The sequence below is a fragment of the Rhodococcus sp. Z13_19A genome (assembly GCF_058133575.1).
The window spans coordinates 1-111,900 of the sequence record NZ_JBYUNN010000001.1 but is presented as its reverse complement, the minus strand read 5'-3'; the positions used below and the strand labels follow the sequence as shown (position 1 = coordinate 111,900).

The following is a 111,900-nucleotide window of genomic DNA, read 5'->3' as shown; positions in this document are numbered from 1 at the left end:
CATCAACGTCCTGCAGCCCGCCCAGGCCTGAGCAGCCTGCGCCGCTCGACTACGTCGTCTCGTACACCGGCACGTCGCTGAGCAGGACGCATCCGAGTGCCGCCGCCTCCGGGCCACGCCAGCCGGGGCGGGTAGCTGACCGGCCGGCGTCGCGGTGCGGAAGCCGAAAAGTATGGTCAGGCACTGATGCCCGATGGTGCCCGTGGGGCGCCTCCCTCGACTCGGATCGGATTGTCGTGCACCCGAACGCCGTTCATGCGGACTCTGCACCCGGGAGCGCCTCGGGGCGCGCCGCTGGGAGCCTGTACCGCCTCGTCGCCACCAGCGCCGACGCCGGCGGCACCGAGGTCTTCGCCTCCAGTGAGCACGTCGCCAGCCCGTGGGGGGCGGACCTGCAGCACGCCGGACCCGTCGCCGGGCTGCTGGTGCGGGCGATGGAGCGAACGAACCCGCGCGAGGGCACCCGCCTCGGTCGCATCAGCGTCGACCTGCTGGGCGCCGTGCCGATGAGCGAGCTGCACGTGCGCGCCTGGGTGGAGCGCCCCGGCCGACGCATCGAGCTGCTGGCGGCGGAGATCACCGCCGCCGACCGCACCGGCACGCTGCGGCCGGTGGCCCGCGCGCACGGGTGGCGGCTGCAGACCAGCGACACCGCTGACGTGCAGCACCTGGCCGACCCGCCGCTGCCGGTGGTCAGCGCCGGGGCCCGGGACCTCGGACACCTGCCGTTCCCGGATGCCTGGCAGCACGGGTTCGTCGATGCGCTGGAGTGGCAGGTGCCGCCTGCCGCCGACCAGCTCGGCACGACCACCGGAGCGTGGATGCGGCTGCGGATGCCGCTGGTGGAGGGCGAGGAGCCAACCGACCTGGAGCGCGTGAGCACCATCGTGGACGTGGCCAACGGGCTGGGAGCGCGCCTGGACGCCGCCGACTGGATGTTCCTCAACACCGAGCTGACTATCCACCTGTTCCAGCCGCCCGCGGGCGAGTGGGTGGGGTTGACGGCGGAGACGTCGGTGGGCAGCGACGGCCTGGCCATGAGCTCGGGGGTCATCCACTCCGCTGCCGGGCCGATCGGCCGTGTCACCCAGAACGTGCTGGTGGAGCGCCGCCCGCAGTAGCGCCTCCGTTCGGGGCGCGGTGTGGTGTGATCTGGTTCACCAGAGGCAGAGGAGCCAGATGTGGGAGCAGCAGGTGCAGACCAGGGCACGGCCACCGAGAGCGCGGTGGACGTCGGCGGGCTGAGCATGCACGTGGTGCAGCAGGGCAGCGGGCCGGCGGTGGTGCTCTGCCACGGCTTCCCCGGACTCTCCTACAGCTGGCGCCACCAGCTGCCCGCGCTCGCCGCGGCCGGCTACCGGGCGATCGCGGTGGACATGCGCGGCTACGGCCGCACCGACGCCCCCACCGACCCGCGGGCCTACGACCGGGCCAGCACCGTCGCTGACATGGTGGGGCTGCTCGACGCGCTGGGCCTGGACGACGCGGTGTTCGTGGGCCACGACTTCGGCGCCGCGCTGGTGTGGGACCTGCCGCAGTGGGCGCCGGGCCGGGTGCGCGCCCTCGTCCAGCTCAGCGTGCCGCGCACGCCGTCGATGCCCGTGCTGCCCAGCGCTGCCTTCGCCCACCAAGCGCAGCGGCACTTCCTGCACCTGCACTACTTCCAGGAACAGGGCGTCGCCGACGCCGAGCTCGACGCCGATCCCCGTGGCTTCCTCAGCCGGGTGTTCTGGGCGCTCAGCGGCGGCTATCGCTACCTGGACATCTTCGCCCACCCCAGCGCGGGCAACGGCTACCTGGACGTGCTGCCGGAGGCGCCGCCGCTGCCCTGGCCGTGGCTGAGCGAGGCCGAGCTCGACCACTACGTGCAGGAGTTCACCCGCACCGGCTTCACCGGCGGCCTCAGCTGGTACCGCGCCCACGACCACATCTGGCGGGAGAAGCAGCAGCGCCCCGACGAACCGGTCACCGTGCCGGTCTGCTTCATCACCGGTGACCGCGACCCGGTGCAGACGATGACCGGGGCCAGGTCGATGGAGCAGATGCGGGCCTCGGTGCCGGGCCTGGTCGCGGAGCACGTCATCGCCGGCGCCGGGCACTTCGTGCAGATGGAGGCGGCCGAGCAGGTCAACCGCATCATGGTGGACTTCCTCGCCACCCTGGACTGATCGGCTAGACGGCCGGCCACTGCGGCGCAGCGCCCGCGACGCGCGGGTCCCCCGCACGGGAGGCCGGTGGGGGGCGGTCGGTCAGGCCGGCCACGCTGCGCTGGTTGCCCGCCTCCGCAAGGGCGGCCGCCGCCACCTCCGCCACCTCGCGCGCAGCCTGCTGGGAGCGGGCGTCGAAGGCGGCCGCGGCGCGGGAGTAGATGTTGACCGAACCCACCGTCGCCCCGTGCCCCGGCACCGCGGTGGAGAGCACGCTACGCACGCCAGCCTCGGCGGCTCCGCGGGCGAACGCGGGCCAGCGCGCCTCGGCGGTCAGGTCCTCCACCAGCTGGGTGACACCGTCGGTGCCGGCCAGCAGGCATGGACCGGCGCCAGCGGCGTACTGCAGCGCATCCATCCGCCCGGCGAGCGGATCGGTGGAGGCCACCGTGAACGGGTCCCCCTCGCCCACCAGCGTGACCGACACCTCCTCTGCGCCGGCGACGGTGTCCTTGGCGAGCAGCGCGACCAGGGACAGGATTTCCTCGCGGGCGACGTCGCCGGCCACCCGCGAACCGGGCTCGGCCATCGGTGGCGGTGCCGGTGCGGCGTTGCGCTGAGCTGGCGTGGGCTCTGCGGGAGTGGATGGATCAGGTGTGGCACTCATGGGGCGCTCCTGTGACGCGAGTACCGCGGGGCAGCGGCACGACACGGTGAGTACCGAGGCCGGGTGCCGGGGCGGACCGCTCTCGTCGGCACGTCGACGGCCGGTCCCTGTCCTGGACCCCGGCGGCGCCTCGTACGAATCAGCGCAAGCGCGCCGTGTGCATTCGTGCTGCTGACCATAGTCCAGCCGGTCTGGTCCGGCTCGACGCCGAGGGGCGGCCCGGGTGGGCAGCACCAATCTGTGTGGCACAGATCACTGTACGCCGAACCGAGTGGTCAGCGGGCTGCGGGCACGGCCGGGCGTGGACCGGGCGGGCGCTCGAGTGGTCACCCGCACGACGAGGCGGCCATGGTGGTGCGGCTGAACTGGGGCGAGGCGCTGAACCTGCCGGCCCGCCCGCTGTGGAGGCTGACCCTTGGCGTGGGATGACTAGCCGGTGGGGTGGGCCTGGGCGACGAGGGCGGCCGCGACGTCACGCAGCTTGCGGTTGGCGTCCTGGGAGACCTGCACCAGGATCTGGAACGCCTCGTCCTCGGTGCAGCGGCGCTCGCCCATGATGATGCCCTTGGCCTGCTCGATCACCGCCCGAGACTCCATCGCCTGGTCCATCTGCTGGGCCAGCTCGGCGGTGGTGGCGTAGAGGTGGGCGTTGGTGATGGCCACCGCGGCGTAGCCGGCGAAGTGCTCGGCGACCTCCATGGCGAAGTCGTCGATGACGTCGGTGCGGGTGACGTAGATGTTGAGACCCCCGACGGTCTCCCCGCGCAGCGGCAGCGGCACCGACACCGAGCTCAGCACGCCAGCCTGCACCGCCCTGGGCGTGTAGTCGGGCCAGCGGGTCTCGGCCCGCATGTCTGCCACCAGGACGGTGCGTCCGCTGGTGGCGGCGACCAGGCACGGTCCGTGGCCGGTGCTGTACTGCCGCTCGTCGAGGCGGAGGGCGACCTCGCCGGTGGAGGCGAAGGTGGCCGCCCGCGTGCCCTTGAGCACCGTCACCGAGACCTCGTGGGCGCCGGGGATGCACTCCTTGGCCAGGGTGGCGACCTGCGCGACGACGTCCGCCAGCGGGGTCTCGTCCAGCACGATGCGACCAAGGGCGTGCACGGACTCCGTCAGCTCCGCGCGCGGGTCTCGGGTGTCGACGCGGGCGGCGGTGGCGGAGGAACCGTTGGTGATGGCCATGAAGGGTCTCCTCTGTCGGCCCGGGCAGGGCAGCACACCACTTTACGTCGGTGGCTGGACCCGGTCCGCGCGTCGTGGCGCTCTCAGCGAGCGATCGTGCTGAACGTCTTGCGGTACCCGCTGGGGGAGACGCCGACGGCGCGGGTGAAGTGGTGGCGCAGCAGCGTGGCGGTGCCGAAGCCGCACCGTTGCGCGACGGCGTCCATGTCCAGGTCGGTGTCCTCCAGCAGCTGCTGCGCCTGCAGCACCCGCTGGGTGTTGAGCCACTGCAGCGGGGTGGTGCCGGTCTCGGCGGCGAAGCGGCGGGCGAAGGTGCGGGCGGAGGTGTGGGCCCGTGCGGCCAGGGCGGCCACGGTGTGCGGCTGGTCGAGGTGCTCCAGCATCCACCCGAGGATCTCGCCCAGTCCGTCGCTGGTGCAGTCCGGGACCGGCCGCTCGAAGAATTGGCGCTGTCCGCCCTCGCGCTGCGGGGGCACGACCATCCGCCGGGCGATGGCGTTGGTGACGCTGGAGCCCAGCTCCCGGCGCACCAGGTGCAGGCAGGCGTCGATCCCGGCTGCCGTCCCTGCGCTGGTGATCAGGCTGCCCTCGTCCACGAAGAGCACGTCGGGGTCCACCTGGGCCAGGGGAAAGCGGTCCTGCAGCTCACGGACGTGGCGCCAGTGGCTGGTGCAGCGCCGGCCGTCCAGCAGTCCCGCCGCCCCGAGGACGAAGGCCCCGGAGCACACGCTGAGCAGCACGGCGCCGTTGTCGTGGGCCTCGCGCAGCGCCGCCAGCACCTCCGGCGGGTAGCCCTCCAGCGTCTCCACGGCGGGAACGGTCACCAGGTCGGCTCCCGCCAGACCTTCGAGCCCGTGGGAGGGCACCACCTGCACGCCGACGGGCGAGCTCAGCGGGACTCCGGCTTCCGGGCCGCACACCCGGAAGTCGAAGGCGGGAACCCCGTCCTCGGTGCGGTCGATCCCGAAGACCTCGCAGACCACCCCGAACTCGAAGACGGCGAGGCCGTCCAGGACCAGGGCTGCGACCGACTTCAGCATCTGACCAGCATAACGGCAGGATCTTTGCGAATGCTGGCTTTCCTGCCACTGGTGGCACTTCCTGGGTGGTCGCAGCATTGCTGCCATGACCTTTTCGCTGAGCATCCCGTCCCTGTCCCGCACGCACGCGCCCGACACCGCACGCGTCGGGCTGGTTGCCCGCCTCCGGCGGGTCGACCTCGCCCGCTGGTTCACCCCTGCCGCTCCGCTGGTGGGCCCGGTAAGCGGTGACCGCGACGCCCAGCGGCTGCACCGCGACCTGCAGGCGGCCCGCTACCACGCCGAGGGCGGCTGGCCGCGCTGAGCAGCAGGGCCCACCCGCTGCGCGCGGAGCCCGACCCGGCACGGTTGGATGGCCGGGACGAGGCCGCGGGAGACGAGGCGGCGCGGGGGAGAAGAGGCCGGGCGTGGATCTCGAGCAGGTGGCCGACGAGCTGTACTCGGTGCTGCCCGAGGACTTCGTCGAGACCCGCAAGGAGCGCCAGGCCGAGGCCCGCGCCGCGGGCGACAAGGCCCTGGCCAAGGCCATCGGCGAGCTGGCCAAGCCGACCTCGGCCGCCTGGGTGTGCAACCTGGCGGTGCGCCTGCGTCACGACGAGGTCGCGGGGCTGGTGGAGCTGGGTGCGCAGCTGCGCGAGGCGCAGCAGAACCTGGTGGGCGAGGACCTGCGGGCACTGAACCGCCAGCGCATGCAGCTGCTCTCGGCGCTCACCCGGCAGGCGGCCACCCTGGCCCGCGAGCACGGGCACCGGGTGAGCAGCAGCGTGGCCGGACAGGTGGAGGACACCCTGCGTGCCGCCATGGTGGACCCCGACGCGGGCCAGGCGCTGCTCACCGGGCGACTGGTGCAGCCGATGGCCACCAGCGGCTTCGGCACGGTGACCGGGCGGCCGGACCTGCGGCTGGTGCCGCCGCACCAGGAGAAGACCACGCCAGCCCGCAGCCGCGCGACCCCGTCCCCGGCCACGGCAGCGCCCCGGCCCACGCCTGCGCCCCGGCGCCGGGCTGGCGAGAAACAGCGGGCCGACGAGCAGCGGCGTGCCGAGGAGCAGCGGGCTGACGAGCAGCGGGCCGAGGAGCAGCGGGCCGAGGAGCAGCGCCAGGCCGCGGAGCGCCGGCGGCAGGAGCTGGCCGAGGCCCGCCACGCGGCGGAGCGGGCCACGGCCGACGCCGAGGAGGCGCGAGCCACCGCCGAGGAGGAGGCCCACCGGGTGGCGGAGCTCACCGCCCGGCGCGACGAGCTGGCCGACCAGGTGGCGCAGCTGCACGCGCAGCTGCGCCAGACCGAGCGGGCCGCGGACGAGGCGCGCACCGAGCTGGCCCAGGCCCAGCAGCGCACCAGCAGTGCCGAGCGGGACGCCGCCGCCGCCGAGAAGGCCCGGGATCGTGCCGCCGCCCGGGTGGAGTCCCTCGCCGACGGCGACTGAGCCCGGTCAGCGCACCTCGGACAACCGGCCGGTGGCCACGTCGAAGATGAAGCCCCGCACGCTGTCCTTCACCGGGACGTACGGACTGTCCAGGATCTTCTGCACCTGCTGGCGGACGTCGGTCTCGAGGTCGGTGAAGGCCTCGGACGCCCAGCTGGGCCGGGTCCCGACCTCCTGCTCGATGGCGGAGCGGAAGTCCTCGTCGGTGAAGGTGAGCATCCCGCAGTCGGTGTGGTGGACGAGCACGATCTCCCGGGTGCCCAGCAGCCGCTGGCTGATGGCCAGCGAGCGGATCTCGTCGTCGGTGACCACCCCGCCGGCGTTGCGGATGACGTGGGCCTCGCCCTCCTTGATGCCCAGCGCGGCGTGGACGTCGAGCCGGGCGTCCATGCAGGCCAGCACCGCCACGTGCTTGGCCGGGGGCAGCGGCAGGGGCCCGCTGAAGGACGCGGCGTAGGCCTCGTTGTTCGTCAGGTACTCGTCGGTGACGCTCATGGCGGAGTCCGTTCGGTGGGCGGAGCGGGCGGGGGATCAGGACGGGCTGAGCACAGGTTCGCGCACCGAGGCCCCCGACGCTGGCTGGGGCGATGCCGGCGGCGCCTGCTCGGGCCCGCCGTCACCGAGCAGGCCGCGGCGGCGCAGCAGCGGGACAACCCCCTCGCCGAACCAGTACGCCTCCTCCAGGTGCGGCTGGCCAGAGAGGATGAAGTGGTCCACGCCCAGCGCGGCGTACTCGGCCAGCAGGTCGGCCACCTCCTGGTGGCTGCCCACCAGCGCGGTGCCGGCGCCGGGCCGGATCAGCCCGTAGCCGGCCCACAGGCCCGGGTAGACCTCTAGGCGCTCGTTGGCGCCGGCGAGCTGCGCGGTCTGGCGGCGCTGGCCCTCCGACTCCACCGTCGCCAGCTTGTCCTGCACCAACGACGCCAGCGCGGGGTCGATGCGTGACTGCAGCCTGGCGGCCTCGGCCCAGGCCTCCTCGGTGGTGTCGCGGCTGATCACGTGCACCCGGATGCCGTGGCTGAGGCTGCGCCCGTGTCGCGCTGCGCGGGCGCGCACGTCGTCGAGCAGCTCCGCGGTCCTGGCCGGTGGCTCGGTCCAGGTGAGGTAGGTGTCGGCGTGCTGGGCGGCCACCTCCCGCCCCGCCGGGCTGGCCCCGCCGAAGAACACCTCGGGCACCGGGGACGGCGGGTTGTGCACGGTGGCGCCCTGCACCTGGTAGTGCTCGCCGGTGTGGTCGAACGGGGTGCCCGACCACGCCCCGCGCAGCACGGTGAGGAACTCCGCGGTGCGCTCGTAGCGGCGGTCGTGGTCGAGCCAGTCACCAAAGCGCCGCTGCTCCTGGGCGTCGCCGCCGGTGACGATGTTCAGCAGCAGGCGCCCGTCGGAGATCTCCTGGTACGCCGCGGCCTGCTGGGCGGCCAGGGTGGGGCTGACCAGGCCGGGGCGGAAGGCCACCAGGAACTTCAGCGTGCGGGTCTCCCGCAGCAGCGCCGCCGTCGTCAGCCAGGCGTCGTTGCAGTGGGTGCCGGTGGGGGTGAGGACGGCCTCGAAGCCGAGCTGCTCCACGGCCCGGGCCACCAGCGCCAGGTAGTCCAGCGACGCGGCGCGCGGAGCCGACGCGGTGCCCAGGTGGGCCTGGGCGCCGATCACCTCGCGGCCGTCGCCGGAGGTGGGCAGGTACCAGTGCAGGTGGATGCTCATGCGGTGACTCCCAGGTGGCTGAGGATGGTGGTGCGCTGGGCGACCAGGGCGGGGTCGGAGCGCCGGCGCGGACGGGGCAGGTCGACGGGGAGGTCGTGGGCGATGCGGCCGTCGTCAAGGACGAGGACGCGGTCGGCCAGCAGCACCGCCTCCTCCACGTCGTGAGTGACGAGCAGGACCGCGAAGCCGTGCTGGTCCCACAGCCGCCCGAGCAGCTCGTGGGCGCTGAGCCGGGTGAGCGCGTCCAGCGCGCCGAAGGGCTCGTCCAGCAGCAGCAGCTCGGGGTTGCGCACCAGGGCGCGGGCCAGCGACACCCGCTGGGCCTCACCGCCGGAGAGGGTCAGCGGCCAGGCGTGCACCCGGTGGGTCAGGCCGACCTCGGCCAGCGCGGCCTCGGCCCGCTCCCGGCCGCCCCGACCCAGCCCGAGGGCGACGTTGTCGCGCACCCGCTTCCACGGCAGCAGCCGCGGCTCCTGGAAGGCGACGGCCCGGCTGGCGGGGACCTCGATGGTGCCGGTGTGGCCGGTGTCCAGGCCGGCCAGCGCGCGCAGCAGGGTGGACTTGCCGGAGCCGCTGCGCCCCACCAGGGCGACGATCTCACCGGGGGCCAGGTCGAGGTCGACGCCGTGCAGCACCGCGTCGGTGCCGAACGTGCGGCCCACGCCGCGGGCCGTGACCAGCTGGGTCTGCTCGGGGGTGCTCACGCGGGGACGAACGACTGACGCCATGACAGCGCCCTCCCTTCCAGGGTGCGGACGATGCCGTCGGTGGCCAGGCCGAGCAGGGCGTAGACCACCAGGCCCAGCACGACGATGTCGGTGCGGTAGAACTCGCGGGCGTTCATGACGATGTAGCCCAGGCCCGCGTCGGCGTTGATCTGCTCGGCCACGATGAGCGAGAGCCAGGCGATGCCCAGCGACTGCCGCAGCCCGACGAGGGCCTGGGGCAGCGCACCGGGCAGCACGACGTGGCGGGCCAGGGCGAAGCCCTTCAGCCCCAGCGTGCGGGCGGCCTCGACCAGCTTGCCGTCCACGCCGCGGATGCCGGCGAACAGGTTGAGGTACAGCGGGAAGGTGACGCCCAGGGCCACCAGCAGCACCTTGGGCTGCTCCCCGATGCCGAACCACAGGATGAACAGCGGCACCAGCCCCAGGAACGGCACGGTGCGCAGCATCTGCAGCGGTGGGTCCAGCGCCAGCTCGCCCAGGCGGGAGAAGCCGGAGACCAGGGCCAGCACCACCCCGGTCAGCAGGCCCAGGCCGACCCCGACCAGCACCCGCTGCAGGGAGATGCCCACCGCGTCGGAGAGCTGCCCGTTGCGCCACAGCTCCACCGCGGCGTCCACCACCGACAGCGGGGAGGACAGCTTGCGCTCGGAGATCGCGCCGGCGCTGCTGAGGCCCTGCCAGAGCGCGAGCAGCAGCAGCGGGCTGACCAGGCGCAACAACCAGCCGGCGCGCAGCCGTCGCCGCGGGTGGGCGGATCCCGCCGCCGCGGGGGCCTCGGAGGTCACCGCGGGAGCCGCCGGCGGGCGCACGGTCGTGGCGGTCACGGCTGGGCCGCCGTGACGTCGGCGTTGAATCGGTCGTCGAAGAAGTCGCGGACCTTCGGTGCGGAGGGGATGAGCTTGACGGCGGCGAAGCGGTCGGCCAGCTCCTGCTGGCGGGCGATCACCCGGTCGTCGATGGGGATCGCCCGGCCCCGGGAGGTGTCGAAGGTGGCGGTGGCCACCGCCGCCGGGAGGTTGGTCAGCTGGGAGTAGACCGGCACCCACTGGTCGGGGTGCGCCGCGGCCCAGGCACGCGCCTTGACCAGCCGCACCAGGAAGTCCTTGATGGCCGCCTCCGTGGTGGGGTCGGCCAGCGCCGCGGTGGAGGCGACGGTGTAGGTGTAGCCGGTGGACAGCGTGGTGCCGTCGGCCACCACCTTCGCCCCGGCGCTGGCGATCGCCACCGCGTAGTAGGGGTTCCACACCGCCCAGGCGTCCACCTGCCCGGCCGCGAACGCGCTCTGGGCGTCCGGCGGGGCGAGGTAGCGCACGGTGACGTCGTCCTGGGACAGCCCCGCCTGCTGCAGCAGCCCGATGAGCAGGCCGTGCGAGCTGGAACCCTTGGCCACCGCCACGCTCTTGCCCTTGAGGTCGGCGGCCGTGCGGATGCCGGTGCCGTCCCGGGTGAGCAGGAAGTCGTTGGCCTTGTCGCGCTCCTCCACCGAGACGATCCGTGCCTCGATGCCGGCCGCCTGCGCCAGCACCGGCGGGCTGTCGCCCACGCTGCCGAGGTCGATCGCCTTGGCGTTGAGTGCCTCCAGCAGCGGCGGTCCGGCGGTGAAGCTGGCCCACTCCACCTTGTACGGCAGCTCGTCGAGCTGGCCGGAGACCTTGAGCACCGACTGCACCGACTGCACCTGGTCGCCCACGTGCAGGGTCACCCCGGACAGGTCGATCGAGCCGTCGGCGGCGAGCACCGGGGCGGGTGGCTCGTCGGCGCTGCAGCCGACGAGGACGACGGACAGGACGGTGGTGGCCAGCACGGAGAGTGCTCGTCTTCGGGACAGGGGGAACGACATCGGAGGCCTTTCGGGCGCAAGAGGGCAGCGCCGGCCGCCACGGGGCGGGGCGCAGGAAGGGGTGCGAGCAGGGGCGCGCTCAGCGGCGCAGGGCGATCAGCCGGGTCAGGCGGTGCCGGGCCGACAGCTGGCGCCGGCGGTGCGGCACAGGTCGACGTGCCGCCGGCACGAGAAGGCGGGTCGGATCATGCTCGGGGTGGGCAGGGCCTGCACAGTTGCCTCCATCGGTCCTGGCATTAGCACCCACTCCCGCGTGCTGCGGGGGGTTGCTGCGACGTCGACGAGCCAGGTCTCTCGGTCGCTCTGGATGGTGTGGCGCAAGGCTAGCGAGGCTGGGTGGCGGCAGACAACGAATCGGCTCAGCGTGAGCCGAACCCCAGGGTGGCGCAGCGCGCCTAGCCGGCAGCGACGGCGGGCTGCTCCACGGTGCGGGCCAGGATGCCCAGCGTCGCGCGCAGCCCGGCCTCCGGGATCACCGGGAAGACGCCCTTGTCGCGGAAGCGGTCGTCGATCTCGCTCCAGTCGTAGTACGAGGTGACCAGGGTGCCGCCCTCGCGGGCCTGGAGCCGGTAGCCGTAGAGGTGCCGGATGGGCGGCTGGATGGTGCCGGAGATCGTCCACTCGATCAGCTCGTCGGGCACCAGGGCGGTGATGATCACCGTGACGTCGTACTTGCCCATGGGGAAGTCGTTGAGCGACTCCCGGTCCATGTGCACCCGGAACTCGTCGCCCACCGCACGCACCGCGTCGCCCTCGGCGGACTGCAGCATCCCGGAGCTGTCGATGCGCACGTGTCCCTGTGGGTCGCACAGCAGCGCAAACACGTCCGCGGCGGACGCGGCCACCTGCCGCTGGACCTCGAAGCGCTCCGTCGTCATGGTGCCCACCCTGGCACGGCCGGGCGCTGGCCGCCGTGGGGAACCCGGGTCACAGGGCGGGGAAGGCCCGGTTGACCACCTCGCCCTGCTCGTAGACGTCGGCGGCGGGACCCAGGATCAGCGGGTCGGGCCGGCCCACCAGCTCGGCATCCTTCTCGTCGTAGTCGAACAGGCTGAGCACGTGCCGCATGGCGGCCAGCCGGGCCCGCTTCTTGTCGTTGCTCTTCACCACCGTCCACGGCGCCCACTCGCTGTCGGTGTAGAAGAACATCGTCTCCTTGGCGTCGGTGTAGGCGTCCCACTTGTCGATGGACTCGAGGTCGGTGGGGGAGAGCTTCCACTGGCGCACCGGGTCGTTGGCCCGCTTGGCGAAGCGGCTGCGCTGCTCCAGGCGCGACACCGAGAACCAGAACTTGACCAGGTGGATGCCCGAGCGCACCAGCATCCGCTCCAGCTCGGGGGCCTGGCGCAGGAACTCCCAGTACTCGTCGTCGGTGCAGAAGCCCAGCACTCGCTCGACGCCGGCCCGGTTGTACCAGGACCGGTCGAACATGACGATCTCCCCGGCGGCGGGCAGGTGGGCGACGTAGCGCTGGAAGTACCACTGGGTGCGCTCGCGCTCGGTGGGCTTCTCCAGCGCCACCACGTGCGCGCCGCGGGGGTTGAGGTGCTCGGTGAACCGCTTGATGGTGCCGCCCTTGCCCGCGGCGTCGCGGCCCTCGAACAGGATCACCAGCGGCAGCCCCACGTGCTTGGCCCAGACCTGCAGCTTGAGCAGCTCGATCTGCAGCAGCCGCTTCTGCTGCTCGTACTCGCTGCGCCGCAGCTTGTCGGCGTAGGGGTAGCCCTGGCGCCAGGTGTCAGTGTCGCTGGTCATGCCGCACTGCGTACCACGACCGCCGCCACGATGACGGTTCCGCCGGGCCCCGCGGTGCTCAGGCCGGCTCCGCGGCCAGGCACTGCTGGGCCACGTGCCGCCCGATCGGCAGCGCGGCAGTGGCGGCCGGCGAGGGGGCGTTGAGCACGTGCAGGGTGCGGGCGGTGCGCTGCAGCAGGAAGTCGTGCACCAGGGTTCCGTCGCGGCGCACGGCCTGGGCGCGGATGCCCGCCGCGTGCGGCTGCAGGTCGGCCAGCTCCAGCTGCGGGCAGTACGTGCGGGCCGCGGCCAGGAAGGCCCGCCGGGAGGCCGAGCCCAGCAGCTCCCGGGCCCCGGTGCGCACGTTGCGCCGCGCCAGGTTCCAGAACCCGGCGTAGCCGAGGACGTCGCCGACGTCGGCCAGGTCCACGCTGCCCCGGCGGTACCCCTCCCTGGCCAGCCCCAACACCGCGTTGGGGCCCACGGTCACCCGGCCGTCCACCATCGGGGTGAGGTGCACGCCCAGGAACGGCAGGTCGGGGTCGGGGACCGGGTAGATCAGGTGCGACACCACGTCCCGCCGGTGCGGCGGCAGCTGGAAGTACTCGCCGCGAAACGGCACGATGCGGGCCTCGGGCCTGGCCCCGGCCAGTGCCACCAGCCGGTCGGCCTGCAGCCCGCCGCACACCACCAGCCGGCGGCAGCTCACCACCTGCTCGCCGGCGGTCACCACCACCTCGGTCGCCGACTCCGCGATGGCGCGCACCGACGCCCCCAGCACCACCTGGCCGCCGAGGCGCTCCACCTCTCGGCGCAGCGCGGCGCACACCAGGGTGAAGTCCACGCTGGCGGTGACGGGCACGTGCAGCGCCGCCAGCCCGGCCACCGCCGGCTCACGCTCGCCCAGCTCCGCGGCGTCCAGGCGCGCCACGGTGATGCCGTTGTGCCCGGCGCGCTCGGCGAGGGCGTCCATCCGGGCCACCTCGCGACCGGTGGTGGCCACCACCAGCTTGCCCAGCTCGCGGACCGGGATGTCGTGGCGGGCGCAGAAGTCCTTGGTGGCCTGGGCGCCGGCCCGGCACAGCCGCGCCTTGAGGCTGCCCGGCTGGTAGTACAGCCCGGAGTGGATGACGCCGCTGTTGTGCCCGGTCTGGTGCCGGCCTAGTGCGGGCTCCTTCTCCAGCAGCACCAGGGACGCGCCGGGTCGCTGCTGGAGCAGGCTCAGCGCGGTGGCCAGGCCGACGATGCCGCCGCCCACCACGCAGTAGTCGTGCACCCGTGCGGCTCCCGCTACTCCGCCGCCCGGGTGCCGCCGACCTCGACCAGCAGCACCCCACCGATGATGAGCACGATGCCCATCCCCATCAGCGGGGTCAGGGGATCGTCGAAGAGGAGCTTGCCCAGCACGGCGACCGCGGCCACGCCGGTGGCCGCCCAGATGCCGTAGGCCACGCCCACCGGCACGCCACGGGTGAGCACCAGGTTGAGCGCGAGGAACGAGCCGGTGTAGCCGGCCACCACCAGCAGGCTGAAACCGAGCCTGCTGAAGCCCTCCGACGCTCGCAGCGAGAGGGTGGCGGTGACCTCCAGCGCGATCGCCAGGACCAGGAACAGCCACCTCATCGGCGGGGCGCCCGACAGGGCACGGAGGGGCGGAGCATGCGCCCAATCTAGACAGCCGAGGGCGGGTGAGACAGTGGGCCCTCGAGACGATCCCAGAGCAGGGATCACAGAGCACAGGAGAGCGTGATGAAGGTGCTGGTGGCGGCGGACAAGTTCCGCGGCTCGCTGTCCGCGCCGCAGGTGACCGCCCACGTGGCTGCCGGGCTGACCCGGGCGCGGCCCGAGGCGACGGTGGTGCAGCTGCCGGTGGCCGACGGGGGCGAGGGCACCCTGGCCGCCGCGGTCGCCGCCGGCTTCCGGCCCGTGCCGGTGGACGCCGCCGGACCCACCGGCGTCCCCTGCCGCACCGGCTACGCCGTGCGGGACGGGGTGGCGGTGGTGGAGCTGGCCGACGTGTCCGGGCTGGACCGGTTGCCCGGCGGCGTGCCGGCCCCGCTGCGCGCCAGCAGCCACGGCACCGGCGAGGTGCTGCGGGCGGTGCTGGACGCCGGCCTCCGCCGGGTGGTGCTGGGCGTGGGCGGCAGCGCGTGCACCGACGGCGGTGCGGGCCTGCTGCAGGCGCTGGGAGCCCGGGTGCTCGACGCCGCCGGGGCCGACGTCGCCCCCGGCGGGGCGGGGCTGGTCGAGGTGGCGCAGCTGGACCTGGCCGGGCTGCACCCCGCGCTGGCCGAGACCGAGGTGGTGCTCGCCTCCGACGTGGACAACCCGCTGCTCGGCGCCCACGGTGCCGCCCCGGTGTTCGGGCCGCAGAAGGGGGCCGACGCCGACCAGGTGGCGCTGTTGGAGCGTGCCCTGCAGCAGTGGTCGGCGGTGGTCGAGGCCGCGACCGGCGAGCAGTGGGCGCACCGGCCGGGAGCGGGCGCCGCCGGTGGGGTGGGACTCGCCGCGCTGGCGGTGCTGGGCGCCCACCGCCGCCCCGGGGTGGAGCAGGTGTTGGAGCTGGTGGGCTTCGACGAGCACCTGGCCGGCGCCGCGCTGGTGGTGACGGGGGAGGGCTCGCTGGACGAGCAGACGCTGCGGGGCAAGACCCCGGTGGGCGTGGCGCGGACCGCGGCGGCCGCCGGGGTGCCCGTGGTGTCGGTGAGCGGGCGCTGCCTGGTGGAGCCCGCTGCGCTGGCAGCGGCGGGCATCGGTCGTGCGTACGCGCTCACCGACCTCGAGCCGGACCCGCAGCGCTGCATGGCCCAGGCGGGCCCGCTGCTGCGTCAGCTGGCCATGCAGGTGGCCCAGGACTGGCTGCCCGGCGGTGGCCGTGCTGGGTGAGACCGTGCGCCAGCCGCTGTGGCGCTCCCGCCCGGTGGCCACCCTGGTGCTGATCAGCCTGCTCGGCTTCACTGGTTTCTGCTTCACCCTCTCGGCGCTGCCCGCCTGGGCGGTGCAGGGTGGCGCCGGCGTGGGCAGCGCCGGGCTGGTCACCGCGGTGCTGCTGGTCAGCACGGTGGTTGGGCAGCTGGCGGTGCCGTGGTGGAACGCGCGCTTCGGCGCGGGTCGGGTGATGGCGGTGGGGCTGCTGGCCCTGGGCGCCCCGGCCCCATTCTACGCGCTCAGCCACGACCTGCGCTGGCTGCTGGCCCTGTCCGTGGTGCGGGGCATCGGCTTCGCCATCCTCACCGTGGTGGGCACCCTGCTGACCTTTGCGCTGGCCCCGCCCGGCCGCCACGGGGAGGCGGTAGGGCTCTACGGCATCGCCATCTCGGTGCCCAACCTGCTGGCCATTCCCGCCGGGGTGGCGCTGACCCAGGCGGGGTTGTTCCCGTGGGCGGCGGTGCTGGCCGGCGCCCCGGTGCTGGCGGTGCCGCTGGCGTGGAGCCTGCACGCGGTGGCCGGCCCCGCCCGGAAGCCCGAGGTCGCTGCCCCCGCTGCCACTGCGGCCGCCGCGCGGTGGTCGGCGGTGGCCGCGGTGCTCAGCCCCTCCGTGGTGCTGCTGGCGGTGACCATCTCCGTCGGCGGGGTGCTCACGGTGCTGCCCATCGAGCGCCCGGACGGACAGCTGGCCGCCACCGCGGTGCTGCTGCTCGGTCTCGCCGGGGCGCTGACCCGCTGGCGGGTGGGGGCGCTGCGCGACCGGGTGCGCGGGGCGTGGCTGCTGCCCACTGCCGTGGTGGTCAGCGGGGTGGGCGGGGCGCTGCTGGCGGTGGGCCTCGGCCTGGCCTCGGGGGCGGCGGCCGCGGTGGCCGTGCTGGTGGGCGCCACGGTGTTCGGTGCCGGCCAGGGTGCGGTGCAGAACCTCACCCTGGTGGACGCGTTCGCCCTGGCGGGGCCGGGGCGAGCCGCCACCGCGAGCGCGGTGTGGAACGTCGGCTTCGACCTGGGCACCGGGGTGGGCGCCGTCGCCGTGGGTGCCCTCAGCGCGACCACGCTGGGCTTTCCGCTGACCATGGGGCTCTGCGCGGCGGTGGTCACGTGCACCCTGCCGCTGGCGGTGCGCTCCAGCCGCCGGGCCGCCGCGGGCCGGGTCAGGTGATTCCGTCGGTGCGGTGGTGAATCATGACTACCGTGCCTCCCCGCCGCAAGACCGCCACCACGTTGACCCAGGAGGACGCCGCCGCCCTGCGCGCCGCCCTGGCCGAGGGCAAGCGTCCCACCGTCTACCTGCGCGACGGCGTGCCCAGCCTGGGTGTGCCCGCCGCAAGCAGCGCGCGGGTGGTCTCCGTGCAGGGGGAGTCCACCGTGCTGGCGCGGCCCAAGGGGGTCAGCGACGACCTGCCCTACGAGCTGGGCGAGCTCTACGCCTCCCGTTCGGCCGCGCTCGCCGCCGCCGCACCGCCGCCCGCGGCCCCGCCGAAGCGGCGGCCCCGCGCTGTCGCCGCATCCAGGCCAGCGCCCGTCCGCAGTCCGGCACCGGTCGCGGCGACCACGTCCGCACCGGACGCTGAGCCGGCCTCCGCCGCCCCCGCTCCTGCCGCCCCCGCTCCTGCTGTGCCCCCAGCTGTCGTGCCCGCGCCCGGTGCCGCCGGGGCGCCCGCCCGCCCCCGGCGCAGCGGCCGCGGCACCCCGGAGCGGGTGACGGTGACCATCACCGGAACCGCGGACGGACAGTGGTCGGTGCAGGCCGCCCGCGGCAGCGCCACCGCGCGCGGCAAGGCCACCCCGGTGAGCCCGGACGCCGTCGCCCGCGCGGTGCACGAGCTGGGCGACGAGGCCACCACCAGCGCCGTGGCAGCGGTGCTCGACCACGCCCGTCGCAGCGCCGAGCAGCGGGTGGCGCAGCTCAGCGCCGAGCTGGAGGCTGCCCGCGCCGCGCTGCAGGCGCTGGCCAGCGCCGAGCCCGACCGCTAGAAGATCCAGACGCCCCAGGTGCCGGGCTTGAGCCCCACCTGCAGCAGCGTGTAGTCCACCAGCACCACCGGCGGGGCCAGCACCAGCATCCAGCTCTGCGGCAGCCGGGCCAGCTCACGGACGTCGCGCCAGCGGTCGGCGATCACCATGGCGCCGATGACCACCAGCGGGAACGACGTCATGGCCAGCACCCGGGTGTGGTCGGCGGTAACTGCCGCCGTGCCCAGCCACAGCAGCACCGCCAGCACCAGGCCCAGTTGCTCCCGGCGCGACCAGCCGGGCCAGCAGTGCAGCAGCCCGGTGAGGGCGAAGCCCCACAACCCGGCCAGTGCCGACCACACCAGCAGCGGTGCCTCCGCCGTGGTCGAGCCAAGCAGCCCGGTGAACACCTCCCAGCGGGCCAGGAACGTCAGCCGCGACCCGCCGCCCGCGCCGACGGCGTGCAGGAAGAGCTCCAGCGCCAGCTTGCCCACCAGCGCCCCGGCCAGCAGGTGCGCCGTGCGCGGGCGCAGCCCCACCGCCCGCGGCAGCTGGGGCATTAGCGCCAGCAGCGCCAGCCCCACCGCGACCTGCTCGAAGTTCTGCACCCCGGCCAGCACGCCCGCGGCCAGCTGCCAGGCCGGTCGGTGGCGCAGCGACACCAGGACCACGATCCAGGCGAGCACGGAGAACGCGTCGTACATCCCGATCCACAGCAGCAGCACCGTGGTGACCGGGGCGAGGGCCACCACGGTGGCTGCCACCAACCCGCTGCGCCCGCCCAGGCGTCGCCGCAGCCACAGCGTCAGCCACAGCGCGGCCACCGCCAGGACGGCCGCGTGCAGCAGCAGGTACGCGGCGGTGCCGTGCACCGGCAGCAGCCGGTAGGTGAGCTGGCCGAGCGGGGCACGGAGCAGGAACTGGCTGTCCTCGGGCAGCGGCGCCGTGGGCCACTGCCGCGCGGTCAGCTCGAACAGGTCCAGGTAGTCCACCTTGGCGGGCCCGGTGCGCCACAGCACCCACACGAGCACGCCCGCACAGGCCAGCGGCAGCGACACCACTGCGGCCAGCGCCGGCCGGATCCGGGTCCGCCCGAGGGCTGCCCTGGCCGTGCCCCGGGCGGGACCGGCGGTGGAGTCCGGACGGGGGGAGGGGGGTGCCGTCGTCATGAGGGTCGATGCTCCCGCCGCCTGCTGTGCACGACCTGACCGCTGCCTGGAAGCCCGCTGAGACCCCCAAGGAGTGCCCTTACGCTGGCAGAACGTACAGCACGGGGCACCCGGGCGCCGGGGCACGGACGAGGGCCCCGTCAGCACGCCTGGGGCAGCGCGCGCTGACGGGTCGGCTCACTGCTGCGGGCGGGGCAGCATCGAGTCGGAGATGATCTTGCGCTGGATCTCGCTGGTGCCCTCGAAGATGGTGGTCAGCCGGGCGTCGCGCCAGTACCGCTCCACCTGCCGCTCGGTGGTGTAGCCGTTGCCGCCGTGCAGCTGCATCGCCTGGGTGGTGACCGTCGCGGCCATCTCGGTGGCCCGCAGCTTGGCCATCGCGGCCTCGCGGGTGCAGGTGACGCCCTGGTCGAGCAGGTGTGACACCTGGCGGTACATCGCCCGCGACTGCTCCACCTCCGAGGCCATGTCGGCCAGCGCGAAGCGCAGCGCCTGGAAGTCGCTGATCGGGTGGCCGAACTGCTCGCGCTCCTGCAGGTACACCGTGCAGTCCTCCACCGCGGCCTGGGCCAGGCCCACCGCGCGGGCGGCGGTGTGCACCCGGGCGATGTCCAGCCACGCCCCCACTCCGCTGAAGCCACCCTCCTGCTCGCCGGAGGTGACCACGTTGCCCGCCGGGATGCGCACGCCGTCCAGCTCCAGGTCCCAGGTGAGGAAGCCGTGGTAGCCGATCTTGTCGATCGGGCGGCCGGTGAGGCCGGGCACGAACTCCCCGCGCGGCTTGCTCAGCAGCAGCGTCTCCAGGCCGGCCGAGCGGGACTCACCCTCCTCGGGGTCGCGCGTGCGGCAGAGGATCTGGATGAAGTCGGCGGCCTTGGCGTTGCCGCACCAGCGCTTCTGCCCGGTGAGCACGTACTCGTCGCCCTCGCGCACCGCGCGGGTGTGCACGCTGGCCAGGTCCGAGCCGGCGTCGGGCTCGGACAGGGCGATGGCCCCGATCCACTCGCCCTTGGCCGACAGCCGCAGCAGGCGCTCGCGCTCGGAGCTGTCGGCCAGCCCGGTGCCCAGCCCCTGCGCCCGGGCGATGATGCTGGCCACGCTCATCCAGGCCCGGGCCAGCTCCTCGGCCACCATGCAGTACTCGAACGCGCCCAGGCCGAGGCCGCCGTGCTCGGTGCCGATGGTGATGCCGAAGTAGCCCAGCTCACCCATCCGGGCGAGCAGCTCCTCGGGGATCAGGCCCTTCTCCGGGTCCAGCCGGTTGGCGACCGGCAGCACCTCGTCGCGGGCGAAGGCGCGCACCTGCTGCTGCAGCGCCTCGCGCTCGGGGGTGTGCCACGGCGGGGGCAGGGTGGGCAGCGCGGGCTGGCGGACGTCGGACACGAATGTCTCCTCGCATCGGGAAGGACGGATCAACAGGTACTGGGCTGCAACCACTTCTACCGCACGCCGGCACGGGGGCCGCTCACCGGACAGCGGTGACCCGCTCGGTCTCGATGCGACGGGTCTGGCGCTGCTCGTCGGGGTCCTGGTGGGACACCTGCACCAGGGAGGCGCCCGCGGACAGCACCGCCAGCAGCCCGTCCACCAGCTCGGGCGTGGTGGACCAGTCCGCGGTGGACAGCACCCGGTCCTGCGCGGTGAAGCCCTGGGCGGTGGCGGAGGCGGCAGCGGCCTCGAGCACCTCGGCGATGCTGCGTCGGGCCAGGGCGGGCGCGGAGGGTGACAGCGGCACCGGGGCGAAGGCGTCGCCGTGCACGCGCACCGCGGTGGCGTAGTCGGTGACGCCCACGGGGAGGTCGTCCACCCCGCGGCCGAAGGCGTCCAGCGAGAGCACCGCCACCTCCGGCGCCTGCTCGGCCTCGGCGAGTCGGTCCGCCGTGCACAGTGCCGCGTCCACCTCTCCTGCCATCGGCGCAGCCGGGTCGGTCACCACGGCGCCGCACCACCAGGCGCCGAGCAGCACCGCGGCGGTCTGCCAGTGGGCGGGCAGCAGCACCGCCACCCGGTCACCGGGCTGTACCCCCAGCTCGTCGCGCAGCAGGTTGGCGGTCTTGGCGGCCCAGTTGGCCAGGGTGGTGGCCGAGACCTCCACCCGCTCCCCGGTCGCGTCGTCGTAGTAGGTGATGCGCGGGCCCGCGGCGTCGACCTGCAGGACCGGACGCAGCAGCGCATCCGTGAGGGTGGGTTCCGGTGCAGTCATGCCCCTCAGCGTGCCAAGGCGGCGCTCAGCTGATGCAGGGCACCCCGTCGGCGGTGATCGGGGGGACGGCCGGCTCGCTGCTGGTGGGGGTGCTGGACGAGCCTGTGGTGGAGCTGGCGGCGGGCGCACCGGGTCCCTGGTAGGAGCGGCCCAGCACCACGCTCACCGAGCCGCGCGTCACCGAGGTGTCCACCTGCACCGGCAGCCCGCCCAGCTCGGCGGCGACCCTGGCCGCGCCGGGGTCGTCCTTCCTGGGGGCCAGCACCACGCTGTCGCTGCGGGTGCCCGAGGAGCTGTTGCTCACGGTGCCCTCGCGGTAGCCGGTGCTGCTCAGCACGGCCGACACCTGCGAGGCGAGGCCGGAGACGCCGGCGGCGTTGAGCACGTTCACCCGGATGGATGACGCGGCGGGGGCGCTCGCGGTGGGGGTGGGCGTGGCTGTGGTGGCGGGCGCCGGTGCGGACGCGGTCGCGGCCGGCTCCAGCAGTGCCCGGGTGAACTTCTGCACCGCAGCCGGATCCACCCGGACGATGCTCTGCCCCTGGTCGTTCATGTCGTTGGGGTCCGTGACCGGCACGGTCTGGAACTGCACCGCACCCCCGGCCAGGCCCTGCAGCTGCATGGCGAAGCCCACCACGTCCCAGCCGGAGTCGATCACCACCGAGCGCTGCAGCGCCGCGGAGAGGTCGGAGACCTTCCCCGGGTTGGCCAGCGTCTGGGCCTGCAGCACCTTGCGGGCCAGTGACGCCATGAACGCCTGCTGACGCACGATGCGGTCCAGGTCGCCGCGGGGCAGCCCGTGGCGCTGGCGCACGAAGCCCAGGGCCTTGGCGCCGTTCAGCGTCTGCTCGCCGGCGGCGAAGTTCGCGCCCGAGTAGGAGTCCTTGGTGGGAGCGGCGAGGCAGACCGGCACCCCGCCGACGGCGTCGGTCAGCAGCACGAAGCCCAGCAGGCCCACCTCGGCGTAGTGGTCCACGCTGAGCCCGGTGAGGTTCTCCACCGTGGACACCAGGGCCGCACGGCCGGCCTCGGTGGACTTGGTCTCGTTGCCGGCCGGGTCGCCGGCGTGGGTGGTGGCGAGCGTGGCGTTCTCGGCGTCCTTGGCCGCGCCGTAGACACCGTTGATCTTGGTCATCCCGTCCGGTCCCTGCACCCAGGAGTCGCGCGGGATGGAGACGGCGGTGGCCGAGCTCCCGTCGTTGGGCACCCGGATGAGCACGATGGTGTCGGTGTTGGTGGACGTGACGTCGCCGGAGTTCAGCATCTGCTGCTCCTGCGGCGTCAGCGGCTTGCCCTGGGCGTCGGTGCGGCTGTCCATGCCGACCAACAGGATGTCCACCGCGCCGTCCTTGGCGTTGTCGCTGCCCTGCAGGGCACCGGTGGTGGCCAGGTTGCTGGTGAGGGTGTCCAGGGTGTTCCAGGCCGCACCGGTCACCAGCAGCACCATCGCGGAGACCGCCGCAACCGCCACCCGCAGCGCGGTGTGCGGGCGGTGCTCGCGGGATGGTCGCCGGGCTGCCGGGGTGCGCCCACCCCGCTGGCGAGGCCGCCCGGTCTCGGTGCTCGGGCGGGCGCCGCGCTGGGCCGGCGTGGGGGGAGTGCGCCGGCTGGGAGACGGGGGCCGCGCCCCGGCGGCCCTGGAGCCAGTGCCCGCCGGGGAGGATCCCGGCGCCGGTGGGCGGATCCGCTCCGCGCGGCCGGAGGAGCCGGGCTCGGCGGCGGAGGACGGGCGGGACGCGTGCGGGCCGTACCGCCGAGGAGTGCCGGAGGAACGCCGCCGACGCGATCGGTCGTGGTCCTCAGGCCGGTCGGGCACCCTGGCGCTCCATCTCTCGTGCGTCGTCCACGTCGTTGCTGTCTGTCCCGGCTGAGCCGGCGCGCCCCCTCCGATCTCGGCCGAGCCGAGGTCAAGGTTAGCGGCGACACCGGCGGGCAGCCCGTTCCCGCTACCGGCGTGCCAGACTTGTCACGTTGCACGGGCGGTTGTCCGCTGCGTCCCACCACCACCCCCAGGAGGGTCCGAGTGCGTCTGCTCGTCACTGGCGGAGCCGGTTTCATCGGAGCGAACTTCGTCCACCAGACCGTGCGCGAGCGCCCGGACCACCAGGTGCGGGTGCTCGACGCGCTCACCTACGCAGGCAACCGGGCCAGCCTCGACCCGGTGGCCGACGCGGTGGACTTCGTGCACGGCTCCATCGCCGACGCCGAGCTGGTCGACCGGCTGGTCGCTGACGCCGACGTGGTGGTCAACTTCGCCGCCGAGTCGCACAACGACAACTCCCTGGACGAGCCCGAGCCGTTCCTGCAGACCAACCTGGTGGGCACCTACCGGCTGCTGGAGGCGGTGCGCCGGCACGGGGTCCGCCTGCACCACGTCTCCACCGACGAGGTGTTCGGCGACCTCGAGCTCGACGACCCGGCCCGGTTCACCGAGGACACCCCCTACCGTCCGTCCAGCCCGTACTCCTCCACCAAGGCCGGCGCAGACCTGCTGGTGCGGGCCTGGGTGCGCTCCTTCGACATCGCCGCCACCATCTCCAACTGCTCCAACAACTACGGGCCCTACCAGCACGTGGAGAAGTTCATCCCGCGCCAGGTCACCAACGTGCTCAACGGGGTGAAGCCCAAGGTGTACGGCACCGGGGCCAACGTGCGGGACTGGATCCACGTGGACGACCACAACCGGGCGCTGCACGCGGTGCTCGACCGCGGCACCCTTGGCCACACCTACCTGATCGGCGCCGACGGGGAGGCCGACAACCTCACCGTGGTGCGCGCCATCCTGCGGGCGCTGGGCAAGCCCGACGACTGGTTCGACTTCGTCTCCGACCGCCCCGGCCACGACCTGCGGTACGCCATCGACGCGAGCAAGCTGCGCGGCGAGCTGGACTGGAAGCCGCAGTACGCCGACCTGGACAGCGGCCTGGCTGCGACGGTGCAGTGGTACGCCGACAACCGGGCCTGGTGGGAGCCGGCCAAGCAGGCCACCGAGGACGGCTACACCCGGCTCGGCCGATGAGCAGCCCCGACCGGCTGAGCCTGCTGGTCACCGGCGCCAAGGGACAGCTGGGCACCGACGTGGTGGAGCAGGCGCTGGCCGCAGGCCACCAGGTTCGTGCGGCCGCCTCGGCCGACCTGGACGTGACCGACGCCGCGGCCGTGCACGCCGCGGTGGCCGAGCTGGCGGCCGGGGAGCAGCCTGCCGTGGTGGTCAACTGCGCGGCGCACACCGCGGTGGACGCCGCCGAGGACGAGCCGGCGGCGGCGGCCGCGGTGAACACCGACGCGCCCGGACACCTGGCGCGGGCCTGTGCCGCCCACGGCGTGCACCTGGTGCACGTCTCCACCGACTACGTCTTCCCCGGTGACGCGAGCCGGCCCTACGAGCCGGGCGACCCCACCGGGCCGCGCTCGGTGTACGGCCGCACCAAGCTGGCCGGGGAGCAGGCCGTGCTCGCGGCGCTGCCCGGCGCCCACGTGGTGCGCACCGCCTGGGTCTACGGCGCGCACGGGTCCAACTTCGTGGCCACCATGCTGCGGCTGGAGGCCGCCCACGACACGCTGCGGGTGGTGGACGACCAGCGCGGCTCCCCGACCTGGTCGGCCGACCTCGCCGCCGGGCTGCTGGAGCTGGCGGCGCGCCGCGACCTGCCCGGCGGGGTGCTGCACGCCACCAACAGCGGCGACACCACCTGGTGCGGGCTGGCCCGGGCGGTGTTCGCCGAGGTGGGCGCCGACCCCGAGCGAGTGCACCCGTGCCGCACCGAGGAGTTCCCCCGGCCCGCCCCGCGCCCGGCCTACTCCGTGCTGTCCGCGGCGGCCTGGACCGCGGCCGGGCTCACCCCCCTGCGGCCCTGGGAGCAGGCCCTGCACGCGGCGCTCGCCCAGGGAGGCGTGGGTCGGTGAACACCCGGGTTCGGTAGCAGCCGGAGCCGCGCCGGGCGCGCGGTAGCCTCCCCGGGTGTCTGAACCCTTCCGCGCGTCGTCCCGCCTGGCCGTCGTGACGGTCACCTACTCACCCGGTGAGCACCTGGCGGAGTTCCTGGACAGCCTCGACACCGCCACCACGGAGCGGCCGCTGGTGATCCTGGCCGACAACGGCTCCACCGACGGCGCCCCCGAGGCCGCCGCGCAGCGCCACGAGCACGTCCGGCTGCTGCACACCGGCGGCAACATCGGCTACGGCGCCGCCGCCAACCGCGGGGTGGCCGAGCTCGACGCCACCGTGGAGTGGGTGCTGGTGGCCAACCCGGACGTGGCCTTCCTGCCCGGCTCGGTGGACGAGCTGCTCGCCGCGGCGGCGCGCTGGCCCCGGGCCGGGGCGCTGGGACCGCTGATCCGCGAGCCCGACGGCAGCATCTACCCCTCCGCCCGCGAGGTCCCCACCATCCTGGCCGGGTCCGGGCACGCCGTGCTGGCCAACATCTGGCCCGGCAACCCGTGGAGCCGCAGCTACCGCCGCCCGGAGGAGCAGCCCGGCGAGCGCCCGGCGGGCTGGCTGTCCGGCTCCTGCCTGCTGCTGCGCCGCAGCGTCTTCGACCAGCTCGGCGGATTCGACTCGCGGTACTTCATGTACTTCGAGGACGTCGACCTCGGCGACCGCATCACCCGTGCCGGCTGGCACAACGTCTACGTCCCCACCGCGGTGGTCACCCACGCGCAGGGCCACGCCGCCAGCAAGGCCCCCACCCGGATGCTCACCGCCCACCACGACAGCGCCTACCGCTTCCTGGCCGACCGCCACCCGGGTCGCCACCAGGCGCCGCTGCGGGGCGCGCTGCGGCTGGCGCTGCGGGCCCGCAACCGCTGGGCGACCCGCTAGCGAGGCACCTCGGGCGGCGCCCACCGCGAGCTGGTCGGCAGGTGCAGCTCCTGGGTGGCGTCGGGGTCCACGGTGCGCGCGTCCGCCGCCGTGATGCGGTAGCGCGGCAGGATCACGGTGACCGCGGAGTCGGCGGGCGAGCTGGCCAGGTCCGGGGTGATCACCCTCCGGTCACGGCTGCGGGCCCGGGCCAGCACGGCCTCGGCATTCCTGCGTGGGTCGGTGCCCTGCTCGTGCACCGGGTACAGCTCATGCACCACTGTCGCCTCCTCGGCCCCTGCTGCCCAGCACAGTAGTGTTCACTTCCGGCACCCCAGGGCACGACTCGCCGCAACGACGCGGCCACGGAGGGACACGCATGGCACCGCAGGAGACCGACGCCGTCATCTTGGTGGGCGGCAAGGGCACCCGGCTCCGACCGCTCACCATGTCTGCGCCCAAGCCGATGCTGCCCACCGCCGGGCTGCCCTTCCTGGCGCACCTGCTCTCCCGCATCAGGGCCGCCGGGATGCAGCACGTGGTGCTGGGCACCTCCTTCGAGGCGCAGGTGTTCTCCGACTACTTCGGCGACGGCTCATCGGTGGGCCTGGAGATCGAGTACGTCCACGAGGTGCAGCCGCTGGGCACCGGCGGAGGCATCCGCAACGTCGCCTCCGCGCTGCGCCACGACACCGCCATGGTCTTCAACGGCGACGTGCTGGGCGGCACCGACCTGCGCAAGGTGCTCGACACCCACCGGGCCAACCGCGCCGACGTCACGCTGCACCTGGTGCAGGTCTCCGACGCCCGCGCGTTCGGCTGCGTGCCCACCGACGACGACGGCCGGGTCACCGCCTTCCTGGAGAAGACGCCCGACCCGCCGACCAACCAGATCAACGCCGGCTGCTACGTGTTCAACCGCGAGATCATCGAGGCCATCCCGGCCGGGCGCGCGGTGTCGGTGGAGCGGGAGATCTTCCCCGCGCTGCTCAACGACGGGGCACGGGTGTTCGGCCACGTCGACTCCGCGTACTGGCGCGACATGGGCACCCCCGAGGACTTCGTCCGGGGCTCGGCCGACCTGGTCCGCGGCATCGCTCCCTCGGCCGCCCTGCCGGGCACGCCAGGGGAGTCGCTGGTGCTGCCCGGCGCCCGGGTCGACCCCACCGCGATGCTCGTCGGTGGCACCGTGGTGGGCCGCGACGCCGTGGTCGGCGCCGGTGCGCGGCTGGACGGCGCCGTGCTCTTCGACGGTGCCGTGGTGGACGCCGGCGCCGTGGTGGAGCGCTCCATCGTGGGCTTCGGTGCCCGCATCGGCGCCCGTGCCCTGGTGCGCGACGGCGTGATCGGTGACGACGCCGTGATCGGCGTGCGCTGCGAGCTGCTCCGCGGGGCTCGCGTGTGGCCCAAGGTGGAGATCCCCGAGGGCGGCATCCGGTTCTCCACCGACGTGTGATGGGTGCGCCCGGATGACCGTCACCACCACCGCGCCGGTGTGGCAGTGGCGCCCGGACTTCGTGGTCGACCTCGCGGCCGCCCTGCGCCCGCTGCGCCGCGGCCGGGGTGACCCCAGCCAGCGCCAGGTGGGGCCGGTGCACTGGCGGGCCAGCACCACCCCGGACGGGGCGGCGTCGGTGGCGGTGGCCGTCCGGGCCGACGGCTCGGTGCGCGCCCAGGCGTGGGGGCCCGGGGCCGACTGGGCCCTGCGCCAGCTGCCCGCGCTGCTGGGTGCCGACGACGACCCCCGCGACTTCACCAGCCACCACGACCGGGTGGCTGCCGCCCGCCACCGGCTGCCGCACCTGCGCCTGGGTGCCACCGGTGTGGTCTGGGACGTGCTGCTGGCCGCGGTGCTGGAGCAGAAGGTGACCTGCGCGGAGGCGTTCCGCTCCTGGCGAGAGCTGGTGTGGCGCTTCGGCACAGCCGCCCCGGGCCCAGCGCCGGAGGGACTGCGGGTGCCGCCCACGCCGGAGGCCGTGCTGGCCGTGCCCGACTGGGAGTGGCACCGCGCCGGGGTGGACCTGCAGCGCCGCCGGACGCTGCTCGCCGCCGCCTCGGTGGCCCACCGGCTGCCGCACGCGGTGGAGCTGGGCGGCCGCGCCGGCCGCGACTGGCTGCGCCTGCTGCCCGGGGTGGGGGAGTGGACCGCCGCCGAGGTCGCCCAGCGCGCCTGGGGCGACCCGGACGCGGTGAGCTTCGGCGACTTCCACCTGGCCACCATCGTCGGCTGGGCCCTGGCCGGGCAGCCGGTGGACGACGACGGGATGGCGCAGCTGCTGGCGCCCTACGCCCCGCAGCGCCACCGTGCGGTGTGCTACCTGTTGGCCAGCGGAGCGCCGCGGCCGCGCTTCGGCCCCCGGCTGAGCCCGCGCAACTTTCGCAGCTGCTGAGCAGGGCGTGCGGTGGCTAGCGGGCGGCGACCCGGGCCAGAGCCAGGCGCACCAGCTCGCCCACCGTGTCCTCCTCGGAGCCGGCCGGCAGCGCGTCCACCGGCCACCAGCGCAGGTCCACCGACTCCGAGCTGCGCACGATCTGCGCACCGGGCGCGGCGTGCACCAGGAAGCGGACGTCCAGGTGGCGGGTGGGCACCCCCAGCGAGCAGGTGATCGGGTGGGTGTCCAGGTGCAGCACGTCCGGGTCGATGGTCAGCGCCGGCAGCCCGGACTCCTCCTGCGCCTCGCGCAGGGCAGCCGCGGCCAGGGTGGCGTCGCCCGGCTCGCAGTGCCCGCCCAGCTGGATCCAGCGGCCCACCTTGGGGTGCAGGGTGAGCAGCACCTGCGTGCTGTCGTGGCTGAGCACCAGGGCCGAGCCGGTGAGGTGGCCCGGGGCGCAGGAGCGCTGGCAGGCGTCCTCGCGCGCGGCCAGGAACGCGAGCATGGTGTGCCGCAGGGCGCTCTGGGCCGGGTCGGGGGTGAGCCAGGCGCCGAGCTGGGCGACGGCGGCGGCGTGCAGGTCGCTCACCGCAGCACCAGGGTCACCGCAGCACCAGGGCGGTGTCGGGGTCCTTGGCCGGGCGCACGTCCAGCGGCTGCACCGGGTGGCCCACCGCGATCGCCCCGAGCGGGCGCCAGTCGGCGGGCAGGGCCAGCTCGGCGCGCACCAGCTCGGGGGTGAAGATGGTGGAGCCGATCCAGCACGAGCCCAGCTCCGCCGCGGCCAGCGCCACCAGCAGGCCCTGCACGGCGGCGCCCCCGGCCACGGTGAACATGGTCTCCTCGGCGGCGGTGCGAGCAGCGTCAGGGTAGGTGTGCGCGCCGTCGGGCACGGCGAAGGCCAGCACCACCTCCGGCGCCTCGCGCAGCAGCGAGCCGCGGCCCACCCGCCGCTCGATCGCCGCCTGGTCCAGGCCGTCCGCGGCCAGGTCGGCGCGCCAGGCCGCGGCCATCGCGTCGAGCAGCCGGGTGCGGGCAGCCGGGTCGCGCAGCCAGACGAAGCGCACCGGTGCCGTGTGGTGCGGCGCGGGGGCGGTCAGCGCCGCGCCGACGGCTCGGCGCAGCACGGCCGGGTCCACCGGCGCGGCGGTGAAGCTGCGCACCGAGCGCCGCCGCAGCAGCGCCTCGGCCCGGCCCTGGGCCAGCGCCTCGGCGGTGCCCAGGGAGAACATGTCGTCCACCCCGCCGCGCACCAGGTCCGCGGCGGTGGAGCCGTCGTCGACGGGGGAGTAGCCGCGCAGCACCGCCACCGGCACCCCGCCGAGCTTGCCCTTCACCAGGTCGGCGGCAGCGGCGATCTCGTCGGCCACCGCCACCTCGGTGACCACCAGGTCGTTGCCGTGCGCGTCGCTGCCCCCGGCGTAGGGGTGCAGCACCCGCAGCCCGGCCGAGCCGATCGCGGCGTCGGTCTGGCCCACCCGCCAGGCGCGGCCCATGGTGTCGGTGACCACCACGGCCACCGTCACCCCGAGCAGCTCCTGGAGCGTGGCGCGCAGCCGCGCGGCACTGGCGTCGGGGTCCACCGGCAGCAGCGCCAGCTCGGTGACGGCGACGTTGGAGCTGTCCACCCCGGACGCCGCCTGCACCACGCCGATGCGGTTCTGGGTGATCAGCGTCCGGCCGCGGCGGGCCAGCACCCGCACGGCCTCGGCCTCCACCAGCTCCCGGCGCAGCTCGTCGCGCTCCTCGGGGTCGGTGGGTGCCGGCACCAGGCGCCCCTCCACCTTGGAGAGCACCTTGCTGGTCACCACCACCACGTCGCCGTCCACCAGCCACGGTGCGGCCGCGGCGAGGGCGGCAGCCAGGTCGTCGCCGGGCCGGAACTCGGGCAGCCCGGGCACCGGCAGCAGCCGCAGCTCGCCGGGTCCGGCGTGGTCGACGACCGGGGAGGTCACAGCGAGACGCCGGCCAGCTCGAGCGCGGCTCGGGCCATCTCGGCGGTGGCGGCCCGGTCGGTCATCAGCAGCGGTGCGGCCCGCACCGCCACGCCGGGCACGTCCGCAGACTCGCCCTCGGCGATCAGCCAGCCGTCCAGCAGCCCGGCCGCCGAGCGCGCGCCGTAGTGCCGGCCCACGGCCTCGGCGGTGGTGTCCACCCCCACCACGGACAGGCAGGTGTCGGCCATGCCGCGCAGCGGTCGGTCGGCCACGATCGGGGAGATGCCCACCACCTTGGCCCTGGTGGTGCGCAGCGCAGCGCGCAGTCCCGGCACGGCGAGCGCGGCTCCCACGCTGACCACCGGGTTGGACGGGGCGATCAGCACCGCGTCGGCGGTCTCGATCGCCTCGAGCACTCCCGGGGCGGGGGTGGCCTGCTCGGCGCCCACCTGGACGAAGGAGTGGGTGGGGACCTGGGCGCGGTAGCGCACCCACCACTCCTGGAAGTGGATGGCGCGGGTCTCTCCGTCGGTGGGGTCGTCCACCACCACGTGGGTCTCGCAGCGGTCGTCGGTGACCGGCAGCAGCCGGATGCTGGACTTCCACCGGGTGCACAGCGCCTCGGTCACCGCCGACAGCGGGTAGCCGGCGCGCAGCATCCGGGTGCGCACCAGGTGGGTGGCGATGTCGCGGTCGCCCAGGCCGAACCAGTCGGGGTCGGCGCCGTAGGCGGCCAGCTCCTCCTTGACCGTCCAGGACTCGTCGTGCTGGCCCCAGCCGCGCTCCACGTCCACCCCGCCGCCCAGGGTGTACATGCAGGTGTCCAGGTCGGGGCAGATCCGCAGGCCGTGCATCCAGACGTCGTCGCCGACGTTCACCAGCGCCGTCACCTCGTGCCGGGCGTCGCCGCCGGCTGCATCCCCGCTGCCTCCCGGGCCGGCCTCCAGCCCGAGCAGCGTCTCCACACCCTGCAGGAAGCGTGCTCCGCCGACCCCGCCCACCAGTACCGTCACCTTCACGGGGAGCCAGCCTATTCCGGGCCGGCGCGGGCGCCGTCGCGCGGTTGCGGCCAGCGGCAGACAGCGGCCTTCAGCGCGAGAGCTGCCCACCCGAGCTCCGGCGTGGCCGTCACGGAGAGTGACACTCGCCGAGGCCGGTGATCGTCGTCCTCGCGGCCTCAGGCGGCCCTCGGGCAGCCCTCGGGCGCCGATGAGCCAGCCGGGTGTCCGCGGTCGGCCAGCGCGGGTGGGCGGCACGAGGACACTCCCCCACGACGCCGGGCGCTCGGCGCTCGCCCAACGGCGCTGGTCGAACGGGTGCGGGGGCCGAGGGCAGCCGATAGTGTGCTCGGCCAGGGGTGCTGGGGCGGACCGCGCGCCGCCGGGGAGCGGGTGGGGAGCGCTGGCCGGGCTCTGACCGGCCGGTTGCTCGACCAGGGCGCGCGAGCGGGAGCTTGTCCGAACTGCCAGAATGACGAAGTTCACATCGTGTCGCCGACCAGCAATGTCGGAGGGCGGTGGTAATGCGCCCAGCCTTCGGCGCTTGACCCTCGGGACGGCGTCGGGTCTAATTACAGGAGTGTTATTACCGGCCGGAACGCAGCCGGAACAGGGCGTCACCTGCATCAGACGCGAGCTTGACCGATGAACTACTGGGGGAAGACGTGCTGAAGGAGGCTGGCGTGCCAGAGCTGAATGGGTATACGAAGCGTGAGGGTCGCGCACTTTCTGTTGTGCCCGATGCGATGGACATGCTCTTCGCTGCCGACCCGGGGGCTGGGGATCTCGACGAGCAGTGGCAGGAGCGGGCCCTGTGCTCGCAGACCGACCCCGAGGCGTTCTTCCCCGAGAAGGGTGGCTCCACCCGCGAGGCCAAGCGGATCTGCACCGGGTGCGAGGTCCGCGACGAGTGCCTGGAGTACGCCCTGGCCCACGACGAGCGGTTCGGCATCTGGGGTGGACTGTCCGAGCGTGAGCGTCGCCGGTTGAAGCGCAGCGCAGTCTGACGCCGGTGACTTCCGGCGAGGGCAGCGACGGTCCAAACCTGGTGCACCCCACGGGTGAACGGCGTGCGCCGGAGGGGAGCCCCGCGCGCCCCGCCCCCCACTTCCGTGACCCGGCCCGTGCCGCCCAGCAGCAACAGGCCGATCGTGACCGCGCCACCGAGCGCGAGGCGGAGCAGGAGCGCGCCACTCTCGACTCGCGCGCCCGCCGCACCCTGATCCACGCCGTCACCGCCCCGGTGACGCTGCTGCTGGTCTTCCTCGTCGGCATGACCTTCGCCGTCAACCGCAGCCGCATCGGCGCCGCGGTCTCCGGCGGTGCGCTGCTGCCCACCCCGGACGGCAGCACGACGCTGCTGCGCAGCTACCTCGACGAGTGGCACCCGGTCGCCGGCGGCACCTCCTCGCCCGCAGCTGCGCTCACCGGACTCTTCGGCCTGCTCGGGGTTCCCTTCGGTGGCGCCGCCCTGGCCATGGCCGTGGTGCTGCTCGCCGCCATCCCGCTGGCCGGCCTGTCCGCCTACTGCGCCACCCGCTCGTCGGGGCTGAGCCCAGCGACTCGGGCGGTGCTCGCCGGCATGTGGGCGCTGCTGCCGGTCGGCACCGCGGCCATCGCCGACGGCCAGCTCGACACCGTGTTCACCTTCGTCCTGCTGCCCGTCGTGCTCGCCGGGGTCGTCAGCGTGCTGCGCGGTGCCCCCGCCGCCCTCGACCGCCAGGGGCGTCCCACCGCGCGCTCGAGCTGGCTGGCCACCACCGCAGGCACCGCACTGGGCCTGGCCGTGCTGGCCAGCGCCTCCCCGGTGATGTACGTGCTGGTGCTCGTGGTGGTGCTGGTCGGGTTCGTGGTGCTGCGCACGGTCCCCGGCACGGCGCTGCGCCGGGCCTTCTCGCTCTTCTTCGTCATCCTCCTGCCGGTGGGCCTGCTGCTGCCCTGGCCGGGCGTGCTGCTCAACCACCCGGCGGTGCTGCTGCAGGGGGTGGGCTCCACCCCCGGGCTGGCCGACTTCTCGCCCACCCAGCTGGTCACGCTGGGTCCCGGCATCACGTCGGTCGCTGGAGCGCTGGTGCTGCTGGTGGCGGTGCTGATGATCATCGTGGCACCCACCTGGCGGATGGTGGCCGGGCTCGCGGTGGCCGGCCTGGGGGTGGCCGCTGCGCTGGTGATCGCCGCGCAGCGCTACGCCCGCCTGCCCGACGCGGCCGCCGTGGCCGGCAACGCCGGCCCGGCCGTGGTGCTCACCGCGCTGGGGCTGTTCCTCGTGGTGATGGCGGGCCTGCAGGCCCAGCGGGACCGGCTCGAGCCCGCCGCCCGCACCAGCCCCATGCTCGGGGTGCTCGGCCTTGCCGTGGTGGCCCTGCTCGGCGTCGGCGTGGTGCTCGGCGGCTCGCAGGGCGACGTGCGCGCCCGCCAGGCCCCGCAGCTGCCTCCCGCGATCGCCGCCGACTTGACCGCGCAGCGGGCGCTTGTGCTGGTGACGGCCGACGGAGACCAGCCCGCACGGCTGTCCTCGCCCGCGCTCCCGCAGCTCGGGGACAACGACCTGGTGCCCACCCCCGACGCCGCCGCACGGGTGGTGGGGTGGAGCGCCGCCATCACCGGAGGCGGGGAGAACAGCGTGGCCGCCGCAGTGGCCGAGGCCGCCGCGTCGGGGGTGGGCGCCGTGGTGCTGCCCGCCGGCTCGCGGCTGGGCAGCGGCGCCCCAGCTCGGCTGCTCTCCGAGGCCGGCACCACCAGCGACGGCCGCAGCGTGTTCCGGGTGCGGCTGCCCGCCTACGGCGCCAGGGTGCTCGAGCCCGCGCTGGCCACCGCGGCACGCACGGGCGATCAGCCGCCGGGGGTGCAGGGCAGCACCGACGTGGCCGCACGCGGCACCACCGAGGTGCCCGCCGCACCGCCCGAGCTGGGCGTGAACGTCTCTGCCGGTCCCCAGGGGCGACTGCTGGTGCTGGCCGCCAACACCGAGCCGGGCTGGGACGTCCGCATCAACGGCACGCTGGTGGCGGTGGCTCCGGCCTACGGGCACCTGGTGGGCGTGGCGCTGCCGGACACCGCCAGCGAGATCACCGTGCAGCGCTCGGACACCCTGCGCAGCGTCCTGCTGCTGGTGCAGGGCGGCGTGCTGCTGTTCACCCTGCTGCTGGCGATCCCGCCGCGCCGCCGGGCCGTGCCGGTCAGCCCTGCGGGGGATCCGACGGGTCCTCGTCCTCGTCCTCGCCGTCCGGGTCGATGGTCGCTGCGTCGAGGCCGAGGTAGGTAGCCACCTGCTCCACGAGCACCTCGTGGATCAGGTCGGTGAGCTCCTCGGGCTGCTTGGCACGCAGCTCCAGCGGCCGGCGGAACAGCACGATGCGGGCCCGCGTCACGTCCCCGCGCCGGTCCACCCCGGCCTGCACCAGCCGGGCCAGCGGCACCGCCGCGTCGGCGATCACCTCCGGCGGCCAGGAGGTGGCGGCCGGGTCGTCCCGACGCACTCGCGCGATGTCCACGGCGCGCACCGGCGGAACGTCGTCCACCGCCACGTCCAGCGAGCGCAGCTGCTCGTGCCAGCGCTGGTTGATCGGCGCCAGTGCCGCCAGCACCAACCCGTCGAAGCGCTCGGCCCGGGTGCGCCAGGCTGGGACCGTGGTGGGCAGGATCGGGCCGCGCACACCACGCCCGCGCAGCTCCGCTCGCCGCGCTGAGCGCCGCACCCGCGGCAGTGGTCGGGACGCCATGTGCAGCAGAGTACGCAGTCCTCCGGCGAGTCGAGCCCGGCCCGCGCGGGCGGTGGGGCTAAGGTCGCCGCCGTGAGGTCAACACGTCGGTGTTCCCGGCCCGGGTGCACAAGTTCCGCAGTTGCGACGCTGACGTATGTCTACTCCGACTCCACCGCTGTCGTCGGGCCGCTGGCCACCAACGACGAGCCGCACTCCTACGACCTGTGCGAGACCCACGCCACGCGGCTCACCGTGCCGCGCGACTGGGAGGTCGTCCGCCACGTCGGCGGCTTCGCCGCGCAGGGCCCGGACGACGACGACCTCACCGCGCTGGCTGAGGCCGTGCGCGAGGCCGGCCGCTCCGGCTCCGCCCCGCAGCCCCGCTCGGGGGAGGCGCGCGGCTCCGACACCGGCGGCCGCTCGGAGCAGCACCCCAGCGCCGAGGCCACCACCGGGCGCCGTGGGCACCTGCGCGTCCTGCCCGACCCCAACGACTGACTCGGCCGACCAGACTTACCAGTTACGCTGTGCCGGCGCAGGATCGGCGCCGACCGGCGCCGCAACGCAGCAAGTCGAGCAGCACAGCAAGCAAGAGCAACAGAGTGGAGCGTGCGTGAACGACCAGGTGCTGGCCGACCGGACCGAGCTGCTGGCGTCGGTGGTCAAGGCCTACGACGTGCGCGGCCTGGTCGGGGAGCAGCTCGACGCGGCCCTGGTGCGTGAGCTGGGCGCCGCCTTCGGACGGCTGGTGCGCGACGCCGGCCGCGTCGTCGTCGGCCAGGACATGCGGGCCTCCTCTCCCGAGCTGGCGGAGGCCTTCGCCGCCGGCGTGGTGGCGCAGGGCCTGGACGTGGTGCACGTCGGGCTCGCCTCCACCGACCAGCTCTACTTCGCCTCCGGGGCGCTGGACTGCCCGGGGGCCATGTTCACCGCCAGCCACAACCCGGCCACCTACAACGGCATCAAGATGTGTCGCGCGGGGGCCAAGCCCATCGGGCAGGACACCGGCCTGGCGCAGATCCGCGCCGAGGCCGCCCAGCAGGTGCCCGACCTGGACGTCGCGCCGGGCACCGTCAGCCACCAGGACGTGCTCGCCGACTATGCCGCGCACCTGCACGGGCTGGTCGACTGCTCCGCGCTGCGCCCCATGACGGTGGCCGTGGACGCGGGCAACGGCATGGCCGGGCACACCGTGCCCGCCGTGCTGGGCGCGCTCCCGCTGCAGGTGCAGCCGTTGTACTTCGAGCTCGACGGCACCTTCCCCAACCACGAGGCGAACCCGCTGGACCCGGCCAACCTGGTGGACCTGCAGGCCCACGTGCTGGCCACCTCGGCCGACCTCGGGCTGGCCTTCGACGGCGACGCTGACCGGTGCTTCGTGGTGGACGAGCGCGGCGAGCCCGTGTCCCCGTCCGCGGTGACCGCCCTGGTGGCCGCCCGCACCCTGGCGGCGCAGCCCGGTGCCACCATCATCTACAACCTGATCACCTCCCGGGCGGTGCCGGAGCTGGTCACCGAGCTGGGCGGCACCGCGGTGCGCACCCGGGTGGGGCACTCGTTCATCAAGCAGGAGATGGCTGAGCGCGGCGCCGTGTTCGGCGGCGAGCACTCCGCGCACTACTACTTCCAGGACTTCTGGTGCGCCGACTCCGGCATGCTGGCCGCGCTGCACGTGCTGGCCGCGCTCGGTGAGCAGGACCGCCCGCTGTCGGAGCTGATGGCCCAGTACGAGCGCTACGCCGCCTCCGGCGAGGTGAACTCCACCGTGTCCGACGCGGCCGCGGCCACCGCGGCCGTGCGCGAGGCCTTCGCCGACCGCGCCGTGTCGGTGGACACCCTCGACGGGATGACCGTGGACCTGGCCGACGGCGCCTGGTTCAACCTGCGCGCGTCCAACACCGAGCCGCTGCTGCGCCTGAACGTGGAGGCTGCCGACGCCACCGCGGTCGCTGCGCTGCGGGACGAGGTGCTCGCGATCGTGCGGGGGTGACTACGGTGTTCGGTGGACCCCGGGTCGCCGCACCGAGGTGGCCGGAGCGAACCACTGGACCCGACCGACGGACGGTGTGCAGCACGCATCCCGTTCCCTGTTGCCCGCACGAGGAGAGGACGGCTGACCATGGCTGTTTCGCTTGACCCCCAGCTGATGGAGATCCTCGCCTGCCCCTGCCCGGAGCACGCCCCGCTGCGGGCCGGCTCGGCCACCGACCCCGACGCGGACGCGCTGACCTGCACCAGCTGTGGTCGCACGTTCCCGGTGGTCGACGGCATCCCGGTGCTGCTGCTGGACGAGGCGCTGCACCCCGAACCGGGCCAGCCCCGGTCGGCTGACCCCGCGACCTCATGACCGCCTCCGGCGCCGCTGCTCGCGCGCTGGCTCCCGCCGACCTGGACGACACCGAGCGCCTGCTCGCTGCCGACGCCGACGGGCGCCTGCGAGGTGCGGCCTCGGCCGGGGCCTCTGTGCGGGCCGTCGCCGCCGCGGTGGCCGAGGGTGCCCTGGCCCGGCTGCAGGGCGCCAGCGTGCGCAGCGTGGTGCTGCTCGCCCCGCGCGGGCCCGCGCGCCACGCCGCGGAGTGGCTGCAGGCCCTGTGTGGTGACAGCAGCACCGTTCCCGTGGTGGTCGCCGCCCAGGCACCGCGCTGGGTGGGCGCGTTGGACGTGGTGGTGGTGCTCTCCGACGACCCCGGCGACCAGCAGCTGGCGGAGTCGGTGGGGCGCGTGGTGGGCCGAGGCGCCGAGCTGGTGCTCGCCGCGCCCGAGGAGGGGCTGCTCGCTCCCGCGGCGGCCGGGCGCGCCCTGCTGCTGCCGCCCCGGCTCCCGCTGCCGCAGGGCATGGGACTCTTCCGCTTCGCCGCGGTGGGCCTGGCCGTGCTGGGCGCGCTGCGCGTGCTGGCGGGCCCCGACCTGGAGGCCCTCGCCGACGAGCTCGACGCCGAGGCCGGCCGCAACCAGCCGGGCACCGAGGTGTTCGCCAACCCGGCAAAGCTGCTGGCGCTGCGCTGCGCCGGGCACCGCCTGGTGGTGGCGGCGGAGCACCCGGCGGCGGTGGTGCTGGCCGGTCACGTGGCCACCTCGCTGCTGCGCAACGCGGCCGTGGTGGTCGGTGCCGCCGAGCTGGCCCAGGTGCTGCTCTCGCGGCGCCACGGCCCGGCCGCGGTGGCGACTCCGGTGGTCGACCCGATCTTCCACGACCCGGACCTCGACGGGCCCCTTCCCGAGCCGCCCCTACGGGTGCTGCTGCTGGGCACCGCGGAGGAGGAGACGCGCCTGCGTGCGCTCAGCGAGTCGCTGCCGGACGTCGAGCTGGTGCTCGGCACGCTCGACGACGGCCCGCTGCGCCACCACCCAGCGGCAGAGCTGCTGCTGCTGGCCGCGCGGTGCGAGACGGCCGCGGTGTACCTGGGGCTGGCGAGCTGAGCCCAGGGACACCACCAACCGGCAAGGCGAGGGAGCGGAGAACGACGTGCACGAGCTGCTAGGGGTGGTGCGGCACTACGCGTGGGGATCGCGCACCGCCCTCGCCGAGCTGACTGGCCGTCCGGCGCCGGCGCCGCACCCGGAGGCCGAGCTGTGGCTGGGCGCGCACCCTGCCGACCCCGCCACCGTGCGCCGCGCCGACGGCCAGGAGCTCTCGCTGCTCGCCGCGATCGAGGCCGAGCCCGAGGTCCAGCTGGGGGCGGCGTGCTGCGCGCGCTTCGGCGGCACGCTGCCGTTCCTGTTCAAGGTGCTCGCGGCCGACGAGCCGCTGTCGCTGCAGGCCCACCCCAGCGCCGAGCAGGCGCGGGAGGGCTACGAGCGGGAGGAGCAGCGCCGCGTGCCGCAGGGCTCGCAGGAGCGCAACTACCGCGACCCCAGCCACAAGCCCGAGCTGCTCTGCGCCCTGACCACCTTCCACGCGCTGGCGGGCTTCCGCCGCGTCGACCGCACCATCGAGCTGCTCACCGCGATGCGCTGCCCCGAGCTGGACACCTACCTGGGCCTGCTCGCGGGGCAGCCGGACTCCCACGGCCTGCGGGCCCTGCTGACGACCTGGATCACCCTGCCGGTGCAGGTGTTGGAGTCGCTGCTGCCCGCGGTGCTGTCCAGCCTCACCAAGCTGGTGGCCGAGGACGGCGACTTCGTGCTGGAGGCGCAGACCACCCTCGAGCTGGGAGAGCGCTACCCGGGCGACGCGGGGGTGCTGGCCTCGCTGCTGCTGAACCGAGTGGTGCTGAAGCCGGGTGAGGCCATCTACCTGCCTGCCGGCAACCTGCACGCCTACCTCAGCGGGGTGGGGGTGGAGGTGATGGCCAACTCCGACAACGTGCTGCGCGGTGGCCTGACCCCCAAGCACGTGGACGTGCCCGAGCTGCTGCGGGTGCTCGACTTCGCCCACGGCGACATGCCGGTGCTCTCCGGCACCCCATGGTCGGGGGGGCCGGCGAGCCAGGGCGCCGCCGAGCTGGGCTACCCCACCCCGACGGAGGAGTTTGCGCTCTCCCGCGTCGAGCTGCCCGCGGGCGACCGGCTGACGCTGGGCCGCGGCAGCCCCCAGGTGCTGCTGTGCACGGTTGGCCAGGCCCGGCTGAGCACCGCCGACGGCGCGGAGCTCACCGTGGACAAGGGCGGATCGGTGTGGCTGCCGGCCACCGGTGCGGCGGTGTCGGTGGTGGCAGGAGATGATGGCGCTCAGCTGTTTCGCGTGCGGGACGGCCTGACCACCGACGAGGCCCCCACCGGGGCCTGACCCCGCTCACCCAAGGAGTTCACGGATGTCCGCATCAGGCGGTACCAAGGCCATCCTCGCGGCGCTGGTCGCCAACGCGGGAATCGCGGTCGCCAAGTTCGTCGGCTTCCTCGTGACCGGGTCGTCGTCGATGCTCGCCGAGTCGGTGCACTCGGTGGCCGACACCTCCAACCAGGGGCTGCTGCTGCTCGGGCAGAAGCGGGCCAAGAAGGCCGCCACCCAGCTGCACCCGTTCGGCTTCGGCCGCAACCGCTACTTCTACTCCTTCGTGGTGGCGCTGGTGCTGTTCACCCTGGGCTCGATGTTCGCCCTCTACGAGGGCATCCACAAGATCTCCCACCCGGAGGAGCTCACCTCGCCCGGGGTGGCCATCGGAGTGCTGCTGGTGGCCGTCGGACTGGAGACCTACAGCTTCCGCACCGCCGTGCACGAGTCGCGCCCGCTCAAGGGCAGGGCCAGCTGGTGGCAGTTCATCCGCACCTCGCGCAGCCCCGAGCTGCCCGTCGTGCTGCTGGAGGACGCCGGCGCGCTGGTCGGCCTGCTGCTCGCCCTCGTCGGTGTCGGCATGAGCGTGCTCACCGGTGACCCGGTGTGGGACGGCATCGGAACCGTGAGCATCGGCCTGCTGCTCGGCGTCATCGCCGTCATCCTCATCATCGAGATGCAGAGCCTGCTGATCGGCGAGGGGGCCACCCCGGGGGAGGAGCAGGCCATCCAGGCAGCCCTGGTCGGGGGCGCGATCGACCGCGTGGTGCACCTCAAGACGCAGTACCTGGGTCCGGAGGAGCTGCTGGTGGCCGCCAAGGTCGCCGTGGGCGGCGACGAGACCAGTGCCGGCATCGCCGCCGCCATCGACGCCGCCGAGGAGCGGGTGCGCGCCGCCGTGCCCGCCGCGCGGGTGATCTACCTCGAGCCCGACCTCTACCGCGCCCCTGCCGCAGGGGCGCTGCGCCACGGCGCGGAGCAGGACCAGGGCTAGCGGTCGCTGCGCCCAGACCGGCTGAGCCGCAGCAGGACTACCGCTCACCAGGCCATTGGGCAACGGGGTGGCTACCGTACTAGCGTTCACGGCCCGACCGGTGCAGTTCCCCCTCGTGAGAAGAAGGCATCCTGATGAGATCAGGCAGCGTGTTCCGGACGAAGTCCGTCGAGCAGTCGATCGCGGACACCGAGGAGCCCGAGCACCAGCTGAAGAAGGCGCTGGGGCCCGTCGACCTCATCGTCTTCGGTGTCGGCGTGGTGATCGGCACCGGCATCTTCGTGCTCACCGGTGAGGCCGCCGGGCTCGAGGCGGGACCTGCCGTGGCGCTGTCCTTCGTCTTCGCCGCCATCGTCTGCGGCCTGGCCGCGCTCTGCTACGCGGAGTTCGCCAGCACCGTGCCGGTGGCCGGCAGCGCCTACACGTTCTCCTACGCCAGCCTGGGCGAGCTGCTGGCCTGGATCATCGGCTGGGACCTCATCCTGGAGATGGCCCTGGGCGCGGCGACCGTGGCGGTCGGCTGGTCGGGCTACCTGCAGGAGCTGCTGGAGACCATCGGGTGGCACCTGCCCTCGTCCATCGCCGGCAAGGAGGCGACGGTCAACGTCACCGCCGCAGCCATCGTGCTCATCCTCACCGGCGTCATCTGCCTGGGCATCAAGGTCTCCAGCCGGGTCAACGCCGTCGCCGTGCTGATCAAGCTGGGCGTGGTGCTGCTGGTGATCGTGGCCGGGTTCTTCTACGTCAAGGCCAGCAACTACGACCCGTTCATCCCGCCGTCGGGCTCACCCAGCGCCAAGCCGGACGAGGCGCCGTCGCTGTCGCTGCTGCAGGAGCTCGGGTTCGCGCCCGGCGCGTTCGGCGTGGGCGGCATCTTCGCCGCCGCCGCCACCGTGTTCTTCGCCTTCATCGGCTTCGACATCGTGGCCACCGCCGCCGAGGAGACCAAGAAGCCGCAGCGCGACATGCCCATCGGCATCTTCGGCTCGCTGGCCATCTGCACCGCGCTCTACGTGCTGGTCTCCGTGGTCATCACCGGCATGGTCAAGTACAACGAGATCGAGGCGTCGGCGCCGTTGGCGGCGGCGTTCCGGTCGGTGGGGCAGGACGCCATCGCCACCCTCATCTCCGTGGGCGCCCTGGCCGGTCTGACCACCGTGATGATGATCCTCATGCTCGGCCAGAGCCGGGTGTTCTTCGCGATGAGCCGCGACCGGCTGCTGCCCGCCCCGTTCGCCAAGGTCTCCCCGCGCACCGGCACCCCGGTGGTCACCACCGTGGTCACCGGCATCGTGGTGGCCACCATCGCGGCGCTGGTGCCGCTCACCGAGCTGGCCAAGCTGGTCAACATCGGCACCCTGTTCGCCTTCGTGCTGGTGGCCATCGGCGTGGTGGTGCTGCGCCGCACCCGGCCCGACCTCAAGCGTTCGTTCCGCACGCCGCTGGTGCCCTTCGTGCCCATCGTGTCGGTGCTGGCCAGCGTCTACCTGATGCTCAACCTCCCGGTGGACACCTGGCTGCGCTTCCTCGCCTGGATGGCCATCGGGGTGGTGCTCTACTTCGTCTACGGCCGCAAGCGCAGCACCCTGGCCGAGGGCTACGAGCGGCCCGAGGGCATGCGGCCGGCGGTGTCCTCACCGTCGGACAGCGGCTAGGCAGCTCGCCGAGGGAGTCCCGGTTAGGCGGCGTCGAGGCGCGCGCGCTGCTGCGGGGTGAGCGACAGCTCGGTGGCCGCGGCGGAGGCCACGGCGCTCGCCGGGCGGGAGGCACCGGGAATGGGGATGACCACGTCGGCGGCGGCCAGCTCCCAGGCCAGTGCCACCTGCTGCGGGCTCACGTGGTGCTCGGCGGCCACCTCGGCGAACGCCTGGTGAGCCTGGCCCAGCTCGGCCGCCTTGCCGATGCCGCCCAGCGGCGACCAGGGCAGGAAGGCCACGCCCAGCTCGGCGCACAGCTCCAGCTCCGGCCGCGAGGAGCGAAAGCGCGGGGAGTACTCGTTCTGCACGCTGGCCAGGCGCCCGCCCAGCACCCGCTGGGCCAGCCGGATCTGGTCGACGTCGAAGTTGGAGACGCCGGCCATGCTGATCTTGCCCTCGTCCAGCAGCTCGGCCAGCGCGCCCACCGACTCCTCCACGGGGACGGCCGGGTCGGGCCGGTGGAGCTGGTAGAGGTCGATGGTGTCCACCCCGAGCCGACGCAGCGAGGCCTCGCAGGCCGCGCGCAGGTGCTCCGGGCGCCCGTCCAGGGCCCAGCCGCCGTCGGCGGTGCGGACGTGCCCGCCCTTGGTGGCCACCAGCACGTCCTCGCGGTCACCGCCCCAGTGCCGCAGCGCCTCGGCGACCAGCTCCTCGTTGTGCCCGAAGTCCGAGGCGTCCAGGCTGTAGGCGTCGGCGGTGTCGATCAGCGTGACGCCGGCGTTGAGGGCAGCATGGACGGTGGCCAGCGCGCGCTCGCGGTCCGGTCGGCCCTGCACGGACATGGGCATGCCGCCCAACCCGATTGCGCTGACGGTGCGACTGCCGATCGTGCGGTGCTCCATCGCTACAGCCTGCCCGGTGCCGCACCTGCGCGCCAGCGGCCGAGAACCGATAACCTGTTCAGTTGACCCCCTCGACAAGGAGCAAAATTCTATGACCCTGGCTGCAACCGAGCTGACCGCCGACTCCCGCAACGGCATCGACTACAAGGTCGCCGACCTCGCCCTGGCGGAGTTCGGGCGCAAGGAGATCCGCCTTGCCGAGCACGAGATGCCGGGTCTGACGACGCTGCGCCGGGAGTACTCGGAGGTCAAGCCGCTCAAGGGTGCGCGCATCTCCGGCTCGCTGCACATGACGGTGCAGACGGCCGTGCTCATCGAGACCCTGGTCGACCTGGGCGCCGAGGTCCGCTGGGCCTCCTGCAACATCTTCTCCACCCAGGACCACGCCGCGGCCGCCATCGTCGTGGGCCGCAACGGCACCCCCGAGGAGCCCAAGGGCGTCCCGGTGTTCGCCTGGAAGGGTGAGTCGCTGGAGGAGTACTGGTGGTGCGCCGAGCAGATGCTCACCTGGCCGGGCGGCGAGACCGCGAACATGATCCTCGACGACGGTGGCGACGCCACCATGTACGTCCTCAAGGGCGCGCAGTACGAGAAGACCGGCGTCGTGCCCTCCACCGAGGACACCGACTCCGAGGAGTACCAGGTGGTCCTGGAGACGCTGCGGCGCTCGCTGGAGCAGTCCACCACCAAGTGGACCGAGACCGCCAAGAACATCCGCGGTGTCACCGAGGAGACCACCACCGGCGTCATCCGGCTCTACCAGTTCTCCGCCTCCGGCGAGCTGCCCTTCCCGGCCATCAACGTCAACGACTCGGTGACCAAGAGCAAGTTCGACAACAAGTACGGCACCCGCCACTCGCTGATCGACGGCATCAACCGCGGCACCGACGTGCTCATCGGCGGCAAGGCCTGCCTGGTCGTCGGCTACGGCGACGTGGGCAAGGGCTGTGCCGAGGCGCTCAAGGGCCAGGGCGCCCGCGTGGTCGTCGCCGAGGCCGACCCCATCTGCGCGCTGCAGGCGATGATGGACGGCTACTCCGTGGAGACCGTGGACCAGGCCATCGGCAAGGCCGACATCGTCATCACCGCCACCGGAAACCTGAACATCATCACCCTGGACCACATGCGGCAGATGAAGCACCAGGCCATCCTGGGCAACATCGGCCACTTCGACAACGAGATCGACATGGCGGGGCTGCAGGGCGACAAGGACATCCGTCGCATCAACATCAAGCCCCAGGTGGACGAGTTCATCTTCCCGAACGGCCACACCATCATCGTGCTGAGCGAGGGCCGCCTGCTCAACCTGGGCAACGCCACTGGCCACCCCAGCTTTGTGATGAGCAACTCCTTCGCCAACCAGGTGATCGCGCAGATCGAGCTGTGGACCAAGCCCGACGAGTACGACAACGAGGTGTACCGCCTCCCCAAGCACCTGGACGAGAAGGTGGCCCGCATCCACGTGGAGGCCTTGGGCGGCACGCTGACCAAGCTCACCAAGGAGCAGGCGGAGTACATCGGCGTGGACGTCGAGGGCCCGTACAAGCCCGAGCACTACCGCTACTGAGCACCCGCCCGCTCGGGCCCCGCTAGGCACTGCCCAGCACCGCGGTCAGGGCCCTCAGCGCCCTCCAGGGATCTCCTGGGGGCGCTGAGGGCCCTGACCGTCGTTCGGGGTCGGTTAGGGTAGTTGCCCGTGGGCGTACTCGTGACGGTGGAAGGTCTTGACGGCGCGGGAAAGCGGACGCTGAGCACCGCGCTGACCGCCGAGCTCGCCTCCCGCGGGCTCCGGGTGGGCGCCACCGCCTTTCCCCGCTACGGCCGCTCGGTGCACGCCGACCTGGTCTCCGAGGCGCTGCACGGCAAGGTCGGCGACCTCGGCGACAGCGTGCACGGCATGGCCGTGCTGTTCGCCCTCGACCGCGCCGAGGCCGTCCCCGAGCTCACCGAGATGCTGGCCAGCAACGACGTGGTGCTGCTCGACCGCTACGCCGCCTCCAACGCCGCCTTCGGTGCGGCCCGGCTGCACCAGGACGCCCGCGGCGAGTTCGCCGAGTGGATCCGGCAGCTGGAGTTCGACCGCCTGCGCCTGCCCGCACCCACCCTGCAGGTGCTGCTGCGGGTGCCCGTCGCCGTGGCCACCGCGCGCGCGGCGGACCGCGAGTCCGCCGACGCCGGCCGCGCCCGCGACGCCTTCGAGCGCGACGCCGGGCTGCAGGAGCGGACCGGGGCGGTCTACGAGGGCCTGGCCGCCGACGGCTGGGCAGGGGCCTGGCACGTCCACGAGCAGCCCGACGCCGCCGACACCGCTGCCCCGGCCGCCGCAGCCGTCGCCGCGGTGACCGCGCTCGCCGACCGGGTGCTGGCGGGGGCGGACGCATGAGCACGGTGGCGCGCAGGCGAGCTCACGCTCGCGTCGCGGGGCAGTGCACCACGACGCAGGTGTCAGGATGGGCGGCATGAAACCACGGATCTTGGTCGTCGACGACGACGCGGCACTGGCAGAGATGCTGACCATCGTGCTGCAGGGCGAGGGCATGGACGCCGCCGTCGTGGGGGACGGGTCCAAGGCGATGGCCGCGGTCCGCGAGTTCAAGCCGGACCTGGTCCTGCTCGACCTGATGCTGCCCGGCATGAACGGCATCGACGTGTGCCGGGTGATCCGGGCGGAGTCGGGCGTGCCGATCGTCATGCTCACCGCCAAGACCGACACCGTGGACGTGGTGCTGGGCCTGGAGTCTGGCGCCGACGACTACGTGATGAAGCCGTTCAAGGCCAAGGAGCTGATCGCGCGGCTGCGGGCCCGGCTGCGGCGCACCGCCGAGGTGCCGGCGGAGATCCTGCACATCGCCGACGTGGAGATCGACGTCCCCGCGCACCAGGTCACCCGCAACGGCACGCCCATCTCGCTCACCCCGCTGGAGTTCGACCTGCTGGTGGCGCTGGCCCGCAAGCCGCGCCAGGTGTTCAGCCGGGACGTGCTCCTGGAGCAGGTGTGGGGCTACCGCCACGCCGCGGACACTCGCCTGGTCAACGTGCACGTGCAGCGCCTGCGCGCCAAGATCGAGGTGGACCCCGAGCGTCCGGAGGTGGTTCTCACCGTCCGCGGCGTGGGGTACCGCGCCGGCCCGCCGTGAGACGAGCGCTCACCAGGCTCGCCCACCGCGCCGGACGCACCCCGCCCGGCGCAGCGCTGCGGCACCTGCTGCGCGACCTCTGGCACACCTCCGCGGCCGCCGGTCGGGGCTTCATGTACTGGTGGCGGCGGTCCCTGCAGCTGCGGGTGGTGCTGTCCACCCTGGCGCTGTCGGCGGTGCTGGTGCTCACCGTCGGGGTGGCGCTGCTCAGCCAGATCACCGACCGGCTGCTCGACGCCAAGATCAACGCCGCCGTCGAAGAGGTGGAGCGAGCCCGCGCCACCGTGCAGCGCGAGCTGGCCGGCGCCGACGAGAGCAACTCCCTGCGCAGCCGCCTCAACAGCGCGAGCTCGGCGCTGACCAGCCCCGGCATCGACATGGGTGGCTCGGCCAGCGGCGGCGCCGGCGCCTTCGAGCCGGTGCTCATCGTCCGCGGGGACGGCCCGCGTGGCGCCATCGCCAGCGGCCCCATCGCCGAGGTGCCCACGTCGCTGCGCCCGTTCGTGCAGAAGGGGCAGCTGACCTACCAGTACACCTCCATCGCCGGCGCCCCCACCCTCGTCGTCGGCACCCCGGCGCCCTCCGACGTCGCCGGGCTCGAGCTGTACCTGGTGTTCCCGCTGAACGCCGAGGAGCGCTCGATCAGCCTGATCAAGGGCACCATGTCCCTCGGTGGCGGCGTCCTGCTCCTGCTGCTCGGTGGGGTGGCCGCGCTGGTCACCCGCCAGGTGGTCCTGCCCATCCGCACCGCCGTGGATGCGGCGGAGCGCTTCGCCGACGGGCAGCTCGAGGCGCGCATGCCGGTGCGCGGGGAGGACGACGTCGCCCGGCTGGGGCTGGCGTTCAACGACATGGCCGCCAACCTCGCCGACCAGATCGCGCAGCTGGAGGAGTTCGGTGCCCTGCAGCGGCAGTTCACCTCCGACGTCAGCCACGAGCTGCGCACCCCGCTGACCACGGTGCGGATGGCGGCCGACGTGCTGCACGCCGGCAGCGACGAGATGGACCCGGCCCTGCGTCGCTCGGCCGAGCTGCTGGTGGCCGAGCTGGACCGCTTCGAGACCCTGCTCAACGACCTGCTGGAGATCAGCAGGCACGACGCGGGGATGGCCGACCTGGCCGCGGAGCCGCTGGACCTGCGCCTGTGCGTGCGCGGTGCGGTGGACACGGTGCGCCACCTGGTGGCCCAGACCGGCAGCGAGCTGCTGCTGGACCTGCCCGAGGACAAGGTGACCGCCGAGGTCGACGCCCGCCGGGTGGAGCGCGTGCTGCGCAACCTGCTGGCCAACGCGCTCGACCACGGTGAGGGCCGTCCGGTGCTGGTGCAGATGCGCGCCTCCGACCAGTCGGTGTCCGTGCTGGTGCGCGACAGCGGGATCGGTCTGCAGCCGGGGGAGGCGGAGAAGGTGTTCAACCGGTTCTGGCGCGCCGACCCCTCCCGGGTGCGCCGCTCCGGCGGCACTGGTCTCGGCCTGGCCATCGCGGTGGAGGACGCCCGCCTGCACGGCGGCTCGCTGCAGGCCTGGGGCGAGCCCGGCCGCGGCGCCTGCTTCCTGCTCACCCTGCCGCTGCGGCGCGGTGCCGCGCTGGTGGACGGTCCCATCCCGCTGGTGCCCACCGAGCCCTTCGACGTCGCCAACGTCGCCGTCGGCGACGTGGTGCAGCCACCGTCCACCGCGAGCGTCCCTGACCGTGCCACCGCCGCGCCCGACGTGGGAGTCTCCTGATGCGCCGATTCCGTGTGCTGTCCTGCCTGGTCGCGGTGGCCACCGTGCTCACCGGGTGCGCCACCGTGCCCACCAGCTCCACCCCGCACGTGATCAGCACGGTGCGCACCGATCCGCAGCCGGAGGTGGAGCAGGCGCCGATCGCCGGGCGGGAGCCCGACCTGCTGGTGCGCGACTTCATCTCCGCCAGCAGCGCCCAGCGAGGCCAGCACCGGGTGGCGCGGCAGTACCTCACCGGTGAGGGCTCCCAGCGCTGGGACGACCGCACGTCCACCACGATCCTGACCAACGTGGACACCCTCTACGACGTGCGCACCGAGAACCGGGTGACCATCCTGCTGCGCGCCGACCGGGTCGGCACGCTCAGCGGGGACGGCACCTACAACCAGGACCAGGGCACCTACGAGGCCCGGCTGACGCTGCTGAAGGTCGACGACCAGTGGCGCATCGACGCCCTGCCCAGCGGTGTGGTGCTCGAGCGTGCCGACTTCCTGGCCCGCTATCAACGGGTGCCGGTGTACTTCCTCAACCCCGACCAGAAGAAGGTGGTGGCCGACCCCCGCTGGGTGGCGCGCGACTCCGACTCCCTGGCCGCACGGCTGGTGGAGCTGCTCATCGGCGGGCCGAACGCGCAGCTGGCCAGCGGCGTGGTGAACAAGCTGGGCCAGGGAGTGCGGCTGCGCAGCAACGTCACCACCGCGACCGGGGAGAGCGTGCCCGGCGCCGGCGAGGCCAACGGGGTCGGTATCGACCTGGGTGGGCTGGAGTCCCTCGACGCGGGGCAGCGCCAGCTGCTGGCCGCCCAGGTGGTGTGGACCCTGGACAGCGCCGGCGTGCGCGGTCCGTACGTGCTGCTCGCCGACGGGGCCCCGCTGGACGAGCGCTACGCGCTGGGCTGGGACACCGCCGACGTCGCCTCCTTCGACCCCTCGTCCTCCTCCGGGGCCGACGTGGGGCTGCACGCGATGTCCGGCGGCAGCCTGGTCAAGGTGGTCGACGGCAGCGTCAACGCGGTGGGTGGGCCGCTGGGTCGGGCCAGCTCGCTGGAGTCAGCCGCCATCTCCCACGACGGGCAGCAGGTCGCCGCGGTCACCATGACGGGCGACCCGAGGCCCGGGGGACAGGTGCAGCTGCTGGTGGGCAGCCTCGGCGGGGCGGTGGCCGTCGCGGCCTCGGGCACGGAGATGACCCGCCCCACCTGGTCCGGGGACGATCGTGCGGCCTGGGTGGTGGTGGACACCGGGACCGTGGTGCGGGTGGTGCGGGAGCCCTCCAGCGGCCAGGTGTCCAGCTCGCCGGTGGACTCCGGCGCGGTGACCGCGCTCGGCGGGCCGATCAGCGCGCTGCGGCTGTCCAGGGACGGTGTCCGTGCGGCGCTCATCGTGGGGGGACGGGTGTACGTGGCCGTGGTCACCCGGGCGCAGAACGGCGGCTTCGCGCTGACCAGCCCGGTGGCGGTGGCCCCGGACCTCGGGGACGGCGCGGTGTCGCTGGACTGGACCAGTGCCGACACCCTGGTGGTGTCCGGCCGGGGTGACGAGGTGCCGGTGGTCACCGTGGGGGTGGACGGCGCGCTGATCCAGCCGCTGCCCAGCCGCAACCTGTCCCCGCCGGTTCGGTACGTGGCGGCCGCGCCCGCGTCGTCGGTGCTGGCCGCCGACAGCCGGGCGGTGCTGCAGCTCAACGTCCTGGACGCACCCGGTGAGCGCTACTGGCGCGAGGTGGCGGGCCTCGGTGGGGGCTCGAGCACGCCGATCCTGCCCGGCTGAGCCCGCGCGCGGTGCACAGTCGCGCCGCGGTGTCCCCAGCCCTGCGGGTACTCGCCCGCCGGCACCAGCCCCCGGCAACGGTGGACTGGTGCGCGCCCTCGTCGACCTGGTCCTGCCCACCGAGTGCGGTGGCTGCCGCGAGCCCGGCACCCCCTGGTGCGCCGGCTGTGCCGCCGAGCTGGACAGCGAGCCGGTGCCGGTGCGCACCCGGGTGGACGGTGTCCCGCCGGCGTGGGCCACCGGGGCCTACACCGGTGCCCGCCGGGCGGTGGTGGTCGCGGCCAAGGAGCGCGGCCGGCGCGACCTGTTGGTGCACGTGGGGCGGGCCTGGGCGCGGTGCCTGCGCGACCTGCGCGACTGGGGCGAGCTCGACCCGCCCGAGCTGGCCGCCCTGCACCTGGTGCCCGCGCCCAGCCGTGCTCGGGCCGCTCGCCAGCGCGGCGGCGACCCGGTGCTCGCCGCGGCCCGGGTCTGCGCCGCACACCTCGGGGGCAGCACCACCGTGGCGCCGGTGCTCGGCCTGCGCCGGGGGGTGCGTGACTCCGTCGGACTGACCGCGGGGCAGCGGGTGGACAACCTGCACGGCAGGGTGCGGGTGCGCCCCAGGGCGCTGCCACCACCGGGTTCGGCGGTGGTCCTGCTCGACGACGTGCTCACCACCGGCGCCACGGCGGCGGCAAGTGCAAGTGCGTTGCGTGACTGCGGCATTCGCGTGCACGCCGTGCTGGTGCTGGCCGCGGTGCGCTGACCGGCAGCAACCGGTCTCAGCGCGGTGCGAGCATCGCCGATCTCGTGACACGCTGTGACGGAAGGGGTCTGTCTATCCGGGCGGAACGGGGTTAGCGTGAGGACAGCAGCCACGTGAGCCGCAGTTGGGAGGACCGTCCCCGAGAGTGGCGCCGGAAGGCTCTTCCGTGCCGGCGCAGTCACCTTGGGCCAGGCCGGGCAGCTGTGCTCGACCGGGCCATACGCGGAGGTATCTATGACTAGTAAGCAGGGCACCGTGCAGACCCAGGACGACCGCAAGGAAGGCATCGCCGAGCAGCGCAAGCCCGGCTCGGAGGACGCCAGGCCGTTCGTCATCGACGAGCCCGTCGACGAGGTGCCAGACGCAGCCGGCCAGCCGGTCGCGCGCCTGGACATCGAGGGCCGCAACGTCAGCGTGCCGGACTACTTCCGCACCTTCGTGGGCGAGAAGCTCGCCAAGCTCGAGCGCTTCGACAACACCATCGACCTCTTCCGCGTCGAGCTGCAGCACGCCCCCAACCCCCGTCAGGCCAAGAGCTGCCAGCGCGTCGAGCTGACCGCCGTCGGCAAGCACCCGGTGGTGCGGGCCGAGGCGAGCGCGGAGACCTTCCGCGACGCCCTGGAGAACGCCATCAACAAGCTGGAGTCCCGGCTGCGGCGCGCGCACGACCGGCGGACGGTGCACCACGGCCGCAAGGCTCGCCTGTCGGTGGCCGACGCCACGGCCGGCCTGGTTCCCGAGGCCGAGCCCCACGTGGCCGAGCCGGAGGTCGACACCGAGGGTCCGGGGCGCATCGTGCGCACCAAGGAGCACCCGGCGGTGCCGATGACGGTGGACGAGGCGCTGTACGAGATGGAGCTGGTCGGGCACGACTTCTTCCTCTTCCAGTGCGCCGACACCGGCCGGCCCAGCGTGGTCTACCGCAGGCACGCCTTCGACTACGGCCTGCTCAGGCTCGTCTAGGTTCCGGCCCTGCGAGCCTCGCCGCGGCGGGCTCGAGGGGCATGATGGGCCACGGCCTGCACGGAGCCGCCTACCATGGGGTCCGGCCAAGGGTTTTCCTTGGCCGGACCCTGCCGTCTATGACCGAGGGACGAGACAAGCTGTGTTGTCGTTTTCCAAGCTGTTGCGCGCAGGCGAAGGCCGCATGGTCAAGCGCCTCATGTCCATCGCTGAGCACGTCAGCAGCCTGTCGCCCGAGGTCGAGTCGCTGACTGACGCCGAGCTGGCGGCCAAGACCGACGAGTTCCGCAAGCGCCACGCCGACGGGGAGAGCCTCGACGAGCTGCTGCCCGAGGCGTACGCCGTCGCCAGGGAGGCATCCAGCCGCGTGCTGGGCCAGCGCCACTTCGACGTGCAGGTGATGGGCGGGGCTGCGCTGCACCTGGGCAACATCGCGGAGATGAAGACCGGTGAGGGCAAGACGCTGACCTGTGTGCTGCCCGCCTACCTCAACGCCATCGGTGGTGAGGGCGTGCACGTGGTCACCGTCAACGACTACCTGGCCAAGCGTGACTCGGAGTGGATGGGCCGCGTGCACCGCTTCCTCGGCCTCGAGGTGGGCACCATCCTGTCCGGGATGACGCCGCCCGAGCGTCGCGACGCCTACGCCGCCGACATCACCTACGGCACCAACAACGAGTTCGGCTTCGACTACCTGCGCGACAACATGGCCAACTCGCTGGCCGAGTGCGTGCAGCGCGGCCACAACTTCGCCATCGTGGACGAGGTCGACTCCATCCTCATCGACGAGGCCCGCACCCCGCTGATCATCTCCGGCCCGGCCGACGCCTCCTCGCGCTGGTACGGCGAGTTCGCGCGCCTGGCGCCGCTGATGAAGCTCGACGTCCACTACGAGGTGGACATCAAGAAGCGGACCATCGGTGTGCACGAGGCCGGGGTGGAGTTCGTCGAGGACCAGCTGGGCATCGACAACCTCTACGAGGCGGCCAACTCGCCGCTGGTGAGCTACCTGAACAACGCCATCAAGGCCAAGGAGCTCTACCAGCGCGACAAGGACTACATCGTCCGCGACGGCGAGGTGTTCATCGTCGACGAGTTCACCGGTCGCGTGCTGGCCGGTCGCCGCTACAACGAGGGCATGCACCAGGCGCTGGAGGCCAAGGAGGGGGTGGAGATCAAGGCGGAGAACCAGACCCTGGCCACCATCACCCTGCAGAACTACTTCCGGCTCTACGACAAGCTCTCCGGGATGACCGGCACGGCCCAGACCGAGGCCGCCGAGCTGCACCAGATCTACAAGCTCGGCGTCATCCCGATCCACACCAACCGGCCGATGATCCGGGTGGACTCGCCCGACCTCATCTACAAGACCGAGGAAGCCAAGTTCGCGGCCGTGGTCGAGGACATCGTGGAGCGCCACGAGAAGGGCCAGCCGGTGCTGGTCGGCACCACCAGCGTGGAGCGCTCGGAGTACCTGTCCCAGCAGCTGGTCAAGAAGGGTGTGCCACACAGCGTCCTCAACGCCAAGTTCCACGACAAGGAGGCGGTGATCATCGCCCAGGCCGGTCGGGTGGGTGCGGTGACGGTGGCCACCAACATGGCCGGTCGCGGCACCGACGTGGTGCTCGGCGGCAATCCCGAGATCCTCGCCGACGTGGCGCTGCGCGAGCGGGGCCTGGACCCGGTGCGCGACCCGGAGGAGTACCAGGCGGAGTGGGAGCTGATCATCGGCCCGCTCAAGGACGAGGTGAAGCAGGAGGCCGAGCGGGTCCGCGAGGCGGGCGGGCTCTACGTGCTCGGCACCGAGCGGCACGAGTCCCGCCGCATCGACAACCAGCTCCGTGGCCGCTCCGGCCGGCAGGGTGACCCGGGCGAGTCTCGCTTCTACCTGTCGCTGGGTGATGAGCTCATGCGCCGCTTCAACGGGCCGATGATCGAGGCGATCATGAACCGGCTCAACCTCCCCGAGGACGTGCCCATCGAGGCCAAGATGGTCTCCAAGGCGATCCTGTCCGCGCAGACGCAGGTGGAGCAGCAGAACTTCGAGATCCGCAAGAACGTCCTCAAGTACGACGAGGTGATGAACCAGCAGCGCACCATCATCTACCGGGAGCGCCGCCGGATCATGTCCGGCGAGGACGTCGAGGGCCAGATCGAGGGCATGATGACCGACGTGGTCACCGCCTACGTGGACGGCGCCACCGCGGCCGGCTACGCCGAGGACTGGGACCTGGAAGCCCTCTGGACGGCGCTGCGCACCCTGTACCCGGTGAGCATCCGCTGGCAGGACCTGGTGGGCGAGACCGAGGTCGGCGACCAGAGCGACCTCACCCGCGACGGCCTGCTGGAGGCCATCCTCGCCGACGTCCGTGCCGCCTACGTCAAGCGCACCGAGGAGATCGACGCGATCGCCGGCACCGGCGGGATGCGGGACCTCGAGCGTCGGGTGCTGCTGAGCGTGCTCGACCGCAAGTGGCGCGAGCACCTCTACGAGATGGACTACCTCAAGGAGGGCATCGGGCTGCGCGCGATGGCCCAGCGTGACCCGCTGGTGGAGTACCAGCGCGAGGGCTACGACATGTTCCGCGGCATGCTCGAGGGCCTCAAGGAGGAGTCGATCGGCTTCCTGTTCAACGTCACCGTGGAGGTGGCGCCCGCGCCGACCCTGACGGTGGGTGCTCAGCCGCAGCCGGAGCTGGGCAACCTGGCCACCACCCCCGCCCAGCAGCAGCCGCAGCCCACCGAGGCCGAGGCGGAGCAGCAGGTGGTGCCTGCCGCGCCCGCCGCCTTCCGGGCCAAGGGGTTGGACACCGAGCCGGCCGCGGCGGTCACCTACTCGGGTCCGGACGAGACCGGCGGCACCGCGGTGCGCAGCTCCGAGGACGAGACCGGAGCAGCCACCTCCGGCGCGGAGGCTCCCGGCACTCGGCGGGACCGGCGTGCCCAGGCCCGGCAGAAGGCCAAGGGGTCCAAGAGCCCCAAGCGCAAGCGCTGAGAGAGCACCGGCGCGAGGTGGGTCAGCCCCCCGCGCCGGTGCTCGGTCGGCGGCCACGGTGCGCCGCGTGCTCGCCGAGGTCCACCCGGCGGCGGAGGGACGGCCGCTAGCCGAGATGCAGGGCGGTGCAGTGCCAACCGGTGCGGCCCAGCTCCAGGCGAGCGGCCACGGCGTGCACCCGCCCGTTGCGGGTGACGGTGGCGCAAGCCTCCGCCGCGGTGGGGGTGACCTGCTGGACGTGCACCCGGTTGAGCCGGGTCACGCCCCGCGCCCAGCTGCCGGTCCCGGCACGCGACAGCAGGGTGACCTGCGCGGCCACCACCGGTCCCATCACCCGGTGCAGCTGCTGCGCACCCCGCCGGCCCTCCAGCACCTCGAAGGTCAGCCGGAACACCTGGTGCGCGCTCGCAGCCGCGGCGGGGCTCACCGGGTCGGGCTGGGCGCGCTGCGGCTGGGGCGGGACGCGTCGCCGGGCCCGGGGCGGCGGGACAGCGGTGCCGGCGCGCAGGTGCTCGGGTGCGGGCTCGCAGACCGGTGCGCGCCGCAGCAGCGTGGCCGGGGGAGCCTCGGCGGGCGGCAGTGCCGCCGCCGCTGCAGCTGCTGGCGGACGGTGCGGGGCCGGGCGGAGTGCGGCTTCTGCGGTGGCGTCGACGGACATGGTGGCTCTCTCCTGGCAGGGCGGCGGTCGGCGTGGGTGACCGGTGGGTGCTCGCGACACCGAGGAGGGGCGGCTCGTCGCTGCAGGAAGTATGGGCGCCGCCACTAGCTGGCCGGGCCAGGTTGCCGCACCTTTGTGGACAATGCTGTGCGGAAGCAAATCTCCTGCGGCGGCTACGCTGCACCCATGCGTGACCGACTCAGCCCGCTCGATGCGTCGTTCCTGTCGCTGGAGCGGGGGACGACCCCCGCGCACATCGGCAGCCTGAGCATCTTCACCCCACCCCGGGCGGGCTTCGGCTACGACGCGCTGGTGTCCCACATCGAGCAGCGGCTGCCGTACGTGCCTCGCTACCGGCAGAAGGTTCGTGACCTGCCCGCCGGCCTGGCCCGCCCGGTGTGGGTGGACGACAACGACTTCGACATCTCCTACCACGTGCGTCGCTCCGCGCTGCCCAGCCCGGGCGACGACGCGCAGCTGCACGAGCTGGTGTCGCGGCTGCTGTCCCGCCGGCTGGACCGGGCCCGCCCGCTGTGGGAGCTGTACCTGGTGGAGGGGCTGGCCAAGGGCCGGGTCGCCATCATCAGCAAGACCCATCAGGCGGTGGTGGACGGGGCGCAGGCCCTGGAGCTGGGCCAGGTGATCCTGGACGACACCCGCAAGCCCGGTGTGCAGCGCACCGGCCTCTGGATGCCCGCGGCCGAGCCGGCCGGCACCCGGCTGCTGGCGGAGGCCGCCGTGGAGGTGCTGCGCAGCCCCACCGAGGTGGTCGACGTGGTGCGGTGGGTGGCGCGCGACGCCGCGAACGCGGTGAGCACGGTGACCGAGGCAGCCACCACGGCGGCGGCGATGGTGCGCCGGTTGGCGCGCCCGGCCCCGCCCAGCCCGCTGAACGTGGCTGTCTCCCGCCAGCGTCGCTTCGCCACCGCCCGCACCCAGCTGGCCGACTACCGGCAGGTCCGCGCTGCCACCGGGGCCAGCGTCAACGACGTGGTGCTCGCCGTGGTCAGCGGGGCGCTGCGCAGCTGGTTGACCTCCCGGGACGAGCCGGTCACCCCGGACACCACGGTGCGCGCCCTGGTGCCGCTGGCGGTGGCGTCCGACCCCGAGGACACCGGTGCAGAGCACGAGGACCTCTCCTCGTTCCTGGTGGACCTGCCGGTGGGGGCGGCCGACCCGCTGGTGCGGGTGGGCCAGCTGCGCGAGGCCACCCGCGAGCACGCCTCCTCCACCCCGCTGGTCGGCGCCCGCGCGCTCACCCAGCTGTCCGGCTTCGCCCCGCCCACCCTGCACGCCATGGGTGCGCGGCTGGCGGGCACGCTGGCGCGGCGCTCGTTCAACGTGCTGGTCACCAACGTGCCCGGTCCGCAGTACCCGCTGTACGCCGACGGGGCGCGGCTGCGCGAGATCTACTCCGTGGTGCCGCTGATGCCCAACCAGGCGCTGACCGTCGGGGTGACGTCCTACGACGGCTCGGTGCTCTACGGCCTCAACGCCGACCGCGACGCCCTCGCCGACGTGGACCAGCTGGCCGGCTTCCTCGAGCAGTCCCTGGCCGAGCTGGTGGCCGCGGTGCGAGCAGCACCACCCCGGGCGCCCGGTCGCCGAGCCGGCCCGGGCAGCCCAGCGACGAAGGAGACCTCATGAGGGTGTACGTGCCGGCGACCATCGCCATGCTGGAGCAGCTGCAGCGGGACGGGGAGCTGCGGGCGGTCAGCGGGACCGCGTTCGCCCTCACCCCGGCGCTGCGCGAGTCCTACGCCGTCGGCGACGAGGAGGAGCTCTCCTACGCCGCGATGGCTGAGGCGGCCCGGGCGTCGCTGCGGCTGCTGGCGGTGGAGCTGGAGACCGACGACGCGGCCCGTCCCCGTCGCGCGGTGCTCAGCGCCGACGTCGAGGACGCCCAGCTCCGCCCGGACCTCGACGACGCGGTGGTGCGGCTGACGGCGCCGGTACAGCTGAGCCAGGTGGCCTCGGCGCACGTGGACCTGGCCGAGGCCGAGGACGCCGTGCGAGCCGCGGTGGCCGCGGTGGACGCCGCCGACCTGGGCGACCTGGAGGCGGAGTTCGTCCTCGGCGAGGTCGCCGACCACGAGCTGGCCTGGTACGCCACCCAGGAGCTGCCCTTCCTGCTCGAGCTGCTCTGAGCCGGCTACCAGTCGGTGTTGGTCGCCAGCGCCACCAGCAGCCGGCGCACGGCCTCCACCCGCCGGGCCGCGGTGCCGGTGAGGGTGTCCAGCGCGCACTCCGGGTCGGCAGGCGGACCAAGGTGGGTACAGCCGCGCGGACAGGTGGCGGCCACCTCGGCCAGGTCGGCGAAGGCGGCCACCACGTCGTCGGTGGAGACGTGGGCCAGGCCGAAGGACCGGATGCCGGGGGTGTCCACCACCCAGCCGGACCCGCTGGGCAGCGGCAGTGCGATGGACTGGGTGGAGGTGTGCCGGCCACGGCCGATGCCCGAGACCACCCCGACCGCGCGGAACGCCTCAGGCACCAGCCGGTTCACCAGGGTTGACTTGCCCACCCCGGAGTGGCCGAGCAGCACGGTGGTGCGGCCCTGCAGCATCGCCTCCAGCTCGTCCAGGGGCGCGGTCTGGTTCAGCACCACCACCGGCACCTCCAGGTCGGCGTAGGCGCTGACGAGCTCGTCCGGGTCGGCCAGGTCGGACTTGGTGAGGCAGAGGATGGGGGTCAGTCCGCCGACGTAGGCCGCCACCAGGGTGCGGTCGATGAGCCCGGTGCGCGGCGGCGGGTCAGCCAGGGCCACCACCACGGCCAGCTGGTCGGCGTTGGCCACCACGATCCGCTCGTAGGGGTCGGTGTCGTCGGCGGTGCGGCGCAGCACCGTGCGGCGCTCGGCCACCCGCACGATGCGGGCCAGGCTGTCGGGTCGCCCGGACAGGTCGCCCACCAGGCTCACCTCGTCGCCCACCACCACGGGGGTGCGGCCCATCTCGCGGGCGCGCATGGCCACCACGGGACGCTCGGGGTCGCCGTCGAACACGCAGCCCCACCGGCCCCGGTCCACCGCCACCACCATCGCCTGCTCGGCATCGAGGTGCTCGGGCCGGGTCTTGGTGCGCGGCCGCGAGCCCGGACGCGGCCGGATCCGCACGTCGGACTCGTCGTACACCCGCTTGCTCAGGACGAACCTCCCGCGAGCATGTCCTGCCACAGGCCGGCGAAGCCCGGCAGCGTCTTGTCGGTGCTGGCCACGTCGTCCACCCGCAGGCCGTCCACCACCAGGCCCACCACCGCGCCGGCGGTGGCCATCCGGTGGTCGGCGTAGGCGTGCCACGGCCGATCGGGGGCGCGCAGGTCCCCGCCGGTGATGTGCAGCCCGTCGGTGGTCTGCTCCACCGTGGCGCCCAGGGCGGTCAGCTCGGTGCTCAGCGCCTCCAGCCGGTCGGTCTCGTGCCCGCGCAGGTGCGCGATGCCCCGCAGGCAGGACGGGCCCTGTGCCAGCACCGCCAGCGCCGCCACGGTGGGGGCGAGCTCGCCGACGTCGTGCAGGTCGATGTCGATGCCTTGCAGCTGCTGCGGGCCCTGCACCGTGAGCCCGCCGTCGGCGTGGGTGACGGTGGCCCCCATCTGCTCCAGCACGTCCCGGAAGCGGTCGCCGGCCTGGGTGGTGCTGGTGGGCCAGCCGGGCACGTGCACCCGCCCACCGGTGACCGCGGCGGCGGCCAGGAACGGCGCGGCGTTGGACAGGTCCGGCTCCACCTCCCAGGTGCGGGCGGCGATGGGACCGGGAGCCACCCGCCACACGTCAGGCTCGGAGTCGTCCACCGTCACCCCGGCCTCGCGCAGCATGGCCACGGTCATCTCGATGTGCGGCTGGGAGGGCACCGGTGCGCCGGCGTGGCGCACCGTGATGCCCTCGGTGCAGCGCGCGCCGGTGAGCAGCAGCCCGGAGACGAACTGCGAGGACGCCGAGGCGTCGATGGTGACGGAGCCACCGACCAGCGCGCCGGTGCCGTGCACGGTGAAGGGCAGCTCGTGGCCCGCCACGTCGGCGCCCAGGCGGCGGAGCGCGTCCAGCACGGTGCCCATCGGCCGGACCCGCGCCTGCGGGTCGCCGTCGAAGTGCACGTCGCCACGGGCCAGGGCGGCCACCGGCGGCAGGAAGCGCATCACGGTGCCCGCCAGCCCGCAGTCGATGCTGGCGGGCCCGCGCAGCTCGCCGGGGGTGACCACGTCGGTGTGGGTGTCCGGGTCGGTCTGCACCGTCGCGCCCAGCTCCCGCAGCGCCTGTGCCATCAGGTCGGTGTCCCGGCTGTGCAGGGCGTTCACCAACCGGGAGGGGCCGTCGGCCAGCGCGGCCAGCACCAGGGCGCGGTTGGTGATCGACTTGGACCCGGGCACGCGGACGGTCGCGTGCACCGGTCCCTCGGCCAGGGGGGCGCTCCACGACGTCTCGGCAGTCACCGGATCATTATCGCGCACGCGGGTCGGCGGAGGCGGACCCGCACGGGCGGACACAGGACGGCGGAGGCAACCCGGTGGACACAGCACGGCACGACGACGACCCGACGCCCAGCGTGGTCACCGAGCTGGAGACGCCGCACGGGCCGGCCCGGGCGCACCTGCACCACCCGGCGGGCCCGCCCCGGGCCGCGCTGGTGCTCGGGCACGGCGCCGGGGGCGGAGTGAGCGCGGCCGACCTGCGGGCGGTCACCGCCACCGCGGTGGAGCTGGACGTGCTCGTGGTGCTGGTGGAGCAGCCCTACCGGGTGGCCGGGCGACGCGCACCGGCGCCGGCCAAGCAGCTCGACACCGCCTGGCTCAGCGTGCTCACGCAGCTGCGGGAGGGACCGCTGCGCGACCTGCCGCTGGTGGTGGGTGGGCGCTCCTCGGGTGCGCGGGTGGCGTGTCGCACGGCCGGGGACGCCGGTGCGCTGGGGGTGCTCTGCCTGGCGTTCCCGCTGCACCCACCGGGCAAGCCGGACAAGACGCGGCTGCCCGAGCTGGACGCGGTGACGGTCCCGGTGCTGGTGGTGCAGGGGCTGCGCGACCCGTTCGGGCTGCCCGAGCCGGCCGGCAACCGCGAGGTGGTCACCGTGGCGGGCAACCACAGCCTGAGCAGCGACCTGCCGTCGGTCACCGCGGCGGCGAGCACCTGGCTGACCACGCTGCTGCGGCCGTAGCGGCCCGCTTGCCGTCGCCGCAGCAGCGGCCGATGCTGGAGGCGACGCGCCCGGCCCCTGGAGGTCCTCTTGCCCGAGCCCAGCGTGCCGTGGCCCAGCCTGCGGGTGGCGGACTGGACGCCCACCCGAGACACCCTGCACATGTGGACCCAGATCCTGGGCAAGGTGCGCCTGGTGGACGCGCCGATGGTCAACCACTGGTGGCAGGTGCCGCTCTACGTCACCGCCCGGGGGGTGAGCACCTCGGCCGTCCCCCACGGACACAAGGTGTTCGACATGGAGCTGGACTTCTTCGACCACCAGCTGCTGGTGCGCAGCAGCGACGGGCAGGTCCGCTCGGTGGCGCTCGAGCCCAAGCCGGTGGCGGACTTCTACGCCCAGACCATGCAGGCGCTGGACGAGCTGGGCCTGGGCACGCAGATCCAGGCCTCGCCCAACGAGGTGGACCCGGCGATCCCCTTCGCCGAGGACGACCAGCACAGCCACTACGACCCCGCGGCCGCGCACCTGTTCTGGGCGCAGCTGGTGCAGGCCAACCGGGCGCTGCAGCAGTTCCGCTCGTCGTTCATCGGCAAGTGCAGCCCGGTGCACCTGTTCTGGGGCTCCCTCGACCTGGCCTGCACGCGCTTCTCCGGCCGCCCGGCGCCGACACATCCCGGGGGCGCCCCACACTGCGCCGACTGGGTGATGGTCGAGGCCTACTCCCACGAGGTGAGCAGCGCCGGGTTCTGGCCCGGCGGCGGTGAGGAGGGCGCGTTCTACTCCTATGCCTACCCGGAGCCGCCGGGCTTCGCCGCGAGCGCGCTGGTCCCGGCCGAGGCGACCTACGACGCGCAGCTGCAGCAGTTCCTGCTGCCCTACGAGGCGGTGCGCACTGCTGAGCATCCCGACCAGCTGCTCCAGCGGTTCCTGCGCACCACCTACGAGGCCGCCGCCGACAGTGCCGGGTGGGACCGTTCCGCGCTCGAGCGCGACTACCGCCGGCTGGGGTGAGGGAACAGGGCCCCGGTGCCCGGTGTTGTGGAGGCGACAGGGTGGCCCGGCTCGCGCCAGGAGCGGAGGCCGGCCGCCGGCGTCGAACAGCAGAGGAGCGGTATGGGCACGCAGTGTGCGGTGCACGAGAGCCACCCGGCGATCGGGGCAGCGGGGGTGCTTCCGCTGCAGCCCTGGGTGTTCGGCCACCAGGGTGCGCGTGAGCGCGTCGCCGCCGGGGGCGCGGTATCGTGGTCCGGTACCCAGGGTCCTACTGCCGTGCTCTCACGGCCCGAGCCCACTGGGGGAAGGAGAGTCGTGGCACTGCCCACATCCCCACCGACCACTCAGAACGCCGCTGACGCCGCGGTCCAGGCGGCCGAGACGCCTGACGAGCGCACCGCCCGGTTCGAGCGCGACGCCATGCCGCTGCTGGACCAGCTCTACGGGGCCGCGCTGCGGATGACCCGCAACCCGGCCGACGCCGAGGACCTGGTCCAGGACGCCTACCTCAAGGCGTACTCGGCGTTCGACTCGTTCCGTGCCGGGACCAACCTGAAGGCGTGGATGTACCGCATCCTGACCAACGCCTACATCAACGGCTACCGCAAGAAGCAGCGCCAGCCGCAGCAGTACCCCACCGACGAGATCACCGACTGGCAGCTCGCTGACGCTGCCGAGCACACCTCGCGGGGATTGCGCTCCGCCGAGGTGGAGGCGCTCGACCGGCTGCCCGACTCCGACATCAAGGATGCGCTGCAGTCGTTGCCCGAGGACTTCCGCATGGCGGTCTACTACGCCGACGTGGAGGGCTTCGCCTACAAGGAGATCGCCGAGATCATGGGCACGCCCATCGGCACGGTGATGTCCCGGCTGCACCGCGGGCGCAAGCTGCTGCGCGGGCTGCTGGCCGACGTGGCCCGCGACCGCGGCTTCAGCAACGTGCCCCAGCCCGAGGAGGTGGCGCGATGAGCCCCGAGGTCCCGCAGTGCTCGGGCAGCGGCGAGGCCGACTGCGCCACCGTGCTCGCCGACGTCTACCTCTACCTCGACGGCGAGTGCGACGAGCAGGGCCGTCAGCGGGTGCAGCGACACCTCGACGACTGCAGCCCGTGCCTGCACGAGTTCGGCATCGAGGAGCAGGTGAAGAAGCTGCTCAGCCGCAAGTGCGGCGGGGAGCACGCCCCGGCCGGGCTGCGCGAGCGCCTGGTGGTGTCGCTGAAGTCCACGGTGATCTCCTACCAGGAGACGGTGGTGAGCGACGAGCACGACGGCCGTCCGCGCTCCGCCGAGCGCGCCGAGTAGGGCTCAGCCGCAAGCTCTGCTGACACAGCACAGGGCCCGTACCTCCGTGGAGGTACGGGCCCTGTGCCGTGCGTGCGCGGTGCGTGCAACTTCAGGAGTTGGGACGCTTACCGTGGTTGGCGGCACTCTTCTTGCGGTCACGCTTCTTGCGTCCACGCTTTCCCATGACTTCTCCTCAGTGGTGGGGCTGCTGGGTGGGCCCAGTGCTCGTGGGTTCATTCTCCCACGGCTGTGGCGCAGCCCGTCGCCCCAGGGCCGTGTGGTTTGATCGGGCAGGTCTACAAGGAGGTTTCCGATGGCGGAGAAGGTGCTCGCAGAGCTGCCTGCGAAGGTCTGGCGGGTCTCGGTGTCCGTCGGTGACGTGCTCGCCGCCGGGGACACCGTGGTGATCCTGGAGTCGATGAAGATGGAGATCCCCGTGCTGGCGGAAGAGGCCGGCACGGTGACCTCCGTGGAGGTGTCCGAGGGCGACGACGTCCAGCCCGGGCACCTGCTCGCCGTCCTCGGCTGAGCAAGCGCCCATCACCCCACCACCCCACTGACCTGCTGACGACGGACCATGTCCACCCTGAGCGAGCTCCTCGGTGAGCACACCGGCCTGACGGGTGCGGCCGCAGACCACCTGCAGGAGCTGGTCGGGGAGTGGCAGCTGCTGGCTGACCTGTCCTTCGCCGACTACCGCCTGTGGGTGCCGGTGCCCGAGGGGCTGCTCTGCGTGGCCCAGGTGCGCCCGACCACCGCGCACACCTCCTACCCGGTGGACGCCGTGGGCACCGTGCTGCGGCCACCCGAGCGCGAGCAGCTGCGTGCGGCGATGGCCGAGCGCCGGGTGCTCGCCGAGGACCAGCCGCACGAGCACGAGGGCATCTCGCTGCGGCGGGTCGCGGTGCCGGTGACCTTCGGCGGCCAGGTGGTCGCGGTGCTCAGCCGGGACACCAACCGGGCGACCGTCCGCCGTCCCAGCCCGCTGGAGACCGCCTACCTGCAGGGCGCCGCGGAGCTGTGCCAGATGATCGCGGACGGGACGTTCCCCGCGCCCGGCACCGCGGCCGACATCCACACCAGCCCGCGCGCGGGCGACGGGGTCATCCGGCTGGAGCCCACCGGCCTGGTGCTCTACGCCAGCCCCAACGCGCTGTCGGCCTACCACCGGATGGGCCTGCCCACCGAGCTGGTCGGCACCGACCTGGCCCAGGTCACCCGGACGCTGATCACCGACCCCTTCGACGCCGAGGAGGTGGTGCAGCGCATCCGCTCCGCGCTGGCCGGTGATGCGTCGCTGCGGATCGAGGCGGACGCCCGCGGTGCCACCGTGCTGCTGCGCGCGCTGCCGCTGCGCCCGCACGGGGTGCCCCGGGGAGCGCTGGTGCTGGTGCGCGACGTCACCGAGGTGCGCAGCCGGGACCGTGCCCTGCTCAGCAAGGACGCCACCATCCGGGAGATCCACCACCGGGTGAAGAACAACCTGCAGACGGTGGCTGCGCTGCTGCGGCTGCAGGCGCGGCGCTCGGACAACGCCGAGGTGCGCACCGCGCTCACCGAGTCCGTGCGCCGGGTCGCCTCCATCGCGCTGGTGCACGACACGCTGTCGATGTCGGTGGACGAGCGGGTCGACCTGGACGACGTCATCGACCGGCTGGTGCCGATGATGGCCGACGTCGCCTCGCTCAACAACGCCGTCAGCCTGCGCCGGGAGGGCAGCCTGGGGGTGCTGGCCGCCGAGCTGGCCACTCCGCTGGTGATGGTGCTCGCCGAGCTGGTGCAGAACGCCATGGAGCACGCGTTCGCACCGGGTGCGGCCGGACGGGTGGTGGTGCGGGCGGAGCGCTCAGCCGGCTGGCTGCAGGTGCAGGTGTGCGACGACGGCGTGGGGCTGCCCCCCGGGTTCACCCTGGGCAGCGGTGGGGGGCTGGGGCTGGAGATCGTGCGCACCCTGGTGGACGCCGAGCTGGGCGGGTCGCTGCAGCTGCGTCCCGGTGACGACGGCGGCACGGTGGCGCAGCTGCGCGTCCCGGTGACCCACCGCGGGCGGTAGGTGGGGCTCCTGCACGACGAAACCGGCCCGCACCCTGTGGGTGCGAGCCGGTCTCGTCGAAGCGCGGTGGCCAGGTCCGCGGGGGACCAGCGTCGCCGTGCTGGGTGGGGAGCGGTCAGGCTCCGGTGCGCGCGCGGGTGCGGGCGTTGCGGCGCTTGAGCGCGCGGCGCTCGTCCTCGCTCATGCCACCCCAGACGCCGGCGTCCTGGCCGGACTCCAGGGCCCAGGCCAGGCAGTCGGACATCACTGGACAGCGGCGGCAGACCACCTTCGCGTCAGCGATCTGGGCAAGGGCAGGGCCACTGTTTCCAACCGGAAAGAACAGCTCTGGGTCCTCGTCACGACAGATCGCCTTGTGGCGCCAATCCATCTCTAGCTCCTTGCTGGGCGCGCGTGTGTGCGCCGTTTCGTTTGGGCGGCGTGGGTGTTCGAACGCCCAAGGGAATCTGGGCTGTTGCTTGTGAATGCTTTCACGAACCAGTCCGATGTCAAGAGTTTCGGATCCGGTCGTGCTGCATGTCACGATCATGTGACCAACAGTGAACACGCACGTTTCGCCATAGCGGTTCTACCTGTTCGGTTGTACCAGCACTTGCACTGCGTCCGCGACTGTGCTGAAGAAGACCTTGTCGTGAAGGCCCAGGTAGTCGCCGTCCAGCTGGAGCGCGGTGGGCTCCTCGCACCACACCCGCACGGTGGGCACGTCGTCCTCGCGGAGCAGCCGACGCGCCCGCGGACTGCCTCGGCGGGTGAGCATCTGGGGCACCACTCGGGCGAGGGTCAGCCACCGCAGGCTCTGCAGGGCGAACACCCCCAGACCGCTCGCGAAGGTCGTTCCGGGATTGGTCCGAACTGGATGGTTTCCCCAGTACGTCCACGGATCGGAATTTGTGACGATCACCACGTGCAAGCCGTTCACCGGGGCCGCGTCACCGATCTGCGCGGACAGCGCGGGCGGGCGGTGCTTGGCGCTGAAGTAGTGGCGCACAGCCGACCACACGTAGCGCAGGGGGGTGGCGGGCTTGCCGTTGCCGCGGTGGCCCTCCACGGTGTGCACCACCTCCGCGTCCCAGCCCAGCCCGGCGTTGAGCAGGAACCAGCGGTCCTCGGTGTGGCCCAGGCCAAGCGAGCGCCGGTGTCCTGCGGTGATGGCCTCGAGGAGCTGCTCGGTGGCCTCGATGGGGTCGGTGGAGATGCCCAGCGCCTTGGCGAAGACGTTGGCCGAACCACCGGGCACCACCGCCAGGGCGGGCCGGTGGGTGCCGCGGGCGTCGTCGTGCTCGGCGGGCGGGCCGAGGAGGCCGTTGACCACCTCGTTGAGGGTGCCGTCGCCGCCGAGCACCACCACCAGGTCCATGCCGTCCCGGCGGGCGGCCTCGGCGAGCTCGGTGGCGTGCCCGCGCCGGTCGGTGTGCGCCACCGTCAGGTCCAGCCGGCTGGACAACGCACTGGTCAGCACGGTGCGGGCGGCTGCGCTCGCGGTTGTTGCGTTGGGGTTCACAACCAGGAGTGCGCGCACAGCGGTGAAGAATACGGGTGCCCTAACCTGGAGGGGTGGCCGATGGCAGCTCGAACACCTCGTGGGAGTCCCGCAGCGCTCGTGGAGCCCGAAGGGCGCCCCGCCGTGGGGCGCCCGCGCCTGAGCCGAGCACCGGCCCGCTGACCGCCCCGTGGACCATCCGGGCCGGCGGCGTGGCGCTCGGTGTGCAGGCGGCCGTCGCGCTGGTCCTCGCGGTGGTGCTGGCCGTGCGCACCGTGCTGGGCCACTTCCAGTCCACCACCCTCGGCTACGGCACCGCGGTGATGTTCGCCGTCCTCGGCGCCGGGGTGCTGGTCATCGGGGTGACGCTGGTGCAGTCCAGGCGCGGCGGGCGCGGGCCCGGCATCGTCATGGAGGTGCTGCTGCTGCCGGTGGCCTGGTCGCTGCTCACCGACTCCCACCAGGTGGCGCTCGGCCTGGTCCTCGGCGCGGTGGTGCTGGGCACCCTCGCGCTGCTGCTGTGCGCACCCTCCCAGGCGTGGTCGGCCGAGCAGTTCGGGCTGGCTCACGAGGACGACTGAGCAACGTCCCGCCCGCCCCCCGACGCTCAGGGCGGGGTCACGTTCATCGCCGCCAGCCGGGGATAGCCGTGGTCGTGGCCGAGGATGGCCAGCCCGCCGGGTGACAGCGCGAAGTGCACGCCGGCGGTCACCGGCAGCCCGATCCAGCGGGCCATGAGCACGCGGGAGAAGTGCCCGTGGCCCACCAGCACCACGTCCCGGTGCGTGATGAGCTCCCGGGCCCGCGCCAGCACCGCGTCGGCGCGCTCCTGCACGGCACCGGGACGCTCGCCGGCGGGGGTGTCGTGGGTCCACAGCGTCCAGCCCGGCACCTCCTGCTGGATCTCCTCGGACGTGCGGCCCTCGTAGTCGCCGTAGTCCCACTCGGCCAGCAGGTGGGTCGTCTCCGCCACGGTGAGCCCGGCCAGCCGTGCGGTGTCCAGGGCGCGTCGACGCGGGCTGGACATCACGAACGGGTCGGTGAGGTGCTGGGCGGCCAGCAGCCCCACCAGGCGCGACGCCTGCTCGCGGCCGGCGTCCGTGAGCGGCACGTCGGTGCGCCCGGTGTGCTGGCCCGACTCCGACCACTCGGTCTGTCCGTGCCGGAGCAGGAAGACCTGTCCAGGGCCGCCCTCCTGCGGCTCGCTGGCAGCGGCTGGGGCAGAGGGGGGTGCCGGCGGGCTCATGGCCCCCATGCTGCCGTGCCCGGTCGGTGCTCGCGGACCGGGACCGCGCACGGCCGCTCGCCAGCGCCGCGGGCCCTCGCCGAGCCGACCTACCCTCGAGGTGACGGGGGCGGGGCAGAGGAGGTCGGGATGTACGCAGTCGTCTACCACGGTCCAGGCAAGAAGGCGTGGGAGGAGGTGGAGGCACCCTCCATCAGAGCCGACGGGGACGCGATCGTCCAGGTGGACACGGTCACGATTTGCGGCACCGACCTGCACATCCTCGGCGGTGACGTCCCGGCGGTGGTGGACGGGCGCATCCTCGGGCACGAGGCCGTCGGCACGGTGGTGGAGGTCGGCCCCGGGGTGCGCAACACCAAGGTCGGCGAGCGGGTGCTGGTCTCCTGCATCACCGCCTGTGGGGTGTGCCCGTACTGCCGGCAGAGCCGCTACGGGCAGTGCCTCGGGGGCGGCGGCTGGATCCTGGGCCACAAGATCGACGGCACCCAGGCGGAGCTGCTGCGGGTGCCCTTCGTGGACACCTCCACCTACTCGGCGCCGCCCAGCGTCACCGACGAACAGCTGCTGATGCTGGCCGACATCATCCCCACCGGCTACGAGGTCGGCGTGCTCAACGGGCAGGTCAACCCCGGCGACACCGTGGTGGTGGTGGGCGCCGGACCCATCGGGCTGGCCACCATCCTCGGGGCGCGGCTGCTCAGCCCCGCGCGCATCATCGCTCTCGACCTGGCTGACACCCGGCTGGAGGCCGCCCGGCGCTTCGGCGCCGACGAGGTGATCAACAACGGCACCGAGGACGCGCTCGCGCGGGTGCTGGAGCTCACCGACGGGCTCGGCGCGCACGTCGCCGTGGAGGCGGTGGGCGTGCCGGCGACGTTCGAGCTGGCCACCCAGCTGGTGCGCGCCGGCGGGCACGTGGCCAACGTCGGGGTGCACGGCTCACCGGTGTCCCTGGCCCTGCAGGACCTGTGGATCAAGGACGTCACCATCACCACGGGCCTGGTGGACGCCTATTCCACCCCCACCCTGCTGCGGCTGCTCGAGAACGGCCGGCTCGGGGTGACCGAGATGGTGACCCACCGCTTCCCGATGTCGGAGTTCATGGCGGCCTACGACGTGTTCTCCCGGCCGGAGGAGACGGGAGCGCTCAAGGTGGTGCTGAGCCGGTCCTAGCGACCCGGCCCGCCGGGGGGCTGCCGACCTGCTGGTCCGCGGACGCACGACGGCCCCGATCCGCGCGGGTGCGCGGGTCGGGGCCGTGTGCTCACCGGGCGGGATTGACCCGCCCAGGATCAAGCAGCCTGCTTGGTCTCCCAGAAGATGCGGTCGATCTCCGCGATCTGGTCGAGCAGCTCCTGGCCGGTGGTGGGGTCGTTCGACGCCTTGACGCCGCCCGCGCCGCCGCCCGCCTTCTTGGTGGCCTTGTTGAACAGCTCGTGCAGCTCCGGGTACTTCTCGAAGTGCGGCGGCTTGAAGTAGTCCGTCCAGAGCACCCAGAGGTGGTGCTTGACCAGGTCGGCCCGCTGCTCCTTGATGAGCAGCGCGCGCTCACGGAACGACGGGTCGTCGTTGCCCTGGTACTTCTCCTGGATCGCCTTGACCGACTCGGCCTCGATGCGAGCCTGCGCGGGGTCGTACACACCACACGGGAGGTCGCAGTGTGCGGTGGCCTCCAGTGCGGGGCGGACGAGACGGGACAGGAAACCCATGTGTCCTCCTAGAGTTTGTGATGCTTCGACCGGACAAACCTTACTCGCGCGATCAACAAGCAGCAGAAAGGAAGCCGCTCAGTGACGGCACTACCGGGTTGGCTTCCGCGTCGGGTGCTGGTGCGCGGGCCCTCCATGTCACCGACGCTCGCCGACGGCGACGTGGTGCTGGCCCGCCTCGGCGCCCGGGCCCGCCCAGGGATGGTGGTGCTGGTGCGCTGGGACGCCCGTCCGGAGCAGCTGTCGGTCAAGCGGGCCCGCACCCGGCTGCCGGACGGCACCTGGCACGTCCTCGGCGACAACTCCTACGGATCCACCGACTCCCGCGCCCTCGGCCCCGCGCGGGTGGTGGGGACGGTGCCGATGCGGCTGTGGCCCCGCCCGCAGCGGCTGCGGCCGGGGCAGCCGCGGGGCTAGGCCCGGTCGAGCAGGTCGCTGCGCCGCTGTGTGCACGCCGCCATCGTGGGGAGCTCGCCGGCGGCGCACGCCTGCTCCAGCGTCGGGGCGTCGCGGTCCTTGTCGGAGAGCACCAGGTCAAGCTCGGCCGGCCACGGCAGGGCCAGCGCGGGGTCGAGCGGGTTCACGCCGCGCTCGCCGGTGGGGTTGTAGCCGGTGGAGCACAGGTAGACCATCGCGGTGTCGTCGTCGAGGGCGACGAAGGCGTGGCCCAGCCCCTCGCTGAGGTACACCGCGTTGCCGCGCCGGGCCTCCAGCAGCACCGCGGTGTGCTGGCCGAAGGTGGGGGAGTCGGTGCGCACGTCCACGATCACGTCCAGCAGGCTGCCGTTGGCGCAGTACACGTACTTGGCCTGGCCCGGGGGCACGTCGGCGAAGTGCACACCGCGCACCACCCCACGGCGGGACACGCTGTGGTTGGTCTGGGCGACGGCGAGGCTGTGCCCGACGGCCTCCACGAAGGCCTCCGCCTGGAACGGGGCCACGAAGTGCCCGCGGTCGTCGGGAAACACCGGGGGCTCGAACTCCCATGCGCCCGCAACGGGCAGCTCGCGTGACTTCACGCGCTCAATCTAGCGGCCGGGTGCTGCAGCACCGCCCAGCCGCGCGCCGGGTGAGGCACTGCACAGTGCGCGCCGCCCCTTGGCGGCGTCCGTGGCGTCGGTGCCACAATGGCGCAATCGTGGGCTGACCGTCCCCGGCACCCGCGCCGCCTGCGCGACTGGCCGATCGCCACTTGCTCGTGCTGCCCGTGCCGCTACCCGGTGCACGGGGCACCACTGAGCTGCAGGTGCACTTGTCAGCCATCTCTTGCTGGAGGCCCCGCCGTGTCCACCACCTCTGTCCCACCCGTCGCCGACCAGCAGGGAACGCAGGTAGTGACGGACGAGGAGATCTTCCTGGCGCACGAGGGCGGCAAGCTCTCGGTGCAGACCACCGCCCCGCTGGACTCGGCCCGCTCGCTGTCCATCGCCTACACCCCGGGCGTGGCCAAGGTGTCCAGCGCCATCGCCACCGACCCTGAGCTGGTCAACCGCTACACCTGGGCCTCGCGGCTGGTCGTGGTGGTCAGCGACGGCACCGCGGTGCTCGGCCTGGGCGACATCGGCCCCCGCGCGTCGCTGCCGGTGATGGAAGGCAAGTCGGCACTGTTCAGGAGCTTCGCCGGCCTCAACTCCATCCCGCTGGTGCTCGACACCACCGACGTCGACGAGATCGTGGAGACGCTGGTGCGGCTGCGCCCCAGCTTCGGCGCGGTCAACCTCGAGGACGTCTCCGCCCCGCGCTGCTTCGAGCTGGAGCGCCGCCTCGTCGAGGCGCTGGACTGCCCGGTCATGCACGACGACCAGCACGGCACCGCCATCGTGGTGCTGGCTGCCCTGCGCGGCGCCGCCCGCGCCACCAACCGGGAGCTGACCAGCCTGCGGGTGGTCATCTCCGGTGCCGGCGCCGCCGGCGTCGCCTGCGCGGAGATCCTGCTGGCCGCGGGCATCGACGACGTCACGGTCATCGACTCGCGCGGCATCGTGCACCCCGGTCGCACCGACCTGAACGAGGTCAAGGCCGGGCTGGCCGTCCGCAGCAACCCGTCCGGGCGCACTGGCGGCCTGGCCGAGGCGCTGCACGGCGCCGACGTGTTCCTGGGGCTGTCCTCGGCCACCGTCGCCGAGGAGCTGGTGGCCACCATGGCCCCCGGTGCGATCGTGTTCGCGCTGTCCAACCCCACCCCGGAGATCCACCCCGACGTGGCCGCCCGCCACGCCGCGGTGGTCGCCACCGGGCGCAGCGACTTCCCCAACCAGATCAACAACGTGCTGGCCTTCCCCGGCGTGTTCCGTGGGGCGCTGGACTCCGGTGCGCGGCGCATCACCGAGGGGATGAAGCTCGCGGCCGCCCAGGCCATCACCGACGTGCTCGGGGACGACCTGGACGCCCAGCACATCGTGCCCAGCGCGCTCGACCCCCGGGTGGCGCCGGCCGTGGCCGCCGCGGTGGCCGCTGCGGCGATCGCCGAGGGTGTCGCCCCGGCACCGGTGTCCTAGACCACCCGTCCCGAGTCCACCGGCACCGGCACCGGTGAATGGTTGTCGCTCACGCTGCTTTTTCCATGGCGAGGGGTGCTCACTGACCATTGCGCAGGGTGGTCGCAGTGGCTCGATCGGCGCCTGGAAATACACACAGGTGACTGCTAATTACCAATAGTCACAATGGACTCGCGGTAATGGGCAAAGCGATTGCTGAGCGCAAAAAGGGCAGGGAGGATGTGCGGGAGACCGGCGCTACCGCTGCACGGAGGGGCTGACCATGACTGCCAAGCACGCCGCCCGACCACGCACGAGGTGGACGCCGCGGACGCCCCGCAAGCGCTGGCTGGCTCTGGGGGCCACCGTCGTTGCTGGGCTGGTGGTGGTGGGCCTGCTCGCGGCGCAGGAGCCGGACAGCCCCGCTCCGGCTCCCCTGGCCAGCAGCACCTCGGCGCCGGCCCCGAGCGCTCAGCCCACGCCGAGCCCGTCGACGGTGTTCGTCACGGTGCCGGCCAAGCCGACGTTCCGGACCTGCGCCGACGTCTATGCCGAAGGCGTGGCGCCCCTCATCCGGGGCAAGGATCCGTCCTACCGTGCCGACCTGGACATCGACCGGGACGGAAGGGCGTGTGACACCCAGCCTCAGCCCACCCGAGCGCCGCGCTAGGGTGCCGGCGCCCAGTCCTGTGACTGGGTGACCAGCACCCGGGCGAGGGCCTGGAGACCACTCGAGCCGGGGGCTGCGCGACGATCTCGCGCAGCCCCCGGCTCGGGTTCGGCGTGGTGCTACTTCTTGTTGGCCAGGTCGGCGATGGTCTTGAGGTTGTGCTTCTCCGCGGTGGCCCTGGTGACCACGATGCAGTCGGCGTCCTGGGCGGCGGACTTCTCCAGCACCTGCAGGCTGGCCGGCAGCGCCTTCTGCAGCGCGGCGTACACCTCGTCCGGGCTGGTGGCGGTGGCGTCCTTGTCCAGGTAGGACAGCGCGGAGCCGGTGTACTCCGGGATCAGGTCGATGGAGCCGTCCTGCAGGCCGGGGAAGTACTTCTCCCGGCTGCCGATGCTGAAGCTGGTGCTGATGTCGGCGCCCTGCGCCTGCAGCGCCTGGGTGTAGATGGTGGCCAGCAGCACGTTCTCCGGGAAGTTGGCCGAGCCCACCGTGAGGCTGGTGCCCTGGGCGGCGGTGCCGGTGCTGTCCAGACCGTTGCTGCGCAGCCACTCCTTGGCCACGTCCGCCGGGTTCGCCTTGTCGGTGACCACCTTGGCCAGCGCGGCGCTGAGCCCCTCGGTGTCCAGCTTGGCGGAGATGGCGTTGAGGGTGCTGGAGACGCCGGGGGTGACCTTGTTCTTGTTGATCACCGGGACGACGTTCTCCGCGGCGAAGTTGTTCTTGGGGTCGGCGAGCACCACGAAGTCGTTGGCCGCGATGGAGGGGTCGGTGGAGAACAGGTCGGCGGCGTCGATCTGGCCGTTCTTGAGCTGGTTGATCGTCACCGGGCCGCCGGTGTCGGTCACCTGGTACTTGGCGAAGGAGACGCCGTAGGTCTCGGCCAGCCCGGGCACGCCGTCGCTGCGAGTCTGGAACTCCGCCGGCCCGCCCAGGATCATGGTGCTGGCGATGGTGTCCGACGCGCCAGGGGCGGCGGCGGGATCGTCGGTGGAGCTGTCGGCGCCGCAGGCGGTGACCAGCGAGACCAGGGCGACGGCAGCGGTCGTGGCGAGGATGGTGCGTTTCATTGCTCTCCTGTGGTGAGGACGGACGTGCGGGTGGTGGGGGTGCGGCGGAACCGGCCGGAGATGCCGCGGGAGACGGTGCAGCGCTGCACCAGGGTGAGGAGCAGCTCGGCCAGCAGGGCCAGCGCGGCCACCAGCACGCCGCCGCTGATCATCTGCGGGAAGTCCTGCTGGGCCAGGCCGTCGTAGATGAACCGGCCCAGCCCGCCCAGGGTGACGTAGGAGGCGATGGTCGCCGTGGCGATCACCTGCAGGGTGGCTGCGCGCAGCCCGGAGTAGATCAGCGGCAGGCTGCACGGCAGCTCCACCTGCCGCAGCACCTGCCAGGGCGTCATGCCCATGCCCACGGCGGCGTCACGGGCGGCGGGGCTGACGCTCTGCACGCCCGCGCAGGTGTTGGACAGGATCGGAGGCACCGCCAGCAGCACCAGCACGATCTCGGTGGGGATGACGAAGCCGGTGTCGGTGCGGCCCTGGAAGTGCGGCGAGATGACGATGGTCAGCAGCACCAGCACCCCCACGCTGGGCAGGGCCCGCAGGGCGTTGGCCGCGGTGACCAGCCAGGTGGCCCGTCCGGTGTGGCCGATGGCCAGCCCCAGGGGCAGCGCCACGACCAGCGCGATCACCACGGCGATCACGGAGAAGCGCACGTGCGCGACCAGCTGGTCGGTGATGCCCGTCATCGCGTAGGTGCCGCGCCAGTGCGACGGGTCGTTGAGCCAGGTGAGCACGTCGCCGATCATGCGACCGCCCTCCGCCACGGGGTGAGCACGCGGGTGAGCAGCACCAGCGCCGCGTCGAGGGCCAGGGCGAGCAGCACGCACAGCCCGATGCCCAGCACGATGGGCGGGTAGTAGGGGTCCGGGGTGGACAGCTGGAAGCCGACCACGAACAGCTGGCCCAGGTTGGCCATGCCGATGGTGCCCGCGATGGCGACCATGCTGACGTTGGACACCGTGACCACCCGCAGGCCGGCGATGATCACCGGTGCGGCGATGGGCAGCTCCACGGTGGCCAGCCGCCGGGCGCGGCCGTAGCCGATGGCGGTGGCGGCGAGGTTGACCTCCTCGGGCACCGAGCGCAGCCCGTCGGCGACCACCCGCACCAGCAGGGCGGTGGAGTACACCGACAGCGCGATGGGCACCTGCAGCGGGTCCAGGCTCTGCAGGCCCAGCAGCGGCGGCACCAGCACGAACAGCGCGATGGAGGGGATGGTGTAGAACAGCCCCGTCGTGGTCAGCAGCGGCGTGTACAGCCAGCGGTAGCGCTGGGCGAGCCAACCCAGCGGCAGCGCCACGAGCAGGCCCACCACCACCGGCAGCACCGACAGCCACGCGTGGTCGGCCAGCCAGCCCAGCACCTCCGGGCGGTGGTCGGTGAAGTAGCTCCAGAACTGCAGCGGCGAGGACCCGGGGCCCGCGGCGCTCACCTCGTGGGTGGTCACGGGGCGGTCATCGCCTGGTCGGCACGGCCCTGCCGGTCGGCAGCGGCACGGCTCCGGGTCTGCTCCTCGATGCGCGCCACCACCTCGGAGGTGGTCACCGTGCCGAGCAGGCGGCTGTCGCCGTCGACCACCACACCGCGCCCGCTGGGGGAGGACAGCGCCGCGTCCAGGGTCTCGCGCAGCGTGGCCGACTGGGTGGCCAGCGTGCCGCCGAGGTTGAGCAGGTCGGCGGTGACGGTGGTGGTGTGGGTGGTGCGCACGTCCAGCCAGCCCTGCGGGCGTCCCTGCTCGTCGGTCACCAGCACCCAGCCGTCGCGGGCACTGTCGCGGGCCGCCGCCGTGGGCGCGCCCAGGGCCACCACGGCTTCCTCGGTGAGGGCCAGCTCGCCGGCAGCGGCGAAGCCCAGCGCCCGGTAGCCGCGGTCGCGGCCCAGGAAGCCGGCCACGAACGGGTCGGCCGGGCGGGCCAGCAGCTCAGCGGGGGAGGCCAGCTGGGCCAGCGCGCCCCCCACCCGCAGCACCGCCACCTGGTCGCCCAGCTTGATCGCCTCGTCGATGTCGTGGGTGACGAAGATGATGGTCTTGCCCAGCTCACCCTGCAGCCGCAGGAACTCCTGCTGCAGCTGCTCGCGCACCACCGGGTCCACGGCGCTGAACGGCTCGTCCATCAGCATCACCGGGGGATCGGCCGCCAGGGCCCGGGCCACGCCCACCCGCTGGCGCTGGCCGCCGGAGAGCTGGGCGGGGTAGCGGCCGCCGAACCCGGCGTCCAGGCCCACCCGCTCCAACAGCTCCGCCGCGTCCAGGCGGGCCTGGCGCCGGCGCACCCCCAGCAGCATGGGCACCGAGGCGATGTTGTCCAGCACCGTGCGGTGTGGGAACAGCCCGGCCTCCTGGATGACGTAGCCCATCCCGCGGCGCAGCTCGGTGGGGGCGATGTCGGCGGTGTCGCGCTCGTCCAGCCAGATGGTGCCGCTGGTGCGCTCCACCATCCGGTTGACCATCCGCAGCGAGGTGGTCTTGCCACAGCCGGACGGGCCCACCAGGACGGTGATCTGTCCGGAGGGAGCCGTCAGGCTGAGGCCACCGACGGCGGTGGTGCCGTCGGGGAAGGTCTTGGTCACGGAGTCGAACCGGATCATCAGACGATCACTTCCGTTGGGCGCACACCAGGTGCGCACGTGTGTGCGACCGCCGGGGCGCCAGTCGCACGCAGCCACTGGCGCCGGCAACGACCGGGTTGCAGCTCACGGACGGGGTCTGCCGATGGCGGCGAGCCCGCCGGCATGGCTGAACGCTGCTCGGGCCGGGACCATCTAACCGGGTCACGGCCGTCGAGAGGGCCCGATGAGACCCAAACGTGACTTGACGCTGCTCACAATTGGTGCCGCGGACCCCGGGGAGCGCACGACGAGGGGGACCAGCGTCCGCGGACGCTGGTCCCCCTCAGGGTCGGTCACTCGGACCGGGGCGACTCAGAGGTCGTCGGAGTCGTCCCGGGCCAGGAAGGTCGCCAACCGATCCGTGGCGTTCTCGAACTCGGGGTAGAGGTCGACGAACACCCGCATCTGGCCAGCCAGCCAGGACAGGCTCACCTGCTCCTCGCCACGGCGCTCCTCGAGCTCCTCGATCCCGCGATCAGTGAAGTACACGTGCGCTCCCCGACTGGTCGGCGCTCACGCGAACGCGGCGTCGATCAGGTCGGCCTGCTCCACCGCGTGCACCTTGGACGAGCCGGCCGAGGGAGCCGCCATGGCCCGGCGGGACACCCGACGCAGCCGCAGCCGGTCGAAGTACTCCGGCAGCAGCTCGGGCAGCGCCAGGCCGTAGTGCGGCCACGCGCCCTGGTTCGCCGGCTCCTCCTGGACCCAGCGCACCTCCTCGACGTTGGGGTAGCGGTCGAGCGCAGCGGCCAGCCGCTTGCGGGGCACCGGGTACAGCTGCTCCACCCGGACGATCGCAGTGTCGGTGATCTCGTCCTTGGCCTGCTTGGCCGCCAGCTCCCAGTAGAGCTTGCCGCTGCACAGGACCACCTTGGTGACCTCCTCGCGACGCTTGGCGGCCTCGGTGTCCTCGAACGTCGGGTCGTCGATGACGGAGAGGAAGCGACCCTTGGTGAAGTCCTCCACCGAGCTGACCGCCACCTTGGAGCGCAGCATGGACTTGGGCGTGAACACCACCATCGGACGCTGCACGCCGTCCATGGCGTGGCGGCGCAGCAGGTGGAAGTAGCTGGCCGGGGTGGACGGGACGGCCACCATCATCGAGCCCTCGGCGCACAGCTGCAGGAACCGCTCGATGCGGCCGGAGGTGTGGTCGGGACCCTGGCCCTCGTGGCCGTGCGGCAGCAGCAGCACCACGTTGGAGCGCTGGCCCCACTTGGCCTCACCGGAGGAGATGAACTCGTCGATGATCGACTGCGCGCCGTTGACGAAGTCACCGAACTGCGCCTCCCAGAGCACCAGCGCCTCGGGGTCGCCCACCGAGTAGCCGTACTCGAAGCCCACCGCGGCGAACTCGCTGAGCGCGGAGTCGTAGGCCAGGAACTTGCCGGTCTCGCCCTCCTCGCCCAGGCTGCTCAGCGGGGAGTACTCCGCGCCGGTCTTGCGGTCGATCACCACCGAGTGGCGCTGGGTGAAGGTGCCACGGCGGGAGTCCTGGCCGGACAGCCGCACGTTGCGGCCCTCCATCACCAGCGAGCCGAAGGCCAGCAGCTCGGCGAAGGCCCAGTCGATCTTGCCCTCGCGGGCCATCTTGGCGCGCCGCTCCAGCACCGGCTTGACCCGGGAGTGCACGGTGAAGCCCTCGGGCAGGTTCACGTGCGCGTCGGCGATGTGCTCCAGCACCGAGGCGTCCACCGACGTCACCAGGCTGGTCGGGACCACCTGGTCGGACTCCACCGACGGGCTGGGCTTGACGGCGTACTTCTCCAGCTCGCGCACCTCGTTGAAGACCCGCTCCAGCTGGCCCTGGTAGTCGCGCAGGGCGTCCTCGGCCTCCTTCATGGAGAGGTCGCCGCGACCGATCAGGGCCTCGGTGTAGCTCTTGCGGACGCTGCGCTTGGTGTCGATGACGTCGTACATCTTCGGCTGGGTCATCGAGGGGTCGTCACCCTCGTTGTGGCCGCGGCGGCGGTAGGAGATGAGGTCGATGACCACGTCCTTGCCGAAGGCCTGGCGGTAGTCCACGGCCAGCTTGGCCACCCACACGCAGGCCTCGGGGTCGTCGCCGTTGACGTGGAAGATCGGCGCGCCGATCATCTTCGCCACGTCGGTGCAGTACTCGGTGCTGCGGGCGTGCTCGGGAGCGGTGGTGAAGCCGACCTGGTTGTTCACCACGATGTGCACGGTGCCGCCGGTGCGGTAGCCGCGCAGCAGCGCCAGGTTCAGCGTCTCGGCCACCACGCCCTGCCCGGCGAAGGCGGCGTCGCCGTGCAGCATCAGCGGCATCACGGTGAAGCCCTCCTCACCGCGGTCGATGAGGTCCTGCTTGGCCCGGACGATGCCCTCGAGCACCGGGTCGACGGCCTCCAGGTGCGAGGGGTTGGCGGTGAGGGAGACCTTGGTCTCGCCGTCGCCGAACATCTGGATGTACTTGCCCTCGGCACCCAGGTGGTACTTCACGTCGCCGGAGCCGTGCGCCTGCGTCGGGTTCAGGTTGCCCTCGAACTCGGTGAAGATCTGCGAGTAGGGCTTGCCGACGATGTTGGCGAGGACGTTGAGGCGGCCGCGGTGCGGCATGGCGATGACGACCTCGTCCATGCCGTGCTCGGCGGCGGAGTCCAGCACGGTGTCCATCATCGGGATGACGGACTCGCTGCCCTCCAGGGAGAACCGCTTCTGCCCGACGTACTTGGTCTGCAGGAAGGTCTCGAAGGCCTCGGCGGCGTTGAGCCGGCTGAGGATGTACTTCTGCTCGCCCAGGCTGGGCTTGCTCGGCGGGACCTCCACGCGGGACTGGATCCAGGCCAGCTGCTCCGGCTCCAGGATGTGCATGTACTCCACGCCGACGCTGCGGCAGTAGGAGTCGCGCAGCACGCCGAGGACGTCGCGCAGCTTCATCCGCTCCTTGCCGCCGAAGCCGCCGACGGGGAACTCGCGGTCGAGGTCCCACAGCGTGAGGTTGTGGCTGAGCACGTCCAGGTCGGGGTGCTGGCGCCGGCCGTAGTGCAGCGGGTCGGTGTCGGCCATGAGGTGTCCGCGGTTGCGGTAGGCCTCGATGATCTCCAGCACCCGGGTGCTCTTGTCGACGGCGCTCTCCGGGATGTCCTGGCGCCACCGCACGGGCTCGTAGGGCAGGCCCAGGGACTGGAAGATGTCGTCGTAGAAGTTGTTCTCGCCCAGCAGCAGGTTGTGCACCACGCGCAGGTAGTCGCCGGACTCGGCGCCCTGGATGATGCGGTGGTCGTAGGTGGAGGTCAGCGTGAGGATCTTGCTGACGGCCATCTTGGCCAGCTGCTGGTCGCTGGCGCCCTGGAACTCGGCGGGGTACTCCATGGCGCCCGCGCCGATGATCGCGCCCTGCCCGGCCATCAGGCGGGGCACGGAGTGCACGGTGCCGATGGTGCCGGGGTTGGTCAGCGAGAGGGTGGTGCCGGCGAAGTCCTCACCGGTGAGCTTGCCGTTGCGGGCGCGCTTGATGAGGTCCTCGTAGGCGGACCAGAACTGGTTGAAGCTCATGTTCTCGCAGGCCTTGATGGAGGCCACGACGAGCGAGCGGTTGCCGTCCTTGCCGGGCAGGTCGATCGCCAGGCCGAGGTTGACGTGCGCCGGCGTGACCACGTGCGGCTTGCCGTCGATCTCCGCGTAGTGCCGGTTCATCCCGGGGAAGGACTCCAGCGCCCGCACCAGGGCGTAGCCGAGGAGGTGGGTGAAGGAGATCTTCCCGCCGCGGGTGCGCTTGAGGTGGTTGTTGATGACGATGCGGTTGTCGAACATCAGCTTGGCGGGGATGGCCCGGACGCTGGTCGCGGTGGGGACCGTCAACGAGCTGGTCATGTTGCGCACCACGGCGGCCGAGGCGCCGCGGAGGACCTTGGACTGCTCGGTGGGCTCGGCGTCGGCGTCGGTGCTGCTCGCGCCGTTCTTGCCCGCACCGTCCTTGCTGGGGGCCTTCGCGGCCGGCTTGGCCGGAGCGGCCTTGCCGTTGGCGCCGCCGTTGGAACCGTTGCCGGCGGCAGGCTTGGGCGAGTCGGCCTTCTTGGGAGCCTCGGGCTTCTCGTCGCGAGGGGCCGGCTTCGTCTTGGTGGTGGTGCCACCACCGGAGGAGGAATCGGCAGACTTCTCCCCGGAGGCTGCGGCCCTGGCTGGCGCAGCCGCGCTGCTCCCGGCCGAGTCACCCTCAGCCGCACCGTTGCTCGTGGGGCTGTAGTCGGCGAAGAACTCGTGCCACGACGCGTCCACGGACGACGGGTCGTCCTGGTAGCGCTGGTACATCTCGTCAACTAGCCACTCGTTGGGCCCGAACTCGGACGCTGAACCGCTCGACACGGAGGCGTTCCCCTCTTTTCCATGCTCGTCTTGGCAACACACCGCTACATGCAGGTTAGCCTCATCGGATATTCGCCACGCTTCCGGACGCGCGCTGGCATCGTGCGCGTGGCACTGCGCCTACGTGGAGATTCACGCCGAGGTTCGGTCACCGGCCTCCCAGCGGGCGACACAGCGGACCCGCGAGTGCCGACAGCTCCGCCTGTCCTTCGTGTTCCGCCACCCGTCCACGGGCTGCGCTCAGGAGATGTCGCGCTCCCGCACCGCCCACCACCCGGCCAGGCAGGCCACCAGCACCCACAGCGCGAACACCGCGCCGCTGCCCCACCACGGCAGGGCCCCGGCCGGCAGCACCTCCTCGAAGGCCGACCGGGAGCGCAGCGGTGCCCGGCCGACCACGAGGTCGGTGGCGAGGCGGCTGACCAGGGTGCCGCTGGCGGAGCCGGGCAGCAGGTCGGCCAACGGCTGCGCGCCCACTCGACCGAGCAGGGCGTCGGCCAGCGGGCCCACGCCCAGCCGCAGTGCCAGCGCAGCCAGCAGGGCGAGCACGTCCAGGGGCACCAGCGCGCCGAAGGCCACGCCGATGAGGGTCCACAGGGTGACCACAGCGGTGCCCGCCACCGCCACCGCGAGGAACTCCCCGAGGGGTGGGAAAGCTGCCCAGCCGCCGGCAGTGAGCCCGCCCAGGGTGGCCGCGAGCATCAGCGCGACGCCGTAGACCAGGCCCAGCCCGCCGTAGGCGACGAGCTTGGCCGCCAGCACGGCCCCGCGGGAGGGGGTGGCCACGTAGGTGGCGCCCAGCGTCACGGCCCGCACCTCACCGGCGTAGGCGGTCACCCCCAGGCAGAGGGTGAACACCGAGGTGACCCCCGCGCTGTAGGACAGGCTGACGCCCAGCAGGGACGGGAAGCTGCCGCCGAGCTGGCGCAGCGTCTCGGTGTCGGCGAGGCCGGCGATGGCCCCACCGGCCACGCTGATGAGGTAGCTGACCACCACCGCGGGGATCAGCAGGAGCCACCACAGCATGCCGAAGCGGATCTTGCGCAGCTCCGCGCGCAGCGGTGCCAGGCCGAGGGCGTCGAGGTCGTGGCCCGTCGCGGCGGGGTGGCCGGCGACGCTGCTCATGCCGAGCGCCGTGGCGCGGGGGTGCCGCTGTCCAGGTGGGCGCGCACGGCCTGGTCCAGGTCGGGGTGCTCCTGCTGCACGTGTCGCACGGTGATGCCAGCGTCCCTGGCCACCGCCACGATGTCGTCGGCACGGGCCCCGCGCACCGCGATGCGGCCGTCGGGCACCCACACCACGTCGGTGACGCCGCGGTGCACCAGTGCTCGGGCCAGTCCGGCGGCGCTGGAGCTGGCCACCAGCGCCCGGCTGCCCCTCCCGGCCAGCAGCTGCCGGGTGCTGCCCTGGAAGGTGCAGGCGCCGTCGTGCAGCACCACCAGCTGGTCGACGGCCTGCTCCAGCCCGGCAGCGCGCTCGGCGGTCAGCAGCACCGTGCCGCCACCGGCCGCGTGGGTGCGGAGCACGCCCGTCAGCCATCGCCGCTCCGGCGGCGGCAGCTCGCGCAGCGGCTCGTCCAGCACCAGCAGCGGCGGGTCGCCCAGCAGCGCCGCCGCCAGGGCGAGGCGCAGCCGGCCCGGCGGGGGAAGTGGCCCAACGCGGCGCGAGGCCATCGGGGCAAGGCCCACCGTCGCCAGCACCTCCTCGACCCGCCGGTCGGGCACCCCGATCGCCGCGGCGGTCACCAGCAGGTGCTGGCGCAGGGTGTGGCCGGCACGCATGCCGCGGGGGTCGAGCACCGCGCCGACGGTGCGACCGGGGCGGGGCAGCGCGCCGACCGGGGCGCCGTTGAGCGTGACGCTGCCGGAGGTGGGGGTGACGAGCCCGAGGAGGGCGCGCAGGGTGGTGGACTTGCCGCTGCCTGCTGGGCCGACGAGGGCGCAGACGGTGCCTGGGTGCACGGCGAAGGAGAGCTGGCGCACGGCGGGGCCGGCGCGGAAGGTCTTGCTGAGGCTCTGCACCTGGACGGTGACGCTGGGAGGAGCCGACCGGCCGGCGCTGAGGCTCCGGGTCACGGTGGTTCCTTCCTGCTGACCTGCGCGAGCGGGTTCAGGATGGTGGGTGCCCCCGGCAGGATTCGAACCTGCGCTTCCGCCTCCGGAGGGCGGCGCTCTATCCCCTGAGCTACGGGGGCCCGACAGTCCGCGTGCGGACCGTCGTGCCGTGACGGCTTGACGAGACTAGCGCACCGCGGTCGGGCTGCCGACCACGGTCCGCCCCGGGGCTAGTTGCCCAGGGGCAGGGGAGTGGCCCCGCGCTGGGTGAGCAGGTCGCTCAGGTAGGTGGACTCCGCCTGCTGCGTGGCGGCGGCCTGCTTGGCCAGGTTGCGCACCACCGGCTCCACCGCGCGGTCGGCGGCGTGGCTGAGCATCTCGGCCCCGCCCTGGTGGTGGCGCAGCATCAGCTGCAGGAACAGCGTGTCCAGCTCGGGGCCGGTGGCGGCGCGCAGCTGGGAGATCTCCGCGGCGCTGGCCATGCCGGGCATCGTGGCCGCACCCGCGCCGGAGCTGCTGGCGGCGCCGTGGTGCCCGCCCGCGTCGCTCATCCAGGTCATGTAGGCGCCGCTGGGAGCCAGTGGCCGACCCCACAGCGAGAGCCAACCCTGCATCTGGCCGACCTGGGCCAGCTGGCTGGTCATGATGTCGAACGCCAGGCTGCGCACGTAGGGGTCCACGGCACCGGTGTAGGCCACCGTGGCCATCTGCACACCCTGCTGGTGGTGCACGGTCATGTCCTGGGCGAAGCCCACGTCCACCGAGTCGGCGGCGGGCACGCTGAGGTTGTCCCCGCTGGAGGGCAGCCCGAGCGTCGCGCCCAGCCCGAACCCGACCGCCAGCACCGCCACCAGCGCGAGCGCCAGCACCACGACCCGCTGACTGCGCCGGGGCGGCGCCTGCTGCGTGCCGACGGGGGCGCCGGCGCGGTCAGTGACGGTCGGGTCTGGGGTGGTGTGCTCGCTGGTCACGGTGTCCTTGGTCGGTCGGGTTCGGGTGGGTGCGTGGCGGGTCAGCTACCTGCCGGTGCGGGCGCGGCGGGAGCCGGAGCCGGAGCCGGAGCGGCGGGGGCAGGTGCGGCCGGAGCCGGTGCCGGTGCCGGAGCCGGCGCGGGGGCGGCCGGGGCAGCCGGGGCGGCCGACGGGGCGGGCTCCTGGCCGTTGGTCAGCGCGGACTCCGTGCCGGCACCGTTCATCGGCACCGCGGTGGGGCCGGGGGCGCTGGCGTCGAAGGCCGGCGGGTTCTCCGGGTCGAACAGGCTCGGCTCACCGGCGTCACAGCTGGCACCCACCTCGGGGTAGGTGTTCGGGTTCACCTTGAGCGCGCTGATGAACTGCGACACCCGCTCGTCGTTGACGTCGTCGAGCTTGAGCTGGTGACCCCACGACTGCAGCGAGAAGGCCGAGTCCAGGCCCGGGTAGGGCGACATCATCAGGTACGGCTGTCCCTCGACCTTGGCCTTGAGCGTGTCCACCTGCTCCGCCGAGAGCACGTCCGGGTTGTAGGTGATCCACACCGCGCCGTGCTCCAGGGAGTGCACCGCGTTCTCCGTGCGGATGGCGCTGGGGTAGACGTTGCCCAGGCAGGTGGCCCACACCTGGTCGTGCGGTCCGCCGAAGGGCGGGGTCTGGTCGTAGGCCACTCGCTGGTTGGCCTGGATGTGCTGGCCGGCCGCATAGTCGATCTTCATCACACCGTCGATCCCGGTGGAGGGATCGGTGTTGCTGGCGCTGGGCACGAAGCGCTGCGCGTCGGCGCGCTCCTGGTACTTGGGCACCAGGTAGGCGGCGATGGTGGCGACGAGCGCCAGGACGACGACGCCGGCGCCCACCGACAGCCAGGGGATCTGCCGATCCTTGACCACCGACTTGCTGCTGCTGCGACTCTTGCTCTTTGCCGCCTGCAGAGCCTTGGCCGACTTGGCTGCACTGCTCGACTGCGGGCGGTTGCTCTTGCCACTGGGCATCGGTGGGTTGTCCTCACTTGTCCGGTTACCGGCACCGGCGCGATCTGGGTGGTTCCTGCGGTCCGTACCACTGTACGAGCATCCTGAGCACCGCTGCTCTGCTCCGGGCGGCCGGAACCTAGGATGGTCTGCCGTGACCCCTGCCGACCTCGCCGAGCTTCTCCGCGCCACCACCTCCGAGGTGCTCGCCCAGCGCGAGCTCGACACCGCGGTGCTGCCTGCCACGCTGACCGTGGAGCGACCGCGCAACCCCGAGCACGGCGACTACGCCACCAACGTGGCTCTGCAGGTGGCCAAGAAGGTCGGTGTCCCCCCGCGCGAGCTGGCCGGCTGGCTGGCCTCCGCGCTGTCCGCGGTCGAGGGCATCGCCTCGGCCGAGGTGGCCGGGCCGGGCTTCCTCAACATCCGCCTCGACGCCGCCGCCCAGGGGGCGATCATCCGGCGCGTGCTCACCGAGGGCGCCGCGTACGGGGCCGGGCAGCTGATGGCCGGCACCAAGGTCAACCTGGAGTTCGTCTCCGCCAACCCCACCGGGCCGCTGCACATCGGCGGCACCCGGTGGGCCGCGGTGGGTGACGCGATGGGGCGCATCCTCACCACCCAGGGCGCCGACGTCACCCGCGAGTACTACTTCAACGACGCCGGGGCGCAGATCGACCGCTTCGTGCGCTCGCTGGTCGCGGCCGCCCAGGGCCAGCCCGCCCCGGCCGACGGCTACGCCGGGGAGTACATCGCAGAGATCGCCAAGCAGGTCACCGACGCCCGCCCGGACGCGATGGCGCTGCCCGAGGCCGAGCGCGACGAGGTGTTCCGCCGCGTCGGCGTCGACCTGATGTTCACCGAGATCAAGCGCAGCCTGCACGAGTTCGGCACCGACTTCGACGTGTTCTTCCACGAGAAGTCGCTGTTCGAGTCCGGCGCGGTCGAGCGGGCGGTCAACCACCTCAAGGAGTCCGGCAGCCTCTACCAGGCCGACGGCGCCTGGTGGCTGCGCTCCACCGAGTTCGGTGACGACAAGGACCGCGTCGTCATCAAGAGCAACGGCGAGTCCGCCTACATCGCCGGTGACATCGCCTACTTCCAGGACAAGCGCGCGCGTGGCTTCGACCTGTGCATCTACATGCTCGGCGCCGACCACCACGGCTACATCGGCCGGCTCAAGGCCGCAGCTGCCGCCTTCGGTGACGACCCGGACACCGTGGAGGTGATGATCGGGCAGATGGTCAACCTGGTGCGCGACGGCAAGCCGCTGAAGATGAGCAAGCGCGCCGGCACCGTGGTGACGCTGGAGGACCTGGTGGAGGCGGTCGGCGTGGACGCGGCCCGCTACGGGCTGATCCGCTCCTCGGTGGACTCCAACATCGACCTCGACCTGGACCTGCTGGCCCGGCAGACCAACGACAACCCGGTGTTCTACGTGCAGTACGCGCACGCCCGGCTGTCCGCGCTGGCCCGCTCCGCGGCGGCGCTGGGCATCGACTTCGCCGACGCCGACCTGAGCCTGCTCACCCACGCCCGGGAGGGTGACCTCATCCGGACGCTGGGGGAGTACCCACGGGTGCTGGCCAGCGCCACCGAGCTGCGCGAGCCGCACCGGGTGGCGCGCTACCTGGAGGAGCTGGCGGGCACCTACCACCGCTTCTACGACTCCTGCCGCGTGCTGCCGCAGGGTGACGAGGACCCCACCCCGCTGCACGCCGCCCGGCTGGCCCTGTGCGCCGGTGCCCGTCAGGTGCTCGCCAGCGGCCTGGGGCTGCTCGGCGTGAGCGCCCCGGAGCGGATGTGAGGGCGCACCCGGCCGGGCCGCGCCACGGCGAGGGCGACGGCGGCTCCGGCCACGTCTCGCTGGGCAACCTGCCCGAGCGGCCCAGCACCCCCGCCGAGCTCAACGACCTGCCCGCCGCGGTGTGGCCGCGCAACGCCCACCGCGGCGAGGACGGCGTGCTCCGGGTCGCCGGCGTCGACGTCCGCGAGCTGGCCGCCGAGCACGGCACCCCGCTGTTCGTGGTGGACGAGGACGACTTCCGCACCCGCTGCCGGGAGATGGCCGAGGCCTTCGGCGGCCCCGAGCACGTCCACTACGCCGCCAAGGCCTTCCTGTGCGGGGAGATCGCCCGCTGGGTGGCCCAGGAGGGGCTGTCGCTGGACGTCGCCTCGGGCGGTGAGCTGGCCCTGGCCCTCTACGCGGACTTCCCGGCCGAGCGCATCGCCATGCACGGCAACAACAAGTCCCGCGGTGAGCTGGCCGCGGCGGTGGAGGCCGGCGTCGGCTCGGTGGTCATCGACTCCCTGCAGGAGATCGACCGCCTCGACGAGGTCGCCGCCGAGCACGGCACGGTGCAGGACGTGCTCATCCGCGTCACCGTCGGCGTGGAGGCGCACACCCACGAGTTCATCGCCACCGCGCACGAGGACCAGAAGTTCGGCTTCTCCCTCGCCGGCGGCGTGGCGGCCGACGCAGCGGCCCGGGTGCTGGCGGCCGAGCACCTGCGCCTGGTGGGCCTGCACAGCCACATCGGCTCGCAGATCTTCGACGTGGACGGCTTCGAGGTGGCGGCGCACCGCGTGGTGGGGCTGCTGCGCACCCTGGTCGACACCCACGGCGCCGAGCGGCTGTCCAACCTCACCACCCTCGACCTCGGGGGCGGCATGGGCATCTCCTACCTGGCCTCCGACGACCCCCCGCCGGTGCGCGAGCTGGCCGCCAGCCTGCGCAGCATCGTCGCCTCGGAGTGCGCCGCAGTCGGCCTGCCCGACGTGGCCGTCGCCGTGGAGCCCGGTCGCGCCATCGTCGGGCCCACCACGCTCACCCTCTACGAGGTGGGCACCATCAAGGACGTGCGCCTCGGTGGCGGCAGCGAGGCCCGGCGCAACACCCGGCGCTACGTCAGCGTCGACGGCGGGATGAGCGACAACCTGCGCACCGCGCTCTACGACGCCAGCTACACCTGCTCCGTGGTCTCCCGCGCGAGCGCCGCCGACCCCGTGGTGGCGAGGGTGGTGGGAAAGCACTGCGAGAGTGGTGACATCGTGGTGCGCGACACCTGGTTGCCCGGCGACGTGGCGGCCGGGGACCTGCTGGCCGTCGCGGCCACCGGGGCGTACTGCTACTCGATGTCGAGTCGGTACAACATGCTGACCCGACCCGCTGTGGTTGCTGTCCGAGAAGGAGTCGCGCGGGTGATCCTGCGGAGAGAGACCATGGCCGACCTGTTGAGCTTGGAAGCGTGATGAACCAACACCGCAACAGCGGGGACGAGCGCTGCATCGGAGTGGCCCTGCTGGGCTGCGGAACCGTGGGCTCGGAGGTGGTGCGGCTGCTGGAGTCGCAGGCCGCCGAGCTGACCGCCCGGATCGGGGCGCCCATCGTGCTGCGCGGCATCGCCGTGCGCCGGGCCAACCGGCACCGGGACGTGCCCGCCGAGCTGCTCACCACCGACGCCGCGGCCCTGGTGGCCCGCGACGACGTCGACGTGGTGGTGGAGGTGGTGGGCGGCATCGAGCCGGTGCGCACCCTGCTGCTGACGGCGCTGCGCGCCGGCAAGTCCGTGGTCACCGCCAACAAGGCGCTGCTCGCGGAGTACACCGCCGAGCTGGCCGAGGCCGCTGATGCCTCCGGTGCCGACCTGTACTTCGAGGCAGCGGTCGCCGGGGCCATCCCGATCGTGCGCCCGGTGCGGGAGTCCCTCGCCGGTGACCGCATCACCAAGGTGGTGGGCATCCTCAACGGCACCACCAACTTCATCCTGTCGGCGATGGACTCCACCGGCGCGGGCTACGCGGAGACGCTGGAGGAGGCGGGCCGGCTGGGCTACGCCGAGGCCGACCCCACCGCCGACGTCGACGGCTTCGACGCTGCCGCCAAGGCCGCCATCCTGGCCAGCCTCGCCTTCCACACCCGGGTGACCGCCGCCGACGTCTACCGCGAGGGCATCCGGGCGATCAGCGCCTCGGACATCGCCGCGGCCAAGGCGCTGGACTGCACCGTCAAGCTGCTCGCGCTGTGCGAGCGCGTGGTGGGCGAGGACGGCGTCGAGCGCGTCTCCGCCCGGGTGCACCCGGCGATGGTTCCGCGCTCGCACCCGCTGGCCGCCGTGGACGGCGCGTTCAACGCGGTGGTGGTGGAGGCCGAGGCCGCCGGTCGGCTGATGTTCTACGGCCAGGGTGCCGGCGGCGCCCCCACCGCGTCTGCGGTGCTGGGCGACCTGGTGTCGGTCTCGCGCAACCTGGTGCACGGCGGGCGGGGCCCCCGGGAGTCCACCTACGCCGAGCTCGAGGTCGCGGACATGGGGCAGACGCCCACCCGTTACCACGTGAGCCTGGACGTGCCCGACCGTGCCGGCGTGCTGGCCGCGGTGGCCGGCGAGTTCGCCAAGCGTGACGTGAGCATCTCGGTGGTGCGCCAGATCGGCCACGGCGAGGGCGCCTCCCTCGTGGTGGTCACGCACACCGCGAGCGACGCGGCGCTGGCCGATACTGTTGCGGCGCTCAGCGATGCGCCGTTCGTGACCGCGGTGACCAGTGTTCTTCGGGTAGAAGGTGGAACCCCATGATCGAGCTCGACCGTCCGACCGCAGTGCACCGCCCGTGGCCGGGTGTCATCGAGGCCTACCGGTCGCGGATGGGGCTGCCCGAGGGCACCCGGGTGATCACCCTGCACGAGGGTGGTACCCCGCTGGTGCACGCCGCGCACCTGTCCGAGCTGACCGGGTGCGAGGTGCACCTCAAGGTCGAGGGCGCCAACCCCACGGGTTCGTTCAAGGACCGCGGCATGACCATGGCGATCACCGACGCGTGGGCCCGCGGCCAGCGCGCCGTGATCTGCGCCTCCACCGGCAACACCTCCGCCTCGGCCGCGGCCTACGCCGCCCGCGCGGGAATGACGTCGGCGGTGCTGGTGCCCGAGGGCAAGATCGCCATGGGCAAGCTGGCCCAGGCCGTCATGCACGGCGCCAAGATCGTCCAGGTGCGCGGCAACTTCGACGACTGCCTGGAGCTGGCCCGCAAGACCACCGCCGAGTTCGAGACGATCGCGCTGGTCAACTCGGTGAACCCGGCTCGCATCGAGGGCCAGAAGACCGCTGCCTTCGAGGTGTGCGACGCCCTGGGGCGCGCGCCCGACGTGCACTGCCTGCCCGTGGGCAACGCCGGCAACATCACCGCCTACTGGAAGGGCTACCGCGAGTACCGCGCCGAGGACATCACCGCGACGCTGCCGCGCATGCTCGGCGTGCAGGCTGCCGGTGCCGCTCCACTGGTCAACGGTGCCCCGGTGAGCGACCCGGAGACCATCGCCACCGCCATCCGCATCGGCTCGCCGGCCTCCTGGAACGGTGCGATGGCGGCCAAGGACGAGTCCGGTGGCATGTTCCGTGCCGCCACCGACGAGGAGATCCTCGCCGCCTACCGCCTGGTCGCCGCCCGTGAGGGCGTCTTCGTGGAGCCGGCCTCCGCCGCCAGCGTGGCGGGCCTGCTGGCCGCCCACGCCGAGGGCTGGCTGGAGCCGGGCTCGCTGGTGGTCTGCACCGTCACCGGCCACGGCCTCAAGGACCCCGCCACGGCACTGCTGGGCATGGTCGAGGTCGAGCCCATCGGCGTCGACCCGGTCGCGGTCGCCCGCGCGCTCGAGCTGGCCTGACCGAGGTGGGCGTGCTGGCCTCCGGACGGGAGGCGACGGTCCGCGTGCCGGCCTCCTCGGCCAACCTGGGCCCCGGGTTCGACTGCCTGGGCCTGGCGCTGGACCTCTGGGACGAGGTCAGCGTGCGTGCCGTGGACACCGCCACCACGGTCACCGTGCAGGGCGAGGGTGCCGGACAGGTGCCCCTCGGTGACTCGCACCTGGTGGTGCGTGCCATCCGGGCCGGCCTGCAGCTGTGCGGCCTCAGCGCAGCTGACGCTGCGGAGCAGGGCCTGCAGGTGCAGTGCCACAACCAGATCCCGCACTCCCGCGGACTGGGATCGTCCGCGTCCGCGGTGGTTGCCGGCCTCGCGGCTGCCCGCGCGCTGTGCGACGTCAAGGTGCCGGACGAGGTGCTGGTGCAGCGCGCCTCGGAGTTCGAGGGCCACCCGGACAACGCCTCGGCCAGCGTGCTCGGCGGTGCGGTCGTCTCCTGGACGCGCCCCCTGCCCGACGGCTCGGCCGACTACCAAGCGGTGAGCCTGCGCGTGCACCCGGACATCCTGCCGGTGGCGCTGGTGCCCGCCGAGCAGTCCTCCACCGCCCTCACCAGGGGAATGCTGCCCGCGACCGTGCCGCACTGCGACGCCGCCTTCAACGCCGGGCGCAGCGCGCTCGCGGTGCTCGCGCTCACCGAGCGGCCCGACCTGCTGCTGGACGCCACCGAGGACCGCCTGCACCAGTCCCAGCGCGCACCGGCCATGCCGGTCACCGCCGCCTGGATCGAGAAGCTGCGCGCGGCGGGAGTGGCGGCGACCATCTCCGGCGCCGGCCCGACGGTGCTGGCGCTGACGGTGGGTGGGCTGGCACCCGAGCTGCGGGCGCAGGCCGAGGACTACGGCCTGGCGGTGCTCGACCTCGCGGTGGCTCCTGGCGTGCAGGTCTGCTGAGACCGCCAGCACCGGTGGGGAAGCCGGGCTTTCGTGGCCCGCTGGGCTGTTCGGCCTTCTCCCCGATGCCCTCGTGCTGACGCGGGGTCGATGCTGATCGGATGACGGCGGGCGGTCGTCGCGCGTGCCGGCACCGCTGGGCTCCTCCGCCGACACGCTGGTCAGCGCGGCACGGGGGTGGTAGTTGCCGGGCGTGGACGGTGGGGCTACCCTCAAATTGTCTAGTCACCGTGAGCGTTGATGCCGGTGCTTTGCCCGAACCTTGTTCGGGACGACCTTTCTCGCTATATCTTGCGTTGGTCGAGTCGCTGCACAGCGGGCACAGGGCCCACGTCGATGGACAACTTCCGCTCTTCCGTCGTGGCTATGGCGGAACCCCCGAGTCCGACCACTGTCGTCGGATCCCGGTTCGAACCCTTGGTGCTGCATGCGCAGAGCCAGGGAAGGAAAGGACATCCGTGACCGATACGGACCTGATCACCAGCTCAGCCCAGGACCCCACCCAGGAAGCGGCCTCCGCGCCGCGTCGTCGGGGCGGTCTGACTGGGATGGTGCTCGCAGACCTGCGCACGCTGGCGGGGGAGCTGGGCATCAGCGACACCGCCGGCATGCGCAAGGGCGACCTGATCGTCGCCATCAAGCAGCGTCAGGCGGGCAGCGGCAGCGCTGCTGACAAGCCCGCTGGAGACAAGGCGTCGACCGTCGCCGACAACGGTTCCCGCAAGCGTGGAGCCACCACCGAGCGCGGCGCCACCACCCAGGCGCCCGCCGAGCCCGTCGCGCAGGACGCACCCGCCGAGCAGGCCAGCGCCGGCTCGCAGCAGGCCGAGCGCACTGATGCTCCGGCCGCCTCCGCCCCCAGCGCCGAGCCGACTGGCGACGCCGGTACCGCCGAGGCGCCGGTGGAGAACCGCCGCTCCCGGCAGCGCCGTGGCGCGGCCCGTGCGGCCGGTGCCCCCGAGGCGTCCAGCGAGCAGAGCTCCCAGGCCGGCGACGGCGCCGAGTCCCGCAACGCCGAGTCCCGCAACGCCGAGTCCCGCAACGCCGAGACCCGCACTGAGGACACGCGCACCGAGGACACGCGCGGCAAGCAGAACGGCCAGCCCAAGCAGGACGGCGAGTCCGGCGGCGGCGAGGCCAACCAGCAGGGTGAGCGCCAGCAGGGCGAGCGTGGCGACCGCCAGCAGGGCGGCCGCGGCAACCGCAACAACCGCGGCGAGGGCAACAACCGCGGGGAGAACAACCGCGGCGAGAGCAACCGTGGTGAGAACACCCGCGGCGAGAACAGCAACCGCGGCGAGGGCAACAACCGCGGTGAGAACAAGGGCGGCAACAACGGCCCGCAGAACCAGCGCAACGACCGCGACGGCAACGACGACGACGGGGACGGCCGCGGCCGCCGGGGCCGTCGCTTCCGCGAGCGTCGTCGGGGCCGCGACCGCGGCGCCGACCAGGGCGGGCAGAACGAGCGCGACATCGAGGTGCGCGACGACGACGTGCTGCAGCCCGTGGCCGGCATCCTCGACGTGCTGGACAACTACGCGTTCGTCCGAACCTCCGGGTACCTGGCCGGGCCGAACGACGTCTACGTCTCCATGAGCCTGGTGCGCAAGCACGGCCTGCGCCGCGGCGACGCGGTCACCGGCGCCGTGCGCATCGCCCGCGAGGGTGAGCAGAACGGTGGCGGCGCCCGAGCGAAGTTCAACCCGCTGGTGCGGGTGGACACCATCAACGGTGCCGACCCCGAGGCCGCGCGCAAGCGCCCCGAGTTCAACAAGCTCACCCCGCTGTACCCCAACCAGCGCCTGCGCCTGGAGACCACCCCGCAGGCCATGACCGCGCGGATCATCGACCTGGTCATGCCCATCGGCAAGGGGCAGCGTGCACTGATCGTCAGCCCGCCCAAGGCAGGCAAGACGAGCGTGCTGCAGGCCATCGCCAACGCCATCTCGGTCAACAACCCCGAGTGCCACCTGATGGTCGTCCTGGTGGACGAGCGTCCGGAGGAGGTCACCGACATGCAGCGGTCGGTGAACGGCGAGGTCATCGCCTCCACGTTCGACCGGCCGCCGGGCGACCACACCGCGGTGGCCGAGCTGGCCATCGAGCGGGCCAAGCGCCTGGTGGAGGGCGGCATGGACGTCGTCGTCCTGCTGGACTCCATCACTCGGCTGGGCCGCGCGTACAACAACTCCTCGCCCGCCTCGGGCCGGATCCTCTCCGGTGGTGTCGACTCCACGGCGCTGTACCCGCCCAAGCGGTTCCTGGGTGCGGCGCGCAACATCGAGCACGGCGGGTCGCTGACCATCATCGCCACCGCGATGGTGGAGACCGGCTCCACCGGTGACACGGTGATCTTCGAGGAGTTCAAGGGCACCGGCAACGCCGAGCTCAAGCTCGACCGCAAGATCGCCGAGCGCCGGGTGTTCCCCGCGGTGGACGTCAACCCGTCCGGCACCCGCAAGGACGAGCTGCTGATGGCGCCGGACGAGTACCAGGTGGCGCTCAAGCTGCGCCGCGTGCTCTCCGGGCTGGACTCCCAGCAGGCCATCGACCTGCTCATCGACCGGCTGCGCAAGGCCGGCTCGAACGCGGAGTTCCTCATGCAGGTGGCCAAGACGGCGCCGGGCATGGTCAGCGACCACGTCCGCGAGACGTAGGCCCCGCGAACCCTGCGCGTCCGCTCGCGCGCCTGCGCACGAGCACCACACCGACCACCGGGACGGGGAACATCAACCCCACCCCGGTGGTTGGACCAACCAGCAGCCGCTCTGGCACACTGAGCGGCTGAGTCCGGTTCCGGTTCACGCCCTCGTCGAGGGCGACCCGGCGGCCACGAGGAGAGGGCACCATGAAGTCAGGAATTCACCCCGTCTACACCGAGACCCAGGTCGTCTGTGGTTGCGGGGCAACGTTCGCCACTCGCACCACCGAGGCGAGCGGTCAGATCAACGTCGAGGTCTGCTCGCAGTGCCACCCCTTCTACACCGGCAAGCAGAAGATCCTGGACACCGGCGGTCGCGTCGCCCGCTTCGAGGCCCGCTACGGCAAGCGCGCCGGCAAGGCAGCCGAAGACGCCAAGTAGCTCCACTCCCAGCGCCCGTCCTGCACCGCAGGGCGGGCGCTGTGGCGTGCAGGGGGGAGTCCTCCCAGCGTCCGCGCCCACCGCGCGAGCACCGCTGGTCACCACACGAGTCACCACACGAGGCGGAGATCGATGAACGAGCCCTCAGCGCTGGACGACGTGCTCGCCGAGCACGCCGGACTGCAGCAACAGCTGTCCGACCCAGAGCTGCACGCCGACGCCGCGGCCGCGCGGAAGGTGGGCAAGCGCTTTGCCGAGCTCGGCCCCGTCGTCGCCACCCACGACCGCCTGGTGCAGGCCCGCGAGGACCTGGAGGCCGCCCGTGAGCTCGCCGCTGAGGACTCCGCCTTCGGGGAGGAGGCCGACGCCCTGGCCGCGGAGGTGCAGCGCCTGGACGTGGCCCTCACCGACCTGCTCGCCCCGCGGGACCCGCACGACGGCGACGACGTGGTGCTGGAGGTCAAGTCGGGGGAGGGCGGCGAGGAGTCGGCGCTGTTCGCCGCCGACCTGGTGCGCATGTACCTGCGCTACGCCGAGCGCCACGGCTGGCGCATCGAGGTGCTCGACGCCGCCACCTCCGACCTCGGCGGCTACAAGGAGGCCACCCTGTCGGTGAAGTCCCGGGGCGACGACCCGATCGGGGTCTGGGCCCGGATGAAGTTCGAGGGCGGGGTGCACCGCGTGCAGCGGGTGCCGGTCACCGAGTCGCAGGGCCGGGTGCACACCTCCGCTGCCGGGGTCATGGTCTACCCCGAGGTGGAGGAGGCTGCCGAGGTGGCGATCGACGAGAAGGACCTGCGCATCGACGTGTTCCGCTCCTCCGGCAAGGGCGGGCAGGGCGTGAACACCACCGACTCCGCGGTGCGCATCACCCACCTGCCCACCAACACGGTCGTCTCCTGCCAGAACGAGCGCTCCCAGCTGCAGAACAAGGCGCGGGCCATGCAGGTGCTGGTCGCCCGGCTCAAGGCCGCCGCGGAGGCCTCCACGGCGGCGGAGGCCTCGGCGGAGCGGTTGAGCCAGGTGCGCACGGTCGACCGCTCCGAGCGCATCCGCACCTACAACTACCCGGAGAACCGCATCGCCGACCACCGCATCGGCTACAAGGCCTACAACCTCGACGCGGTGCTCGACGGTGACATGGACGCCCTGCTCGACGCGCTGATGGCGGCCGAGCGCGCGGAACGGGTCTCCGCAGAGTGAGCGGGCCCCGAGTGATGAGCCCAATGACCATCCGCGTGAATCTCGTTGTGCCACGACGTGGCACGCTGACCGCGTGAGCCGTCAACCTCTCCGCCTCGCGATCGTCGAGGCCACCAAGCTGCTGACCGAGGCCGGCGTGGGAAGCCCGCGTGCCGACGCCGAGATGCTGGCCGCCCACGTGGTCGAGATCCCGCGCACCAAGCTGGCCATGGTGCCGCTGGTCGACCCGCTGACCATCGAGACCTACCGCCGGCTGGTCGAGCAGCGTGCCCAGCGCATCCCGCTGCAGCACCTCACCGGCTGGTCGGCCATGGGCGCCATCACCGTCGAGGTGGGTCCGGGGGTGTTCATCCCGCGCCCGGAGACCGAGCTGCTGCTGGGCTGGGCGCTGGCCCAGCTCGAGGGGGTGCAGGCACCGCTCGTGCTCGACCTCTGCACCGGCTCCGGGGCGCTGGCGCTGGCGCTGGCCAACGCGCGCCCGGACGCCACCGTGCACGCCGTCGAGGCCGACTCCACCGCGCTGGCGTGGGCGCGGCGCAACGTGGAGGCGCGGCGCACGGCGGGGGACACCCCGGTGCGGCTCCACCACGGCGACGTCACCGACCCCAACCTGCTGACCCAGCTGGAGGGCAAGGTCGACCTGGTGGTGGCCAACCCGCCCTACGTCCCGGCCGGCACCGAGGTGTCCACCGAGGTCGCCGAGCACGACCCGGCGATGGCCGTGTTCGCCGGCGACGACGGCCTCTCGGTCATCCGCCCGCTGATCCGCAACGCCGCGCAGCTGCTGCAGGTGGGCGGGGTCATTGGCGTCGAGCACGACGACAGCCACGGTGAGGTCGTCGCGGAGCTGTTCAGCTCGCGCCGGGTGTTCACCGACGTGGTCAGCCACCCCGACCTGGCTGGCCGTCCCCGCTTCACCACCGCACGCCGCGTCTCCTCCGCGCGCTGACCCGCCCGCACCGCCCGCGCCGGCCCTGCGAGGATGAGGGTCGTGAGCACCACGTATGACTGCACCCGTCCCGACACCCGTGCCGAGGGCCTGACGGCCGCGACCTCCGCCCTGCGCGGTGGTCGGCTGGTGGTCCTGCCCACCGACACCGTCTACGGCCTCGGGTGCGACGCCTTCGACAGCGTGGGCGTGCAGAGCCTGCTGCGGGCCAAGAACCGCGGCCGGGACATGCCCGTGCCGGTGCTGGTCGGCTCCTGGCAGACCATCCACGGCCTGGCCTTCGACGTCACTCCGCAGGCTCGGATGCTGGTGGAGGCGTTCTGGCCCGGGGCCGTCAGCCTGGTGGTCCAGCAGGCCCCCTCGCTGAGCTGGGACCTGGGCGACACCCGCGGCACGGTGATGCTGCGGATGCCGCTGCACCCGGTGGCCCTGGAGCTGCTGCGCGAGGTCGGACCGATGGCGGTCTCCAGCGCCAACGTCTCCGGCCAGCCCCCGGCCACCACCGCCGAGCAGGCCCGCGAGCAGCTCGGTGCGTCGGTCAGCGTCTACCTCGACGGCGGTCCGTGCGCGTCCGCGGTCGCCTCCACCATCGTCGACCTCACCGGTGACCGGCCGCGGGTGCTGCGCGAGGGTGCGGTGGCCACCACCACCGTCGCCGAGGTGCTCGGGGTCCCGGCGGAGGACGTCCTCCGCCGCTGACCTGCCAGCTCGGCCCGCACTCCGAAAGGGCCAGGTCGGCGTCGCATAGACTTCGCACGTCTCATCTACCGTGGCAGCACCATGATGCCCAGCAAGCCCAACGAGGAGTACACAGCGTGAGCACGCCGTTCTGGGGACCTGACTTCAACGCGCTCGAGCACGAGGACCCCGAGATCGCAGGTGTGCTCCTCTCCGAGCTCGAGCGGCTGCGCGGCGGTCTGCAGCTGATCGCCAGCGAGAACCTCACCAGTCCTGCGGTGCTGGCGGCCCTGGGCTCCACGCTGAGCAACAAGTACGCCGAGGGCTACCCGGGGCGCCGCTACTACGGCGGCTGCTCGGAGGTCGACAAGGCCGAGGTCATCGCCATCGACCGCGCCAAGGCGCTCTTCGGCGCCGAGCACGCCAACGTGCAGCCGCACTCCGGCGCCAACGCCAACCTCGCGGTGTACGCCGCCTTCTGCCAGCCCGGCGACACGGTGCTGGCGATGAGCCTGCCGCACGGCGGCCACCTGACCCACGGCTCCAAGGTCAGCTTCTCCGGCAAGTGGTTCAACCCCGTGCCGTACCACGTGCGCAAGGACACCGAGCTGATCGACTACGACGAGGTCCGTGACCTGGCCCGCAAGCACAAGCCGAAGATGATCGTCACCGGCGCCACCGCCTACCCGCGGCTGATCGACTTCGCCGCGTTCCGCGAGATCGCCGACGAGGTCGGCGCCATCCTCTGGGTCGACGCCGCACACTTCATCGGCCTGGTCGCCGGCAAGGCGATCCCCTCCCCGGTGCCCTACGCCGACGTCGTCTCCGCCACCACGCACAAGGTGCTGCGCGGCCCCCGCGGCGGCATGCTGCTGTCCAAGGCCGAGCACGCCAAGGCCCTGGACAAGGCGGTCTTCCCGTTCACCCAGGGTGGCCCGCTCATGCACGCCGTCGCCGCCAAGGCCGTGGCCTACAAGGAGGCCTCGCAGGCCAGCTACCAGAGCTACGCCAGCGAGGTCGTCGGCAACGCCTCGGCGCTGACCAAGGCGCTGGAGGCCGAGGGCATGCGGGCGGTCTCCGGCGGCACCGACACGCACCTGGCCCTGCTGGACCTGCGCGAGCTCGGCGTCACCGGTGCCGACGCCGAGGCCCGGTGCGACGCAGCCCGGATCACGCTGAACAAGAACGCCATCCCCTACGACCCGGCACCGCCGATGGTCGCCTCGGGCATCCGGGTGGGCTCGGCGGCACTGACCACCCAGGGCATGGGACAGCCGGAGATGGCCGAGGTCGCCTCGCTCATCGCCCGCGCGGTCAAGGCCGAGCACGGCACCACGGCCGGCGACGCCGAGCTGGCCCAGGTCGCCCAGGCCGTGGGCGAGCTGGTCGCGCTCAACCCCGCCTACCCAGCTCCGCGCAGCTGAGGCTGAGGCCCGGCTGACACCGTGCCGCTGCAACGGGGGGACACTGTCGCGCTGATCGCCCCCGGCGGGACCGGCGTCCCGATCCGGGAGCTGGCGCTGGTCGGGCTGACGGCTGCCGTCGTCACCTTCCTGGCCACCGGGATCATCCGGGTGGTCGCCATCCGGATCGGCGCGGTGGCCTACCCCCGCGACCGCGACGTCCACGTCACCCCCACCCCGCGACTCGGCGGGGTGGGGATGTACCTGGGTGTGCTCGCGGCCATGCTGCTGGCGGCGCAGCTGCCGGCGCTGACCCGCGGCTTCGACTACAGCTCCGACGTCACCGCGGTGCTGTGGGCCGGGCTGGTGATCGTGCTGGTCGGCGCCATCGACGACCGGTTCGGGCTGGACTCGCTCACCAAGTTCGCCGGCCAGGTCACCGCCGCCGGGGTGCTGGTGCTGCTCGGGCTGCAGTGGCTGCAGGTGTACTTCCCCCTCGGCGCGGGCAACAACATCCTGGTCTTCGACCAGCTGCAGTCCGGCCTGGTGACCGTGGGGGTCACGGTGCTGCTGGTCAACGCGATGAACTTCGTCGACGGCCTGGACGGGCTCGCGGCCGGCATCGGGCTGATCGCGGCGCTCGCCATGTGTGCCTTCTCCCTCGGCCTGCTCGACCGGTCCGGGGGAGACGTCAGCAACTACCCGCCCGCGCTCATCGCCGCCGTGCTCGCCGGGGTGTGCCTGGGGTTCCTGCCGCACAACTTCGAGCCGGCCCGCATCTTCATGGGTGACTCCGGCTCCATGCTCATCGGGCTGATGCTCGCCGCGGTGTCCACCAGCGCGTCGGGCAAGGTGTCGCCGATCGCCTACGGCGGCCGTGACCTGGTCGCCCTGCTCACCCCGCTGCTCGTCGTCGGTGCCGTGAGCTTCGTCCCGGTGCTCGACCTGCTGATGGCCATCGTCCGCCGCACCAGGGCCGGGCGCAGCCCGTTCGCCCCGGACAAGATGCACCTGCACCACCGGTTGCTGAGCCTTGGCCACTCGCACCGCCGCTCGGTGCTGCTCATCTACTTCTGGACCGGGGTGATCGCCTTCGGCGCGGTGGCCACCACGATCTTCGACGTCCGGGTGGTGGCGCTGGTGATGGTGGTGGGGCTGGCGGTCGCCCTCCTGGGCTCGGCGATCCCGCGGCTGCGCGACCCCCGCAGGAGTGCAGAGGGCTAGTCGGGCCCGTGCGCCTCGGGATGCTGCCCCCGTACCCTGTGTGCCGTGAGCACGGACAACCCCACCCCCCGCCCGACGTCCTCCGACCCGACGGCCGCGCTGCGCGCCGCCGTGCGCCAGGGCGTCCTCGGACTGCTGGTCCTGACGGTCGTCGCGGCCGCCGTCGCCTCCGCCATCGCCGGCCTGGAGGGCCTGTGGGGCGCGCTGCTGGGCGCTGCAGTGGGTGGGGGATTTGTCGTGATCACGGCCATTGTCGTGCTCCTCACGGCCCGCAGCGAGCCCACCGTGATGGGGGCGGCGGTGCTGGGATCCTTCCTGCTCAAGATCCTCGTCTTCATCGGCGTCGTCGCCGTGCTGCGGGACCTCGAGTTCTACAGCCACCCAACGTTCGTCATCGTCATCGCGATCGAGGCGATCGCGGTGCTGGCGCTGGAGACGCGGGCGGTGCTGAGCACCAACGTGCCCTACGTCGCGCCCCACTCCGAGGACGCCGCCTAGCGCCGCAGCCCCGCTGGTGCGATCCTGTCCAATGACTTGGTAAGGTCAGGCCCGCATCCAGGGTCGTGACTCGCCCAGCATCTTGGGCACGGAGTCAGGCTGCACTTGTTCACATCCGTAGGCACCGGGGTCAACACTCCCCGCCCGATCACGGGAGAGACCGCTGAGCGTCATCGTCACGGCCGCCTCCGACGGCGAGTACCACCCGCCGTCGCTGGACGACTTCTACCCATCCTCCGTCCTCTTCGACGGCACGCCCTTCGAGATGAATCGGCTGATGCTGATCAGGGTGGCGTTCTCGCTGCTGCTCGTCCTGTTCTTCTACATCGCGATGCGCAAGCCGCAGATCGTGCCCCGGGGCGTGCAGAACTTCGGTGAGCTGGCGCTGGACTTCGTCCGCATCCAGATCGCCGACGAGATCCTCGGCAAGGTGAACGGCCGCCGGTTCCTGCCGGTGATCGCGGTCATCTTCTTCACCGTGCTCACGCTCAACGCGACCGGTGTCATCCCGCTGCTGAACATCTCCACCAACGCGCTGATCGGCATGCCGCTGGTGCTGGCGCTGCTCACCTACGTGGTGTTCAACTACGCCGGCATCAAGGCCAAGGGCTTCGGCGGGCACATGAAGGACAGCCTTGTCGTCCCCAACCTGCCCAAGCCGCTGCTGCTGATCGTGATCCCGATCGAGTTCGTCTCGACCTTCCTGCTGCGTCCGTTCACCCTCACGGTGCGACTGCTGGCCAACATGCTGGCCGGCCACATCCTGCTGGTGCTGTTCTTCGGCGCGACCAGCTACTTCCTCTTCGACGGCGGCGGAGCGCTGAAGCTCTTCGGCCTTCCCAGCCTGGTCATGGGCTTCCTCTTCACGCTCTTCGAGATGCTCGTGATCTTCCTGCAGGCGTACATCTTCGCGCTGCTCGCCGCGGTCTACATTGACCTGGCGCTCGCCGCCGAACACTGATCTGCTCCACCTAGCCGGGCACCTCCGGCACCAGACGACCTGACCCGGTACCGACACCGGGTCCGGCCAACAGAAAGGTAACGGGACTCCACATGAGTGTCGCGCTTCAAGCTGCAGACGTCCTCGCGCAGGCGACGGAGACCAAGGCCACCGGCTACGGCGCCATCGGCTACGGCCTCGCGGCCATCGGCCCGGGCATCGGCATCGGCATCGTCGTCGGCAAGACCATCGAGGGCATGGCCCGCCAGCCCGAGATGGCCGGCCAGCTGCGCACCACGATGTTCCTCGGTATCGCCTTCACCGAGGCCCTCGCGCTGATCGGCCTCGTCGCCGGCTTCATCTTCTGATTCCGATGACGCCGATCGCACTACTGGCCGCGGAGACGACGGAGGAGCAGAACCCGCTCCTTCCGGCGACCTACGACATCGTCTGGTCCACCGTCTGCATCATCATCATCGGCATCGCGTTCTGGAAGTACGTCCTGCCCCGCTTCCAGGCTGTCCTGCAGGAGCGCACCGAGAAGATCGAGGGTGGCATCGCCAAGGCCGAGCAGGCTCAGGCCGAGGCCAAGGCCGCGCTGGACCGCTACAACGCGCAGCTGGCCGAGGCCCGCGGCGAGGCGGCCCGGATTCGCGACGACGCCCGTGCACAGGGCCAGCAGATCATCGACGAGATGCGCGTGCAGGCTCAGCAGGAGAGCGAGCGCATCGTGACGCAGGGTCACAACCAGCTCACCGCGCAGCGCCAGCAGATCATCGCTGAGCTGCGCTCCGACCTGGGTCGCACCTCGGTGGACCTGGCCGAGCGCCTGGTGGGGGAGTCCCTCGCGGACGACTCCAAGCGCTCTGCCACGGTCGACCGCTTCCTCGACGAGCTCGACGCGATGAGCTCGTCACGATGACGGACCCGGCCGGCGCCCGCGCCGGAGTCCTTGCTACGCGACGGGAGTCTTGATGTACGCCGCAAGTCGTGAGGCCGTGGCCGCGGTGCGGGAGAACCTCCCCGCCTCGGCCGCCGACGCCGAACAAGTGGGCAAGGACCTCTTTGCCGTCGTCGGGCTCCTGGACGGCGAGCGCGCTCTGCGGCGGGCGCTGGCCGACGCCTCCACCGAGGCATCCGGCCGGGTCAGCCTGGTCTCCAGGGTGCTCGGCAACCAGATCAGCGACGGAGCCCTGGACGTGGTCAAGGCCGCGGCCGAGCAGCGCTGGTCCTCACCGCGTGACCTGGTGGACTCGCTGCAGCTGCTCGCCCGCGAGCTGCTGCTGCGCCACGCCCACCAGACTGGTGAGCTCGACGCGGTGGAGGACGAGCTGTTCCGGCTCGGACGCATCGTTGCGGGCAGCCCCGCGCTGGAGCGGGTGCTCGGCGACCCGACGGCAGATGCCGCCGGCAAGCGCGAGCTGATGGACAACCTGCTGTCCGGCAAGGCCACCAACACCACCAAGATCTTGGTGGACCAGCTGGTGGCCCGGCACCGCGAGGAGCCGGCCGACGGCCTCGACTCCCTCGCCGCGCTCGCCGCGACGCTTCGGGAGAAATCGGTCGCCCACGTTCGTTCTGCAGTTGCACTCAGTGCTCAGCAGGAGGAGCGGCTGGCGGCCAGCCTCGGTCGGACCTACGGCCGCGAGGTCACCTTGCACGTCGAGGTCGACCCGGAGCTCATCGGCGGCATGGTCGTGCAGGTTGGTGACGAGGTCATCGACGGCAGCATTGCCGGCCGCGTGGACGAGCTTCGCCGCAGGTTGGCTGGCTGAATCGGCCGCAGCAGCGGAGCATTACCTTTGTGAACGAGCGCAACGAGACAGTGGCACGACTACTGAGAGCAGGACAGTGACATGGCGGAGCTGACGATCTCCTCCGACGAGATTCGTAGTGCGATCGAGAACTACACCTCGAGCTACTCCCCGGAGGCCTCCCGCGAGGAGGTCGGCCTGGTGACGGACACCGGTGACGGTATCGCCCACATCAGCGGTCTCCCCTCGGCGATGAGCAACGAGCTCCTGGAGTTCCCTGGTGGAATCCTCGGAGTGGCGCTCAACCTCGACGCGAGCGAGATCGGCGCGGTCATCCTGGGCAACTACGAGGGCATCGAGGAGGGCCAGGAGGTCCGGCGCACCGGCGCCGTGCTCTCCGTGCCCGTGGGCGACAACTTCCTCGGTCGCGTCATCAACCCCCTCGGCCAGCCGATCGACGGCCTGGGCGAGATCGAGTCCGAGGGCGACCGCGCCCTCGAGCTGCAGGCCGCCACCGTGCTCGAGCGTCAGCCTGTGAAGCAGCCGCTGCAGACTGGCATCAAGGCGATCGACGCCATGACGCCGATCGGCCGCGGCCAGCGCCAGCTGATCATCGGCGACCGCAAGACCGGCAAGACCGCGGTCTGCATCGACGCGATCATGAACCAGAAGGAAGCCTGGGCGACCGGCGACCCGGAGCAGCAGGTGCGCTGCATCTACGTCGCGATCGGCCAGAAGGGCTCCACGATCGCCGGCGTCAAGACCGCCCTCGAGGAGGCGGGCGCGATGGAGTACACCACCATCGTCGCCGCCCCCGCGTCGGACTCCGCCGGCTTCAAGTGGCTTGCTCCCTACTCCGGCTCGGCCATCGGCCAGCACTGGATGTACCAGGGCAAGCACGTCCTGATCGTCTTCGACGACCTGACCAAGCAGGCTGAGGCCTACCGCACCATCTCGCTGCTGCTGCGTCGCCCGCCGGGCCGCGAGGCCTACCCCGGCGACGTCTTCTACCTGCACTCCCGCCTGCTGGAGCGTTGCGCGAAGCTGTCCGACGACCTGGGCGCGGGCTCCATGACCGGGCTGCCGATCATCGAGACCAAGGCCGGTGACGTCTCGGCGTACATCCCGACCAACGTCATCTCGATCACCGACGGTCAGTGCTTCCTGGAGTCCGACCTCTTCAACCAGGGTGTGCGTCCCGCCGTCAACGTGGGTATCTCGGTCTCCCGCGTCGGTGGCTCTGCGCAGATCAAGGGCATGAAGAAGGTGTCCGGCTCGCTGCGTCTGGACCTGGCTCAGTACCGCGAGCTGGAGGCGTTCTCCGCCTTCGCCTCCGACCTCGACGCCGCGTCCAAGGCACAGCTCGACCGTGGCGCGCGCCTGGTGGAGCTGCTCAAGCAGGGGCAGTACTCCCCGGTGCCGGTGGACGAGCAGATCGTGGTGATCTACCTCGGCAGCGAGGGCCACTTCGACTCCGTGCCGATCGCCGACGTCCGCCGGTTCGAGAAGGAGCTGCTGGAGCACATCCGTCGCAGCGACGACGACATCCTTGGCGACATCCGGCAGACCAAGAACCTCTCCGACGACAACGCCGAGCGCCTGGTCAAGGTCGTGAACGAGTTCAAGCAGCAGTTCACCTCCTCGGACGGCACCTCCGTGGTCAACGAGCCCGAGGCCGAGGCCATGGACGCGGACGAGGTCGACCAGGAGAAGGTCAAGGTCAACAAGCAGCGGCCGGCCACCAGCTCCGCGGGGAAGTGACCGCCTGACATGGCTGCCCAGCTACGCGAGCTGCGCCAGCGGATCAGGTCGATCAACTCGACCAAGAAGATCACCAAGGCGCAGGAGCTCATCGCTACCTCCCGCATCACCAAGGCCCAGGCCCGGGTCCAGGCGTCCAAGCCGTACGCGGAAGAGATCACCAAGGTGCTGTCCGCCCTCGCGGGCGCGGCGGCATCGCTGGACCACCCTCTGCTGACCGAGCGGCCCGAGCCCAAGCGGGCCGCGGTGCTGATCGTCACCAGCGACCGCGGCATGGCCGGTGGCTACAACGCCAACGTGCTGCGCGCCGCCGAGGAGCTGCAGGAGCTGTTGCGCAGCGAGGGCAAGGAGCCGGTGCTGTACGTCCTCGGCCAGAAGGGGGTGGGTTTCTACACCTTCCGCGGCCGCGAGATCGAGGCGTCCTGGACCGGCTTCTCCCAGCAGCCGGGCTACGAGGACGCCGCCCGTGCCGGCGAGCAGATGGTGGCCCGCTTCATCGCGGGCACCGGCGAGACCGTGCAGATCGACGGCGTCGACGGCGAGCCGGTGGACGTGGAGGGTGTGGACGAGCTCCACATCGTCTACACCCGCTTCGAGTCCATGCTCACCCAGACGCCGGTGGTCAAGCGGGTCGCCCCGCTCGAGGTCACCTACGTCGACGACCTCGACGAGTCGGAGTCTGACGACTCCGGCTCGTCGCGGGCCGAGGCGGCGATGGCCGAGGGCGAGGTGGTCCAGGAGCGCGACAGCGGTCCGCAGGCCATGTACGACTTCGAGCCGGCGCCCGAGGCTCTGCTCGAGGCGCTCCTGCCGAAGTACGTGAACACCCGGATCTACGCGGCACTGCTGGACGCCGCCGCGTCGGAGTCGGCAGCACGACGAACCGCGATGAAGGCCGCCACCGACAATGCGAACGAGTTGGTGCGCACGTTGAGCCGCGAGGCGAACCAGGCGCGGCAAGCCCAGATCACCCAGGAGATCAGCGAGATCGTCGGTGGCGCGAACGCGCTGTCCGCTGGCGCGGAAAACGATTGAGAGAATGACTGACATGACTGCTGCAAGCACACTTGACTCTGCCAGCGAGGCTGGCTCCGACCAGGCAGGCCGCGTCGTCCGCGTCATCGGTCCGGTCGTCGACGTGGAGTTCCCGCGTGGCGCCATCCCCGAGCTGTTCAACGCCCTGCACGCCGAGATCACTCTCGAGACGGTGGCCAAGAAGCTGACCCTGGAGGTGGCCCAGCACCTCGGTGACAACCTGGTGCGCGCCATCTCCATGCAGCCCACCGACGGCCTGGTCCGTGGCGCTGAGGTGACCGACACCGGCAAGCCGATCTCGGTTCCCGTCGGCGACGTCGTCAAGGGCCACGTGTTCAACGCCCTCGGTGACTGCCTCGACGCGCCCGGCACCGGCCGCGACGGCGAGCAGTGGGGCATCCACCGCAAGCCCCCAGCGTTCGACCAGCTCGAGGGCAAGACGCAGATCCTCGAGACCGGCATCAAGGTCATCGACCTGCTCACCCCGTACGTGCAGGGCGGCAAGATCGGCCTGTTCGGTGGTGCCGGTGTGGGCAAGACCGTGCTCATCCAGGAGATGATTCGTCGAGTCGCGCAGGAGTTCGGTGGCGTCTCGGTGTTCGCCGGTGTCGGCGAGCGCACCCGTGAGGGCAACGACCTCATCGAGGAGATGACCGAGTCCGGCGTCATCGAGCAGACCGCCTTGGTCTTCGGCCAGATGGACGAGCCGCCGGGCACGCGCATGCGCGTCGCCCTGTCGGCCCTCACGATGGCGGAGTACTTCCGCGACGTGAAGAACCAGGACGTGCTGCTCTTCATCGACAACATCTTCCGGTTCACCCAGGCCGGCTCCGAGGTCTCGACCCTGCTGGGTCGCATGCCCTCCGCCGTGGGCTACCAGCCCACCCTGGCCGACGAGATGGGCGAGCTGCAGGAGCGGATCACCTCCACGCGAGGAAACTCCATCACCTCGCTGCAGGCCATCTACGTCCCCGCCGACGACTACACCGACCCCGCGCCGGCGACCACCTTCGCCCACCTGGATGCCACCACGGAGCTCTCGCGTGCGATCACCCAGAAGGGCATCTACCCGGCCGTGGACCCGCTGAGCTCGACGTCGCGGATCCTCGACCCGATGATCGTCGGCGAGGACCACTACCGGGTCTCGCAGGAGGTCATCCGCATCCTGCAGCGCTACAAGGAGCTGCAGGACATCATCGCCATCCTCGGCATGGACGAGCTCGCCGAGGAGGACAAGGTCCTGGTCAACCGGGCGCGTCGCATCGAGCGCTTCCTCGGTCAGAACTTCTTCGTCGCGAAGCAGTTCACCGGCCAGGACGGCTCCTACGTCCCGCTCAAGGAGACCATCGAGGCCTTCGACAAGGTCACCAAGGGCGAGTACGACCACCTGCCCGAGCAGGCCTTCGTGAGCTGCGGTGGCCTCGACGACGTCGAGGCCAACGCCAAGAAGCTCCAGGGCAAGTGACCGGGGCCCGGAGAGGAGCTCGACATGGCTGAGATGACGGTTGAGCTCGTCGCGGTGGAGCGCAGCGTGTGGTCCGGCACGGCGAGCATGGTGGTCGCCCAGACCACCGAGGGCGAGCTGGGCATCATGCCTGGGCACGAGCCGGTGCTGGGACAGCTCGTCGAGGGCGGCATCGTCATCATCAACACGACTGACGGTGACCGCGTGGTCGCGGCGGTGCACGGCGGATTCATCTCCGTCACCGCGTCCAAGGTGTCGGTCCTGGCCGAGTCTGCGGACATGGCTGATGAGATCGACGTCGAGGAGGCTCGGGAGGCGTTGCACCACTGGAGCGCCGAGGCTACCGAGGACGAGACCAATGCCCTCATCGCGCGGGGTCGAATCCGCGCGATCGAGCGCAGCAGCTGATCGACGCGAGGCCTAGAGACTGTCTGCGGTGGAGCTGGTACAGACCGTTGCGACCGTGGCTGTCATAGGCCTGCTCGTGGCGGTGCTGCTCTTTGCCGGCCACCGCGTGCAGCTGCTCCGTCGGGGTGGCACCCAGATCGTGGCCCGGGCGCTGCCCGCCAGTCGCGGCAAGGGGTGGCGCCACGGGGTCATGCGTTACCAGGAGGAGGACTTGGTTCTCTTCCGCGTCTCCAGCCTGCGGCCCGGTCCGGACCGCAGGCTGCAGCGCTGCGGCATCGAGGTCCTCGGACGTCGCGACGCCGATGCCTCGGAGGGCGACGTGGTCCCCACCGGCACAGTGGTGCTGCACGTGACTGACGGGGAGCAGGAGACCGAGCTGGCGCTCACCGGAGGCCAGCTCACCGCCTTCCTCTCCTGGGTGGAGTCCAGCCCCCCGGGGCGGGCCCGCCGGGTGCGCAGGCACTGAGACGGTCGTCGGTGCTGAGCCAACGGCTCCACCAGACAGACAACAGACGCCGCCGGCGCCAGGTTCGCGAACCTGGCGCCGGCGGCGTCTTCTGTCGTTGTGCGGACGTTGCTCCGAGCTGTCGGGTCAGCGACCGGCGCCGGGCTCCCAGAGGACGTCGCCGTCCGGGTTGGCCAGCCGGCAGAGGATGAACAGCAGGTCCGACAGCCGGTTGAGGTAGGTGGCGGGGAGCTTGCTGGTGTCCTCGGGCGAGGCGTTCACCTGGGCCCACGCGCTGCGCTCGGCGCGCCGGGAGACCACCCGGGCGGTGTGCAGCAGCGCCGCGGTCGGCGTGCCCCCGGGGAGGATGAAGGAGCTCAGCGGCTCGAGCTGGGCGTTGTACTGGTCGCACCAGCGCTCGAGCCGGTCGATGTAGGCCTGCGTGATGCGCAGCGGCGGGTACTGGGGGTTGTCCACCACCGGCGTGGACAGGTCGGCACCGGCGTCGAAGAGGTCGTTCTGGATCTGGCGCAGCACCTCCACGATCTCCTGGGGCGGCGGCGCCAGCGCGAGGACCACGCCGATCGCCGCGTTGGTCTCGTCGGTGTCCGCGTAGGCGACCAGCCGGGGGTCGCACTTGGAGACCCGGGAGAAGTCGCTGAGGCCTGAGGTCCCGTCGTCTCCGGTGCGTGTGTAGATGCGAGTGAGGTGCACAGCCATGGGCGAACGGTACCGCGAGTGCAGCCGGCCTCATGCCCACCGGCGGCAGCGGCTAGGGTGACCGCCTGTGAGCGAGCATTTCCGGGTGTCCGGTGGAGGGCGCCTGGCCGGCGAGATCACCGTGAGCGGTGCAAAGAACAGCGTCCTGAAGCTGATGGCTGCTGCGCTGCTGGCTGAGGGCACCACCACCATCACCAACTGTCCCGACATCCTCGACGTGCCCCTGATGGCGGAGGTGCTGCGGGGACTCGGCTGCACGGTCGAGCTGGTCGGCGACGTCGCCCGGATCACCACTCCTGCCGAGCTGAGCCACCACGCGGACTTTCCCGCGATGGGCCGCCTGCGGGCGTCGGTCTGCGTGCTCGGCCCGCTGGTGGCGCGCTGTCGCCGCGCGGTGGTGGCCCTGCCCGGCGGCGACGCCATCGGCTCGCGCCCGTTGGACATGCACCAGGCGGGGCTGCGGATGCTGGGGGCGGAGAGCGCCATCGCGCACGGCTGCGTGGTGGCCGAGGCGGAGAACCTGCACGGCGCCGAGATGGTGCTGGACTACCCGTCGGTGGGCGCCACCGAGAACATCCTCATGGCGGCGGTGCTGGCCAAGGGGGAGACCACCATCGGCAACGCCGCCCGCGAGCCCGACATCGTCGACCTGTGCGACATGCTCAACCAGATGGGTGCCGACGTCTCCGGCGCTGGCACCTCCACGCTCACCGTGCGGGGGGTCGAGTCCCTGCACCCCACCGAGCACCGGGTGATCGGCGACCGCATCGTCGCCGCAACGTGGGGGATGGCCGCGGCGATGACTCGCGGGGACGTCACGGTGACCGGCATCGATCCCGCGCACCTGCACCTGGTGCTGGAGAAGCTGAAGAACGCCGGCGCCGTGGTGGAGGAGAGCCCGGACGGGTTCCGGGTGCTGCAGCAGGACCGGCCCCGCGCCGTGGACTTCGTGACGTTGCCGTTCCCCGGCTTTCCCACCGACCTGCAGCCGATGGCCATCGGCCTCGCCGCAGTGGCCGAGGGCACCTCCATGATCACCGAGAACGTCTTCGAGGCGCGGTTCCGCTTCGTGGAGGAGATGGTGCGGCTCGGCGCGGACGCACGCACCGACGGCCACCACGCGGTGGTCCGTGGCGTGGAGCGACTGTCCAGCGCGCCGGTGTGGGCGTCGGACATCCGGGCCGGTGCGGCCCTGGTGCTGGCGGCCCTGTGCGCCGAGGGCGAGACGCTGGTGTGGGACGTGTTCCACATCGACCGCGGCTACCCGATGTTCGTGGAGCAGCTGCAGCAGCTCGGCGCGCAGATCGAGCGCGTGCACGACTGATCTCCCGTCGTCGCGGGCGCCGCGACGACCTGGGGGCTGAGCAGACCGCCCGTGCTGTCTCGGCAACGCTACTGGCCAGTAGGCTTAGGTGTTACGTCTGATGGACACCTATGCCGGACGGGCCCTTGAGGTCCCCAGCCAACGCGGAGGTTTGCCGTGCCCTATCCCAGCGACCGAGAACGTGATCGACCCTGGGTGATGCGCACCTATGCCGGTCACTCCTCGGCCACCGCATCCAACGCGCTCTACCGGCGCAACCTGGAGAAGGGTCAGACCGGCCTCTCGGTGGCCTTCGACCTGCCCACCCAGACCGGCTACGACCCCGACGACGAGCTCGCCAAGGGTGAGGTCGGCAAGGTGGGGGTGCCGGTGAGCCACCTGGGGGACATGCGCACCCTGTTCCAGGACATCCCGCTGGCGACGGCCAACACCTCCATGACCATCAACGCCCCGGCCATGTGGCTGCTGGCGCTGTACCAGGTGGTCGCGGAGGAGCAGGCCGAGGCGGAGGGGCTCGATCGCGACGAGGTGCTCAGCAAGCTCGCCGGGACCACGCAGAACGACATCATCAAGGAGTACCTCTCCCGCGGGACGTACGTCTTCCCCCCGGAGCCGAGCCTGCGGCTGATCACCGACATGGTGGCCTACACCGTCACCACCATCCCCAAGTGGAACCCGATCAACATCTGCAGCTACCACCTGCAGGAGGCGGGCGCCACGCCGGTGCAGGAGGTGGCCTACGCGCTGTGCACCGCGATCGCCGTGCTCGACTCGGTGCGCGACTCCGGGCAGGTGCCGGAGGAGCGGTTCGGCGAGGTGGTCGGGCGCATCTCCTTCTTCGTCAACGCCGGGCTGCGCTTCGTCGAGGAGATGTGCAAGATGCGCGCCTTCGGCCAGCTGTGGCAGGAGCTGGTGGCCGAGCGCTACGGGGTCACCGACGCCAAGCAGCGTCGCTTCCGCTACGGGGTGCAGGTGAACTCCCTCGGGCTCACCGAGGCGCAGCCGGAGAACAACATCCAGCGCATCGTGCTCGAGATGCTCGCCGTGACGATGTCGCGTGACGCGCGGGCCCGCGCCGTGCAGCTGCCGGCCTGGAACGAGGCGCTGGGGCTGCCGCGCCCCTGGGACCAGCAGTGGGCCCTGCGCATGCAGCAGGTGCTCGCCTACGAGACCGACCTGCTGGAGTACGAGGACATCTTCGCCGGCAGCCACGTGATCGAGGCGGCGGTGGCCGACATCGTCCAGGGCGCCCGGGCCGAGATCGACAAGGTGCAGGAGATGGGCGGCGCGGTCGCGGCCGTCGAGAGCGGCTACATGAAGTCCGAGCTGGTCTCGTCCCTGGCGGAGCACCGCCGGCGCATGGAGACCGGGGACGACGTCGTGGTGGGTGTGAACAAGTTCCAGGGCACCGAGCCGAGCCCCCTGCAGGCCGAGGGTGCCGGCGCAATCGAGGTGGTCGACCCCGCGGTCGAGGCGGCCGCAGTCACCGCGCTGCAGGAGTGGAAGAGCTCCCGTGACGCCGAGGAGGTGGAGGCAGCCCTGCAGTCCCTGCGGGACACCGCCAAGACCGGGGACAACCTGATGCCGGCGAGCATGGCCTGCGCCCGGGCCGGGGTCACCACGGGGGAGTGGGCCGGCGCGCTGCGCGAGGTCTTCGGTGAGTACCGCGCTCCCACGGGAGTCGCCGCGGCCTCGACCGGCGGTGAGGCCGGTGCGGAGATCGCCAAGGTGCGCGAGCACGTGAAGGCCGCCGAGGACATCGTCGGTGGCCGCCTGCGCATGCTGGTGGGCAAGCCGGGCCTGGACGGGCACTCCAACGGCGCCGAGCAGATCGCGGTGCGCGCCCGCGACTGCGGCTTCGAGGTGATCTACCAGGGCATCCGACTGACCCCCGCCCAGATCGTCGCGGCCGCGGTGCAGGAGGGGGTGCACGTGGTCGGACTGTCCGTGTTGTCGGGCTCACACCTGGAGGTCGTGCCCGCCGTGGTGGACGGCCTCGCCGCTGCCGGAGCAGGGGACATCCCTGTGGTGGTGGGTGGCATCATCCCGCCGGAGGACGCAAAGATCCTGCGCGCCAAGGGCGTTACTCAGGTATTCACACCGAAGGACTACGCGATGACCGAGATCATGGACCAGATCGTGGACGTGGTCCTGGCGGCGCAGAACGCGGAGTAAACCCCCGCCGGGCCCCTGACCAGCAGATTTGACTGGGGCCCGGCGGGCCGCGTAGTTTTCTCCATGCACCGCACGACAGAGCGACAAGCTCCGGGCCACGGCCCAGATCCTGTCCCATCGACGTAGGTGCCACCCCCGCAAGAAATCATCTGGTGCAGTCACGGCCGGACGAGGACGACCGGGGGGCCCGGATCGGCCAGGTTGCACTAGGCCAGGCGGTTCGGGTAGGCTAGAACGGTTGCCTCAACCGGATCTGATCATCTCGATCGGGACCGAGTTGCACCCCCCGGGGTGGTCCTGGTAACCTAGAGTGGTTGCCCCGGCGAGGCCAAGCGAACAGCTCGGCGGAGCAGGTGAGCGTGTGTTCTTTGAGAACTCAACAGTGTGCCGATGAATGTCAGTGCCAATTTATTTTGTTTTGGCTCCTTCATTCG

General features: G+C 72.5%; 109 protein-coding genes, 1 tRNA gene and 1 riboswitch (1 of these 111 only partly in view). Of the genes, 67 read left to right on the top strand and 43 right to left on the bottom strand.

Annotated features, from left to right (window positions below; genetic code table 11):
* The 3 genes from AC3YNX_RS00550 to AC3YNX_RS00540 all read left to right on the top strand — a co-directional run.
* Positions 1-31: the 3' end of a nuclear transport factor 2 family protein gene (locus AC3YNX_RS00550; protein ID WP_489994302.1), read on the top strand. It extends 866 nt beyond the left edge of the window; 31 of the gene's 897 nt are visible here — the last part of the coding sequence; the start codon falls outside the window, past its left edge; the stop codon is at positions 29-31.
* 205 nt (positions 32-236) lie between these two features.
* Positions 237-1,121 (top strand): thioesterase family protein, encoded by an 885-nt coding sequence (locus tag AC3YNX_RS00545; protein ID WP_489994301.1) that lies wholly within the window; start codon positions 237-239, stop codon positions 1,119-1,121.
* 126 nt (positions 1,122-1,247) lie between these two features.
* Entirely contained in the window at positions 1,248-2,168 is a 921-nt protein-coding gene (locus AC3YNX_RS00540; RefSeq protein ID WP_489994956.1) for an alpha/beta fold hydrolase, read from the top strand.
* Positions 2,169-2,172: 4 nt separating this feature from the next.
* Here AC3YNX_RS00540 and AC3YNX_RS00535 read toward each other — a convergent pair whose 3' ends face one another.
* The 3 genes from AC3YNX_RS00535 to AC3YNX_RS00525 all read right to left on the bottom strand — a co-directional run bounded on the left by AC3YNX_RS00535 (position 2,173) and on the right by AC3YNX_RS00525 (position 5,036).
* Positions 2,173-2,814, bottom strand: a complete 642-nt coding sequence (locus AC3YNX_RS00535) for a GAF domain-containing protein (protein ID WP_489994300.1) — start codon at positions 2,812-2,814, stop codon at positions 2,173-2,175.
* 429 nt (positions 2,815-3,243) lie between these two features.
* Positions 3,244-3,996: an ANTAR domain-containing protein gene (locus AC3YNX_RS00530; RefSeq protein ID WP_489994299.1), complete on the bottom strand. Its 753-nt coding sequence runs from the start codon at positions 3,994-3,996 to the stop codon at positions 3,244-3,246.
* 83 nt (positions 3,997-4,079) lie between these two features.
* A complete protein-coding gene (locus AC3YNX_RS00525) occupies positions 4,080-5,036 on the bottom strand; it encodes a helix-turn-helix domain-containing protein (RefSeq protein WP_127783851.1) in 957 nt (318 codons plus the stop codon).
* Between the two features lie 85 nt (positions 5,037-5,121).
* On the opposite strand from AC3YNX_RS00525, the gene AC3YNX_RS00520 reads away from it, so the two are divergent.
* Positions 5,122-5,340 carry a hypothetical protein gene (locus tag AC3YNX_RS00520; RefSeq protein WP_489994298.1) on the top strand — a complete coding sequence of 73 codons (219 nt, stop codon included), beginning with the start codon at positions 5,122-5,124 and terminating at the stop codon, positions 5,338-5,340.
* Positions 5,341-5,443: 103 nt separating this feature from the next.
* Complete coding sequence (locus AC3YNX_RS00515; RefSeq protein WP_489994297.1) at positions 5,444-6,463, top strand: hypothetical protein; 1,020 nt, start codon at positions 5,444-5,446, stop codon at positions 6,461-6,463.
* Between the two features lie 6 nt (positions 6,464-6,469).
* On the opposite strand, the gene AC3YNX_RS00510 is transcribed toward AC3YNX_RS00515, so the two are convergent.
* From AC3YNX_RS00510 to AC3YNX_RS00470, 9 genes are all read right to left on the bottom strand, one after another.
* Complete coding sequence (locus tag AC3YNX_RS00510) at positions 6,470-6,958, bottom strand: beta-class carbonic anhydrase (RefSeq protein WP_489994296.1); 489 nt, start codon at positions 6,956-6,958, stop codon at positions 6,470-6,472.
* Between the two features lie 36 nt (positions 6,959-6,994).
* Positions 6,995-8,164, bottom strand: coding sequence for an LLM class flavin-dependent oxidoreductase (locus tag AC3YNX_RS00505; RefSeq protein ID WP_489994295.1), 1,170 nt, complete (start codon positions 8,162-8,164; stop codon positions 6,995-6,997).
* Positions 8,161-8,892, bottom strand: coding sequence for an ABC transporter ATP-binding protein (locus AC3YNX_RS00500; protein ID WP_489994294.1), 732 nt, complete (start codon positions 8,890-8,892; stop codon positions 8,161-8,163). The genes AC3YNX_RS00505 and AC3YNX_RS00500 overlap by 4 nt, the downstream gene beginning before the upstream one ends.
* On the bottom strand, positions 8,865-9,716 hold the full coding sequence (locus tag AC3YNX_RS00495) for an ABC transporter permease subunit (RefSeq protein WP_489994293.1): 852 nt from the start codon (positions 9,714-9,716) through the stop codon (positions 8,865-8,867). The genes AC3YNX_RS00500 and AC3YNX_RS00495 overlap by 28 nt, the downstream gene beginning before the upstream one ends.
* Positions 9,713-10,696, bottom strand: coding sequence for an ABC transporter substrate-binding protein (locus AC3YNX_RS00490; RefSeq protein ID WP_489994292.1), 984 nt, complete (start codon positions 10,694-10,696; stop codon positions 9,713-9,715). The genes AC3YNX_RS00495 and AC3YNX_RS00490 overlap by 4 nt, the downstream gene beginning before the upstream one ends.
* A 254-nt stretch (positions 10,697-10,950) precedes the next feature.
* Positions 10,951-11,046: riboswitch (SAM riboswitch) on the bottom strand.
* A gap of 81 nt (positions 11,047-11,127) precedes the next feature.
* The gene (locus tag AC3YNX_RS00485) at positions 11,128-11,610 is read right to left on the bottom strand and encodes an SRPBCC family protein (protein WP_489994291.1); all 483 of its coding nucleotides are present in this window, start codon (positions 11,608-11,610) and stop codon (positions 11,128-11,130) included.
* Between the two features lie 49 nt (positions 11,611-11,659).
* Positions 11,660-12,487 (bottom strand): polyphosphate kinase 2, encoded by an 828-nt coding sequence (gene ppk2, locus AC3YNX_RS00480; protein WP_127783844.1) that lies wholly within the window; start codon positions 12,485-12,487, stop codon positions 11,660-11,662.
* Positions 12,488-12,545: 58 nt separating this feature from the next.
* A complete protein-coding gene (gene lhgO, locus AC3YNX_RS00475) occupies positions 12,546-13,742 on the bottom strand; it encodes an L-2-hydroxyglutarate oxidase (RefSeq protein WP_489994290.1) in 1,197 nt (398 codons plus the stop codon).
* 14 nt (positions 13,743-13,756) lie between these two features.
* Entirely contained in the window at positions 13,757-14,089 is a 333-nt protein-coding gene (locus tag AC3YNX_RS00470) for a DMT family transporter (RefSeq protein WP_127783842.1), read from the bottom strand.
* 123 nt (positions 14,090-14,212) lie between these two features.
* Here AC3YNX_RS00470 and AC3YNX_RS00465 point away from each other — a divergent pair, with 123 nt between their 5' ends.
* Genes AC3YNX_RS00465 through AC3YNX_RS00455 form a run of 3 tightly spaced genes read left to right on the top strand, consistent with a single transcriptional unit; the run spans position 14,213 to position 17,368 of the window.
* Complete coding sequence (locus tag AC3YNX_RS00465) at positions 14,213-15,352, top strand: glycerate kinase (protein WP_489994289.1); 1,140 nt, start codon at positions 14,213-14,215, stop codon at positions 15,350-15,352.
* A complete protein-coding gene (locus tag AC3YNX_RS00460) occupies positions 15,336-16,553 on the top strand; it encodes an MFS transporter (RefSeq protein WP_489994288.1) in 1,218 nt (405 codons plus the stop codon). The genes AC3YNX_RS00465 and AC3YNX_RS00460 overlap by 17 nt, the downstream gene beginning before the upstream one ends.
* 23 nt (positions 16,554-16,576) lie before the next feature.
* Complete coding sequence (locus tag AC3YNX_RS00455; protein WP_489994287.1) at positions 16,577-17,368, top strand: DUF6319 family protein; 792 nt, start codon at positions 16,577-16,579, stop codon at positions 17,366-17,368.
* Here AC3YNX_RS00455 and AC3YNX_RS00450 read toward each other — a convergent pair.
* From AC3YNX_RS00450 to AC3YNX_RS00435, 4 genes are all read right to left on the bottom strand, one after another.
* Positions 17,365-18,516, bottom strand: a complete 1,152-nt coding sequence (locus tag AC3YNX_RS00450) for a hypothetical protein (RefSeq protein WP_489994286.1) — start codon at positions 18,514-18,516, stop codon at positions 17,365-17,367. The two genes, AC3YNX_RS00455 and AC3YNX_RS00450, sit on opposite strands and share 4 nt — an antisense overlap.
* A 177-nt stretch (positions 18,517-18,693) precedes the next feature.
* A complete protein-coding gene (locus AC3YNX_RS00445; protein ID WP_489994285.1) occupies positions 18,694-19,899 on the bottom strand; it encodes an acyl-CoA dehydrogenase family protein in 1,206 nt (401 codons plus the stop codon).
* 82 nt (positions 19,900-19,981) lie between these two features.
* A complete protein-coding gene (locus AC3YNX_RS00440; RefSeq protein ID WP_241249924.1) occupies positions 19,982-20,728 on the bottom strand; it encodes a TIGR03089 family protein in 747 nt (248 codons plus the stop codon).
* Between the two features lie 16 nt (positions 20,729-20,744).
* Entirely contained in the window at positions 20,745-22,166 is a 1,422-nt protein-coding gene (locus AC3YNX_RS00435) for an LCP family protein (RefSeq protein ID WP_489994955.1), read from the bottom strand.
* Positions 22,167-22,742: 576 nt separating this feature from the next.
* Between AC3YNX_RS00435 and rfbB the strand changes: the two genes are divergently transcribed.
* From rfbB to AC3YNX_RS00420, 3 genes are read left to right on the top strand one after another with little or no spacing between them, the layout of a single operon-like run.
* Positions 22,743-23,738 carry a dTDP-glucose 4,6-dehydratase gene (gene rfbB, locus AC3YNX_RS00430; RefSeq protein ID WP_489994284.1) on the top strand — a complete coding sequence of 332 codons (996 nt, stop codon included), beginning with the start codon at positions 22,743-22,745 and terminating at the stop codon, positions 23,736-23,738.
* Entirely contained in the window at positions 23,735-24,625 is an 891-nt protein-coding gene (rfbD, locus tag AC3YNX_RS00425; RefSeq protein ID WP_489994283.1) for a dTDP-4-dehydrorhamnose reductase, read from the top strand. The genes rfbB and rfbD overlap by 4 nt, the downstream gene beginning before the upstream one ends.
* A gap of 55 nt (positions 24,626-24,680) precedes the next feature.
* On the top strand, positions 24,681-25,541 hold the full coding sequence (locus AC3YNX_RS00420) for a glycosyltransferase family 2 protein (protein ID WP_241248950.1): 861 nt from the start codon (positions 24,681-24,683) through the stop codon (positions 25,539-25,541).
* On the opposite strand, the gene AC3YNX_RS00415 is transcribed toward AC3YNX_RS00420, so the two are convergent.
* Positions 25,538-25,801 (bottom strand): hypothetical protein, encoded by a 264-nt coding sequence (locus AC3YNX_RS00415; protein WP_489994282.1) that lies wholly within the window; start codon positions 25,799-25,801, stop codon positions 25,538-25,540. The two genes, AC3YNX_RS00420 and AC3YNX_RS00415, sit on opposite strands and share 4 nt — an antisense overlap.
* A 98-nt stretch (positions 25,802-25,899) precedes the next feature.
* On the opposite strand from AC3YNX_RS00415, the gene manB reads away from it, so the two are divergent.
* Positions 25,900-26,976 carry a mannose-1-phosphate guanylyltransferase gene (gene manB, locus AC3YNX_RS00410; protein WP_489994281.1) on the top strand — a complete coding sequence of 359 codons (1,077 nt, stop codon included), beginning with the start codon at positions 25,900-25,902 and terminating at the stop codon, positions 26,974-26,976.
* Between the two features lie 13 nt (positions 26,977-26,989).
* Positions 26,990-27,910, top strand: coding sequence for a DNA-3-methyladenine glycosylase family protein (locus tag AC3YNX_RS00405; protein ID WP_489994280.1), 921 nt, complete (start codon positions 26,990-26,992; stop codon positions 27,908-27,910).
* Positions 27,911-27,926: 16 nt separating this feature from the next.
* Here the strand turns inward: AC3YNX_RS00405 and AC3YNX_RS00400 are convergent, their stop codons facing one another.
* Genes AC3YNX_RS00400 through cofD form a run of 3 tightly spaced genes read right to left on the bottom strand, consistent with a single transcriptional unit; the run spans position 27,927 to position 30,848 of the window.
* Positions 27,927-28,481 carry an NUDIX hydrolase gene (locus AC3YNX_RS00400; RefSeq protein WP_489994279.1) on the bottom strand — a complete coding sequence of 185 codons (555 nt, stop codon included), beginning with the start codon at positions 28,479-28,481 and terminating at the stop codon, positions 27,927-27,929.
* Positions 28,482-28,494: 13 nt separating this feature from the next.
* On the bottom strand, positions 28,495-29,847 hold the full coding sequence (locus AC3YNX_RS00395; RefSeq protein WP_489994278.1) for a coenzyme F420-0:L-glutamate ligase: 1,353 nt from the start codon (positions 29,845-29,847) through the stop codon (positions 28,495-28,497).
* Positions 29,844-30,848 carry a 2-phospho-L-lactate transferase gene (cofD, locus tag AC3YNX_RS00390; protein WP_489981786.1) on the bottom strand — a complete coding sequence of 335 codons (1,005 nt, stop codon included), beginning with the start codon at positions 30,846-30,848 and terminating at the stop codon, positions 29,844-29,846. Before cofD ends, AC3YNX_RS00395 begins: the two co-directional genes overlap by 4 nt.
* Positions 30,849-31,573: 725 nt before the next feature.
* On the opposite strand from cofD, the gene AC3YNX_RS00385 reads away from it, so the two are divergent.
* Both AC3YNX_RS00385 and AC3YNX_RS00380 read left to right on the top strand, forming a co-directional pair.
* Positions 31,574-31,834: a WhiB family transcriptional regulator gene (locus AC3YNX_RS00385; RefSeq protein ID WP_206518262.1), complete on the top strand. Its 261-nt coding sequence runs from the start codon at positions 31,574-31,576 to the stop codon at positions 31,832-31,834.
* A 5-nt stretch (positions 31,835-31,839) separates the two neighbouring features.
* A complete protein-coding gene (locus tag AC3YNX_RS00380; RefSeq protein ID WP_489994277.1) occupies positions 31,840-34,092 on the top strand; it encodes a hypothetical protein in 2,253 nt (750 codons plus the stop codon).
* Here AC3YNX_RS00380 and AC3YNX_RS00375 read toward each other — a convergent pair.
* Positions 34,007-34,549 (bottom strand): metallopeptidase family protein, encoded by a 543-nt coding sequence (locus AC3YNX_RS00375; RefSeq protein ID WP_489994276.1) that lies wholly within the window; start codon positions 34,547-34,549, stop codon positions 34,007-34,009. The two genes, AC3YNX_RS00380 and AC3YNX_RS00375, sit on opposite strands and share 86 nt — an antisense overlap.
* Before the next feature lie 72 nt (positions 34,550-34,621).
* Here AC3YNX_RS00375 and AC3YNX_RS00370 point away from each other — a divergent pair, with 72 nt between their 5' ends.
* The 7 genes from AC3YNX_RS00370 to AC3YNX_RS00340 all read left to right on the top strand — a co-directional run bounded on the left by AC3YNX_RS00370 (position 34,622) and on the right by AC3YNX_RS00340 (position 41,894).
* A complete protein-coding gene (locus AC3YNX_RS00370; protein WP_127783828.1) occupies positions 34,622-35,029 on the top strand; it encodes a DUF3499 domain-containing protein in 408 nt (135 codons plus the stop codon).
* Positions 35,030-35,159: 130 nt separating this feature from the next.
* Positions 35,160-36,521 (top strand): phosphomannomutase/phosphoglucomutase, encoded by a 1,362-nt coding sequence (locus AC3YNX_RS00365; RefSeq protein WP_489994954.1) that lies wholly within the window; start codon positions 35,160-35,162, stop codon positions 36,519-36,521.
* Between the two features lie 129 nt (positions 36,522-36,650).
* Positions 36,651-36,878, top strand: coding sequence for a Trm112 family protein (locus tag AC3YNX_RS00360; protein ID WP_127783827.1), 228 nt, complete (start codon positions 36,651-36,653; stop codon positions 36,876-36,878).
* Complete coding sequence (locus AC3YNX_RS00355) at positions 36,875-37,951, top strand: tobH protein (protein ID WP_489994275.1); 1,077 nt, start codon at positions 36,875-36,877, stop codon at positions 37,949-37,951. Before AC3YNX_RS00360 ends, AC3YNX_RS00355 begins: the two co-directional genes overlap by 4 nt.
* A gap of 46 nt (positions 37,952-37,997) precedes the next feature.
* A complete protein-coding gene (gene manA, locus AC3YNX_RS00350) occupies positions 37,998-39,260 on the top strand; it encodes a mannose-6-phosphate isomerase, class I (RefSeq protein ID WP_489994274.1) in 1,263 nt (420 codons plus the stop codon).
* 25 nt (positions 39,261-39,285) lie between these two features.
* Entirely contained in the window at positions 39,286-40,239 is a 954-nt protein-coding gene (locus AC3YNX_RS00345) for a cation diffusion facilitator family transporter (RefSeq protein ID WP_127783824.1), read from the top strand.
* Positions 40,240-40,373: 134 nt separating this feature from the next.
* Complete coding sequence (locus AC3YNX_RS00340) at positions 40,374-41,894, top strand: amino acid permease (protein ID WP_489994273.1); 1,521 nt, start codon at positions 40,374-40,376, stop codon at positions 41,892-41,894.
* Between the two features lie 23 nt (positions 41,895-41,917).
* Here the strand turns inward: AC3YNX_RS00340 and AC3YNX_RS00335 are convergent, their stop codons facing one another.
* Positions 41,918-42,778 carry an aldo/keto reductase gene (locus tag AC3YNX_RS00335; RefSeq protein ID WP_489994272.1) on the bottom strand — a complete coding sequence of 287 codons (861 nt, stop codon included), beginning with the start codon at positions 42,776-42,778 and terminating at the stop codon, positions 41,918-41,920.
* A gap of 91 nt (positions 42,779-42,869) precedes the next feature.
* On the opposite strand from AC3YNX_RS00335, the gene ahcY reads away from it, so the two are divergent.
* The 8 genes from ahcY (at position 42,870) to secA (ending at position 54,117) form a co-directional block, all read left to right on the top strand.
* The gene (gene ahcY / locus AC3YNX_RS00330; protein ID WP_127783821.1) at positions 42,870-44,345 is read left to right on the top strand and encodes an adenosylhomocysteinase; all 1,476 of its coding nucleotides are present in this window, start codon (positions 42,870-42,872) and stop codon (positions 44,343-44,345) included.
* 129 nt (positions 44,346-44,474) lie between these two features.
* On the top strand, positions 44,475-45,161 hold the full coding sequence (locus AC3YNX_RS00325; protein WP_489994271.1) for a dTMP kinase: 687 nt from the start codon (positions 44,475-44,477) through the stop codon (positions 45,159-45,161).
* Positions 45,162-45,228: 67 nt separating this feature from the next.
* Positions 45,229-45,915, top strand: a complete 687-nt coding sequence (gene mtrA, locus AC3YNX_RS00320) for an MtrAB system response regulator MtrA (protein ID WP_127783819.1) — start codon at positions 45,229-45,231, stop codon at positions 45,913-45,915.
* A gap of 113 nt (positions 45,916-46,028) precedes the next feature.
* Positions 46,029-47,642: an MtrAB system histidine kinase MtrB gene (gene mtrB, locus AC3YNX_RS00315; protein WP_127784893.1), complete on the top strand. Its 1,614-nt coding sequence runs from the start codon at positions 46,029-46,031 to the stop codon at positions 47,640-47,642.
* On the top strand, positions 47,642-49,411 hold the full coding sequence (lpqB, locus tag AC3YNX_RS00310) for an MtrAB system accessory lipoprotein LpqB (RefSeq protein WP_489994270.1): 1,770 nt from the start codon (positions 47,642-47,644) through the stop codon (positions 49,409-49,411). The genes mtrB and lpqB overlap by 1 nt, the downstream gene beginning before the upstream one ends.
* A gap of 85 nt (positions 49,412-49,496) precedes the next feature.
* Positions 49,497-50,159 carry a ComF family protein gene (locus tag AC3YNX_RS00305; protein ID WP_489994953.1) on the top strand — a complete coding sequence of 221 codons (663 nt, stop codon included), beginning with the start codon at positions 49,497-49,499 and terminating at the stop codon, positions 50,157-50,159.
* 234 nt (positions 50,160-50,393) lie between these two features.
* Entirely contained in the window at positions 50,394-51,122 is a 729-nt protein-coding gene (gene hpf / locus AC3YNX_RS00300; protein WP_489994269.1) for a ribosome hibernation-promoting factor, HPF/YfiA family, read from the top strand.
* 184 nt (positions 51,123-51,306) lie between these two features.
* Positions 51,307-54,117, top strand: coding sequence for a preprotein translocase subunit SecA (gene secA, locus AC3YNX_RS00295; RefSeq protein WP_489994268.1), 2,811 nt, complete (start codon positions 51,307-51,309; stop codon positions 54,115-54,117).
* A 106-nt stretch (positions 54,118-54,223) separates the two neighbouring features.
* Here the strand turns inward: secA and AC3YNX_RS00290 are convergent, their stop codons facing one another.
* Positions 54,224-54,775, bottom strand: coding sequence for an Rv3235 family protein (locus AC3YNX_RS00290; protein WP_489994267.1), 552 nt, complete (start codon positions 54,773-54,775; stop codon positions 54,224-54,226).
* 186 nt (positions 54,776-54,961) lie between these two features.
* Between AC3YNX_RS00290 and AC3YNX_RS00285 the strand changes: the two genes are divergently transcribed.
* Both AC3YNX_RS00285 and AC3YNX_RS00280 read left to right on the top strand, forming a co-directional pair.
* A complete protein-coding gene (locus AC3YNX_RS00285) occupies positions 54,962-56,422 on the top strand; it encodes a WS/DGAT/MGAT family O-acyltransferase (protein ID WP_489981777.1) in 1,461 nt (486 codons plus the stop codon).
* Positions 56,419-56,922, top strand: coding sequence for a DUF6912 family protein (locus AC3YNX_RS00280; RefSeq protein WP_127783813.1), 504 nt, complete (start codon positions 56,419-56,421; stop codon positions 56,920-56,922). Before AC3YNX_RS00285 ends, AC3YNX_RS00280 begins: the two co-directional genes overlap by 4 nt.
* A 5-nt stretch (positions 56,923-56,927) precedes the next feature.
* Here AC3YNX_RS00280 and rsgA read toward each other — a convergent pair whose 3' ends face one another.
* Together rsgA and aroA are read right to left on the bottom strand one after the other, a co-directional pair.
* Positions 56,928-57,908, bottom strand: coding sequence for a ribosome small subunit-dependent GTPase A (rsgA, locus tag AC3YNX_RS00275; RefSeq protein WP_127783812.1), 981 nt, complete (start codon positions 57,906-57,908; stop codon positions 56,928-56,930).
* Positions 57,909-57,916: 8 nt separating this feature from the next.
* On the bottom strand, positions 57,917-59,203 hold the full coding sequence (aroA, locus tag AC3YNX_RS00270) for a 3-phosphoshikimate 1-carboxyvinyltransferase (RefSeq protein ID WP_489981776.1): 1,287 nt from the start codon (positions 59,201-59,203) through the stop codon (positions 57,917-57,919).
* 74 nt (positions 59,204-59,277) lie between these two features.
* On the opposite strand from aroA, the gene AC3YNX_RS00265 reads away from it, so the two are divergent.
* The 4 genes from AC3YNX_RS00265 to rsrA all read left to right on the top strand — a co-directional run bounded on the left by AC3YNX_RS00265 (position 59,278) and on the right by rsrA (position 62,198).
* The gene (locus AC3YNX_RS00265; RefSeq protein WP_489994266.1) at positions 59,278-59,922 is read left to right on the top strand and encodes an alpha/beta hydrolase family protein; all 645 of its coding nucleotides are present in this window, start codon (positions 59,278-59,280) and stop codon (positions 59,920-59,922) included.
* A 69-nt stretch (positions 59,923-59,991) separates the two neighbouring features.
* Positions 59,992-60,915, top strand: a complete 924-nt coding sequence (locus AC3YNX_RS00260; RefSeq protein ID WP_489994265.1) for a DUF5996 family protein — start codon at positions 59,992-59,994, stop codon at positions 60,913-60,915.
* Between the two features lie 303 nt (positions 60,916-61,218).
* On the top strand, positions 61,219-61,866 hold the full coding sequence (locus AC3YNX_RS00255) for a sigma-70 family RNA polymerase sigma factor (protein ID WP_241249922.1): 648 nt from the start codon (positions 61,219-61,221) through the stop codon (positions 61,864-61,866).
* Positions 61,863-62,198: a mycothiol system anti-sigma-R factor gene (gene rsrA, locus AC3YNX_RS00250; protein ID WP_489994264.1), complete on the top strand. Its 336-nt coding sequence runs from the start codon at positions 61,863-61,865 to the stop codon at positions 62,196-62,198. Before AC3YNX_RS00255 ends, rsrA begins: the two co-directional genes overlap by 4 nt.
* 91 nt (positions 62,199-62,289) lie before the next feature.
* Here the strand turns inward: rsrA and AC3YNX_RS00245 are convergent, their stop codons facing one another.
* Positions 62,290-62,364, bottom strand: coding sequence for a 50S ribosomal protein bL37 (locus tag AC3YNX_RS00245; RefSeq protein ID WP_127784890.1), 75 nt, complete (start codon positions 62,362-62,364; stop codon positions 62,290-62,292).
* A 129-nt stretch (positions 62,365-62,493) separates the two neighbouring features.
* Between AC3YNX_RS00245 and AC3YNX_RS00240 the strand changes: the two genes are divergently transcribed.
* The gene (locus AC3YNX_RS00240; RefSeq protein WP_127783807.1) at positions 62,494-62,709 is read left to right on the top strand and encodes a biotin/lipoyl-binding carrier protein; all 216 of its coding nucleotides are present in this window, start codon (positions 62,494-62,496) and stop codon (positions 62,707-62,709) included.
* Positions 62,710-62,757: 48 nt separating this feature from the next.
* Positions 62,758-64,233 (top strand): sensor histidine kinase, encoded by a 1,476-nt coding sequence (locus AC3YNX_RS00235; RefSeq protein ID WP_489981772.1) that lies wholly within the window; start codon positions 62,758-62,760, stop codon positions 64,231-64,233.
* A 115-nt stretch (positions 64,234-64,348) separates the two neighbouring features.
* On the opposite strand, the gene AC3YNX_RS00230 is transcribed toward AC3YNX_RS00235, so the two are convergent.
* Both AC3YNX_RS00230 and AC3YNX_RS00225 read right to left on the bottom strand, forming a co-directional pair.
* Positions 64,349-64,603, bottom strand: a complete 255-nt coding sequence (locus AC3YNX_RS00230) for a WhiB family transcriptional regulator (protein ID WP_127783804.1) — start codon at positions 64,601-64,603, stop codon at positions 64,349-64,351.
* A gap of 198 nt (positions 64,604-64,801) precedes the next feature.
* On the bottom strand, positions 64,802-65,752 hold the full coding sequence (locus AC3YNX_RS00225) for a diacylglycerol/lipid kinase family protein (protein ID WP_489994263.1): 951 nt from the start codon (positions 65,750-65,752) through the stop codon (positions 64,802-64,804).
* Between the two features lie 35 nt (positions 65,753-65,787).
* Here AC3YNX_RS00225 and AC3YNX_RS00220 point away from each other — a divergent pair, with 35 nt between their 5' ends.
* Complete coding sequence (locus AC3YNX_RS00220) at positions 65,788-66,294, top strand: hypothetical protein (RefSeq protein ID WP_489994262.1); 507 nt, start codon at positions 65,788-65,790, stop codon at positions 66,292-66,294.
* A gap of 26 nt (positions 66,295-66,320) precedes the next feature.
* On the opposite strand, the gene AC3YNX_RS00215 is transcribed toward AC3YNX_RS00220, so the two are convergent.
* Entirely contained in the window at positions 66,321-66,959 is a 639-nt protein-coding gene (locus AC3YNX_RS00215; protein ID WP_489994261.1) for an acid phosphatase, read from the bottom strand.
* 129 nt (positions 66,960-67,088) lie between these two features.
* Between AC3YNX_RS00215 and AC3YNX_RS00210 the strand changes: the two genes are divergently transcribed.
* Positions 67,089-68,132 (top strand): zinc-dependent alcohol dehydrogenase family protein, encoded by a 1,044-nt coding sequence (locus AC3YNX_RS00210; protein WP_489994260.1) that lies wholly within the window; start codon positions 67,089-67,091, stop codon positions 68,130-68,132.
* Positions 68,133-68,251: 119 nt separating this feature from the next.
* On the opposite strand, the gene sodN is transcribed toward AC3YNX_RS00210, so the two are convergent.
* Complete coding sequence (sodN, locus tag AC3YNX_RS00205) at positions 68,252-68,668, bottom strand: superoxide dismutase, Ni (RefSeq protein ID WP_127783801.1); 417 nt, start codon at positions 68,666-68,668, stop codon at positions 68,252-68,254.
* 81 nt (positions 68,669-68,749) lie between these two features.
* Between sodN and AC3YNX_RS00200 the strand changes: the two genes are divergently transcribed.
* Positions 68,750-69,085 (top strand): S26 family signal peptidase, encoded by a 336-nt coding sequence (locus tag AC3YNX_RS00200; RefSeq protein ID WP_489994259.1) that lies wholly within the window; start codon positions 68,750-68,752, stop codon positions 69,083-69,085.
* Here AC3YNX_RS00200 and AC3YNX_RS00195 read toward each other — a convergent pair.
* Positions 69,082-69,687, bottom strand: coding sequence for a dTDP-4-dehydrorhamnose 3,5-epimerase family protein (locus AC3YNX_RS00195; protein ID WP_489994258.1), 606 nt, complete (start codon positions 69,685-69,687; stop codon positions 69,082-69,084). The two genes, AC3YNX_RS00200 and AC3YNX_RS00195, sit on opposite strands and share 4 nt — an antisense overlap.
* A gap of 264 nt (positions 69,688-69,951) precedes the next feature.
* Between AC3YNX_RS00195 and AC3YNX_RS00190 the strand changes: the two genes are divergently transcribed.
* Both AC3YNX_RS00190 and AC3YNX_RS00185 read left to right on the top strand, forming a co-directional pair.
* A complete protein-coding gene (locus tag AC3YNX_RS00190; protein ID WP_241248945.1) occupies positions 69,952-71,166 on the top strand; it encodes an NAD(P)-dependent malic enzyme in 1,215 nt (404 codons plus the stop codon).
* 262 nt (positions 71,167-71,428) lie between these two features.
* Positions 71,429-71,815, top strand: coding sequence for an excalibur calcium-binding domain-containing protein (locus AC3YNX_RS00185; RefSeq protein ID WP_489994257.1), 387 nt, complete (start codon positions 71,429-71,431; stop codon positions 71,813-71,815).
* Positions 71,816-71,934: 119 nt separating this feature from the next.
* Here AC3YNX_RS00185 and AC3YNX_RS00180 read toward each other — a convergent pair whose 3' ends face one another.
* The 11 genes from AC3YNX_RS00180 to AC3YNX_RS00130 form a co-directional block, all read right to left on the bottom strand.
* Positions 71,935-72,882 (bottom strand): glycine betaine ABC transporter substrate-binding protein, encoded by a 948-nt coding sequence (locus AC3YNX_RS00180; RefSeq protein WP_489981766.1) that lies wholly within the window; start codon positions 72,880-72,882, stop codon positions 71,935-71,937.
* On the bottom strand, positions 72,879-73,622 hold the full coding sequence (locus AC3YNX_RS00175; protein WP_127783795.1) for an ABC transporter permease: 744 nt from the start codon (positions 73,620-73,622) through the stop codon (positions 72,879-72,881). The genes AC3YNX_RS00180 and AC3YNX_RS00175 overlap by 4 nt, the downstream gene beginning before the upstream one ends.
* Positions 73,619-74,323 (bottom strand): ABC transporter permease, encoded by a 705-nt coding sequence (locus AC3YNX_RS00170; RefSeq protein WP_346773852.1) that lies wholly within the window; start codon positions 74,321-74,323, stop codon positions 73,619-73,621. The genes AC3YNX_RS00175 and AC3YNX_RS00170 overlap by 4 nt, the downstream gene beginning before the upstream one ends.
* Positions 74,320-75,465 carry an ABC transporter ATP-binding protein gene (locus AC3YNX_RS00165; protein ID WP_489994256.1) on the bottom strand — a complete coding sequence of 382 codons (1,146 nt, stop codon included), beginning with the start codon at positions 75,463-75,465 and terminating at the stop codon, positions 74,320-74,322. Before AC3YNX_RS00165 ends, AC3YNX_RS00170 begins: the two co-directional genes overlap by 4 nt.
* A 333-nt stretch (positions 75,466-75,798) precedes the next feature.
* A complete protein-coding gene (locus AC3YNX_RS00160) occupies positions 75,799-75,975 on the bottom strand; it encodes a DUF6104 family protein (protein ID WP_489981763.1) in 177 nt (58 codons plus the stop codon).
* 24 nt (positions 75,976-75,999) lie between these two features.
* A complete protein-coding gene (locus tag AC3YNX_RS00155; RefSeq protein ID WP_489994255.1) occupies positions 76,000-79,812 on the bottom strand; it encodes a multifunctional oxoglutarate decarboxylase/oxoglutarate dehydrogenase thiamine pyrophosphate-binding subunit/dihydrolipoyllysine-residue succinyltransferase subunit in 3,813 nt (1,270 codons plus the stop codon).
* A gap of 240 nt (positions 79,813-80,052) precedes the next feature.
* Positions 80,053-80,937, bottom strand: a complete 885-nt coding sequence (locus AC3YNX_RS00150) for a hypothetical protein (protein ID WP_489994254.1) — start codon at positions 80,935-80,937, stop codon at positions 80,053-80,055.
* Positions 80,934-81,887 carry an ATP-binding cassette domain-containing protein gene (locus AC3YNX_RS00145; protein WP_489994253.1) on the bottom strand — a complete coding sequence of 318 codons (954 nt, stop codon included), beginning with the start codon at positions 81,885-81,887 and terminating at the stop codon, positions 80,934-80,936. The genes AC3YNX_RS00150 and AC3YNX_RS00145 overlap by 4 nt, the downstream gene beginning before the upstream one ends.
* A gap of 47 nt (positions 81,888-81,934) precedes the next feature.
* Positions 81,935-82,006, bottom strand: a tRNA-Arg gene (locus AC3YNX_RS00140).
* 90 nt (positions 82,007-82,096) lie between these two features.
* Positions 82,097-82,837: a DUF305 domain-containing protein gene (locus tag AC3YNX_RS00135; protein ID WP_489981759.1), complete on the bottom strand. Its 741-nt coding sequence runs from the start codon at positions 82,835-82,837 to the stop codon at positions 82,097-82,099.
* A gap of 41 nt (positions 82,838-82,878) precedes the next feature.
* On the bottom strand, positions 82,879-83,832 hold the full coding sequence (locus AC3YNX_RS00130) for a thioredoxin-like domain-containing protein (protein WP_489994252.1): 954 nt from the start codon (positions 83,830-83,832) through the stop codon (positions 82,879-82,881).
* Positions 83,833-83,965: 133 nt separating this feature from the next.
* Between AC3YNX_RS00130 and argS the strand changes: the two genes are divergently transcribed.
* The 22 genes from argS (at position 83,966) to AC3YNX_RS00020 (ending at position 107,268) form a co-directional block, all read left to right on the top strand.
* Positions 83,966-85,618: an arginine--tRNA ligase gene (gene argS, locus AC3YNX_RS00125; RefSeq protein ID WP_489994251.1), complete on the top strand. Its 1,653-nt coding sequence runs from the start codon at positions 83,966-83,968 to the stop codon at positions 85,616-85,618.
* Entirely contained in the window at positions 85,615-87,063 is a 1,449-nt protein-coding gene (gene lysA, locus AC3YNX_RS00120; RefSeq protein ID WP_127783789.1) for a diaminopimelate decarboxylase, read from the top strand. Before argS ends, lysA begins: the two co-directional genes overlap by 4 nt.
* Positions 87,063-88,385 (top strand): homoserine dehydrogenase, encoded by a 1,323-nt coding sequence (locus AC3YNX_RS00115; protein ID WP_489981756.1) that lies wholly within the window; start codon positions 87,063-87,065, stop codon positions 88,383-88,385. Before lysA ends, AC3YNX_RS00115 begins: the two co-directional genes overlap by 1 nt.
* A complete protein-coding gene (gene thrC, locus AC3YNX_RS00110) occupies positions 88,382-89,470 on the top strand; it encodes a threonine synthase (RefSeq protein ID WP_127783787.1) in 1,089 nt (362 codons plus the stop codon). Before AC3YNX_RS00115 ends, thrC begins: the two co-directional genes overlap by 4 nt.
* Positions 89,471-89,475: 5 nt before the next feature.
* The gene (gene thrB, locus AC3YNX_RS00105) at positions 89,476-90,399 is read left to right on the top strand and encodes a homoserine kinase (RefSeq protein ID WP_489981755.1); all 924 of its coding nucleotides are present in this window, start codon (positions 89,476-89,478) and stop codon (positions 90,397-90,399) included.
* A gap of 458 nt (positions 90,400-90,857) precedes the next feature.
* Positions 90,858-93,059, top strand: a complete 2,202-nt coding sequence (rho, locus tag AC3YNX_RS00100; protein ID WP_489994250.1) for a transcription termination factor Rho — start codon at positions 90,858-90,860, stop codon at positions 93,057-93,059.
* A 191-nt stretch (positions 93,060-93,250) separates the two neighbouring features.
* Complete coding sequence (gene rpmE, locus AC3YNX_RS00095; RefSeq protein ID WP_127783784.1) at positions 93,251-93,484, top strand: 50S ribosomal protein L31; 234 nt, start codon at positions 93,251-93,253, stop codon at positions 93,482-93,484.
* Between the two features lie 132 nt (positions 93,485-93,616).
* Complete coding sequence (prfA, locus tag AC3YNX_RS00090) at positions 93,617-94,687, top strand: peptide chain release factor 1 (RefSeq protein WP_127783783.1); 1,071 nt, start codon at positions 93,617-93,619, stop codon at positions 94,685-94,687.
* A gap of 73 nt (positions 94,688-94,760) precedes the next feature.
* Entirely contained in the window at positions 94,761-95,636 is an 876-nt protein-coding gene (prmC, locus tag AC3YNX_RS00085) for a peptide chain release factor N(5)-glutamine methyltransferase (RefSeq protein ID WP_127783782.1), read from the top strand.
* Positions 95,637-95,678: 42 nt separating this feature from the next.
* Positions 95,679-96,335 (top strand): L-threonylcarbamoyladenylate synthase, encoded by a 657-nt coding sequence (locus AC3YNX_RS00080; protein WP_489994249.1) that lies wholly within the window; start codon positions 95,679-95,681, stop codon positions 96,333-96,335.
* 116 nt (positions 96,336-96,451) lie between these two features.
* On the top strand, positions 96,452-97,738 hold the full coding sequence (gene glyA / locus AC3YNX_RS00075) for a serine hydroxymethyltransferase (RefSeq protein WP_127783780.1): 1,287 nt from the start codon (positions 96,452-96,454) through the stop codon (positions 97,736-97,738).
* A gap of 27 nt (positions 97,739-97,765) precedes the next feature.
* Positions 97,766-98,941 carry a glycosyltransferase family 4 protein gene (locus AC3YNX_RS00070; protein WP_489994952.1) on the top strand — a complete coding sequence of 392 codons (1,176 nt, stop codon included), beginning with the start codon at positions 97,766-97,768 and terminating at the stop codon, positions 98,939-98,941.
* Between the two features lie 45 nt (positions 98,942-98,986).
* On the top strand, positions 98,987-99,439 hold the full coding sequence (locus AC3YNX_RS00065; protein ID WP_127783779.1) for a Cg1360 family ATP-synthase-associated protein: 453 nt from the start codon (positions 98,987-98,989) through the stop codon (positions 99,437-99,439).
* A 163-nt stretch (positions 99,440-99,602) separates the two neighbouring features.
* Positions 99,603-100,400 carry a F0F1 ATP synthase subunit A gene (gene atpB / locus AC3YNX_RS00060; RefSeq protein WP_127783778.1) on the top strand — a complete coding sequence of 266 codons (798 nt, stop codon included), beginning with the start codon at positions 99,603-99,605 and terminating at the stop codon, positions 100,398-100,400.
* A 92-nt stretch (positions 100,401-100,492) separates the two neighbouring features.
* Positions 100,493-100,747: an ATP synthase F0 subunit C gene (locus tag AC3YNX_RS00055; protein WP_127783777.1), complete on the top strand. Its 255-nt coding sequence runs from the start codon at positions 100,493-100,495 to the stop codon at positions 100,745-100,747.
* Between the two features lie 5 nt (positions 100,748-100,752).
* A complete protein-coding gene (locus AC3YNX_RS00050; RefSeq protein WP_127783776.1) occupies positions 100,753-101,301 on the top strand; it encodes a F0F1 ATP synthase subunit B in 549 nt (182 codons plus the stop codon).
* A gap of 52 nt (positions 101,302-101,353) precedes the next feature.
* Positions 101,354-102,154 (top strand): F0F1 ATP synthase subunit delta, encoded by an 801-nt coding sequence (locus tag AC3YNX_RS00045; protein ID WP_489994248.1) that lies wholly within the window; start codon positions 101,354-101,356, stop codon positions 102,152-102,154.
* An 81-nt stretch (positions 102,155-102,235) separates the two neighbouring features.
* On the top strand, positions 102,236-103,894 hold the full coding sequence (gene atpA, locus AC3YNX_RS00040; protein WP_127783774.1) for a F0F1 ATP synthase subunit alpha: 1,659 nt from the start codon (positions 102,236-102,238) through the stop codon (positions 103,892-103,894).
* Positions 103,895-103,903: 9 nt separating this feature from the next.
* The gene (locus AC3YNX_RS00035; protein ID WP_489994247.1) at positions 103,904-104,929 is read left to right on the top strand and encodes a F0F1 ATP synthase subunit gamma; all 1,026 of its coding nucleotides are present in this window, start codon (positions 103,904-103,906) and stop codon (positions 104,927-104,929) included.
* A gap of 13 nt (positions 104,930-104,942) precedes the next feature.
* Positions 104,943-106,394, top strand: a complete 1,452-nt coding sequence (atpD, locus tag AC3YNX_RS00030; protein WP_127783772.1) for a F0F1 ATP synthase subunit beta — start codon at positions 104,943-104,945, stop codon at positions 106,392-106,394.
* A gap of 24 nt (positions 106,395-106,418) precedes the next feature.
* A complete protein-coding gene (locus AC3YNX_RS00025; protein ID WP_127783771.1) occupies positions 106,419-106,802 on the top strand; it encodes a F0F1 ATP synthase subunit epsilon in 384 nt (127 codons plus the stop codon).
* Between the two features lie 55 nt (positions 106,803-106,857).
* Entirely contained in the window at positions 106,858-107,268 is a 411-nt protein-coding gene (locus AC3YNX_RS00020; protein ID WP_489981749.1) for a DUF2550 domain-containing protein, read from the top strand.
* A gap of 126 nt (positions 107,269-107,394) precedes the next feature.
* On the opposite strand, the gene AC3YNX_RS00015 is transcribed toward AC3YNX_RS00020, so the two are convergent.
* A complete protein-coding gene (locus tag AC3YNX_RS00015) occupies positions 107,395-107,967 on the bottom strand; it encodes a cob(I)yrinic acid a,c-diamide adenosyltransferase (protein WP_127783769.1) in 573 nt (190 codons plus the stop codon).
* Between the two features lie 67 nt (positions 107,968-108,034).
* Between AC3YNX_RS00015 and murA the strand changes: the two genes are divergently transcribed.
* Together murA and AC3YNX_RS00005 are read left to right on the top strand one after the other, a co-directional pair.
* The gene (gene murA, locus AC3YNX_RS00010) at positions 108,035-109,291 is read left to right on the top strand and encodes a UDP-N-acetylglucosamine 1-carboxyvinyltransferase (protein ID WP_127783768.1); all 1,257 of its coding nucleotides are present in this window, start codon (positions 108,035-108,037) and stop codon (positions 109,289-109,291) included.
* 156 nt (positions 109,292-109,447) lie between these two features.
* Positions 109,448-111,466: a protein meaA gene (locus AC3YNX_RS00005; RefSeq protein WP_127783767.1), complete on the top strand. Its 2,019-nt coding sequence runs from the start codon at positions 109,448-109,450 to the stop codon at positions 111,464-111,466.
* Positions 111,467-111,900: the final 434 nt, after the last annotated feature.

What these genes read in the sequence shown, in the direction of transcription:
- AC3YNX_RS00540 (WP_489994956.1), top strand. Translation starts at nt 1,248, where the DNA reads ATGCACGTGGTGCAGCAGGGCAGCGGGCCGGCGGTGGTGCTCTGCCAC.
- AC3YNX_RS00535 (WP_489994300.1), bottom strand. Translation starts at nt 2,814, where the DNA reads ATGAGTGCCACACCTGATCCATCCACTCCCGCAGAGCCCACGCCAGCT.
- AC3YNX_RS00530 (WP_489994299.1), bottom strand. Translation starts at nt 3,996, where the DNA reads ATGGCCATCACCAACGGTTCCTCCGCCACCGCCGCCCGCGTCGACACC.
- AC3YNX_RS00525 (WP_127783851.1), bottom strand. Translation starts at nt 5,036, where the DNA reads ATGCTGAAGTCGGTCGCAGCCCTGGTCCTGGACGGCCTCGCCGTCTTC.
- AC3YNX_RS00520 (WP_489994298.1), top strand. Translation starts at nt 5,122, where the DNA reads ATGACCTTTTCGCTGAGCATCCCGTCCCTGTCCCGCACGCACGCGCCC.
- AC3YNX_RS00510 (WP_489994296.1), bottom strand. Translation starts at nt 6,958, where the DNA reads ATGAGCGTCACCGACGAGTACCTGACGAACAACGAGGCCTACGCCGCG.
- AC3YNX_RS00505 (WP_489994295.1), bottom strand. Translation starts at nt 8,164, where the DNA reads ATGAGCATCCACCTGCACTGGTACCTGCCCACCTCCGGCGACGGCCGC.
- AC3YNX_RS00500 (WP_489994294.1), bottom strand. Translation starts at nt 8,892, where the DNA reads ATGGCGTCAGTCGTTCGTCCCCGCGTGAGCACCCCCGAGCAGACCCAG.
- AC3YNX_RS00485 (WP_489994291.1), bottom strand. Translation starts at nt 11,610, where the DNA reads ATGACGACGGAGCGCTTCGAGGTCCAGCGGCAGGTGGCCGCGTCCGCC.
- ppk2 (WP_127783844.1), bottom strand. Translation starts at nt 12,487, where the DNA reads ATGACCAGCGACACTGACACCTGGCGCCAGGGCTACCCCTACGCCGAC.
- AC3YNX_RS00470 (WP_127783842.1), bottom strand. Translation starts at nt 14,089, where the DNA reads ATGAGGTGGCTGTTCCTGGTCCTGGCGATCGCGCTGGAGGTCACCGCC.
- AC3YNX_RS00455 (WP_489994287.1), top strand. Translation starts at nt 16,577, where the DNA reads ATGACTACCGTGCCTCCCCGCCGCAAGACCGCCACCACGTTGACCCAG.
- AC3YNX_RS00450 (WP_489994286.1), bottom strand. Translation starts at nt 18,516, where the DNA reads ATGACGACGGCACCCCCCTCCCCCCGTCCGGACTCCACCGCCGGTCCC.
- AC3YNX_RS00435 (WP_489994955.1), bottom strand. Translation starts at nt 22,166, where the DNA reads ATGGTGCTGCTGGTGACCGGTGCGGCCTGGAACACCCTGGACACCCTC.
- rfbD (WP_489994283.1), top strand. Translation starts at nt 23,735, where the DNA reads ATGAGCAGCCCCGACCGGCTGAGCCTGCTGGTCACCGGCGCCAAGGGA.
- manB (WP_489994281.1), top strand. Translation starts at nt 25,900, where the DNA reads ATGGCACCGCAGGAGACCGACGCCGTCATCTTGGTGGGCGGCAAGGGC.
- AC3YNX_RS00405 (WP_489994280.1), top strand. Translation starts at nt 26,990, where the DNA reads ATGACCGTCACCACCACCGCGCCGGTGTGGCAGTGGCGCCCGGACTTC.
- AC3YNX_RS00385 (WP_206518262.1), top strand. Translation starts at nt 31,574, where the DNA reads ATGGACATGCTCTTCGCTGCCGACCCGGGGGCTGGGGATCTCGACGAG.
- AC3YNX_RS00375 (WP_489994276.1), bottom strand. Translation starts at nt 34,549, where the DNA reads ATGGCGTCCCGACCACTGCCGCGGGTGCGGCGCTCAGCGCGGCGAGCG.
- AC3YNX_RS00360 (WP_127783827.1), top strand. Translation starts at nt 36,651, where the DNA reads ATGGCTGTTTCGCTTGACCCCCAGCTGATGGAGATCCTCGCCTGCCCC.
- AC3YNX_RS00355 (WP_489994275.1), top strand. Translation starts at nt 36,875, where the DNA reads ATGACCGCCTCCGGCGCCGCTGCTCGCGCGCTGGCTCCCGCCGACCTG.
- AC3YNX_RS00345 (WP_127783824.1), top strand. Translation starts at nt 39,286, where the DNA reads ATGTCCGCATCAGGCGGTACCAAGGCCATCCTCGCGGCGCTGGTCGCC.
- AC3YNX_RS00340 (WP_489994273.1), top strand. Translation starts at nt 40,374, where the DNA reads ATGAGATCAGGCAGCGTGTTCCGGACGAAGTCCGTCGAGCAGTCGATC.
- AC3YNX_RS00335 (WP_489994272.1), bottom strand. Translation starts at nt 42,778, where the DNA reads ATGGAGCACCGCACGATCGGCAGTCGCACCGTCAGCGCAATCGGGTTG.
- ahcY (WP_127783821.1), top strand. Translation starts at nt 42,870, where the DNA reads ATGACCCTGGCTGCAACCGAGCTGACCGCCGACTCCCGCAACGGCATC.
- mtrA (WP_127783819.1), top strand. Translation starts at nt 45,229, where the DNA reads ATGGGCGGCATGAAACCACGGATCTTGGTCGTCGACGACGACGCGGCA.
- mtrB (WP_127784893.1), top strand. Translation starts at nt 46,029, where the DNA reads ATGTACTGGTGGCGGCGGTCCCTGCAGCTGCGGGTGGTGCTGTCCACC.
- lpqB (WP_489994270.1), top strand. Translation starts at nt 47,642, where the DNA reads ATGCGCCGATTCCGTGTGCTGTCCTGCCTGGTCGCGGTGGCCACCGTG.
- hpf (WP_489994269.1), top strand. Translation starts at nt 50,394, where the DNA reads ATGACTAGTAAGCAGGGCACCGTGCAGACCCAGGACGACCGCAAGGAA.
- secA (WP_489994268.1), top strand. Translation starts at nt 51,307, where the DNA reads ATGGTCAAGCGCCTCATGTCCATCGCTGAGCACGTCAGCAGCCTGTCG.
- AC3YNX_RS00290 (WP_489994267.1), bottom strand. Translation starts at nt 54,775, where the DNA reads ATGTCCGTCGACGCCACCGCAGAAGCCGCACTCCGCCCGGCCCCGCAC.
- AC3YNX_RS00285 (WP_489981777.1), top strand. Translation starts at nt 54,962, where the DNA reads ATGCGTGACCGACTCAGCCCGCTCGATGCGTCGTTCCTGTCGCTGGAG.
- AC3YNX_RS00280 (WP_127783813.1), top strand. Translation starts at nt 56,419, where the DNA reads ATGAGGGTGTACGTGCCGGCGACCATCGCCATGCTGGAGCAGCTGCAG.
- rsrA (WP_489994264.1), top strand. Translation starts at nt 61,863, where the DNA reads ATGAGCCCCGAGGTCCCGCAGTGCTCGGGCAGCGGCGAGGCCGACTGC.
- AC3YNX_RS00240 (WP_127783807.1), top strand. Translation starts at nt 62,494, where the DNA reads ATGGCGGAGAAGGTGCTCGCAGAGCTGCCTGCGAAGGTCTGGCGGGTC.
- AC3YNX_RS00235 (WP_489981772.1), top strand. Translation starts at nt 62,758, where the DNA reads ATGTCCACCCTGAGCGAGCTCCTCGGTGAGCACACCGGCCTGACGGGT.
- AC3YNX_RS00230 (WP_127783804.1), bottom strand. Translation starts at nt 64,603, where the DNA reads ATGGATTGGCGCCACAAGGCGATCTGTCGTGACGAGGACCCAGAGCTG.
- AC3YNX_RS00215 (WP_489994261.1), bottom strand. Translation starts at nt 66,959, where the DNA reads ATGAGCCCGCCGGCACCCCCCTCTGCCCCAGCCGCTGCCAGCGAGCCG.
- AC3YNX_RS00210 (WP_489994260.1), top strand. Translation starts at nt 67,089, where the DNA reads ATGTACGCAGTCGTCTACCACGGTCCAGGCAAGAAGGCGTGGGAGGAG.
- sodN (WP_127783801.1), bottom strand. Translation starts at nt 68,668, where the DNA reads ATGGGTTTCCTGTCCCGTCTCGTCCGCCCCGCACTGGAGGCCACCGCA.
- AC3YNX_RS00185 (WP_489994257.1), top strand. Translation starts at nt 71,429, where the DNA reads ATGACTGCCAAGCACGCCGCCCGACCACGCACGAGGTGGACGCCGCGG.
- AC3YNX_RS00180 (WP_489981766.1), bottom strand. Translation starts at nt 72,882, where the DNA reads ATGAAACGCACCATCCTCGCCACGACCGCTGCCGTCGCCCTGGTCTCG.
- AC3YNX_RS00175 (WP_127783795.1), bottom strand. Translation starts at nt 73,622, where the DNA reads ATGATCGGCGACGTGCTCACCTGGCTCAACGACCCGTCGCACTGGCGC.
- AC3YNX_RS00165 (WP_489994256.1), bottom strand. Translation starts at nt 75,465, where the DNA reads ATGATCCGGTTCGACTCCGTGACCAAGACCTTCCCCGACGGCACCACC.
- AC3YNX_RS00150 (WP_489994254.1), bottom strand. Translation starts at nt 80,937, where the DNA reads ATGAGCAGCGTCGCCGGCCACCCCGCCGCGACGGGCCACGACCTCGAC.
- AC3YNX_RS00130 (WP_489994252.1), bottom strand. Translation starts at nt 83,832, where the DNA reads ATGCCCAGTGGCAAGAGCAACCGCCCGCAGTCGAGCAGTGCAGCCAAG.
- AC3YNX_RS00115 (WP_489981756.1), top strand. Translation starts at nt 87,063, where the DNA reads ATGAACCAACACCGCAACAGCGGGGACGAGCGCTGCATCGGAGTGGCC.
- thrC (WP_127783787.1), top strand. Translation starts at nt 88,382, where the DNA reads ATGATCGAGCTCGACCGTCCGACCGCAGTGCACCGCCCGTGGCCGGGT.
- rpmE (WP_127783784.1), top strand. Translation starts at nt 93,251, where the DNA reads ATGAAGTCAGGAATTCACCCCGTCTACACCGAGACCCAGGTCGTCTGT.
- prfA (WP_127783783.1), top strand. Translation starts at nt 93,617, where the DNA reads ATGAACGAGCCCTCAGCGCTGGACGACGTGCTCGCCGAGCACGCCGGA.
- AC3YNX_RS00055 (WP_127783777.1), top strand. Translation starts at nt 100,493, where the DNA reads ATGAGTGTCGCGCTTCAAGCTGCAGACGTCCTCGCGCAGGCGACGGAG.
- AC3YNX_RS00050 (WP_127783776.1), top strand. Translation starts at nt 100,753, where the DNA reads ATGACGCCGATCGCACTACTGGCCGCGGAGACGACGGAGGAGCAGAAC.
- AC3YNX_RS00045 (WP_489994248.1), top strand. Translation starts at nt 101,354, where the DNA reads ATGTACGCCGCAAGTCGTGAGGCCGTGGCCGCGGTGCGGGAGAACCTC.
- atpA (WP_127783774.1), top strand. Translation starts at nt 102,236, where the DNA reads ATGGCGGAGCTGACGATCTCCTCCGACGAGATTCGTAGTGCGATCGAG.
- AC3YNX_RS00035 (WP_489994247.1), top strand. Translation starts at nt 103,904, where the DNA reads ATGGCTGCCCAGCTACGCGAGCTGCGCCAGCGGATCAGGTCGATCAAC.
- atpD (WP_127783772.1), top strand. Translation starts at nt 104,943, where the DNA reads ATGACTGCTGCAAGCACACTTGACTCTGCCAGCGAGGCTGGCTCCGAC.
- AC3YNX_RS00025 (WP_127783771.1), top strand. Translation starts at nt 106,419, where the DNA reads ATGGCTGAGATGACGGTTGAGCTCGTCGCGGTGGAGCGCAGCGTGTGG.
- AC3YNX_RS00015 (WP_127783769.1), bottom strand. Translation starts at nt 107,967, where the DNA reads ATGGCTGTGCACCTCACTCGCATCTACACACGCACCGGAGACGACGGG.